The organism is Butyrivibrio sp. AE3004 (assembly GCF_000703165.1).
Taxonomy (GTDB): domain Bacteria; phylum Bacillota; class Clostridia; order Lachnospirales; family Lachnospiraceae; genus Butyrivibrio.
The window spans coordinates 391,918-507,260 of the sequence record NZ_JNLQ01000002.1 but is presented as its reverse complement, the minus strand read 5'-3'; the positions used below and the strand labels follow the sequence as shown (position 1 = coordinate 507,260).

Annotated in this window: 108 protein-coding genes and 1 other annotated feature (2 of these 109 only partly in view); of the genes, 9 read left to right on the top strand and 99 right to left on the bottom strand. The window is 40.5% G+C overall.

Annotated features, from left to right (window positions below; genetic code table 11):
* The 3 genes from BV60_RS0105295 to BV60_RS0105285 all read right to left on the bottom strand — a co-directional run.
* On the bottom strand, window positions 1–217 hold the start of the coding sequence (locus BV60_RS0105295) for an ATP-binding protein (protein ID WP_029320030.1). The gene continues 1,091 nt to the left of window position 1, outside the view; the window shows 217 of its 1,308 coding nt (coding positions 1–217); it begins with the start codon at window positions 215–217; the stop codon falls past the left edge of the window.
* A 377-nt stretch (window positions 218–594) separates the two neighbouring features.
* Window positions 595–1,776 carry an MFS transporter gene (locus tag BV60_RS0105290; RefSeq protein ID WP_026504514.1) on the bottom strand — a complete coding sequence of 394 codons (1,182 nt, stop codon included), beginning with the start codon at window positions 1,774–1,776 and terminating at the stop codon, window positions 595–597.
* 2 nt (window positions 1,777–1,778) lie between these two features.
* Entirely contained in the window at window positions 1,779–2,378 is a 600-nt protein-coding gene (locus BV60_RS0105285; protein ID WP_022780009.1) for a DUF1349 domain-containing protein, read from the bottom strand.
* 134 nt (window positions 2,379–2,512) lie between these two features.
* Between BV60_RS0105285 and BV60_RS0105280 the strand changes: the two genes are divergently transcribed.
* Window positions 2,513–3,415: an AraC family transcriptional regulator gene (locus BV60_RS0105280; protein WP_026504513.1), complete on the top strand. Its 903-nt coding sequence runs from the start codon at window positions 2,513–2,515 to the stop codon at window positions 3,413–3,415.
* Between the two features lie 254 nt (window positions 3,416–3,669).
* Here the strand turns inward: BV60_RS0105280 and BV60_RS0105275 are convergent, their stop codons facing one another.
* The 11 genes from BV60_RS0105275 to BV60_RS0105225 form a co-directional block, all read right to left on the bottom strand.
* Window positions 3,670–4,344 carry a DUF4417 domain-containing protein gene (locus BV60_RS0105275; protein ID WP_029233814.1) on the bottom strand — a complete coding sequence of 225 codons (675 nt, stop codon included), beginning with the start codon at window positions 4,342–4,344 and terminating at the stop codon, window positions 3,670–3,672.
* The gene (locus tag BV60_RS0105270; protein ID WP_029233813.1) at window positions 4,325–4,687 is read right to left on the bottom strand and encodes a hypothetical protein; all 363 of its coding nucleotides are present in this window, start codon (window positions 4,685–4,687) and stop codon (window positions 4,325–4,327) included. Before BV60_RS0105270 ends, BV60_RS0105275 begins: the two co-directional genes overlap by 20 nt.
* Window positions 4,684–5,172 carry an EndoU domain-containing protein gene (locus BV60_RS0105265; RefSeq protein ID WP_029233812.1) on the bottom strand — a complete coding sequence of 163 codons (489 nt, stop codon included), beginning with the start codon at window positions 5,170–5,172 and terminating at the stop codon, window positions 4,684–4,686. Before BV60_RS0105265 ends, BV60_RS0105270 begins: the two co-directional genes overlap by 4 nt.
* Window positions 5,173–5,434: 262 nt before the next feature.
* The gene (locus BV60_RS0105260) at window positions 5,435–6,031 is read right to left on the bottom strand and encodes an ImmA/IrrE family metallo-endopeptidase (protein ID WP_029320028.1); all 597 of its coding nucleotides are present in this window, start codon (window positions 6,029–6,031) and stop codon (window positions 5,435–5,437) included.
* On the bottom strand, window positions 6,018–6,332 hold the full coding sequence (locus BV60_RS0105255) for a helix-turn-helix domain-containing protein (protein WP_029320027.1): 315 nt from the start codon (window positions 6,330–6,332) through the stop codon (window positions 6,018–6,020). Before BV60_RS0105255 ends, BV60_RS0105260 begins: the two co-directional genes overlap by 14 nt.
* Window positions 6,333–6,493: 161 nt before the next feature.
* Window positions 6,494–6,892: a 30S ribosomal protein S9 gene (gene rpsI / locus BV60_RS0105250; RefSeq protein WP_029320026.1), complete on the bottom strand. Its 399-nt coding sequence runs from the start codon at window positions 6,890–6,892 to the stop codon at window positions 6,494–6,496.
* A 20-nt stretch (window positions 6,893–6,912) separates the two neighbouring features.
* Window positions 6,913–7,341 (bottom strand): 50S ribosomal protein L13, encoded by a 429-nt coding sequence (gene rplM, locus BV60_RS0105245; protein WP_029320025.1) that lies wholly within the window; start codon window positions 7,339–7,341, stop codon window positions 6,913–6,915.
* 141 nt (window positions 7,342–7,482) lie between these two features.
* The gene (gene truA / locus BV60_RS0105240; protein ID WP_051656528.1) at window positions 7,483–8,259 is read right to left on the bottom strand and encodes a tRNA pseudouridine(38-40) synthase TruA; all 777 of its coding nucleotides are present in this window, start codon (window positions 8,257–8,259) and stop codon (window positions 7,483–7,485) included.
* A gap of 35 nt (window positions 8,260–8,294) precedes the next feature.
* Window positions 8,295–9,098, bottom strand: coding sequence for an energy-coupling factor transporter transmembrane component T family protein (locus BV60_RS0105235; RefSeq protein ID WP_029320023.1), 804 nt, complete (start codon window positions 9,096–9,098; stop codon window positions 8,295–8,297).
* 5 nt (window positions 9,099–9,103) lie between these two features.
* The gene (locus BV60_RS0105230) at window positions 9,104–9,952 is read right to left on the bottom strand and encodes an energy-coupling factor transporter ATPase (protein ID WP_029320021.1); all 849 of its coding nucleotides are present in this window, start codon (window positions 9,950–9,952) and stop codon (window positions 9,104–9,106) included.
* Between the two features lie 199 nt (window positions 9,953–10,151).
* Window positions 10,152–11,015, bottom strand: coding sequence for an energy-coupling factor transporter ATPase (locus tag BV60_RS0105225; RefSeq protein WP_035777083.1), 864 nt, complete (start codon window positions 11,013–11,015; stop codon window positions 10,152–10,154).
* A 106-nt stretch (window positions 11,016–11,121) separates the two neighbouring features.
* Here BV60_RS0105225 and BV60_RS0105220 point away from each other — a divergent pair, with 106 nt between their 5' ends.
* Complete coding sequence (locus BV60_RS0105220; RefSeq protein WP_029320016.1) at window positions 11,122–11,328, top strand: hypothetical protein; 207 nt, start codon at window positions 11,122–11,124, stop codon at window positions 11,326–11,328.
* Window positions 11,329–11,368: 40 nt separating this feature from the next.
* Here the strand turns inward: BV60_RS0105220 and BV60_RS0105215 are convergent, their stop codons facing one another.
* The 31 genes from BV60_RS0105215 to rpsJ all read right to left on the bottom strand — a co-directional run bounded on the left by BV60_RS0105215 (window position 11,369) and on the right by rpsJ (window position 28,117).
* The gene (locus BV60_RS0105215; RefSeq protein WP_029320015.1) at window positions 11,369–11,905 is read right to left on the bottom strand and encodes a bL17 family ribosomal protein; all 537 of its coding nucleotides are present in this window, start codon (window positions 11,903–11,905) and stop codon (window positions 11,369–11,371) included.
* A gap of 155 nt (window positions 11,906–12,060) precedes the next feature.
* Entirely contained in the window at window positions 12,061–13,023 is a 963-nt protein-coding gene (locus tag BV60_RS0105210) for a DNA-directed RNA polymerase subunit alpha (protein WP_029320014.1), read from the bottom strand.
* A gap of 39 nt (window positions 13,024–13,062) precedes the next feature.
* Window positions 13,063–13,656 (bottom strand): 30S ribosomal protein S4, encoded by a 594-nt coding sequence (rpsD, locus tag BV60_RS0105205; protein ID WP_029320012.1) that lies wholly within the window; start codon window positions 13,654–13,656, stop codon window positions 13,063–13,065.
* A gap of 228 nt (window positions 13,657–13,884) precedes the next feature.
* Window positions 13,885–14,283 carry a 30S ribosomal protein S11 gene (rpsK, locus tag BV60_RS0105200; RefSeq protein ID WP_029320010.1) on the bottom strand — a complete coding sequence of 133 codons (399 nt, stop codon included), beginning with the start codon at window positions 14,281–14,283 and terminating at the stop codon, window positions 13,885–13,887.
* 61 nt (window positions 14,284–14,344) lie between these two features.
* Window positions 14,345–14,713 (bottom strand): 30S ribosomal protein S13, encoded by a 369-nt coding sequence (gene rpsM, locus BV60_RS0105195; RefSeq protein WP_029320007.1) that lies wholly within the window; start codon window positions 14,711–14,713, stop codon window positions 14,345–14,347.
* 205 nt (window positions 14,714–14,918) lie between these two features.
* Window positions 14,919–15,032, bottom strand: coding sequence for a 50S ribosomal protein L36 (gene rpmJ / locus BV60_RS22645; RefSeq protein ID WP_022754357.1), 114 nt, complete (start codon window positions 15,030–15,032; stop codon window positions 14,919–14,921).
* Window positions 15,033–15,219: 187 nt separating this feature from the next.
* Window positions 15,220–15,438: a translation initiation factor IF-1 gene (gene infA, locus BV60_RS0105190; protein WP_026511465.1), complete on the bottom strand. Its 219-nt coding sequence runs from the start codon at window positions 15,436–15,438 to the stop codon at window positions 15,220–15,222.
* A 36-nt stretch (window positions 15,439–15,474) separates the two neighbouring features.
* Window positions 15,475–16,236 carry a type I methionyl aminopeptidase gene (map, locus tag BV60_RS0105185; RefSeq protein ID WP_029320006.1) on the bottom strand — a complete coding sequence of 254 codons (762 nt, stop codon included), beginning with the start codon at window positions 16,234–16,236 and terminating at the stop codon, window positions 15,475–15,477.
* Between the two features lie 18 nt (window positions 16,237–16,254).
* Window positions 16,255–16,896 carry an adenylate kinase gene (locus BV60_RS0105180; protein ID WP_029320004.1) on the bottom strand — a complete coding sequence of 214 codons (642 nt, stop codon included), beginning with the start codon at window positions 16,894–16,896 and terminating at the stop codon, window positions 16,255–16,257.
* A 229-nt stretch (window positions 16,897–17,125) separates the two neighbouring features.
* Window positions 17,126–18,442: a preprotein translocase subunit SecY gene (secY, locus tag BV60_RS0105175; protein WP_029320003.1), complete on the bottom strand. Its 1,317-nt coding sequence runs from the start codon at window positions 18,440–18,442 to the stop codon at window positions 17,126–17,128.
* Complete coding sequence (rplO, locus tag BV60_RS0105170; protein WP_029320001.1) at window positions 18,442–18,882, bottom strand: 50S ribosomal protein L15; 441 nt, start codon at window positions 18,880–18,882, stop codon at window positions 18,442–18,444. Before rplO ends, secY begins: the two co-directional genes overlap by 1 nt.
* Before the next feature lie 15 nt (window positions 18,883–18,897).
* Complete coding sequence (gene rpmD, locus BV60_RS0105165; protein WP_029319999.1) at window positions 18,898–19,101, bottom strand: 50S ribosomal protein L30; 204 nt, start codon at window positions 19,099–19,101, stop codon at window positions 18,898–18,900.
* A gap of 32 nt (window positions 19,102–19,133) precedes the next feature.
* Window positions 19,134–19,643: a 30S ribosomal protein S5 gene (gene rpsE / locus BV60_RS0105160; RefSeq protein ID WP_022761322.1), complete on the bottom strand. Its 510-nt coding sequence runs from the start codon at window positions 19,641–19,643 to the stop codon at window positions 19,134–19,136.
* A 16-nt stretch (window positions 19,644–19,659) separates the two neighbouring features.
* A complete protein-coding gene (gene rplR / locus BV60_RS0105155; protein WP_026511458.1) occupies window positions 19,660–20,028 on the bottom strand; it encodes a 50S ribosomal protein L18 in 369 nt (122 codons plus the stop codon).
* Window positions 20,029–20,047: 19 nt separating this feature from the next.
* Window positions 20,048–20,587, bottom strand: a complete 540-nt coding sequence (rplF, locus tag BV60_RS0105150) for a 50S ribosomal protein L6 (protein WP_029319997.1) — start codon at window positions 20,585–20,587, stop codon at window positions 20,048–20,050.
* A 15-nt stretch (window positions 20,588–20,602) separates the two neighbouring features.
* Window positions 20,603–21,004 carry a 30S ribosomal protein S8 gene (gene rpsH / locus BV60_RS0105145; RefSeq protein ID WP_029319995.1) on the bottom strand — a complete coding sequence of 134 codons (402 nt, stop codon included), beginning with the start codon at window positions 21,002–21,004 and terminating at the stop codon, window positions 20,603–20,605.
* Between the two features lie 86 nt (window positions 21,005–21,090).
* Window positions 21,091–21,276 (bottom strand): type Z 30S ribosomal protein S14, encoded by a 186-nt coding sequence (locus BV60_RS0105140; protein WP_022761326.1) that lies wholly within the window; start codon window positions 21,274–21,276, stop codon window positions 21,091–21,093.
* Between the two features lie 108 nt (window positions 21,277–21,384).
* Window positions 21,385–21,924: a 50S ribosomal protein L5 gene (rplE, locus tag BV60_RS0105135; protein ID WP_029319994.1), complete on the bottom strand. Its 540-nt coding sequence runs from the start codon at window positions 21,922–21,924 to the stop codon at window positions 21,385–21,387.
* Window positions 21,925–21,945: 21 nt separating this feature from the next.
* A complete protein-coding gene (rplX, locus tag BV60_RS0105130; RefSeq protein ID WP_029319992.1) occupies window positions 21,946–22,257 on the bottom strand; it encodes a 50S ribosomal protein L24 in 312 nt (103 codons plus the stop codon).
* Window positions 22,258–22,268: 11 nt separating this feature from the next.
* Entirely contained in the window at window positions 22,269–22,637 is a 369-nt protein-coding gene (rplN, locus tag BV60_RS0105125; RefSeq protein WP_026493610.1) for a 50S ribosomal protein L14, read from the bottom strand.
* 33 nt (window positions 22,638–22,670) lie between these two features.
* Entirely contained in the window at window positions 22,671–22,925 is a 255-nt protein-coding gene (gene rpsQ, locus BV60_RS0105120; protein WP_026493609.1) for a 30S ribosomal protein S17, read from the bottom strand.
* Between the two features lie 23 nt (window positions 22,926–22,948).
* Window positions 22,949–23,152 carry a 50S ribosomal protein L29 gene (gene rpmC / locus BV60_RS0105115; RefSeq protein ID WP_022761331.1) on the bottom strand — a complete coding sequence of 68 codons (204 nt, stop codon included), beginning with the start codon at window positions 23,150–23,152 and terminating at the stop codon, window positions 22,949–22,951.
* Window positions 23,142–23,579 (bottom strand): 50S ribosomal protein L16, encoded by a 438-nt coding sequence (gene rplP, locus BV60_RS0105110; RefSeq protein ID WP_022761332.1) that lies wholly within the window; start codon window positions 23,577–23,579, stop codon window positions 23,142–23,144. The genes rpmC and rplP overlap by 11 nt, the downstream gene beginning before the upstream one ends.
* Window positions 23,579–24,250 (bottom strand): 30S ribosomal protein S3, encoded by a 672-nt coding sequence (gene rpsC / locus BV60_RS0105105; RefSeq protein WP_026511454.1) that lies wholly within the window; start codon window positions 24,248–24,250, stop codon window positions 23,579–23,581. Before rpsC ends, rplP begins: the two co-directional genes overlap by 1 nt.
* A gap of 20 nt (window positions 24,251–24,270) precedes the next feature.
* Complete coding sequence (gene rplV / locus BV60_RS20925; protein WP_022761334.1) at window positions 24,271–24,657, bottom strand: 50S ribosomal protein L22; 387 nt, start codon at window positions 24,655–24,657, stop codon at window positions 24,271–24,273.
* A 40-nt stretch (window positions 24,658–24,697) separates the two neighbouring features.
* Complete coding sequence (rpsS, locus tag BV60_RS0105095; protein WP_029319989.1) at window positions 24,698–24,985, bottom strand: 30S ribosomal protein S19; 288 nt, start codon at window positions 24,983–24,985, stop codon at window positions 24,698–24,700.
* 112 nt (window positions 24,986–25,097) lie between these two features.
* Complete coding sequence (gene rplB / locus BV60_RS0105090) at window positions 25,098–25,940, bottom strand: 50S ribosomal protein L2 (RefSeq protein ID WP_029319988.1); 843 nt, start codon at window positions 25,938–25,940, stop codon at window positions 25,098–25,100.
* Between the two features lie 88 nt (window positions 25,941–26,028).
* Entirely contained in the window at window positions 26,029–26,328 is a 300-nt protein-coding gene (gene rplW / locus BV60_RS0105085; protein ID WP_026493605.1) for a 50S ribosomal protein L23, read from the bottom strand.
* On the bottom strand, window positions 26,328–26,951 hold the full coding sequence (gene rplD / locus BV60_RS0105080) for a 50S ribosomal protein L4 (protein ID WP_029319986.1): 624 nt from the start codon (window positions 26,949–26,951) through the stop codon (window positions 26,328–26,330). The genes rplW and rplD overlap by 1 nt, the downstream gene beginning before the upstream one ends.
* 26 nt (window positions 26,952–26,977) lie before the next feature.
* Complete coding sequence (gene rplC, locus BV60_RS0105075) at window positions 26,978–27,661, bottom strand: 50S ribosomal protein L3 (protein WP_029319985.1); 684 nt, start codon at window positions 27,659–27,661, stop codon at window positions 26,978–26,980.
* A gap of 144 nt (window positions 27,662–27,805) precedes the next feature.
* A complete protein-coding gene (gene rpsJ / locus BV60_RS0105070) occupies window positions 27,806–28,117 on the bottom strand; it encodes a 30S ribosomal protein S10 (RefSeq protein WP_022761340.1) in 312 nt (103 codons plus the stop codon).
* A gap of 590 nt (window positions 28,118–28,707) precedes the next feature.
* Between rpsJ and BV60_RS0105065 the strand changes: the two genes are divergently transcribed.
* Window positions 28,708–29,571 (top strand): class I SAM-dependent methyltransferase, encoded by an 864-nt coding sequence (locus tag BV60_RS0105065; RefSeq protein ID WP_029319983.1) that lies wholly within the window; start codon window positions 28,708–28,710, stop codon window positions 29,569–29,571.
* 73 nt (window positions 29,572–29,644) lie between these two features.
* Here the strand turns inward: BV60_RS0105065 and BV60_RS0105060 are convergent, their stop codons facing one another.
* The 5 genes from BV60_RS0105060 to BV60_RS0105040 all read right to left on the bottom strand — a co-directional run bounded on the left by BV60_RS0105060 (window position 29,645) and on the right by BV60_RS0105040 (window position 35,429).
* Window positions 29,645–30,505 carry a GTP pyrophosphokinase gene (locus tag BV60_RS0105060; RefSeq protein WP_081846588.1) on the bottom strand — a complete coding sequence of 287 codons (861 nt, stop codon included), beginning with the start codon at window positions 30,503–30,505 and terminating at the stop codon, window positions 29,645–29,647.
* Window positions 30,506–30,651: 146 nt separating this feature from the next.
* Window positions 30,652–31,884, bottom strand: a complete 1,233-nt coding sequence (locus tag BV60_RS0105055; protein ID WP_029319979.1) for a bacterial transcriptional activator domain-containing protein — start codon at window positions 31,882–31,884, stop codon at window positions 30,652–30,654.
* A 227-nt stretch (window positions 31,885–32,111) separates the two neighbouring features.
* Complete coding sequence (locus tag BV60_RS0105050) at window positions 32,112–33,236, bottom strand: aldo/keto reductase (RefSeq protein WP_029319978.1); 1,125 nt, start codon at window positions 33,234–33,236, stop codon at window positions 32,112–32,114.
* Window positions 33,237–33,352: 116 nt separating this feature from the next.
* The gene (locus BV60_RS0105045; protein WP_029319977.1) at window positions 33,353–34,153 is read right to left on the bottom strand and encodes a YlmH family RNA-binding protein; all 801 of its coding nucleotides are present in this window, start codon (window positions 34,151–34,153) and stop codon (window positions 33,353–33,355) included.
* Between the two features lie 61 nt (window positions 34,154–34,214).
* Window positions 34,215–35,429: an LL-diaminopimelate aminotransferase gene (locus BV60_RS0105040; RefSeq protein WP_029319975.1), complete on the bottom strand. Its 1,215-nt coding sequence runs from the start codon at window positions 35,427–35,429 to the stop codon at window positions 34,215–34,217.
* 294 nt (window positions 35,430–35,723) lie between these two features.
* On the opposite strand from BV60_RS0105040, the gene BV60_RS0105035 reads away from it, so the two are divergent.
* Entirely contained in the window at window positions 35,724–37,328 is a 1,605-nt protein-coding gene (locus BV60_RS0105035; protein WP_029319973.1) for a CTP synthase, read from the top strand.
* Between the two features lie 174 nt (window positions 37,329–37,502).
* Here BV60_RS0105035 and dtd read toward each other — a convergent pair whose 3' ends face one another.
* Window positions 37,503–37,958: a D-aminoacyl-tRNA deacylase gene (dtd, locus tag BV60_RS0105030; RefSeq protein WP_029319970.1), complete on the bottom strand. Its 456-nt coding sequence runs from the start codon at window positions 37,956–37,958 to the stop codon at window positions 37,503–37,505.
* A 97-nt stretch (window positions 37,959–38,055) separates the two neighbouring features.
* On the opposite strand from dtd, the gene BV60_RS0105025 reads away from it, so the two are divergent.
* Window positions 38,056–38,757, top strand: coding sequence for a hypothetical protein (locus tag BV60_RS0105025; RefSeq protein ID WP_242840950.1), 702 nt, complete (start codon window positions 38,056–38,058; stop codon window positions 38,755–38,757).
* Window positions 38,758–38,763: 6 nt separating this feature from the next.
* Here the strand turns inward: BV60_RS0105025 and BV60_RS0105020 are convergent, their stop codons facing one another.
* From BV60_RS0105020 to BV60_RS21705, 30 genes are all read right to left on the bottom strand, one after another.
* Complete coding sequence (locus tag BV60_RS0105020) at window positions 38,764–39,693, bottom strand: glycoside hydrolase family 43 protein (RefSeq protein WP_156035983.1); 930 nt, start codon at window positions 39,691–39,693, stop codon at window positions 38,764–38,766.
* 193 nt (window positions 39,694–39,886) lie between these two features.
* Entirely contained in the window at window positions 39,887–40,324 is a 438-nt protein-coding gene (locus tag BV60_RS0105015) for a hypothetical protein (protein ID WP_035777081.1), read from the bottom strand.
* A gap of 2 nt (window positions 40,325–40,326) precedes the next feature.
* Window positions 40,327–40,761, bottom strand: a complete 435-nt coding sequence (locus tag BV60_RS0105010) for a LytTR family DNA-binding domain-containing protein (protein ID WP_029319964.1) — start codon at window positions 40,759–40,761, stop codon at window positions 40,327–40,329.
* Window positions 40,762–40,773: 12 nt separating this feature from the next.
* Window positions 40,774–41,694, bottom strand: coding sequence for an ABC transporter permease (locus tag BV60_RS0105005; protein ID WP_029319962.1), 921 nt, complete (start codon window positions 41,692–41,694; stop codon window positions 40,774–40,776).
* Complete coding sequence (locus tag BV60_RS0105000) at window positions 41,687–42,607, bottom strand: ABC transporter ATP-binding protein (protein ID WP_029319961.1); 921 nt, start codon at window positions 42,605–42,607, stop codon at window positions 41,687–41,689. Before BV60_RS0105000 ends, BV60_RS0105005 begins: the two co-directional genes overlap by 8 nt.
* Window positions 42,608–43,022: 415 nt before the next feature.
* The gene (tuf, locus tag BV60_RS0104995; protein WP_029319960.1) at window positions 43,023–44,213 is read right to left on the bottom strand and encodes an elongation factor Tu; all 1,191 of its coding nucleotides are present in this window, start codon (window positions 44,211–44,213) and stop codon (window positions 43,023–43,025) included.
* Window positions 44,214–44,394: 181 nt separating this feature from the next.
* Window positions 44,395–46,512, bottom strand: coding sequence for an elongation factor G (gene fusA / locus BV60_RS0104990; RefSeq protein WP_029319958.1), 2,118 nt, complete (start codon window positions 46,510–46,512; stop codon window positions 44,395–44,397).
* Window positions 46,513–46,640: 128 nt separating this feature from the next.
* The gene (gene rpsG / locus BV60_RS0104985; RefSeq protein ID WP_022760818.1) at window positions 46,641–47,111 is read right to left on the bottom strand and encodes a 30S ribosomal protein S7; all 471 of its coding nucleotides are present in this window, start codon (window positions 47,109–47,111) and stop codon (window positions 46,641–46,643) included.
* Between the two features lie 172 nt (window positions 47,112–47,283).
* Window positions 47,284–47,703, bottom strand: a complete 420-nt coding sequence (gene rpsL, locus BV60_RS0104980) for a 30S ribosomal protein S12 (protein ID WP_029319956.1) — start codon at window positions 47,701–47,703, stop codon at window positions 47,284–47,286.
* A gap of 218 nt (window positions 47,704–47,921) precedes the next feature.
* Window positions 47,922–51,614, bottom strand: a complete 3,693-nt coding sequence (rpoC, locus tag BV60_RS0104975; protein ID WP_051656853.1) for a DNA-directed RNA polymerase subunit beta' — start codon at window positions 51,612–51,614, stop codon at window positions 47,922–47,924.
* A gap of 68 nt (window positions 51,615–51,682) precedes the next feature.
* Window positions 51,683–55,543 carry a DNA-directed RNA polymerase subunit beta gene (gene rpoB, locus BV60_RS0104970; RefSeq protein ID WP_029319952.1) on the bottom strand — a complete coding sequence of 1,287 codons (3,861 nt, stop codon included), beginning with the start codon at window positions 55,541–55,543 and terminating at the stop codon, window positions 51,683–51,685.
* Window positions 55,544–55,887: 344 nt separating this feature from the next.
* On the bottom strand, window positions 55,888–56,265 hold the full coding sequence (gene rplL / locus BV60_RS0104960) for a 50S ribosomal protein L7/L12 (RefSeq protein ID WP_026526331.1): 378 nt from the start codon (window positions 56,263–56,265) through the stop codon (window positions 55,888–55,890).
* A 50-nt stretch (window positions 56,266–56,315) separates the two neighbouring features.
* Window positions 56,316–56,891, bottom strand: a complete 576-nt coding sequence (gene rplJ, locus BV60_RS0104955; protein WP_029319948.1) for a 50S ribosomal protein L10 — start codon at window positions 56,889–56,891, stop codon at window positions 56,316–56,318.
* Between the two features lie 23 nt (window positions 56,892–56,914).
* Window positions 56,915–57,045: a sequence feature (ribosomal protein L10 leader region), on the bottom strand.
* Window positions 57,046–57,160: 115 nt separating this feature from the next.
* The gene (gene prfB, locus BV60_RS0104950) at window positions 57,161–58,303 is read right to left on the bottom strand and encodes a peptide chain release factor 2 (RefSeq protein ID WP_029319947.1); all 1,143 of its coding nucleotides are present in this window, start codon (window positions 58,301–58,303) and stop codon (window positions 57,161–57,163) included.
* Window positions 58,304–58,463: 160 nt separating this feature from the next.
* Entirely contained in the window at window positions 58,464–61,031 is a 2,568-nt protein-coding gene (gene secA / locus BV60_RS0104945) for a preprotein translocase subunit SecA (RefSeq protein WP_029319946.1), read from the bottom strand.
* Between the two features lie 149 nt (window positions 61,032–61,180).
* Window positions 61,181–62,218, bottom strand: coding sequence for an ABC transporter substrate-binding protein (locus tag BV60_RS0104940; RefSeq protein ID WP_029319945.1), 1,038 nt, complete (start codon window positions 62,216–62,218; stop codon window positions 61,181–61,183).
* A gap of 57 nt (window positions 62,219–62,275) precedes the next feature.
* Complete coding sequence (locus BV60_RS0104935) at window positions 62,276–63,316, bottom strand: ABC transporter permease subunit (RefSeq protein ID WP_029319944.1); 1,041 nt, start codon at window positions 63,314–63,316, stop codon at window positions 62,276–62,278.
* Entirely contained in the window at window positions 63,317–64,405 is a 1,089-nt protein-coding gene (locus tag BV60_RS0104930; protein WP_029319943.1) for an ABC transporter permease, read from the bottom strand.
* 3 nt (window positions 64,406–64,408) lie between these two features.
* Window positions 64,409–65,917, bottom strand: coding sequence for a sugar ABC transporter ATP-binding protein (locus BV60_RS0104925; protein WP_029319941.1), 1,509 nt, complete (start codon window positions 65,915–65,917; stop codon window positions 64,409–64,411).
* 182 nt (window positions 65,918–66,099) lie between these two features.
* Window positions 66,100–67,188 (bottom strand): ABC transporter substrate-binding protein, encoded by a 1,089-nt coding sequence (locus BV60_RS0104920; RefSeq protein WP_029319938.1) that lies wholly within the window; start codon window positions 67,186–67,188, stop codon window positions 66,100–66,102.
* Window positions 67,189–67,330: 142 nt separating this feature from the next.
* Window positions 67,331–68,671, bottom strand: coding sequence for a sensor histidine kinase (locus tag BV60_RS0104915; protein WP_029319936.1), 1,341 nt, complete (start codon window positions 68,669–68,671; stop codon window positions 67,331–67,333).
* Window positions 68,671–70,275, bottom strand: coding sequence for a response regulator (locus BV60_RS0104910; RefSeq protein WP_029319935.1), 1,605 nt, complete (start codon window positions 70,273–70,275; stop codon window positions 68,671–68,673). The genes BV60_RS0104915 and BV60_RS0104910 overlap by 1 nt, the downstream gene beginning before the upstream one ends.
* Window positions 70,276–70,436: 161 nt before the next feature.
* Window positions 70,437–71,504, bottom strand: a complete 1,068-nt coding sequence (gene buk / locus BV60_RS0104905; RefSeq protein WP_029319933.1) for a butyrate kinase — start codon at window positions 71,502–71,504, stop codon at window positions 70,437–70,439.
* A gap of 23 nt (window positions 71,505–71,527) precedes the next feature.
* On the bottom strand, window positions 71,528–72,445 hold the full coding sequence (ptb, locus tag BV60_RS0104900; RefSeq protein ID WP_029319932.1) for a phosphate butyryltransferase: 918 nt from the start codon (window positions 72,443–72,445) through the stop codon (window positions 71,528–71,530).
* 193 nt (window positions 72,446–72,638) lie between these two features.
* Complete coding sequence (locus tag BV60_RS0104895; RefSeq protein WP_051656526.1) at window positions 72,639–73,298, bottom strand: HD-GYP domain-containing protein; 660 nt, start codon at window positions 73,296–73,298, stop codon at window positions 72,639–72,641.
* Between the two features lie 162 nt (window positions 73,299–73,460).
* A complete protein-coding gene (locus BV60_RS0104890; protein ID WP_051656525.1) occupies window positions 73,461–73,970 on the bottom strand; it encodes an acyl-CoA thioesterase in 510 nt (169 codons plus the stop codon).
* Window positions 73,971–74,128: 158 nt separating this feature from the next.
* Window positions 74,129–74,680 carry an ANTAR domain-containing response regulator gene (locus BV60_RS0104885; RefSeq protein WP_029319927.1) on the bottom strand — a complete coding sequence of 184 codons (552 nt, stop codon included), beginning with the start codon at window positions 74,678–74,680 and terminating at the stop codon, window positions 74,129–74,131.
* An 18-nt stretch (window positions 74,681–74,698) separates the two neighbouring features.
* Window positions 74,699–76,051 (bottom strand): type I glutamate--ammonia ligase, encoded by a 1,353-nt coding sequence (gene glnA / locus BV60_RS0104880; protein WP_029319925.1) that lies wholly within the window; start codon window positions 76,049–76,051, stop codon window positions 74,699–74,701.
* 231 nt (window positions 76,052–76,282) lie between these two features.
* A complete protein-coding gene (locus BV60_RS0104875) occupies window positions 76,283–79,048 on the bottom strand; it encodes a hypothetical protein (protein ID WP_029319924.1) in 2,766 nt (921 codons plus the stop codon).
* A gap of 111 nt (window positions 79,049–79,159) precedes the next feature.
* Window positions 79,160–80,251, bottom strand: coding sequence for a hypothetical protein (locus BV60_RS21705; protein WP_156035981.1), 1,092 nt, complete (start codon window positions 80,249–80,251; stop codon window positions 79,160–79,162).
* A 199-nt stretch (window positions 80,252–80,450) separates the two neighbouring features.
* Between BV60_RS21705 and BV60_RS0104865 the strand changes: the two genes are divergently transcribed.
* Entirely contained in the window at window positions 80,451–82,367 is a 1,917-nt protein-coding gene (locus BV60_RS0104865) for a PilZ domain-containing protein (RefSeq protein WP_081846586.1), read from the top strand.
* Between the two features lie 178 nt (window positions 82,368–82,545).
* Here BV60_RS0104865 and BV60_RS0104860 read toward each other — a convergent pair whose 3' ends face one another.
* The 3 genes from BV60_RS0104860 to BV60_RS0104850 all read right to left on the bottom strand — a co-directional run bounded on the left by BV60_RS0104860 (window position 82,546) and on the right by BV60_RS0104850 (window position 92,942).
* Window positions 82,546–90,309: an InlB B-repeat-containing protein gene (locus tag BV60_RS0104860; RefSeq protein WP_029319920.1), complete on the bottom strand. Its 7,764-nt coding sequence runs from the start codon at window positions 90,307–90,309 to the stop codon at window positions 82,546–82,548.
* A gap of 348 nt (window positions 90,310–90,657) precedes the next feature.
* On the bottom strand, window positions 90,658–92,298 hold the full coding sequence (locus tag BV60_RS0104855; RefSeq protein WP_029319919.1) for a sensor domain-containing diguanylate cyclase: 1,641 nt from the start codon (window positions 92,296–92,298) through the stop codon (window positions 90,658–90,660).
* Window positions 92,295–92,942 carry a hypothetical protein gene (locus BV60_RS0104850; protein WP_029319918.1) on the bottom strand — a complete coding sequence of 216 codons (648 nt, stop codon included), beginning with the start codon at window positions 92,940–92,942 and terminating at the stop codon, window positions 92,295–92,297. The genes BV60_RS0104855 and BV60_RS0104850 overlap by 4 nt, the downstream gene beginning before the upstream one ends.
* A 345-nt stretch (window positions 92,943–93,287) precedes the next feature.
* On the opposite strand from BV60_RS0104850, the gene BV60_RS0104845 reads away from it, so the two are divergent.
* On the top strand, window positions 93,288–94,007 hold the full coding sequence (locus BV60_RS0104845; RefSeq protein WP_029319916.1) for a LytR/AlgR family response regulator transcription factor: 720 nt from the start codon (window positions 93,288–93,290) through the stop codon (window positions 94,005–94,007).
* Between the two features lie 183 nt (window positions 94,008–94,190).
* On the opposite strand, the gene BV60_RS21700 is transcribed toward BV60_RS0104845, so the two are convergent.
* The 6 genes from BV60_RS21700 to BV60_RS0104815 are packed head-to-tail and all read right to left on the bottom strand — an operon-like array spanning window position 94,191 to window position 102,529.
* Window positions 94,191–96,689, bottom strand: a complete 2,499-nt coding sequence (locus BV60_RS21700; protein ID WP_051656523.1) for an HD domain-containing phosphohydrolase — start codon at window positions 96,687–96,689, stop codon at window positions 94,191–94,193.
* A gap of 19 nt (window positions 96,690–96,708) precedes the next feature.
* A complete protein-coding gene (locus BV60_RS0104835) occupies window positions 96,709–97,077 on the bottom strand; it encodes a response regulator (RefSeq protein WP_029319914.1) in 369 nt (122 codons plus the stop codon).
* Entirely contained in the window at window positions 97,070–98,896 is a 1,827-nt protein-coding gene (locus BV60_RS24095; protein ID WP_029319912.1) for an ATP-binding response regulator, read from the bottom strand. The genes BV60_RS0104835 and BV60_RS24095 overlap by 8 nt, the downstream gene beginning before the upstream one ends.
* Window positions 98,893–100,527, bottom strand: coding sequence for an ATP-binding protein (locus BV60_RS20915; protein ID WP_029319909.1), 1,635 nt, complete (start codon window positions 100,525–100,527; stop codon window positions 98,893–98,895). The genes BV60_RS24095 and BV60_RS20915 overlap by 4 nt, the downstream gene beginning before the upstream one ends.
* 43 nt (window positions 100,528–100,570) lie before the next feature.
* Complete coding sequence (locus BV60_RS0104820) at window positions 100,571–102,127, bottom strand: carboxypeptidase M32 (protein WP_051656522.1); 1,557 nt, start codon at window positions 102,125–102,127, stop codon at window positions 100,571–100,573.
* 33 nt (window positions 102,128–102,160) lie between these two features.
* Window positions 102,161–102,529 carry an ACT domain-containing protein gene (locus BV60_RS0104815; RefSeq protein WP_029319906.1) on the bottom strand — a complete coding sequence of 123 codons (369 nt, stop codon included), beginning with the start codon at window positions 102,527–102,529 and terminating at the stop codon, window positions 102,161–102,163.
* 303 nt (window positions 102,530–102,832) lie between these two features.
* On the opposite strand from BV60_RS0104815, the gene BV60_RS0104810 reads away from it, so the two are divergent.
* Entirely contained in the window at window positions 102,833–103,933 is a 1,101-nt protein-coding gene (locus tag BV60_RS0104810) for a glycosyltransferase family 4 protein (RefSeq protein ID WP_029319904.1), read from the top strand.
* A gap of 138 nt (window positions 103,934–104,071) precedes the next feature.
* Here the strand turns inward: BV60_RS0104810 and BV60_RS23710 are convergent, their stop codons facing one another.
* The 7 genes from BV60_RS23710 to BV60_RS0104775 are packed head-to-tail and all read right to left on the bottom strand — an operon-like array spanning window position 104,072 to window position 110,591.
* Complete coding sequence (locus tag BV60_RS23710; RefSeq protein WP_029319902.1) at window positions 104,072–104,851, bottom strand: class I SAM-dependent methyltransferase; 780 nt, start codon at window positions 104,849–104,851, stop codon at window positions 104,072–104,074.
* Window positions 104,852–105,640 (bottom strand): class I SAM-dependent methyltransferase, encoded by a 789-nt coding sequence (locus BV60_RS23705; protein ID WP_051656521.1) that lies wholly within the window; start codon window positions 105,638–105,640, stop codon window positions 104,852–104,854.
* A gap of 39 nt (window positions 105,641–105,679) precedes the next feature.
* Window positions 105,680–106,423, bottom strand: coding sequence for an ABC transporter ATP-binding protein (locus BV60_RS0104795; protein ID WP_029319899.1), 744 nt, complete (start codon window positions 106,421–106,423; stop codon window positions 105,680–105,682).
* Between the two features lie 3 nt (window positions 106,424–106,426).
* Entirely contained in the window at window positions 106,427–107,206 is a 780-nt protein-coding gene (locus BV60_RS0104790; RefSeq protein WP_029319897.1) for an ATP-binding cassette domain-containing protein, read from the bottom strand.
* 3 nt (window positions 107,207–107,209) lie between these two features.
* Window positions 107,210–108,034 carry an ABC transporter permease gene (locus BV60_RS0104785; protein ID WP_029319896.1) on the bottom strand — a complete coding sequence of 275 codons (825 nt, stop codon included), beginning with the start codon at window positions 108,032–108,034 and terminating at the stop codon, window positions 107,210–107,212.
* Window positions 108,031–108,954 (bottom strand): ABC transporter permease, encoded by a 924-nt coding sequence (locus tag BV60_RS0104780; protein WP_029319895.1) that lies wholly within the window; start codon window positions 108,952–108,954, stop codon window positions 108,031–108,033. Before BV60_RS0104780 ends, BV60_RS0104785 begins: the two co-directional genes overlap by 4 nt.
* Window positions 108,951–110,591 (bottom strand): ABC transporter substrate-binding protein, encoded by a 1,641-nt coding sequence (locus tag BV60_RS0104775; protein ID WP_029319894.1) that lies wholly within the window; start codon window positions 110,589–110,591, stop codon window positions 108,951–108,953. Before BV60_RS0104775 ends, BV60_RS0104780 begins: the two co-directional genes overlap by 4 nt.
* 250 nt (window positions 110,592–110,841) lie before the next feature.
* On the opposite strand from BV60_RS0104775, the gene BV60_RS0104770 reads away from it, so the two are divergent.
* Window positions 110,842–111,936, top strand: a complete 1,095-nt coding sequence (locus BV60_RS0104770; protein WP_035777080.1) for a ribose-phosphate pyrophosphokinase — start codon at window positions 110,842–110,844, stop codon at window positions 111,934–111,936.
* A 91-nt stretch (window positions 111,937–112,027) separates the two neighbouring features.
* Here BV60_RS0104770 and BV60_RS0104765 read toward each other — a convergent pair whose 3' ends face one another.
* Window positions 112,028–114,400 (bottom strand): leucine-rich repeat protein, encoded by a 2,373-nt coding sequence (locus BV60_RS0104765; RefSeq protein WP_029319891.1) that lies wholly within the window; start codon window positions 114,398–114,400, stop codon window positions 112,028–112,030.
* 290 nt (window positions 114,401–114,690) lie between these two features.
* Window positions 114,691–115,343 carry the end of an SbcC/MukB-like Walker B domain-containing protein gene (locus BV60_RS0104760; protein ID WP_029319889.1) on the bottom strand. It continues 2,581 nt past the right edge of the window, so only the last 653 of its 3,234 coding nucleotides appear in the window; the start codon falls outside the window, past its right edge; the stop codon is at window positions 114,691–114,693.

The following is a 115,343-nucleotide window of genomic DNA, read 5'->3' as shown; positions in this document are numbered from 1 at the left end:
CTAATTCCAACGGATCACGATACTTACTATTTTTATCATCATCTAATTCCATGATAATTATCCTATTCTCTGGAACGTTCTCCGAAAGCAAGTACTCTCTATAAATCTCTTTAAGAAGAAAAGATTTCCCACATCTTCTTACGCCTGTTATCACTTTCGGAAATCCATTATTTTTAGCATTAATCAACTGATTTAGATATCTATCTCGTTTTATCATATAATCTCCTAAATTGTAGAATTCTACATTTTTATCAATTACATATTACCACTTCGCATTATCTTAATCAACAAAGTTGTAGAATTCTACACTTTTAGAGATTATCACAATTCAATAAAAAAACACCCCAAGACAGTTGTCCTGAGGTGTAATAAGTCGTATTTGATTGTCCAAAGACGTAAAACGTTGTGAAACGATTATCTCTTTGAGAACGATTAATGAAGTGAATGTGCCTTATTTTAGGCATTTCTCCTTCAAGTTGCTGTTTACCTGCTGCGTACGGTAGAAAGCTCAGGGCTACTGTGCGAGGCTGTTAGCAACGAAAGTTTATAATATGACGATATTGCCTGCTATATTACTTCCACCAATTTGAATATCTATCGATACTTATTTCGAATATAGAACACTGAAATTACTAAAATGATAGGAAAACCTATACCTGCCAATACTCCTGCCTGCAAATTATTAGCCGCTTTTTCAGATATACTTCCAATAATAGCAGGGCCCATTGCTCCCCCTAAATCTCCTGCGAGCGCTAGAAGTGCAAACATTGCTGTACCTCCAGTTGGAAGTATCTGTGATGATATACTAATTGAACCTGGCCACATTATACCTACAGAAAATCCGCATAATGCACATCCAATCAATCCAACCCATGGTATATTTGCCAGTCCGGCAACCAGATAACACATAAGGCACATTACTCCGGATGCCATCATGAAAATTGTCAGATCAACTTTTTCACCGAACTTTCCATAAAGAAGTCTACTGATTCCCATGCACACTGCAAATCCGCAGGGTCCAGCCAAATCTCCAACTGTTTTGGAAACATGTAGTGCTGATTCAGCATAGGCGGATGCCCACTGTCCCATCGCTATTTCTGAAGAACCTGCGCAGATCATGAGTATAATAAAAATCCAAAATGCTTTTGTTTTCAACAGTTGGGGCATTGTCATGCTCTTACCATCTTCTACCAGTGGTTCGATTGGACAGGTTGCAAAATTGAAAATGTTATAAAGCGGAATGACCGACCATATAAGTGCCATTATTCTCCATTTTTCTATACCAAAAACCGTAAAGAAGGCTGTGGAGCCCAAGACAACTCCAACCCATCCCCAGCAATAAAAGGAATGAAGAAGACTCATCATTGTATCCTTATTTTCAAATGGACATGCTTCTACAATTGGACTTACCAGCACTTCTGTCAATCCACTTCCAACAGCATATATAAATACACACACAAGGATTCCCCAAAATGGTACTGACAATAAGTCAGGTAATACAGCAAGTCCTGCAAGTCCTAATCCTGATGTAATCTCTGCAGCTATTACGCATACTCTGTAACCCAGTTTATCTACTATACCTGCACATAAAAAATCAACTACAAGCTGTGTAACAAAGAATACTGTTGAAATAGCGGCCAGCTTTCCAAATGATATATTGTATGTATTATGAAATGTTATAAACAATAGCGGTACAAAATTAGCGCAGATGGCCTGTGTTACAAATCCCAGATAGCATGCAAGCTGTGTTTTTTTATAATTCTTTTCTACTTCCATTTTTATTCCCCGGCCCTGATATTTTTTACCGTTTTGCTTTCAATAGAAAGATTCTCGTATATTCTGTCTCCACCTTGGCCTGTAGGTGCCTGAGCAAGTAAACCTACTTTCACAGACTCAGCATCTTTCATTAAGAAATATCTTGTCATGTGGAAATGCACTCCATCCAGGGAGTAATGAAAAGAAAATGCTCTGCCCACGCGACAAACTCTAAGATATGCAAAATTCTGTCCTTCAATATCGCATCCATTAGCATCATCGGATTCACCATCTTTAGTTACAACACTTACAGCAGCGTGTGTTCCAAAGTCAGTAAGTTCAAAACAGCATTTAGCCCAGTTGTCCATATCCTGCATAACCATTACAGATGCAGAATCATAAGTTTCCTTAAAATCATGAGATACCTTTACATTAAGAACGAAGTCGCCCTTAACATCTGTGTAGAAATATGGAGCATTACAAAGTGATTCAGGAAGAATTCCTTCTTCACTTGTTGTACTTCCACCACAGAAGAAATCTGTCAAAGCCGGTGCTTTTATTGTAACCTTATTCTCTTCAATTTTTATCTCACCTTTATTGATCCATTTAAAATTATCAAACATAATCTACAGCCTCCTCTTTTTGTTAGTGCTTTTTTGTTAATCGAAAGAAATTATTGTAATTATATCGTATTATTAATATAATAAAAGGAATAAAATGGTCAAATAGTATAACTATATCTTCAAGAGGAATAATTATGGCACTCTCATCATGTATATCATTATCAAAACAAGCAACTCCATTCAATATAGATGAAACTGGAACCCATGGAACTGTAGAGTTTCCAGTTGCCATATATAGAGATGATATCACCGAAGATTTTGTCAACTGGCACTGGCACGCTGAAATTGAGATAGGCCATGTCGAAAAGGGCGTTATTCTTTTAGAATGCGGTAACAGAAAATATATACTTTCAGAAGGAGACTTATTTTTCATAAATACCAATGTTTTGCATTCCATGCGTAATCATACCCCCGTCAATGCAGCAATTTTTAAATCTGTCATATTTGACAGCTCTGTTATAAGCAGCAATACAGAAAGTATTTATTATAAAAAGTATTTACATCCTATCATCCATAGCGCAAGTATTAGAGATTTTATACTGAAGTCAGATTCCATATTCTTTAGCAAATTGGACAATATTATCAAAACTGTATGGGAAATAATAAATCATGAACCAGAGGATTACGAGATATCAGTTAGAAATGAATTATCTGATTTTTTTGCTGTACTAAATCATATGAATCTAACAGAAAGTATGCTTACCCACACAGTAAATCCACTGTTAGAGGAGCGCGTACAGATAATCCTAAACTACATCCATTCAAACTATTCTAAAAATATAACGTTAGATGACCTGGCTAATGCTGCAAATGTTAGTAAAAGTGAAGTTCTTAGGTGCTTTAAGTCAATTATCAATATTTCACCAATTAAATATCTTAAGAATTTCAGATTGCAAAATGCGGCATATATGCTTAAAAGCAGCACTTACTCAGTTCAAACAATTTATGAGTTATGTGGATTTGATAACAACAGTTATTTCTCTAAATCATTTAAGGAACTGTTCCACTGTTCACCTCGTGAATACCGTAATAATTAAGAACAAGGCAACGATGAAGATTTAGAACGGCCGTAGCATATCTGAACTACTTGATTAATATAAGAAACCCCCCAGATAAAATCTGGGGGTTTCGAATCTGCATCTGCAGAATGATTATCTCTTTGAGAACGATTAATGAAGTGAAAGTGCCGTATTTTAGACACTTTCAAGTCATGTTGCTGTTTACCTGTTGTGTACGGTAGAAAGCTCAGGGCTACTGTGCGCAACTGGTTACAGCTCGTTTTTCTTAACAATCATTTCTGTTTCATCCGAGATGTCCAATCCGGATACTGTAGGAATCTAGCCTTATCTAATAGTCCGCCAAATATTTTATCCGGCATAGCACCATAAACGAGAACAACCTCTGGTTCAAGTTCCTTGAGCATTTCCTCGAGTCCTTCTCTGAAATACCTTTTAGATTCAGCCGATTTTATTTGTCCGTATGTGCCAATGGAAACAATACTATGTTTATCCACTCCCTGAAATGCAACCTTTTCACCAAGGAAATCCGATTTATAAGTTCGCTCATCTCCCCATCGAATGTTAGGTACAACATAAAGTCCTTGTTGGCTCAAGTAATATCCAACTGCCCTGTTAAGATATATATCAGCGATTTGAACACATAACGGAGCATCAATATAAAGCGAACAATCTGGTGTTATAATTCCCGGAAACCTTTTTAGATCGTCAACATACTCTTCTGTATTCGTAAGTATCTCACGAAAATTGATGTCATGTTCATAAAAGCAAACGAAATCATTTTTATCTTGGCTCCGCTCTCTCAATGAGAACGGAACCATTCCTTCAGGAATTATTATATCTTTTGGTGCATCAATATGTGGAATTTCAAACTTCCCATCGAAAAATGCGGTTTCTACTAAAGAAACTCTAAACCCTTCATCCACCAAATTAGTTGCTGTCTTTCCCATGCTCTGCCTCCCATTTCAATATAGCTTCTGCACCTTCTATGGCGCCTGCAATATTATATGTAGCACATTCATCAGGAAATTTAGCCATCAACTCTTTATAGCACTTAACCAACTCAGCATTGGGCTTTTTTTCAATAACGTCCTCCAACACCTCACTTATCCAAGAATACTCCGAAGCAGTGCATCCATTATTCAAGAAGTCTATAGTTGATGGAACGTCTTCCGAAAGAATCTCCGTTAATAGTTTCTGACATTCCTCTATTCCGTCAGCCCACTCTCCACAACTAATATCTTCCACATATTCTCTGCGTTTAATAACTTCTCTAAACTTTTCTATATTCATTTTTTCTTACCCCCTTTACTATACGGCTGTTTTGCATCTGGAAAGATGGTCCCAATTTGCCCATGTGTCCGAATAACTCCAACACGGACTCCTTTCCACATTCCAAATACAGCCACTCCATCCTTGGTATGTCTATTTCCCTTTAAATTAGCAACATGCTCTCCTGCATGTTTTATATCCTTGCTTGTCCAGTCTTTTGGAAACCATGACTGGCCCATAGATTTTGTTTTTGCCTTATTTGTATGGTCTAAGATATGCCCTACTCTTACACCATTAGGATAAGTCTTCTCAACCTTATATCTTATACCATACTTATCTAATTCGTTCATTCCAGCTTGACCATGTCCGCCACTCTTAAGCCGTATATGATTACCGTTACGTGGCTTAGTATAGGCACCTTCATTTGAATGAACTACAGAGAATTGACTGGCAGATCCTGCTGCCCCGTGAGTGTTTAAAACTCTTCCTGACTTAGTTGTACCCATAGACGTTCCCTCCTGTCATAATTGACAGACAAGGAACTAAAACAATTTCTTTTTTCATTTTCTCCTCATCTTTCTGCCAAGTGTTTCCTTGGCTAAGCAACGGTTATTATTGGTATCATTTTTATGTTGCTCTCAAAGAAAGATTGAAGTAGAATTAGGTGTATGTTTAAGAGAGATTCTACAACAGAGTCTTTCTTCAAGAGGACGCATAACTGGGCCAACAGTTATGCGTTTTCCTTTAGTATCAATACATTCATAGGCATCATCCTCCTTTTAATATTTTCTTATAATAGTCTATCAAAACCTTTTCATATGGCTTAATAGCTCCTGAATACATCGCCCAGTTCATACATCTTCTGCCACAATTGTAGGCACAATCAGCAGATACTTCGAACACGTCTGCTATGTCAACAAAAGATGAACATTTATACATACTCGGTAGTGGAGAAGGTACTAATGCATACGCCGCATAATAGTTTGCCACCATCTCTGCCAACTGGCTATCCCCTCTATGTCCCATCCTTATATGACCTATCTCATGCATTATCGTAAATCCGTCGTGCTCCTCGTATATGGAATCTATATCGTTGACCCATATAACATATGTCTGTACATCCGGATCATAATAAGAAAGCCCGTCACGCCTATTACCATCATTTCCAGTTCTTAGTTCTATTAAATTGTTTCCTTCGCTATAGATTTCTGAAAACTTATGAACAATATATCCCAATCTTTTTGCCACTTCGCTTGGATTAACTGGAACTGATAATTCTAGCTTAATATGAAGTTTTACTACATCTTCCTCGATCTGATCATATATTTTTTTAGGCAGAGCCGGTCTATTATCATGTTTTTCCATTGTTGAGTAATACCTTAATCAGCTTTGTTTTTTCTTCATCAGTCATAGTTGAAGTGCCTCTTGCAACCAGCCTATATGTTTCTTCAAATGATTTTTTATCATTCTTTCCAGACAATAGATAATCTGTCGTAGTATTAAGAGCCGTTGCCATATTGGCAATCACTTCCATCTTAGGTTCACGTTCATCTTTTAAATATCTTGATAATGCTCCCTCTGATACACCAATCATTGTTGCAAATTCTCTTTGGGTATATCCAATATTCTCAAGTAAATCCAGTACACGCTTGCCAAATCCCTCCATTTGTATTTCCTCCTTCTTAATTATACAATATATTGTGTTTGACATTTTGTCAAATTAATATTTCCGCAACAAAAATGCGTATAAAAACACCCCAGGACAATTGTCCTGAGGTGTAATAAGTCGTATATAATTGTCCAAAGACGTAATACGTTGTGAAACGATTATCTCTTTGAGAACTGAGGAGCACGACGTGCCTTTTTGAGACCGTACTTCTTTCTCTCCTTCATTCTAGGATCACGTGTAAGGAATCCAGCCTTCTTAAGTGCAGGTCTGTACTCATCTGAATCAGCCTGAAGAAGTGCTCTTGAGATTCCGTGACGGATAGCACCAGCCTGACCTGTTGTGCCGCCACCGCGAACAGTTACTGTTACATCGAACTTATCAAGTGTATCAGTCAATACAAGGGGCTGACGAACGATAACTTTAAGTGTCTCAAGTCCAAGATAATCATCGATGTTTCTCTTGTTGATAGTAATATTTCCCTTACCGGGTGTAAGATAAACTCTGGCGATAGACTTCTTTCTTCTACCTGTGCCATAGAAACTTGCTGCTTTAGCCATTTTTCAATTCTCCTTTCAGATTAGAATGTAAGTACTTCGGGCTTCTGAGCTGCGTGCTCGTGCTCAGGACCTGCGTATACATGAAGCTTTGTGTACATCTGTCTTCCAAGAGAACCCTTGGGAAGCATTCCCTTTACAGCGTGCTCAATAACGCGCTCAGGATGGTTCTCCATCATCTGACGAAGTGTGAACTCCTTGTGGTGTCCAACATAGTCAGTATGGTGCCAGTACATCTTCTGGTCCATCTTCTTACCTGAAACCTTAATCTTATCAGCATTGATAACGATTACATAATCACCTGTATCAATGTTAGGTGTATAAATCGGCTTATTCTTTCCTCTAAGAACGTTAGCTACGTTAGAAGCAAGACGACCGAGTGTCATATCTGTTGCGTCTACAACATACCATTTCTTCTCTACAGAAGAAGCATTAGGCATATATGTGTTCATTTCTATTACCTCCATAACCAGTTAACAGTTAATACTCTGGGTGCGAAGAACCCTTCACCTGATCCATCGCCTATATATATTTGGATGCACGCCTCATTACTTACCGGGATAACTTGGCGATTATCGTCACACAGTCATATATTATATGCTCATTTTCTCAAATTTGTCAACCTGTAAACCATTAGGAAAAACATATTTTACAAGAAATAAGCCCTGCGGAGGCGCTGTTGGTCCAGCTGTAGATCTGTCCATAGCATCAATCATTTTCTTAACATCACAGGGCGTCCCCTTCCCCCTTCCGATATCCATCAAAGTGCCTGCTATAATCCTCACCATATTATACAAAAAACCGTTTCCTACTACACGAATAACTATCTCATCGCCTTGTCTTTCAACCTCTGCGGAAATAATTCTGCGCACATGTGTAACAGCCTGTGAACCGGTACTACAAAAGCTCGAAAAATCATGCTCTCCTACAAGGAATGCAGCTGCTTCATTCATTATTTTTTCATCCAGCGGATAACTATTGTGACAAGCATACAGTCTTTTTGTAGGAATCATAATCTTAGTATTAAGTATTCTGTACTCATACATTTTTTCAGAGAGGCATCTTCTTGGATGAAATCCCAGTGGTACCTCTTCTGACTTTACAATTCTTATATCTTCAGGAAGTCTGTTGTTAATCGCTGGAGCAAAACTTTGAGGAGGTATTGTTGATTCTGTTTCAAATACAACAATATTTCCGTATGAATGAACGCCTGCATCTGTCCTGCTCGCGCCTATGATCTCAACATTTTCACCTGTAAGAGCACCTATTGCTTTATATAATTCGCCTTCTATTGTTTTGCTGCTCTCCTGAAAAGCAAAACCATGATAATTACTTCCATCATAAGCAACTGTTAGCATAATATTCTTCAAAACGAAACCTCATCTGTAAGTAATTACTTACTTTATCAATGAAAAATTATCCCTGCCGCAACCATAATCCCCAGATATAGTCCTATTATCACATAAGCAAGAAAATCTCTTTTCCTATAAATGAGTGGCTTCATCTTAGTTCTTCCTTCTCCGCCACGATAGCACCTGGCTTCCATAGCCATAGCCAAATCACTCGCACGTCTGAATGCAGAAATAAAAAGCGGAACGAGTAAAGGTATCAGACTTTTTGCTCGCTGAATTACCGATCCACTCTCAAAATCTGCACCTCTTGCCATTTGTGCCTTCATTATTTTGTCAGTTTCTTCCATCAAAATGGGAATAAATCTAAGTGCAATAGACATCATCATAGATATCTCATGAACGGGAACATGAAATACCTTTAATGGTTTCATAAGGTTCTCAAGTCCATCTGTAAGTTGGTTGGGAGTGGTCGTAAGTGTCATTATAGATGATCCCGTAATTAAAAAGACCAATCTAACTCCCATCATAATAGCTATTTTTAATCCTTCTTTTGTAATTTTCAATTTCCAAACAGAAATTAACGGCTCTCCCGGAGTCAAAAACAAATTAAATACCATTGTTATAAGCAACAATAAATAGATAGCCTTCATTCCCTTAAAAATGAATTTTGCGGGGACCTTAGAAAGAATAATAGCCATAATCAAAAACAATGCGGCTATAAAATATCCAATAACATTATTCACAACAAACAATGAAATGATATATATAAGTGTTGCTGAAATTTTTACTCTTGGATCCAGTCTATGCAATACCGAATCTGTCTGGTAGTACTGGCCCAGTGTTATATCTCTAAGCATTTGGGTTATGCTCCTAAAACTCTCATTATTTCATCAGCTGCCTCATCAATAGTGGTAGCACCTGTTTTAACCGGAAAGCCTTCCTTCCTGAGTTCCTCCATAACATACGTAACCTGAGGCGCTGCAAGACCTATCTCTTCCAGTTCTTTGTAATATGAAAAAACTTCCTTGGGTGTACCATCATACGCAGCCTCACCCTTATTCATAACAATTATCCTATCAACATAATTTGCAACATCCTCCATACTATGAGATACCAAAATAACTGTTATTCCCATATTATCGTGAAGATCCGCAATCAATCCCAAAATTTCATCTCTGCCTTTCGGATCCAGTCCGGCTGTCGGTTCATCCAAAATAAGAACATCCGGCTTCATTGCAAGTACCCCGGCAATTGCAACCCTTCTTTTCTGTCCGCCGGATAAGTCAAAGGGAGACTGATAAAATGATTCGTCTGGAAATCCCACTTTTTTCAAAGCATCATATGCTCTAAGCTCAATTTCTTTCTGTGGCAATCCTAGATTCTTTGGCCCGAAACATACATCCTGAAAACAATTTATTTCAAAAAGCTGGTGTTCAGGATATTGAAAAACAAGTCCGACCTTTGCTCTAAGATTTTTCCTATCATATTCTGGGTCATTTATATCCTTTCCGTCAAAATAAACCGAGCCTGATGTAGGCTTCATCAATCCATTTAAATGTTGAACAAGGGTAGACTTACCGGACCCTGTATGTCCTATGAGGCCGATAAACTGCCCATCAGGTATCTGTAATGAAACATCCTTCAAAGCTGCCCTGGCCATATTTGTACCCGGATTATATATGTAGTTTACATGATCAAGTATTATTGACATGTGTCTCCTCATTTATATGCACACATTTTTTTTACTAATACTATTATTCTATCTGCACATAATTAATTAAATTGTTTGTATAAGATATTATCTTCTATGTATAAAAAACTTGATGCTACAACAGCATCACCTTGGATTTTCTTCCTTGCATATACCCCTTATTATTCGCACTCAGACTAAATATGAACAAACAAAAACACTAGTATTTTAGCGCTTTTATAGCATCAATTAATTCTTTCCTATCGAGAATTCCATCAGGAATGTTAAGGCCTCTTTTTTGAAGTTCATGTGCCAAAAGAGTAACCTGTGGTACACCCAAACGGAGCTCCTTAAGCTTATCAACCTGAGAAAATATTTCTCTTGGAGTTCCTTGCATTGTAATATGTCCTTTATCCATGACAAAAACTCTGTCTGAATAAATAACCTCTTCCATATAATGCGTAATCAATATAATTGTAATGCCCTCAACTTCATTCAAAGCACGTGCAGCACGTATAACATCCTTTCTTCCATTAGGATCAAGCATAGCAGTAGGCTCATCAAAAATAATGCATTTAGGATGCATAGCAATAACTCCTGCTATGGATACTCTTTGCTTTTGTCCTCCTGAAAGATGATTAGGAGAGTTCTTCCTGTAATCATACATTCCAACAGTCTTAAGGCTTTCTTCTACTCTCTCCCATATCTCCTCGGTAGGTACTCCCATATTTTCGGGGCCAAACCCAACATCTTCCTCAACAACCTGCCCAATTATCTGGTTATCGGGATTCTGGAAAACCATCCCCGCTTCCTGACGAATATCCCATAGAGCTTTGCCATCTACTGTATTCATTCCGTCTACCCATACATTTCCCTCTGTAGGAAAAAGTAGTGCATTAAAATGCTTAGCAAGTGTAGATTTTCCGGAACCATTATGCCCGAGAATAGAAATAAACTCCCCGTGTTTAATTTCAATACTTACATTATCAACAGCGGTTTTTATACCCTCTACATTGCCTTCTTCATCTCTTCTAATATATTCAAATGTAAGTTTATCTGCCTGGAGCATATTTTCTGAAATCATGTTATTTTTGTTTCCTTAACAAATTTGGCATTATTTAACCGTACACTTTTTCTATTTTATTATATGAAGTTATGAAAAACAAGCTGATATATGCTATGATAGATACATGTTTAAACAATATTTCAAGCCAATTCTAATTCTTATAGCAGCTATAATTCTTTGCTCCATACTTGCCAGAACTCTTAATGGTAATGAAACATTAGCAGAATATGCTGCAAAAAATCCCGAAATTGCCTACGGAGAAAGCAAAACTCTTTCTGGTGAAGATTCGGAATTATATGAAATCTCCGGCAATAATGCTTTAGGAAAATAAAAAAAGCGATCATTACTGACCGCTTTTTTCTATATTTTAATTAAACAAGCTCAAGAACAACCATCATAGCTGCATCGCCCTTACGCTGACCAATCTTAACGATTCTTGTATAACCACCGTTACGGCTAGCATACTTAGGACCATACTCTGTGAAAAGCTTATCAACAAGGTCGATCTGCTTTGTGTTCTTCTTTCTTCCAGCAACTTCCTTCGGAACTTCTGTTACAGGATAAAGAGTCTTAAGAATCTGTCTTCTAGCATGCATACGAGAAGGCTTATCCTTTTTAATCTCTTTCTGAACAGTATCATAAACTGTTACTTTCTTACCATCCTTAACTTCCTTTACGCGCTTGCCATCCTTATCTTTACGAGCAACCTTAGCTTCAACAGTAATTGTCTCGTAGTTGTCCATTTCCTTTGCTGCAAGAGCGATAATAGGCTCAACAATTTTCTTTACTTCCTTAGCTCTAGCCTCAGTAGTAACGATCTTACCATTGTAAAGAAGCATTGTTGCCTGGTTTCTAAGAAGAGCTCTTCTAGGCTTTGTTGCTTTGCCTAATTTTCTGTACATTGCCATAATAATTTACATCCTTTCTCAATTGCAGAGTTCCCTCTGCATTGGTGCATCACAGAATACTCTTTGGATTTATTTCTGCAATGTTGCTATTAAACCTATGAGAATCCGCATCCGTACACATTGGATTTACCATCAGCGAATACTAACTATATTAATTAGTTCTGATCTTCACCTGTTCTAAGTGCAAGGCCAAGCTCATCAAGCTTTGCAAGTACTTCCTCAAGGGACTTACGTCCAAGATTACGAACCTTCATCATATCATCAGGAGTTTTGTTTGTAAGCTCCTCAACTGTATTGATACCGGCTCTCTTGAGACAGTTGAATGAACGAACACTGAGCTCAAGTTCATCAATGCTCATTTCAAGAACTTTTTCCTTCTCATCATTATCCTTCTCTACCATAACTTCTGCAGTCTTGGCATTTTCAGACAAATCAATGAAGAGGCTAAGATGTTCACTAAGAACTTTTGCAGCAAGGCTTACAGCCTCATCAGGAGCAAGTGTTCCATTTGTATGAACATCCAGTGTCAGTTTATCATAGTCAGTTACCTGACCTACACGTGTATTCTCAACACTGACATTTACACGTTCAACAGGTGTATATATAGAATCAACTGCAATAACACCAATAGGAAGATCTGCAAGCTTATTCTTATCGGAACTTACATATCCTCTGCCCTTTGTAATTGTAAGCTCCATGTAAAGCTTAGCATCCTTACCGGACAGTGTTGCAATAACCTGATCAGGATTTGTAATTTCAATATCCTGGTCAACCTGAATATCGGCAGCTGTAACAACACCTTCGCCTGTAAACTCAATATATGCAGTCTTAGGCTCGTTTGTCTCGGAATTATTGCGAATAGCAAGGTTCTTGATATTCATAATAATTTCTGTCACATCTTCCTTAACTCCGGGAATTGAGCTGAATTCGTGCAGTACACCTTCGATTTTGACCTGACTTACTGCTGCTCCAGGCAAAGAGGAAAGCATAATTCTTCTAAGTGAATTACCCAGGGTAATACCATAACCTCTCTCAAGAGGCTCAACAACGAATCTGCCATACTTCTTGTCATCTGAAATTTCAGCAACTTCAATATTTGGTCTTTCAAAATCAAACACTGACATACCCTCCTTATATTATTATCGTGTTTCCTAAACTTATTTAGAATACAACTCGACGATCAACATTTCATCAACAGGAACGTCGATTACATCTCTTGAAGGGAATTCTTTAATTGTTCCGCTAAGGTTTTCCTTATTTACATCAAGCCACTCAGGAACAAGTCTACCTGCAGTGATTTCTGCAATATCTTTGAATCTCTGGATGTTTCTAGCTGCTTCCTTAACTTCGATAACATCACCTGTTTTGATGAGGTATGAAGGAATATTAACAACCTTACCGTTTACTGTGATGAACTTATGAAGAACAACCTGTCTAGCTTCTCTTCTTGTTCTTGCAAAGCCCATACGGAAAATTACATTATCAAGTCTGCGCTCAAGAAGGACCATAAGGTTTTCACCGGTCTGTCCCTTCTGACGATCAGCCTTATCGTAATAGTTACGGAAAGGCTTCTCAAGCACACCATAAATGAACTTAGCCTTCTGCTTCTCACGAAGCTGAAGACCATACTCGCTCATCTTCTTGTTTGCTCTGCTGTTTGTTCTCTTTGACTTCTTATCATAGCCAAGGAATGTGGGATCCAAATCAAGTGATCTGCATCTCTTAAGTACTGGAACTCTGTTTACTGCCATTATTGGCTCCTTTCTTGTTCAGGATAAACCTGACTGTTGTTTACAGCATATTATGCCTTCTTCCAACGAGTTAAATAGTTAATAGTATCTATATCATTCAGAACATGGCAATGATCAATTAAGACCATTGCTGTAATTAATAGAAATATTTAAAAATGCATCTATACAAGCAAACTTGATATATGCATTTTCAAATATTTTCTCGTTCTGAAGTATTACAAAATAGGATTATACTCTGCGGCGCTTGGGCGGGCGGCATCCGTTATGAGGTACAGGAGTTACATCCGTAATACTGGTTACAGTAAGGCCACATGCAGCAAGAGCTCTGATTGCAGCTTCTCTTCCTGAACCCGGTCCCTTTACAAAGACATCAACAGTCTTAAGGCCGTGAATAAGTGCAGCCTTTGTTGCTGTCTCTGCAGCCATCTGTGCAGCATAAGGAGTAGATTTCCTTGAACCTTTAAATCCGAGACCACCAGCACTTGCCCAACTAAGAGCATTACCTGCAGCATCTGTCAATGTAACGATTGTGTTATTGAAAGATGACTGAATATGTGCCTGTCCGTGTTCAACGTTCTTCTTGACACGCTTCTTTGCTTTAGAAGCACTAGATTTCTGATTTGCCATTTTAAACTAACCTACTTTCTTCCTATGAATATTTCTTAAGTTACTGTATGTAATAAGAGAATTACTTCTTCTTATTAGCGATTGTTCTCTTAGGACCTTTTCTTGTTCTAGCATTGGTCTTTGTTCTCTGACCGCGAACAGGAAGTCCTCTTCTGTGACGAATACCTCTGTAGCATCCAATTTCTGAAAGACGCTTGATGTTCATAGCGATTTCTCTTCTAAGATCACCTTCTACGTCATAGTCATTACCGATAATCTCAGCAATCTTCTTTACTTCATCATCTGTAAGATTACGAACACGTGTGTCGGGATTTACATTTGCAGCAGCAAGTATCTTATTTGAGCTTGTTCTTCCAATACCATAGATATATGTGAGACCAATCTCAACTCGCTTATCTCTAGGTAAGTCTACACCTGCAATACGAGCCATTTTAAAAATTCCTCCATTTAATTAAAAATAATGTGAAGTTTTGCGCATTTTCCGCAAAACTAAGTTAATTTCAGAAATCAGAGATTTCTATTTAACTTATTGTTACTTGTTTGATTGGGGCGTATAACATGCCCAATCGGACAGTACTTAATCCGATCTTTCCAATACACATTGGTATCAAAAAGTAATGTCAAAATGACTCGAATCAGCCCTGTCTCTGTTTGTGCTTAGGGTTTTCGCAAATTACACGAATAACGCCTTTTCTCTTAATAACCTTGCACTTTTCGCACATAGGCTTAACAGAAGACCTAACTTTCATTTGTAACTCCTTTCTGGTATACATGCGTACAAAAGGGCATACTTTTAGCCCTCTAAAAACGACCGCATTCAATAATAACATATAAATCCATTAAATACAAGTATATATTTTTACGGAAGTTAATTTGTACTCAGTATAGTATTCCCAAAGACTCAATTAAAATCTTTTCCGGGATGCAAGCTTATATTTACTTATCTCTCCAAATAATTCTTCCTTTTGAAAGATCATAAGGTGAAAGTTCAAGTGTTACTTTATCTCCGGGAAGGATACGGATAAAGTTTTGTCTGAGCTTTCCACTAATGTGTGCAAGCACAACATGACCATTTTCAAGTTCTACCCTAAACATTGTATTAGGGAGTTTCTCTATTACTTTTCCTTCTATTTCAATTACATCTGCTTTAGACATTTAATTAACCTCATTTCTATAATAGCTTAACATGGTTCAATTTATGATTGTCAGTATCTCGGGTTCTCCCTCTGGTCGTATGGCAATTGTATTTTCATAATGAGCAGCCAGTGAACCATCTAATGTTACCACAGTCCATTCATCATCCAGAAATGCAATTTTACGCTTTCCCATTGTTATCATTGGTTCAACACATAATGTCATTCCGGGCCTAAGCGTAATTCCTCTTTTAAAGAATTGACGAAAATTCGGAATATACGGTTCCTCATGAAGCTCTTTACCTATTCCGTGTCCCGTTAGCTCTCTGACTATCCCATACCCGTGGGGTTTTATATAACTATCAATTGCTTTTGATATATCATAAAGTCTGTTTCCCGCTTTGGCATATTTGATGCCTTCGAAAAAACTTTGCTGCGTAATATCAATAAGTTTTTGAGCCTCAGGTGATATTTTTCCAACACCCCAGGTCCGTGCAGCATCTGAATGAAATCCTTTGTAAATAAGTCCGGTATCAAGAGAAACAATATCGCCCTCTTTCAATATAACTTCTGCTTTTGGTATTCCGTGAACAACCTCGTCATTCACGGAAATACATACTGAAGCAGGATATCCTTCATAATCTTTACAATTAGGGACTCCACCACGTTTTCTGATAGCTTCTTCACCAATGGAATCAAGTTCCAATGTGGAAATACCCGGTCTGAGTGCATCATGCAGTTCTTCATGAACCTGTGCAAGCAGCTGTCCTGCTTTTCTCATGAGGTTCAATTCGTCTTCTGATTTAATTGTGACCGGCATTACTCTTTACCTCTTTGGTTAACCGAGAATACCTGTGATTGCATTAAATACTTCCTGCATATCCTTTGTTCCGTCAACCGTTTTGAGGATATTCTTCTTTGTATAATAGTCAATAAGAGGCTGTGTCTGCTCATGATAAACATCAAGACGATTTTTAACTGTTTCAGGCTTATCATCATCTCTCTGAACTAGTTCACTACCACATGTGTCGCAAATACCTTCCTGTTTCGGAGGAATATGCTCAATGTGATAAGTTGCGCCACACTTAAGGCATGCTCTTCTTCCTGACATTCTGCGAATGATATTTTCATCAGGAACATCTACATTTATTGCAAAATCAACCTTATCGCCAAGCTTTGTAAGTTCTTTGTCAAGTACATCAGCCTGAGGAATTGTTCTCGGAAATCCATCAAGCACGTAACCATTCTTGCAATCGTCCTGAGCTACTCTGTCGAGAAGGATCTCTACAGTAAGTTCATCAGGAACAAGCTGTCCTTTATCCATGTATTCTTTTGCTTTCTTACCAAGCTCTGTTCCGTTTTTGATATTTGCTCTGAAAATATCACCTGTTGAAATATGCGGAACCTTATACTTATCAGCAATCATTTTTGCCTGTGTACCTTTTCCTGCACCTGGTGCACCTAACATAATAATCTTCATACTTATGTCTCTCCTTTTACTCTCATTTATTTAGAATCAAGCTAAAAAAAATCTCTTTCCTTCTAATCCATTCTTATCAATTAGAAATATTTAAAACTGTATCTATTAGAAAAACATACATACAATTTTAAATATTTCTTATTGATCAAGAATGAAATAGCTGTAAAATACACAACAAGAGGTTAGGAAGCATACCTTAAAAAAGGCATGCTCCAAAACCTCTTATTTTTTAATCATCTAAAAAACCTTTATAATTACGTACCAACATCTGTGATTCAATCTGTTTCACCGTTTCAAGAATTACACTTACAACAATGATAAGGCTCGTACCACCGAAGGATACGTTAGCTCCGAATACACCATTAAAGAAAATAGGAAGAACACCTATAATTGTAAGTCCAATTGCTCCTATAAAAATGATGTAGTTCAGAATGTTTGTTAAATAATCACTGGTGGGCTTACCAGGACGAATACCAGGTATAAATCCACCCTGTTTTTTCATATTATCCGCAATCTCAAGCGGATTGAATGTGATAGATGTATAGAAATATGCAAAGAATATCAGCAATAAAATATATACAACCAATCCAATGGAATATTTCAAATTGGATGGATCACACCAATAGCTTTGATTCAAGTATTTAAGGATCTCACTCCACGCTCCTGTCCCCTTATAACCAACAAGCTGGCTTATGATTATCGGAAACTGGAAGAGGGACATCGCAAAAATTATAGGCATTACACCTGCGGTATTTACCTTGAGTGGAATTTCTGAATGATTTCCACCGTAAGTTTTTCTCCCCTGAATCTTTTTTGCATACTGTACCGGTATTCTACGTTCTGCACCGTTCAAAAGAACTACAAGAACTACCATTGCAACAATAACTGCTACAATAATGATTACCGATACCACCCCTCTGGCAATATTCTTGCCTGTAACAAATTGAGTAAACAGGCTACTCAAATCGGAAGGCATTCTTGAAATAATGTTAATAGTAAGAACGATAGAAATACCATTTCCTACACCATTATCAGTAATGCGCTCACCGATCCACATAAGGAATGCACTGCCGGCGGTGAGAGCTGCAACTATTTCTACAACATACATAGGTGACTTCTCAATAAGGAAGTTACTTCTGTAAAAACCTATTGCCATAGCAATTGACTCAATAAGAGCCAATGCTACAGTAATATATCTTGTAAGAGCTGCAAGCTTCTTTCTTCCATCCTCACCATCCCTCTGCCATTCCTCAAATTTAGGAATAGCAATAGTAAGAAGCTGAATAATAATGGAAGATGTGATATACGGCGTAATATTGAGTGCCAATATTGACATATTTTCAAATGATCCGCCTGTAAATCGATCCATAAAACCAAAGGCGTTATTTTTTGAAAGTTCTGCAAACCACTGCTGGAATACTGTAACATTCATTCCGGGTACAGGTATTGCTGAACCAAGTCTGATCACTAAAAGCATAGCAAATGTGAACAGTAATTTTAATCTTATATCTTTGATTTTGAATGCATTCTTAATGGTTGTGAACATCAAATCACCTCTGCCGTTCCCCCAAGAGCTTCGATTTTCTCCTTAGCAGATGCACTATATGCATTTACCTTAACCGTAAGCTTTTTGGTAAATTCACCGTTACCGAGTATCTTTACACCATCATATTCATGTTTGATGATGCCATTATCCTTAAGTGCCTGTACGTCAACAACACTATCGTTATCAAAGCACTCAAGTGAACTTACATTTATTGCTACGATCTTCTTAGAATTAATGTTCTTAAATCCTCTCTTAGGAAGACGACGGAAGAGGGGCATCTGTCCACCCTCAAATCCGGGTCTCGGAGCACCTGAACGAGCTTTCTGTCCTTTGTGTCCTTTACCTGCAGTCTTGCCATTTCCTGAGCCATGACCGCGGCCTCTTCTGAAATTGTCACTCTGAACAGAACCCTCGGCAGGTCTCAAACTAGATAATTCCATGACTTTCCTCCTTTATTAGTTCAGTTCTTCTACCTTAACAAGGTGTCTGATCTGCTGGATCTGACCTCTGGTTGCAGAGTTATCCGGCAGTTCAACACTGCTGTTAAGCTTTTTAAATCCCATTGATTTTACCGTAGCAACCTGCTTCGGAACAGCACCAATAGTGGACTTTACCAATGTGATTTTAAGCTTCTTTCCACTTTCATTATTAGCTGCCATTGATTTTCTCCTTTACTAGATGTTGCTTTAGATTAAGCGATAACTTCTTCTACAGACTTACCACGCTTCTTAGCAACTTCTTCGGGTGTCTTAAGGTTTGCAAGACCATTGATGGTTGCATATACTACATTCTGCTTGTTGTTAGAACCAAGAGACTTTGTACGAATGTTCTTAATTCCAGCAAGCTCACAAACAGAACGAGCAGGACCACCAGCGATGATACCGGTACCTTCCGGAGATCTCTTCAGCAGAACCTCTGCAGAACCGAACTTACCAACGAAATCATGTGTAATACTGTTGTTCTCATCAAGCGGAACTGTGATGAGGTTCTTTGTAGCGTCCTCCTTACCCTTACGGATAGCATCCGGAATTTCAGTAGACTTACCAAGACCTACACCTACATGACCGTTTCCGTCACCTACAACAACGAGTGCGGTGAACTTCATATTGCGTCCACCCTTTACAACCTTAGTAACTCGCTTGATGGTAACGACTTTATCTGTTAATTCAAGCTGACTTGCATCAACGATTGTACGCTTCATTATCTTTCTCCCTTCCTTAGAATTCTAAGCCTGCTTTTCTGGCTGCCTCAGCCAGTGCTGCTACCTTACCATGGTAGATGTAACCGCCTCTGTCGAAAACAACAGCCTTGATACCCTTCTCCATTGCTCTCTTAGCAACAACATCACCAATATATGCAGCGGCCTCAACATTATCTGTAACCTTCAGAGCTGACTTAATGTCCTTCTCAAGTGTGGAAGCAGAAACGAGTGTCTTACCGGCAACATCATCGATAACCTGAGCATACATATGATTATTACTTCTGAAAACTGCAAGACGCGGTCTTTCAGCAGTGCCGCTGAAACGATTGCGAATTCTCAGATGCTTCTTTTCGCGACTTTTCTGTCTGGATTCTTTACTAACCATTTTTTACTCTCCTTATCTCTTACTTCTTACCGGTCTTACCAACCTTGCGGCGGATAACTTCATCAGCGTACTTGATTCCCTTGCCCTTATACGGCTCAGGAGCTCTCTTCTCTCTGATGATTGCTGCATGCTGGCCAACCTTTTCTTTATCTATTCCCTTGACGATAATAGCATTACCTTCAACGACTGTCTCGATTCCTTCAGGATCATCGAGTTCAATCGGATGTGAATAGCCAAGGGTTAAGGTGAGTTTTTTGCCGCTCTTTGCTGCTCTGTAACCTACACCATTAACTTCAAGTTTCTTCTCATAGCCATCTGTTACACCAACAACCATGTTGTTCAGAAGACTTCTTGAAAGTCCGTGAAGCGCTCTGGTCTTTTTCTGATCGTCAGGTCTCTTTACTTCAATCTGACCATCTTTCTGCTCGAACTGCATTTCTGCAGGAAAAATTCTCTCAAGAGTGCCCTTAGGACCCTTAACAGTCACCTTATTATTTTCTGCGACCTCTACTGTTACACCAGCAGGAACCGCGATTGGCATTTTTCCAATTCGTGACATGCCCGTACCTCCAATTTACCATACAAATGCAAGAACTTCACCACCAACTTGAAGTTCTCTTGCTTTTTTATCAGTTACAACACCCTGGTTTGTAGAAATGATTGCAATTCCGAGACCACCAAGTACTCTCGGGAGCTCATCTCTACCTGCGTATACACGAAGACCAGGCTTGGAAATTCTCTTTAAACCGGTGATAACTCTGTCATTTCTGTCAACACCGTACTTAAGTGTGATGTGAAGATTCTTGAAACCATTCTCTTCAACAATGTCAAACTTCTTTATATAACCTTCATCAAGAAGAATGTTTGCAATAGCAAGCTTCATCTTTGAAGAGGGAACGTCAACAGTATCATGCTTTGCAGTGTTCGCATTACGAATTCTTGTAAGCATATCTGCAATAGGATCATTCATTGCCATTTTGAAAAAGCCTCCTTAATTTTCTATTATTGCTCCGCCTTACTGTACCCGTCTGTACAGAGACACGAAGCCGCAATGTTTTTATATTACCAACTAGCCTTACGTACACCCGGGATCTCGCCCTTGTAAGCTAACTCACGGAAACAAATTCTGCAGATTCCGTATTTTCTAAGATAAGCATGCGGACGACCGCAGATTCTGCAACGATTATATGCACGTGTAGAAAACTTCGGTTTCATCTGCTGTTTTACCTTCATGGATAATTTAGCCATGTGTCTCGATTCCTCCTATTTTTATACAAAACCGAATATTTATTATTCAGTTCGTATGTCACATCACCGGACAGGATAAACCTTGTCAGGTGATTTGATCATCAGTAATTATTTAGCGAAAGGCATGTTGAAGAGTGTTAAAAGCTCACGAGCCTCTTCATCAGTCTTGGCAGTTGTTGTAAAGATGATATCCATACCTCTTGTCTTATCAACCTTATCGTACTCAATCTCAGGGAAGATGAGCTGCTCTTTGATACCAAGAGCATAGTTTCCTCTGCCATCAAATGCGTTCGGGTTAACACCACGGAAGTCGCGGACACGAGGAAGTGCGAGGTTAATGAGACGATCCATGAACTCATACATCTTCTCACCACGAAGAGTTACCTTACATCCAATCGGCATACCCTCTCTTATTTTGAAGTTAGCGATGGACTTCTTAGCCTTTGTATAAACAGGCTTCTGACCGGAGATGATCTGCATATCGTTAGCAGCATTCTCAAGAACCTTAGCGTTCTCTTTAGCTTCACCTACAGCCATGTTTATTACAATCTTATCAAGCTTCGGAACTTCCATGACATTCTTGTAACCAAATTTCTTTGTCATAGCGCTCACGATCTCGTCTTTATATAAATCCTTATATCTACTCAAAGCTCCTTACCTCCTTTCTTATCAGTCAATGACATCACCTGTTGATTTTGCGATGCGGACCTTCTTACCATCCTCAACCTTGAAACCAACACGAGTTGCCTTTCCCTTATGAACATACATAACATTGGAGATGTCCATGGGAGCTTCCTGCTGAATGATACCACCGTTGGGGTTAGCTGCAGAGGGCTTTGTGTGCTTTGTTACCATGTTAGCACCCTCAACTACTACCTTACCATTCTTTGTGTCAACTGAGAGTACCTTGCCTTCTTTATCTTTGCTCTTACCAGCGATTACTTTAACAGTATCGCCCTTTTTAATCTTACTTGTAGACATTCGGTGCCTCCTTATAATACTTCCGGAGCGAGAGAAAGAATCTTCATGTATTTCTTATCACGAAGCTCTCTTGCAACGGGTCCAAAAATACGAGTTCCCTTCGGGTTACCTTCATCATTGATGATAACTGCAGCGTTCTCATCGAAGCGGATATAAGAACCATCCTTACGGCGAGTTTCTTTAACAGTACGTACTACAACTGCCTTAACAACATCACCCTTCTTTACAACGCCGCCTGGTGTTGCTTCTTTGACCGAAGCAACAACTACATCGCCGATTCTCGCATATCTTCTTGTAGAACCGCCCATAACACGAATAGTCAAAAGTTCTTTTGCACCAGTGTTATCAGCAACTCTAAGTCTGCTTTCCTGCTGAATCATGTTATTTCTCCTTTATAATCAACTATCAGCTAATTACTTAGCACGCTCAATAATCTGAACCAGTCTCCATCTCTTGTCTTTAGAGATCGGTCTTGTTTCCATAACCTTGACTGTATCACCTATACGGCACTCATTGTTCTCATCATGAGCCTTCAGCTTATAGGTTCTTTTTACGATCTTCTTGTAAAGAGGATGCTTTACATGATCTTCGATGGAAACAACGATGGTCTTATCCATCTTATCGCTTGTTACTTTACCAACACGCGTTTTTCTTAAATTTCTTTCCACGATATACTCCTTTCAGGATTCCATTACTGTGCTGCTTTCTGAGTGATCACAGTCTGAATTCTAGCAATATTCTTTCTAACCTCTTTAATTCTTGCTGTGTTATCCAGCTGGTTAGTTGCATTCTGGAATCTCAGATTAAAAAGTTCCTTTTTAGCTGATACAAGCTCCTGGCTGAGTTCCTCAGCAGACTTAGCTTTCAGCTCTTCTACATACTTATTAGTTTTCATTGGATGCACCGCCTTCCAAATCAGCCTTTGAAACGATCTTGCACTTGCAAGGAAGTTTGTGTGTTGCAAGACGAAGTGCTTCTCTTGCAACTTCTTCATCGACTCCGCCGATTTCAAACATTACACGTCCAGGCTTAACAACTGCTACCCAGTAATCTACAGAACCCTTACCAGAACCCATACGAGTTTCAGCAGGCTTTGCTGTAACAGGCTTGTCAGGGAAAATCTTAATCCATACCTGACCACCACGCTTGATGAAACGAGTCATAGCGACACGGGCTGCCTCGATCTGATTTGAACGAATCCAGCAGGGCTCAAGCGCTACTATTCCATACTCACCGTATGCAATTGTGTTGCCGCGTGTAGCCTTACCAGCCATAGAACCGCGGAACTGCTTACGATGCTTTACTCTCTTCGGCATTAACATTATTTATCGCTCCCTTCCTTATCTGAATTCTCGGATGCTTTAGTAGGAAGTACTTCACCCTTATAGATCCATACCTTAACACCAACCTTACCATAGGTTGTATCTGCCTCAGCAAATCCATAATCAATATCTGCTCTAAGTGTCTGAAGCGGGATTGTACCCTCGCTGTAGAACTCGCTACGAGCGATATCAGCACCACCAAGACGTCCGCTGCAGCATGCCTTAATACCCTGTGCATCTGTCTTCATTGTTCTGCTCATGCATGACTTCATAGCACGACGGAAAGATACACGATTCTCAAGCTGCTGTGCGATGTTCTCTGCAACAAGCTGAGCGTCCTTATCAGGCTTCTTGATTTCTTTAATATCTACAAGAACTTTCTTGTCTGTAAGCTTTGAAAGCTCTTTCTTTGTTACTTCAATTTCAGCACCGCCCTTACCGATTACAAAACCGGGCTTAGCTGTATATACGATTACTTTAACACGATCAGATGCTCTCTCGATCTCAATCTTTGAGATGCCTGCAGCGTAAAGCTTCTTCTTCAGAAACTTTCTGATCTTGTAATCTTCAACAAGATTGTCTGCAAATTCGTCATTCTCTGCATACCATTTGGAATCCCAATCTGCAATGATGCCGACTCTGAGGCCATGAGGATTAACTTTCTGTCCCATTGAACTTACTTTCTCCTTTCTTATCTCTCATCCAGAATTACAGTCAAATGGCTTAATCTCTTCTGAATTCTGTAAGCTCTACCCTGAGCTCTAGGCTGAATTCTCTTCATAATCGGGCCATTGCTTGCATTGCACTCTGCAATGTACAGATTAGCTCTGTTCATGCCGTTGTTGTTCTCAGCATTTGCAATTGCAGAATTAAGTAACTTATAAATAACGCTGGAAGCATATCTCGGATTGTACTCCAGGATAGCAAGTGCTGTCTCAACGTCCTTACCCCTTATAGCATCCATAACGAAGCATGCCTTCTGTACGGGGATTCTTGCGTAAGATAATTTTGCTGAAGGTCTTGTGTCCTTCTGAGCATTTCTCTCTCTCTTAACTTGAGATCTATGTGCTGTTGCCATAGATTTAACCTCCTTTCAATGTTGAACCAAGTCACAGGACTTAGCGAACTCCGCCCTTCTTCTCAGGAGAGTTTCCTGCGTGACCTCTGTAGGTTCTTGTAGGAACAAACTCACCAAGCTTGTGACCAACCATATCTTCCGTTACATATACCGGAATATGCTTTCTTCCGTCATGAACAGCGATTGTGTGTCCAACGAAGGAAGGGAAAATCGTGGAACGACGGGACCATGTCTTAACAATCTGCTTCTGATTCTCAGCATTCATTGCATCGATCTTCTTGAGCAAATTTGCATCTGCGAAAGGTCCCTTTTTAAGTGATCTAGACATTGTCATTCTCCTCTCGTATATGTCAATACGTTTTCTTACTATTCGGATGTCAATCACCGGACACGGAAAATCCGGCCAAGTGATTTGCTCATCCTCTATCAACCGGCATCAATTATTTGATAGCCTTACCATCTCTTCTTCTGATGATCATCTTGTTAGAAGCCTTTTTCTTCTTACGTGTCTTATAACCAAGAGCAGGCTTACCCCAAGGTGTGCACGGTCCGGAACGACCAATAGGTGCTCTACCTTCACCACCACCATGCGGGTGATCATTCGGGTTCATAACTGATCCACGAACTGTAGGACGAATGCCCATGTGACGCTTACGACCAGCTTTACCGATATTGATAAGGTTATGATCGATGTTACCAACAGTACCGATTGTTGCACGACACTCGATCGGAACAAGTCTCATTTCGCCAGAAGGAAGACGAAGTGTTGCATACTTACCTTCTTTAGCCATGAGCTGAGCAGAGTTACCAGCTGAACGAACAAGCTGACCACCTCTTCCAGGATAAAGCTCAATGTTGTGTACACTTTCACCGACAGGTATGTTAGCAAGAGGGAGGCAGTTACCGATACGAACTTCAGCTTCAGGACCATTCATGATTGTCATGCCATCCTTAAGTCCCTGAGGAGCAAGGATGTAAGCCTTTGTGCCATCCTCATACTCAAGCAATGCGATGTTTGCTGTTCTGTTAGGATCGTACTCGATACCGATAACCTTAGCATTGCAATCATCTTTATAACGCTTGAAGTCGATGATTCTGTATTTTCTTCTTCCACCGCCACCGCGATGTCTTACTGTGATTTTACCCTGGTTATTACGTCCAGCCTTAGAATTCTTTGAAACAAGAAGGCTCTTCTCAGGAGTTGTCTTTGTGATCTCTGAGAAATCAGAACCTGTCATATTTCTTCTAGACGGTGTATATGGGCCGTATTTCTTAATTCCCATGATTATCTCCTTTTTGTTATCACGCACGGTTATCAACCCGGATCCGGACTTTGTTTAAGATCCTGTGCGTATAGTCAATTAGTTATTATCAAAGTCCCTGGAAAATCTCGATGTCCTTGCTGTCTGCTGTAAGCTGTACGATTGCTTTTTTGATCTTAGCTGTTCTGCCGTATGTCATACCGCGTCTCTTAAGCTTACCGTTAGCGTTAAGTGTGTTTACCTTTGAAACCTTAGCGCCTTCGAACATCTTCTCAACTGCTTCCTTTATCTGAGTCTTGTTTGCTTCAGGATGAACAAAGAAAGTGTATTTCTTTTCGCCCATGGCATTCATGCTCTTCTCTGTAAGTACAGGCTCAAGGATTACATCATAATACTGTAAAGCTGCCATTATGCATACACCTCCTCAATCTTTGCAACTGCGTCCTTTGTAAGAACGAGTGTATGAGCGTTCACAATGTCATAAACATTGATTGTGTTTGTAAGAGCTGTCTTAACCTCTGTAAGGTTCTTAGCTGACTTAACAACTTTTTCATCCTTCTCAGCAACAACAACAAGTGCCTTGCGAGTTGCTTTAAGGTTGTTCATAACCTCTGCGAACTTCTTTGTCTTAAACTCATCCATCTTAAGCTCATCAAGAACAATAAGCTTACCTGTCTGAACCTTATCTGTGAGTGCAGACTTAAGAGCTGCTCTCTTCTCTTTCTGATTCATCTTGAAAGAATAATCTCTCGGAACCGGAGCGAATACTACACCGCCGCCTGTCCACTGAGGAGATCTTGTGGATCCCTGTCTTGCATGACCGGTTCCCTTCTGTCTCCAAGGCTTGCGACCACCTCCGCTAACTTCGGAACGTGTCTTTGCCTTCTGTGTACCCTGACGATTGTTAGCAAGCTGCTGAACTACTGCCAGATGTACGAGATGTTCATTAACTTCAACTCCGAAGATGGCATCATTAAGATCGATGCTGCCAACTTCTTTGCCTTCCATATTGTAAACAGATACGTTAGCCATCTGTATGTTCCTCCTTTCGTGAAAAGTTATGCCTCAACCTTTGTGGTTTCCTTGATTGTTACAAGTCCCTTCTTCGGTCCAGGTACTGCGCCCTTTACAAGGATCAGATTCTTATCAGCATCAACACGAACAACCTCAAGATTCTGAACTGTTACTTTAACGCTTCCCATGTGACCAGGCATTCCTTTTCCTTTGAATACACGGCTCGGATCGGAACTGGATCCATTAGAACCCTGATGACGGTGGAACTTGGAACCATGAGCCATAGGTCCTCTGTGCTGACCATTCTTCTTAATAGCACCCTGGAATCCCTTACCCTTGGATGTTGCAGTTGCATCAATCTTATCACCTGCAGCGAAGATATCTGCTTTGATTTCACTTCCAAGCTCGTACTCAGATGCGTTCTCGAACTTGAACTCACGAACGAATCTCTTGCAAGACACGCCTGCTTTCTTGAAGTGACCCTGCTGAGCCTTGTTTACACCATGTGCATGTACGATTGTCTTCTTGCCGTTCTTGTCTCTGTTGATTATCTTTTCTTTCTTATCAACATAACCAACCTGAACTGCACTGTAACCATCGTTTTCAACGGTCTTAATCTGTGTTACTACACAGGGGCCTGCCTGCAGAACAGTTACAGGTACAAGTGAACCGTCTTCGTTGAAGATCTGAGTCATACCGATCTTCGTAGCTAAGATAGCCTTCTTCATTGTATTTACCTCCTTATTACATCTACAGCGGATGCTTGTTTCGTTCGTAATGTCGCTTTAATTGCCTTTTGCAATTCTCCAGTTTTCACGGCATCATACGCCTCGCATCATACTAGTAGAAGGTTTACACTAGTTACCGATGAATTATTTCATCTTGATGTTGATGTTTACACCTGCGGGCATCTCTAATCTCTGAAGAGCCTCAACTGTCTTAGGTGTAGGTGTGATGATATCAATCAGTCTCTTGTGAGTTCTCTGCTCGAACTGCTCTCTGGAATCCTTGTACTTATGTACCGCACGAAGAATTGTTACTACTTCCTTTTTAGTAGGAAGCGGTACAGGTCCGCTGACCTGAGATCCGTTCTTCTTAACTGTCTCGATGATCTTCTTTGCAGAAGCATCTACGAGCTGATGATCATACGCCTTCAATGTAATTCTCATTACCTGATTTGCCATAAAAAAAGTCGCCTCCTTTTCGCACTTTAATTAGATAAGTACGACAAGCGGTGACTGTACACTCTCCCGTGTGTGTCATGGACCCGAACCATCCGTATCCTGTTTTCACACGTCGTTTCTGCTAGTTAAACTTCGCAGACATTTTGTTTGTACAGTGACTTGTCGTCAGATTGTCTGACCTCAAGGGTCTCTTGACATTCGCTCCACGGAAAACCTGTCTCACTGGATAAGACAGCAACCTCTCGCTTCACAGCTATCATGTCACAGCATGTGTTACTATATATCATTTTTTCATTTCATGCAAGCCCAATTTTCAAAATTAATCACTTTTTATTAAAAATAGGCAATTTCAGCTATTTTAGCTTGATGTATTTTAATCTATTTTATGCATACACTACCATTTTATGCATTTTCGGATAAAATCTATAAATGTTTCTTCTATATTATATAGATGAAAATCAATATATTATATATTATGAAGTTAAGAAGTATATCATCTATTATTTCTTCACATTACCGGGAATAAACTATTACTTCATATGTATTACCCGAATCATATCAACAAGATTCATTTATTACAAGGAGCTTTTATGTGGATTGCAAACAATTGGAAAGATTATGAAGTTATTGATACCTCAGGTGGCGAGAAGCTTGAACGCTGGGGTGACTATATGCTTGTTCGTCCTGATCCCCAGGTAATCTGGAACACTAAGAAAAAACATATGGGATGGAAAAAGTGGAATGCGCGCTACCAGCGAAGTAACAAAGGCGGCGGTGAATGGGATTTCCGTTCCCTTCCCGAAGAATGGACTATTAACTATAATGACCTTACTTTTCATCTCAAGCCCTTCAGCTTTAAACACACCGGTTTGTTCCCTGAACAGGCAGCAAACTGGGATTGGTTTTCAGATTTAATTAAGAAGGCTGATCGTCCTGTTAAAGTACTTAATCTTTTTGCTTATACCGGTGGTGCTACTGTTTCAGCCGCTAAGGCCGGAGCTTCAGTCACGCATGTTGATGCCGCTAAAGGCATGGTTGCCTGGGCAAAAGAAAATGCCGCATCGTCCGGACTTGCAGATGCCCCTATCAGATATCTTGTGGATGATTGCGGAAAATTTGTCGACAGGGAAATACGTCGCGGCAATCATTATGATGGTATTATCATGGATCCTCCCTCATACGGCAGAGGTCCAAAAGGTGAAATTTGGAAAATCGAAGACTGTGTTTATGACCTAATATTAAGAAGCGTTCAACTTCTGTCGGATACCCCCCTGTTTTTCCTTATCAATTCCTATACAACAGGATTACAGCCCGCTGTTCTTTCCTATATGATACACACCGCTATCGATCCTCTTCATGAAGGTGTCGTTGAAGCAGATGAAGTTGGTCTTCCTGTTTCTTCAAACGGTCTTGTTCTTCCTTGCGGAGCAAGTGGCAGATGGACTGCAAAATGATTCCATTATAAGATAAAAAAGTCATTCCGAATTGTTCCGGAATGACATTTTTTATTTATTCAGTTTTGCTTTTTCATTTATTTAGTTTTGCTTTTTTCTTTAAAAGCATAGCATTCTGTTCTGCCTGAATTTCGCGTCTGATAATCTCCATTGTCTCGCAATCTGCTCTCTCTTCCTCTTCGGTAGGAATCATACTATATGGTTTTCCATCTCCGGCATCAATTCTCTCACGTATTTGCTGCATTCTGCGGTCAAGCTGGTTTATAAGATCTGCACTAAACTTTAAATCCTCGGAAATAAGTTCAGCATTTTCAATATCCTTTTTATATTTCATCTTGTGTTCCAGACTTGCCCAAAAATCCATTGCAATGGTTCTGAACTGAACCTCAACCTTCGTCCATTCCTTCATCTCAGTAAGGAATATCGGAGTTTCAATTATAAGATGTAAACTTCTATATCCGCTATCCTTTGGCGTTGCTATATAATCCTTTTCCACAAGGACATTAACATCATCTTGTTTTTTCAGGCACTCAGCCAGCATATAAATATCATCAACAAAGGAACATATTGCTCTGCAACCTGCGATATCCGAGATATTACTCTCAATATTCTCTATCGAAAAAGGTATTCCTTTACGATTGAGTTTTTCATATATGCTTACCGGAGTTTTTATTCTGCTTTTTATGCTTTCAAACGGGTTACGATTGTTTTTAAGTGAGAGTTCCTTATTAAGCACCTCCAGCTTTGTTCTCACTTCTGATAATGCACAATCGTACTTCATCATCATGATCTGGAATTCCTGCACCTGCCCTCTCATGATAAGCAGCTGCTCAATTTCCTTCTGTGATACATTACTAATGTTCAACAATGACTTCTGCTCATTGGTCATCAGTGTCCTGTCGAGTGAAGTCAAATCAAGATTTCCAATAGACATGGGCATTCCTCCAAATTACCATTATGCCCCCTCCATTTCAATTATATCACTGACATTCAATTATTTATGAACTAATTCTAAAGCTTTTATAATGTTATGACTAAAGCAACACTATATTATAAATCTTTTGAAAATAACTTTCATACTTAGTCAGCTGAATTTTCAGCGGTCATATCTGCATAAGAAATAATACGGTAGTTTAATGATGCTCTTGGGCCTGCAAGGACCTTTAACCTATCCTGAAGTCTTCTGTGCACAAGCATGCACTCCTCAACTCCGGTACCTGTGAGTAGAACAAGATACTGTGTTCTTGAATACTTGCAAAAAGCATCTCCGTGTCTTAGTGTTTCGTTAATTGCATCTTTTAAGGACTCCATGCGCCTCTCGGCTTTTTCCTCCTGCTTTATTTCCTTGCCTTCATAATCTGCGATAGTAAGCAGGAGCAAAAATACAGTGAGACCATGCCTTTCCATATTCCTGCTCAGGATATGGTAAGATGCGCTCATCTCAGGGAAAAGACATTCATACGGCCCCCCTTCTTCCTCCATGATGAGTCCGCTTTTTAATGAATTCTCACCCGTGCCTTCCCGGTCCTCACCCTCTGTTCCGGAAAAAGCGGCATCCTGAAGCTTTTGATAACAACGCTGCATATTCTCAGTCGGTGTAATTCCAAGTTCTTCCGCATAGTATCTGATCATTTCTTCATAGAGAGAATAGGCTTTTTTGTAATTTCTCATGTGCCTGTAGGCATTGATTTCACCAACCTGCCATTCGCAATCCGGATCTATAATCGATGCATTATGATAAATCTCAGCCATCTTCTCATAGTTATTGTTTGCCTTATAATAATCAGCAAGAAAATCGACGCATTCCTCGTATTGTGTTCTCAGTTCCTCGCTCTTTTTCGATATCCAATAGAGTTCGTTGAGTTCAGGCAGAAAGTCACCTTTGTAGGTATCAAAAGCTTTTTGATAATTACTGGCTTTTTCATCATCATCAGAAGCTTTCCTGGCATTTTTTATGTAGTTTGAAAAATCAACTGTATCGGCATTTGCTTCAACATCAGGAGCAGCCTTGTAAACACCATCCGTAAAAGCTACAACATTTCCATTAGGAATTCCGGCCTTCTCTGCAACCTTTCTGAATTGATAGATAAGATTATTCATACTGTTGTTAAGATTGCTCTTTACATTCAGATCCTCTGAATAAATATCATCCTGAAGATCCTCCTTTTTCACACCGCTGATTCCCGCTGTAAAAACTCTGGCAACAAGCTGAATATACTTAGATGCTCTGTTTCTTCCAAGAGTAATGTCCTTGCCATTACATTCTATTCCGAATCCGCCTAATGTTTTGATATAGAGTTTAGTTTTTTTCATATTCCTCTCGTATCGTATTACTAATCGCAAATTTATACATCTGCGATAATCAGAATCTGATACTTTAACCCCTTCTATAATAAGATTCCCGGTCAACGTCGCCGGACATCAACCGAGAATCATTATATCATGTATTCAATCATATAATAAACAAATACCTTGATATTTAGATAAAAAGATATGATTGTGATAACTATCTGTCCCAAGTGGGTTATTCTTTTTCATTATTATTCCAGATTTGCTGCGCAATCCTGAAGTAAGGAAATAATAGGAATGTGCTGAGGGCATGCGCCTTCACATTGTCCGCACTGTATGCAGGAGGATGCAAGCCCTTTGTCTTTTGTAGCCATCTTATATTTCCACTTTGCACCATCAGTATTATTGAAAATCAGCTGTTGATTCCTTGCCTCAAAAATCTTTGGAATCTGAATCTGCTGAGGACAGCCTTCCACACAATAATGACAGGATGTACATTTTATGTTATCCACAGCATTCATCGTGTTTATGGCTTCCTTAATGGTATCCTGTTCAACATCTGACAGCGGCTTAAAATCTCTCATATAACTGAGGTTATCCCTCATCTGTTCTATGTTGCTCATTCCGGAAAGAACGGTAATTATTCCTTCCATACCGGCCACATAACGTATTGCCCAGCTTGCCGGAGATAACTCAGGATTAACCTTTTTGAAAAGCTCCGTTACCTGTGGAATGGGATTTGCAAGTGCTCCACCCTTTACAGGTTCCATTACGGTTATTGACTTACCATGTTTTCTTGCAACCTCGTAACATGCACGTGACCGAACAGATTCATTTTCCATATCTGCATAGTTTATCTGAAGCTGTATAAAATCCACCTCAGGGTGTGCAGTCAATAACTCATCAAGAAATTCAGGATCCGCATGAAAAGAAAATCCCCAGTTTTTGATCAGCCCTTTTTCTTTTTGCTCAGTCACAAATTCCCAAATATGATAGTCGTCGTATAAATGAGCATTGTTCCTCTGAATAGCATGGAGAAGATAGTAATCAAAGTAGCCTGCTCCGGTTCGCTCCAAGCTTGTATAAAACTGCTGCTTTGCACTGGCCTCATCATGGCACTGTGCCCATGCATTCAGCTTTGTACAGATAGTATATTCTTCTCTGTTATGTCTGTCAGAAACGGCAAGCTTAAAAGCTTCCTCACTTTTACCGTCGTCATACACATATGCAGTATCAAAATATGTCCCACCTGCCTCAATAAACTCATCAGCCATCTGACATACCTGTGGAATATCTATACTTCCATCTGCATTTTTGGGTAAACGCATAAGACCAAAACCCAATTTAAAAACATCTTTGCCAAACCAATCTGCCATAAGAAAAAATCTCCTGAATAATAAATTTTATGCTTTTATATTTTCCCCAATCTAACGTAGCATAATCATTATACCCCTTTTTTATAAATCACAGAATATTGAATTTCTTTAATGGCTTAATATCTTTTTATCTTTACTGACAGCCGTCCTCTTCTTGTCTCTTTCTGAACTCCGTCATAGACAAATTTACCATAACCCCTGACAGAAACCCTTGCGCCCGGTTTAAGGTCATATCCTGCGCTATAGGCTGTCCTCCCATCAACGAAAACCGATTCAGATTCTACAAGCTCCTGTGCCTTGCTCCTGCTTAATCTGTAAACAAGTGCGAGTACCGCATCCAGTCTTTCTGAAGACACCGTACCCTCGACTTCACGGAACTCAGGAATAATGTCACATTCCGTAACAGATACTTTCCTGCACTTTACCGTCGTATGCTTTATTCTGCAGAGTTCATTGCAAATAAGATCCGCAACATCTTTCATGACAAACACATATCCTTTTGTCTGATCTGTTCTGATATCACCAATCCTGTTTCTTTCAATACCCATGTTCATGAGTGCACCAAGAAAATCTCTGTGTGTAAGCTCATCAGCAAATTTTCTGTTAGCCGGCTCTATCAGGATACAATTTATAATGTCACCATCAGCCTCTTCCTGAAGAAGCAATCCCTCTTCATCAAGATAAGACGGAAGGAAGCACATCACAGCCCTCTCGGGCTCTGATGTGCCTCCATATATGCAGTAATCTACGCCATCTATCTGATTGTCTCCGGTAATAAGTCCGGAACTTACACACATACTTTTCACATCATATATCTCGGATTGTGATAAAAAATCAGTATGCGTTATATAATTATTTTCATAAGCTCGTCTTGCAAGGTCCTTTATTCTACCAAGCAAAATTTTTTCATTGTCCATTAAATGTCACTCCAAAAATGTTATCGTCTTTGGTTATAATTATAACATTTCCGGAACCTTTTTATAACTTCTTTATGCGCTCAACAGCTCGTAAAGTATTCTCTCTGCTTCCGAAAGCAGTAAGTCTGAAATAGTGTTCTCCTGAGGGGCCAAAGCCGGATCCGGGCGTACCTACAACATTTACCTTTTCAAGCAGATAATCAAAAAATTCCCAGCTTGTCATATTATCAGGAGTTCTCATCCATATGTAAGGAGCGTTTACACCGCCGTATGCTTCAAATCCGGCTTCCTTTAATCCTTCTGATATAATAGCGGCATTCTGCTTGTAATACTCTATCTGAGCAGTAATCTGCTTCCTTCCTTCTTCGGAATATACTGCCTCTCCGGCCCTCTGAACGATATAAGGAGCACCATTGTATTTGGTTCCGTGCCTTCTGGCCCATAGAGGCCACAGTTTTTCACCGCCTGTAGTAAGTTCCTTGGGAATTACAGTATATCCAAGTCTTAGGCCTGTAAATCCTGCTGTCTTTGAAAATGATCTGAACTCTATAGCACAATCTTTTGCACCTTCACATTCATATATGCTATGAGGTACATCATCTTCTGAAATAAAGGCTTCATATGCGACGTCATATAAGATTACGGAATCATGCTTGTTAGCATAATCTACCCATTCCTGAAGTCTGTCCTTTTTCATAACAGCTCCTGTAGGATTGTTAGGGAAACACAAATAAATAAGGTCAGGTACTTCGTCCGGTATATCAGGGGCAAAGCCGTTTTCCTTTGTGCACTTCATGTATATCACATCCTTAAAGCATTCTATCTCCGGAACATATTCACCTGTTCTCCCTGCCATAACATTTGAATCAACATAAACAGGATATACAGGATCACAGACAGCAATTTTATTATCCAGTCCGAAAATCTCCTGAATATTACCGCAGTCACTTTTTGCGCCATCCGACACAAATATCTCATCCGGAGATATATCACATCCTCTTGCTTTGAAGTCTTTCTCAGCTATTACATTTCTCAAAAAATCATATCCAAGGTCAGGTGCATAGCCCTTAAAAGCGGTTTCATTTCCCATCTCATCAACAGCCTTGTGAAGAGCCTCAATTATCTTAGGTGCAAGAGGCTGTGTCACATCACCGATACCAAGTCTTATTATTTCTGCCTCGGGTTTTTTGTCAGAGAATTCCTTTACTTTTTTACCTATAGTTGAAAACAGATAGCTTCCGGGAAGTTTCAAATAATTATAGTTAATTCGTGCCATGTGGCCCCTCCTTAATTTTCCTTATTTATATTGTCAAAATAGCAAAAAGGCGCCCCGGATGATTATCCAAGACGCCATTGCCTTTTACTGATTTAATTTACAACCACAGATGATTACGTGTCAAGATGACAGAATTAATATTACATTAAAAATGTATTGACATGCCTCAAAAAAGAACTTAACATTAATCGGTAAGGCAATGGCGCCAAAACAGTAAGGGTAATTCTCACTGTTTTGAGCGCCCTTTTTATTTTCAAAAACGGATTTTTTAGTTAATTAAACTTAGGAGGTATTATGTCGGTAAAGTATGTTTTTGTTATGGGTGGTGTAGTTTCAGGATTAGGAAAAGGAATCACCGCAGCATCCCTCGGGAGACTCCTAAAAGCGCGCGGCTACAAAGTAACCATGCAGAAATTTGACCCATATATTAACATGGATCCCGGAACAATGAATCCCATTCAGCACGGCGAAGTATTTGTCACTGAGGATGGTACCGAAACAGATCTGGACCTCGGTCATTATGAACGTTTTATCGATGAAAGCCTCGATAAGAATTCAAACGTAACCACAGGAAAAATTTACTGGTCAGTACTTCATAAGGAAAGACGCGGCGATTATGGCGGACATACTGTACAGGTAATTCCCCATATCACCAATGAGATTAAGGATAGATTCTACAGAAATTATGAGGATGACGAAACTCATATTGCAATAATCGAGGTTGGCGGAACAGTCGGTGATATTGAATCACAGCCCTTCCTTGAAGCTATTAGACAGTTTCAGCATGAGGTTGGGCACGATAATGCCATGATTATCCTTGTATCACTCATTCCTTACCTTCGCTGCTCTCAGGAAATAAAGACAAAACCTACCCAGTCGGCTGTAAAGACTTTGCAGGGTATGGGACTTTCACCAGATATAATCGTTTGCAGAAGCGAGGTCGAGCTTGATAAAGAAACAAAGGAAAAAATCTCCCTGTTCTGTAATGTTCCAAGCAGAAATGTATTAAATAATCTTGACCTTAAATATCTCTATGAAGCGCCTCTTGCAATGGAAAAAGAACACCTTGCAGAAGTGACTCTTGAATGTCTTAACCTCGAGTGCACCACTCCGGCTCTTGACGACTGGCAGAAAATGGTTGATACCTTATATGCCCTTAATGAGACCGTTAACATAGCACTAGTCGGAAAATACACGCAGCTTCATGATGCTTATCTCAGTGTCGTGGAAGCCTTAAAGCACGGTGGAATTGCAGCCAAAAGAGAAGTTAAGATTAAGTGGATTGATTCTGAAACTATAACTAATGAAAACATAAAGGAAGTACTTTCAGATGTACATGGGGTCATAGTGCCGGGTGGTTTTGGTGACCGCGGTATAGAAGGCATGATTACAGCAATAAAATATGCAAGAGAAAACAATATTCCTTTCCTAGGTATTTGCCTTGGTATGCAGCTGGCTATTATAGAATTTGCCCGAAACGTACTGGGTTATGAGGATGCACATTCTATCGAGTTTGATCCTGCCACGACACATCCCTTGATTGCTCTTCTTCCCGATCATACTTCTGGTGAAGATCTTGGAGGAACATTGCGTCTTGGTTCTTACCCTTGCACTCTTGAAAAAGACTCACTTGCCTATAGTCTTTACGAAAATGAAAATATCACCGAACGTCACCGTCACCGTTATGAAGTAAACAATGACTATCGTGACGCACTAAAGGAAAACGGGCTTCGTCTTTGCGGTCTGTCACCTGATAACAGAATTGTGGAAATGATTGAAAATCCCTCAAACACATTTTTCATTGCGACCCAGGCTCATCCGGAGTTCAAGTCACGCCCCAATAACCCCCATCCGCTTTTTGCAGGTTTTATAAAAGCAGCAAGGGATTTTAAAAAATAAAGAAAATCATAAAAAACAACCTGTGCATTACTTGCTTGTTCAGCATAGCTAAAAAGCAATGTTATCAAAAATGTACAGGTTGTTTTTTATAATATAGTTTTTTATTAAAACTACATATGTCTTCTCATCAATTATGACTTCATGAGCGCATAGATACAAAATGCATTCATGAAACTATGCATGTTTAATCAATTCGGCTGTATCAAGCAGAATTGTAACCGGGCCATCATTTACTGATTCCACCTTCATATCAGCTCCAAATTCTCCCGTCTGCACTTCAAATCCACGCGATCTGCATTCACTGACCACAAGCTCATAGAGAGGTTCAGACACCTCCGGTCTTGCGGCATCGGTAAATCCCGGTCTTCTTGATTTGCAATCGGCATAAAGCGTGAACTGACTCACTATAACAAATTTAGCCCCCGCATCCATAGGATTAATGTTCATTTTTCCCTCTTCGTCTTCAAAAACTCTAAGACCACATATCTTATCCGCAATCTTCTTTGCTTCCTCTTCAGTGTCATCATTATGAACACCAAGAAGCACAAGAAACCCCTTTCCAATATCCGCTACCTTTTCCCCATCAATTGTAACTGATGCAGACAAAACTCTTGTCACTACTGCTCGCATTATAAATCTCCTTTATTTCAGTTTTATACATGCTTTTCTTGCATATATCCATTCTGTTTAATTATAATTATTTTACTTAAAAAAACGGAGAATACAAATGAGCTACAATAAATCACTTGATTTTTTAAATATGATAAAAAACAATCCCAATGTCCGGGAAGATCAAAAAGCCTATAAACCACAAGAAATCACAAGTAAGCCTGTCACATCTTTGAAGCGCACGATTTCCAGAATCCCAGCTGATCGCAAGATTGCTGTTATAGATACAGAAACAAACTGGTCTGATGAAGTTATGTCTATAGGCATTGTACTTGCCGACATGAACACTTACAAATGTGTGGATGCAAAATATTACATCATCGATCCTGAATATAGAAAAGGAGGTATGTATTCAAGCGTACTTAATATAGTAAAGAGCATTCCTGCTGTTATAACTTCAAGAGAGGCTGTTATGCAAAATATCTGTGATTATCTATCTTTAAACAATACCCATCACATATTTGCCTACAATGCAAAATTCGATTACGGTCATCTATCTGAATTGCAGCATTTTGAATGGTTCGATATCATGAGACTTGCTGCCTATAAACAGTTTAATCATTCAATTCCTCAAACTGCCGATATTTGCAAAAGCGGAAGGCTAAAACGAGGCTATTCTGTAGAAAACATTTTGCAGATGCTAAGTTCCGACTTCAGCTATCACGAAACTCATAATGCTGTTTTCGATGCCATGGATGAACTTAAGATCATGGAGTTTTTAGGTCATAGCCTCGATGCCTATGAGTGCGCTCGACTATAAATGCAGTTACTTTATCATTGCTACTTTGTTACACTTATCAATGACATTTATAGTTCCATCTTCATTATAATTAAATTCAGCTACGCATACGCTCCTATGGAAAAGACTCCCCCCCGGAAGCTCTCCCGTATGATAGAACAGATATGAATGCCCCTTAAAATCGCAGATACCGGGATGATTGGTGAAAACTCCTCCCTCTTCAGTCATGAGAACTCCTCCATAGACCCAGGGCCCTGTCGGAGAAATGGAAGTTGAATATGCAAGATGCTCATTTTGTTTTCCAAGTCCAAACGCAGCATATACCATATAGTACAGCCCTTCTCTTTTATAAAACCAGGGGCCTTCTCCATAGGTAGTCCCTGTATCATGGCTTCCCTTTGCAAATGATTCCTCTGTCATTGGAATTTTAACTACTCCCAATTCCCTGTCATAAGAGATCATATCTTCATTAAGGAGCACATATCTGAGTTCAGGATTTCCAAAGTACAGATATGCCTGTCCGTCATCATCAATGAAAACCGTTGGATCTATATCATTCCAATCACCCTCATCAACAAGAGGATGTCCCAAATCCTTAAACGGCCCTGTAGGGCTGTCAGAAATTCCAACCGCGATTGCCATCCCACCGTTGGTCTTATGTACGGGACAGTACAAATAATATTTTCCGTTTCTTTCCACTGCCTGTGGCGCCCACGCTCTGCTATCAGCCCACGCAATATCATCAAGTGAAAAAATTGCTCCATGATCTGTCCAATTGACCATATCCTTAGTGGAAAAACAACGCCAATCCTTCATGGTATAAAAATCATTTTCAAGCTCATCTTCATCATGTGTCGTGTAAAGATACAGTGTATCTCCATATACCATTGGTGCAGGATCTGCAGTATAGATATTCTTTATTATCGGATTCGTACCGAAAATTGTAGTTTCGCTCATTATTTCATTCTCCTTGTTTTTGTCTTTTAAAGATGTTAGAAGCATAATACACACCAACATAAATACTGACATTGTAGCAATAATTCTTTTTTTCATGAGTTCTCCATTTTCACTTTTGATAATTATACATACTAAAAAAACAGCGCACTATTCACATATGAATAATGCACTGCCCAATTATTGCATTCTATGATCAATCATCATCTCTTATATTATCCAGAGCTTTACTTATCAGTTTTTCCTCATGTCTAAAAATTAAAATTGTACCAACCCACGTGCCAGCATATATTATGACATAAATCACTGATGTAAGAATAAAACCCCAAATTCCCCTATACCAATAGCACAGATATCCAATTCCCATAATTATTACATAAAGCAAAATAAAATGAGCAATCACTCTTATATAATGAATAAGTATTGAATAATTCTTCCTATCGGATTTTCCATATAGCAAAAAAACGGTTATCAGGCTGCATAAAAAACTGGCAATAACAATAGATCCGGGGATATACCAGTCAAACTGATATCCGTATTTTTTCATCACCAACAGACCATATAAACTGACATAGCATTGCGTCATAAAACTTACCATTAAAGTTTGCTCAATCAGTATTTTTATTTTCTTCATAATCATAGCCCCAACCTTTTCTTCATCTCTTTTACATAACTTCTTGAAATTATGATATCTTCACCGTTTAACAGAACAGCTCTCATCCTCGCATTTGACTCTGCCTTTATACTTTTTATCTTTCTGATATTGCAAAGCATGGATTTAGAACATCTGAAAAATCTGAAATCAAGGTTTGCTTCTATCTCGTATAGTCTGCTTCTTATTTCAAAGCAAGCATCTTTTGTATATGCAAAGCATTTGTCATCAACGGTTTCTATGTAGTAGATTTTTGAAATTGGACAGGGGATACTTTCCCCATCCTTATATCCGATAATTATTTGCTCACCGTTTTCCAACAGTTCTACTGCTGTTGTGATTACTGCTGTTTTCTCATGAGCATTTATCACCGCATATTCATCTTCATTTTTTTCAATCTTATTAAAAGTAACCCTCAAAACTTTTCCCCTTTACCTTCTGTTGTAAATCTTTGGGTATATAAAACTTATTGCCACGATAAAAAATACCGTAATAGCTATTATATATGCATAAGTCTGGCTTAATGTCCATGTCTTTCCAAAAGCAACTGTATTATATGAAAAAATATCCTTCATGGATTCCAAGAACATTCCATTATCAAGCCCGCCAATGTTCTCATCCATATGCTTCAGTACTCCGGCGGTCAGATAATTTCTGATAAGTATTGTTACACCCGTCGCAGGTACCAGATTACATGCATTTTGTATATTTGTATTAAACTCTGAAAGCGGTATATAGGCGCCTACTATAAATCCCGATACAGCTGACATTATTCCCATAAATGCAGTGCATGTAGCCATATTTTTGAAAAACATCATAATAAACATAAAGATTGCACTAGATGAAACTATTCCCAAAAGTATTATTACCACAAGATTAATTATGTCATATATCTCGAAATACATATTCCCAATAACTGTAAGAATTCCTATTCCGCAAAGCATCACTATTATTGTCTGTATAAATGCTGTAATAACTGCTGCAATAAAATATGAAAGAATAATATCAGACCGCTTAACAGGTGTTGCTATCATGTCAAAATAGATTCTGTCTTCTCTGTCTTTTACAATTGTTTCTAGTGTATTATAAGGTACCGTGAGAAGCGCTGTACTTATAATACCGCTAAGAAGAAGTCCATTTACAAGCTGATCCATGTCCCTCGCCGCTATAAGATTTCCAAATCCCTCTGTCGCACCTTCAATCGAAGTCAACAAGGTATTTTTCAGAAACAGTAAATAGAGAAGTAGTATTATCAGCGGTGTAAGCATTGAAAAAAAGATTGATCCTTTATTATTAAAAAATACCATCATGTTTCTTTTAGTAAGTCCCCAAAGTCCCCTGAATTTAGCCATTGCATTTCACCATTTCCTTTCCTGTAAGTGTTAAAAACACATCATCCATAGTACCCTTTATAACTTCAAAATCCTTTATTAATTCTTTGTTTTGCCAGATAAAATTCATCATTCCTTCATCCATTGAAATGCTATAATGATCAGCTTCATAACGATATCCTGATACATTTGCTTTCTCAATAATTTCTCTGTTTCTATCGCTTGCGGGCGTATACCAGATCAGTTTCTTTGCAGTATATCTGCTTTTTAACTCAGTCGGCGAACCCTCTGCAATAATATTACCTTTATCCATAATCACTACATTATCTGCATCTGCTGTTTCCTCCATATAATGGGTAGTAAGGAAAATCGTTAGTTTCTCCTTTCTTCTGAGATGATTTATATAATCCCAAACCATTTTACGTGACATGGGATCAAGTCCTGTTGTAGGCTCGTCCAAAAACAATATTCCGGGTTTATGCAACAATGCTCTTACAATATCAACTCTCCTTTGCTGTCCACCGGAAAGATTCTCGTATTTTCTGTTCCAAATTTCTTCCAGATTAAATTCTCCCCAAAAATCCTGTAATCTTTCCATAATTTCCTTTTTTGAATATCCATAATATGCGCCTCTTGTAAGCAGGTTTTGTCTTACCGTAAGTTTATCGTCAAGAACCGAATTCTGAAAAACTATTCCGATTTCTTTTCTTATCAGATCATCCTCTTTGCCTAGCTCATATCCCATAACTATAGCTGTACCTGAGGTTTTCGGAAGTATAGTACTTAGCATATTTATTGTTGTAGATTTCCCCGCCCCGTTCTCACCAAGAAAAGCAAAAAGCTCACCTTGTTTTACTTCAAAGGAAATATTATTTACAGCTGTCATATCACCGTATTTCTTTTGCAGATTCAAGACTTCAATTGCTTTATTCATTTTGTCACCTCTTCCTCGTGTATTTATTTACAAAATAATTTTAAGTTTAGTGAGTAGAATCAACCTTATTACTTCTTTGCTGACTGTTCTCTGAAATACATATTAACTTATTTACGATATAAAAAAAGCGTAACTCCGGTGAGTTACACTTTTCATTAGGTGAAATGCAATTATGTTATTAGGTTTTACCTTTCCATTTTTGTAATATCATAAAATATGTCAAAAAAAGGCTCCCGAGAAAGTCTCGGAAACCTTGTAAAATAAGCTAAGCGCAGACTCGGAAATGCTACGCATTTCCTCATTCACGGCATTCGCTGAATGCCTAAAAATGCAAATAAAAACAGCCCTTATCGTGCAAGCACGAAGGGCTGTTCTATTTGCATTTTATGCGCTTAGCTCAAAGCTAGCGTGTAGATTATTCTACGATTGTAGCAACACGGCCTGATCCAACTGTTCTACCACCCTCACGGATAGCGAACTTAAGACCCTGCTCCATAGCGATAGGATGGATAAGCTCGATGCTCATCTCAACGTGGTCGCCAGGCATGCACATCTCTGTGCCTTCAGGAAGGTTGCAAACACCAGTAACGTCAGTTGTTCTGAAGTAGAACTGAGGTCTGTAGTTGTTGAAGAAAGGAGTATGACGTCCACCTTCATCCTTTGTAAGAACGTAAACCTCAGCAGTGAACTTCTTGTGGCATGTTACTGTGCCGGGCTTTGTGATACACTGACCTCTCTGGATACCATCACGGTCAACACCACGAAGAAGAAGACCAACGTTGTCACCAGCTTCGCAGTAATCCATTGTCTTACGGAACATTTCGATACCAGTACATACAGACTTAGAAGTCTCTTCCTTGATACCAACGATTTCGATTTCATCGTTAAGGTTGAGGTGACCTCTCTCTACACGACCTGTAGCAACTGTTCCACGTCCTGTAATTGTGAATACATCCTCAACAGGCATAAGGAAAGGCTTATCTGTCTCACGTGTAGGTTCAGGAATATAAGAATCAACTGTATCCATAAGCTCAACGATCTTGTCGCCCCACTCACCCTTAGGATCTTCAAGAGCCATAAGAGCAGAACCACGAATGATCGGGATGTCATCGCCAGGGAACTCGTACTCGTTAAGAAGGTCTCTGATCTCCATCTCAACAAGGTCAAGAAGTTCAGGATCATCAACCATATCACACTTGTTCATGAATACGATGATATAAGGAACACCTACCTGACGAGCAAGAAGAACGTGCTCTCTTGTCTGAGCCATAACACCATCAGTAGCAGCAACAACAAGGATTGAACCATCCATCTGAGCTGCACCAGTGATCATGTTCTTTACATAATCAGCGTGGCCAGGGCAGTCAACGTGTGCGTAGTGTCTGTTAGCTGTCTCATACTCGATGTGAGCAGAGTTGATTGTGATACCACGCTCTTTTTCCTCGGGTGCTTTATCGATCTGATCGAAAGCAACAGCAGGGCTGAAACCTCTGTCAGCAAGAACAGCTGTGATAGCTGCTGTAAGAGTTGTCTTACCATGGTCAACGTGTCCGATTGTACCAATGTTTACGTGCGGTTTGCTTCTGTCAAACTTAGCTTTAGCCATTTTAAAATATCCTCCTTAAATAAAAATGTTGCATTAACATTCTTTTCTCATAATAACCGACTATATCGATTATATTAGAATTTAGGCTTTAAATCAAGCCTTAAATAGTATAAATAGGGGCTTAAGGGTCTGATTTTGTAACAAAAATCAGTATAAGCCCCATTTATTTATATTATTAAAATTATGCGTTCTTGTTAGAAAGAACTTTCTCCTGGATGTTCTTCGGAACAGGAGCATACTTCTCGAAGAACATTGAGTAGTTACCACGTCCCTGAGTTCTTGAACGAAGGTCTGTTGCATAGCCGAACATCTCTGCAAGCGGTACATGTGCTCTAACAATCTTACCACCGCCAAGATCGTCCATACCTTCAACCTGTCCACGACGAGAGTTAACGTCACCGATAACATCTCCCATGTATTCTTCAGGCATAGTAACTTCAACCTTCATGATAGGCTCAAGAAGAACCATACCACCCTTAGCCATAGCATCCTTGAATGCCATAGATCCTGCAATATGGAAGGCCATTTCTGAAGAATCGACTTCATGGTATGATCCATCATAAACAGTTGCATGAACACCAACAACCGGGAATCCACCAAGAGAACCTGCCTTCATAGCCTCTTCGATACCTTCGCTGATAGGCTGAATATATTCCTTAGGAATAGAACCACCAACAACTTCGCTATCGAACTGATAAAGGTTTTCTCCATTAGCATCCATGGGCTCGAAGCGAACCTTACAGTGACCATACTGACCACGTCCACCGGACTGCTTAGCATACTTACTTTCAATATCGCAAGCATTTGTAAGAGCTTCTCTGTATGCAACCTGAGGTGCACCAACATTAGCTTCTACTTTGTACTCACGAAGAAGTCTGTCAACGATGATATCAAGGTGAAGCTCACCCATACCAGCGATGATAGTCTGACCTGTTTCAGGATTAGTATGTGCTCTGAAAGTAGGATCCTCTTCAGCAAGTTTCTGAAGTGCCTCATCAAGCTTCTGCTGACCAGCCTTAGTCTTAGGCTCAATAGCAAGCTCGATAACGGGATCCGGGAATTCCATTGACTCAAGAATAACGGGATTCTTTTCATCACAAAGTGTATCACCTGTAGTAGTGTTCTTAAGACCAACTGCTGCAGCAATATCACCTGAATATACTTTATCAAGGTCTGAACGCTTGTTAGCATGCATCTGAAGGATACGTCCAAGACGTTCCTTATTATCCTTAGTACTGTTAAGTACGTAAGAACCAGAATTTGCAGTACCACGATATACACGGAAGAATGCAAGCTTTCCTACGAAAGGATCGCTGACAATCTTGAATGCAAGAGCTGCAAATGGTCCGTTATCTGTTGACTCAACCTCAACTTCATTACCATCAAGGTCTGTACCCTTACATGCAGGGATATCTAAAGGTGAAGGCATGAATTCGATAACAGCATCAATAAGTTTCTGAATACCACGGTTTCTGTGTGCAGAACCACAGCATACAGGGAAAGCCTTACACTCACAAGTAGCTTTACGAAGAGCAGCCTTAAGTTCTTCCTTTGTAGGCTCCTCACCTTCAAGATACTTCATCATAAGATCTTCATCGAGGTCGCAGATTTTCTCTACGAGTTCACTACGATAAAGTTCTGCATCATCCTTAAGATCTGCAGGAATCTCACCGATTGTTACATCTTCACCCTTATCATCGTTGTAGATGTATGCCTGCATCTCAAAAAGATCAATAACACCCTGGAACTGATCCTCAGCTCCGATCGGGATTTCGATCATAATAGCATTTTTCTTAAGTCTATTACGAATCTGCTCAACAGCTCCGAAATAGTTTGCTCCAATGATATCCATCTTATTGATGAATGCCATACGAGGAACATTAAATCCGTCAGCCTGACGCCATACATTTTCAGACTGAGGCTCAACACCTTCTTTTGCACTGAATACGCCTACAGCGCCATCAAGTACACGAAGTGAACGCTCAACCTCAACAGTAAAGTCAACGTGACCGGGAGTATCGATAATATTGATACGATGCTCCTGAGCACCGGGCTTAACTTTTCCGTTTTCCTGAAGTGTCCAATGGCATGTTGTAGCTGCAGATGTGATTGTGATACCTCTCTCCTGCTCCTGTTCCATCCAGTCCATGGTAGCAGTACCTTCATAGGTCTCACCAATCTTATAGTTAACACCGGTATAGTAAAGAATACGCTCTGTAAGAGTGGTCTTACCAGCATCAATATGAGCCATAATACCAATGTTTCTGGTTCTCTCCAATGGATATTGTCTTTCAGCCAAAGGTTTATCCTCCTAAAAATAATAAACGTTTCTAACACCAGAATCTTAAAATATAAACTTCTAATAGTTTATATAATCTTGAATAGCCGGCACTGGGCAGGATAACCATGCCAAGTGCTGTGCTAATATTAGAATCTGTAGTGTGAGAATGCCTTGTTTGCTTCTGCCATCTTGTGCATATCTTCTTTTCTCTTTACAGATGCACCAGTGTTGTTGAATGCATCAAGAATCTCAGATGCAAGTCTGTCAACCATGGTCTTCTCGCCTCTGTTACGAGAAAATGTTACAAGCCAGCGAAGTGCAAGGGCCTGACGTCTATCCGGACGAACCTCGATCGGTACCTGATATGTAGCACCACCGATACGTCTAGCCTTTACCTCGAGAGCGGGCATGATGTTGTTCATAGCACCCTCGAATACTTCAAGAGCAGGCTTACCAGCCTTCTCCTCTACCTGTGCGAATGCACCATATACGATTTTCTGTGCAACACCCTTCTTACCATCAAGCATTACTGTGTTGATAAGCTTTGTTACAACCTTGTTATCGTATAAAGGATCCGCTAATACGTCACGTTTTACAATATGTCCTTTACGCGGCACGGTTCTTCCCTCCTTTAGAATCGCAGATGAGTGTCAGTCTTCATCTGTTTACTATAGATCATAGGTACTCACTAATTTTAGTGTACGTGCGGTATTTATACTCTCTATATACGAATAGAAGAAACACCAACACTATTAAAAAAATTAGATCTTGTTATGATAGTTACTTAAATTACTTTGCAGCCTTAGGTCTCTTAGCGCCGTACTTGGAGCGAGCCTGCTTACGGTCTGCAACACCTGCTGTATCAAGAGTTCCACGGATAATGTGATATCTTGTACCAGGCAGGTCCTTAACTCTTCCGCCACGGATGAGAACAACGCTGTGCTCCTGAAGGTTGTGACCTTCACCGGGGATATAGCTTGTTACCTCGATACCGTTAGAAAGACGTACTCTGGCAATCTTTCTAAGAGCTGAGTTAGGCTTCTTAGGTGTAGCTGTCTTAACAGCTGTGCATACGCCTCTCTTCTGCGGTGACGCAGTTTCAATTGCCTTCTTATGAAGAGAATTGAATCCTTTCTGAAGCGCAGGAGCTGTAGACTTCTTCTCAGAAGTCTGACGACCTTTACGAACTAACTGGTTAAATGTTGGCATTCCTTTCACCTCCTGTATTAATGGTAAAACATTTATGATAAACAGGTCATATCCTGACATGAAATAACCTGTAATCACCGACATGCATCAAGCGAAAGGGCATAAATACCCTCTCGCTCGTCGCACAGTTTCATAGTATAAAGATTAAAAATTACATTGTCAAGCACATTCTATTTAAAAACATGCTATTTTATTAACTTTTCATAATTTGAAAAGTATTACTCCTCATCATCTGCAACAACAACTTCATCAGCTTCAGAATCAAAATCACCAATGAAATCATCGTCATCCAGATTCTTTTTAAGTATCAGTTTATCGAGATCCTTAAAGTTAGCATCTGTATTAAGAGCTGTATTGCGGTAACGCTTCATTCCGGTTCCTGCGGGAATAAGCTTACCAATGATAACATTTTCCTTAAGTCCGATAAGCGGATCAACCTTACCTTTAATTGCGGCATCAGTAAGAACCTTTGTTGTTTCCTGGAATGATGCAGCTGACAGGAACGAGTTTGTAGCAAGTGCAGCCTTGGTAATACCAAGAATTACCTGTTTACCTTCAGCAGGCTTTTTGCCTTCTCCGATAAGTCTTTCATTATCATCTTCAAAGTCAAGTACATCAACAAGTGTTCCGGGAAGGAAGTTTGTATCTCCGCTTTCCTCTATACGAACCTTCTTCAGCATCTGACGAACAATAACTTCGATATGCTTATCACAGATATCAACACCCTGCAGACGATAAACTCTCTGAACCTCACGAAGCAGATAATCCTGAACGGCACGGATGCCCTTAATTTTCAGAAGATCATGAGGATTTACACTACCTTCTGTCAGTTCATCACCGGCCTCAACCTGTTCGTTATCAAGCACTTTAATTCTGGAACCGTAAGGAATAAGATATGCCTTTGATTCACCTGTCTCATTATTTGTAATGATAACTTCGCGCTTTTTCTTAGTATCCTTAATGGTTGCTGTACCATCAAGCTCTGAAATAATTGCAAGTCCCTTAGGCTTTCTTGCTTCAAAAAGCTCTTCGACACGAGGAAGACCCTGTGTAATATCTCCACCGGCAACACCACCTGTGTGGAAAGTTCTCATTGTAAGCTGTGTACCAGGCTCACCGATAGACTGAGCAGCAATAATACCTACTGTTTCTCCGACCTGAACAGGTTCACCGGTTGCCATGTTTGCACCATAGCACTTAGCACATATACCGATATGTGAACGGCAAGTAAGGATTGTACGAATCTTAACTGCTGTTACAGGCTCGCCCTTACTATTGATTCCATCGCTAAGAATTCTCTTTGCTCGGCTGGGTGTAATAATGTGATTCTTCTTAACAATTACGTTTCCGTCCTTGTCTTTGATATCCTCACATGTATATCTTCCTGTAATACGATCCTCAAGAGGCTCAATCATAGCCTTACCGTCTTTAAACTCCTTAACGGTAATTCCGGGGATAACTGCCTTGCCTTCACTACAATCAAGCTCACGAATAATAAGTTCCTGTGATACATCAACCATTCGACGTGTCAAGTAACCTGAATCCGCTGTACGAAGCGCAGTATCAGACAGACCCTTACGAGCACCATGTGCTGACATGAAATACTCCAAAACATCAAGACCTTCACGGAAGTTTGACTTGATAGGAAGTTCGATAGTACGTCCTGTTGTATCAGCCATAAGTCCACGCATACCAGCCAACTGTTTAATCTGCTGATCACTACCACGAGCACCGGAATCAGCCATCATGTGGATGTTGTTGTACTTATCAAGGCCCTTAAGAAGCACTTCTGTAAGCTGCTTATCTGTCTCCATCCAAGTCTCAACAACAAGACGATAACGCTCTTCATCTGTCATAAGACCGCGACGGTAGTTAGTGGCAATCTCGTCAACGACTGCCTGTGCTTTATCAAGCATCTCCTGTTTCTGCGGAGGAACTGTCATATCAGCAATTGAAACTGTCATAGCAGCTCTTGTTGAATAGTGATAACCTGTTGATTTGATCTTATCAAGAACTTCTGCAGTCGCAAATGTTCCATGAGTATTGATCATATTTGTAACAATCTTCTTCAGCTGTTTCTTACCAACCATGAAGTCGATTTCAAGCTTATATTTATTCTCCGGTACAGAACGATCCACAAAGCCAAGATCCTGAGGAATAAATTCGTTGAAAAGGAATCTTCCGAGAGTAGACTCAACAAGTCCTGACTCTTCCTCTCCGTTTTCGTTCGTACGATTTACACGGATAGTAATTTTTGACTGAAGTGTGATGTAATCATTTTCATAAGCAAGTATTGCTTCATCAATGCTCTTGAAGAACTTGCCTTCACCCTTAGCGCCTTCACGTTCTTGTGTAAGGTAATAAATACCAAGGACCATATCCTGAGTAGGTACGTTTACAGGGCCACCATCAGAAGGCTTAAGCAAGTTATTAGGAGCAAGCATAAGGAATCTGCTCTCTGCCTGTGCCTCAACTGACAAAGGAAGGTGCACAGCCATCTGGTCACCATCAAAGTCAGCATTGAAAGGTGTACATACAAGCGGATGAAGTTTAATTGCTTTACCCTCAACGAGAATGGGCTCAAATGCCTGAATACCAAGTCTATGAAGTGTGGGAGCACGGTTAAGCATTACAGGGTGTTCTTTAATTACATCCTCAAGAACATCCCATACCTGCTCATCAAGTCTCTCAACAAGCTTCTTGGCATTCTTAATATTCTGAGAAATTCCTCTTGAAACAAGCTCTTTCATAACAAATGGCTTGAACAGCTCAATAGCCATTTCTTTAGGAAGTCCACACTGATAAATCTTAAGTTCAGGGCCTACGACAATAACGGAACGTCCTGAATAGTCAACACGCTTACCAAGAAGGTTCTGACGGAAACGACCACCCTTACCTTTAAGCATGTCTGAAAGAGACTTAAGCGCACGATTTCCAGGGCCTGTTACAGGTCTTCCACGTCTGCCGTTATCTATAAGTGCATCAACAGCTTCCTGAAGCATACGTTTCTCGTTTCGAACAATAATATCCGGTGCTCCAAGATCAAGAAGTCTCTTAAGACGATTATTACGGTTTATAATACGACGATATAAATCATTCAAATCTGATGTCGCAAAACGTCCACCATCAAGCTGAACCATAGGACGAAGATCCGGAGGAATAACCGGTATGCAGTCCATAATCATCCATGAAGGATCATTACCTGATTCACGGAATGATTCAACAACTTCAAGTCTCTTGATGATACGCTGTTTCTTCTGACCACTGGAAGTATCAAGACCTTCTTTAAGTTCCTGGTACTCCTGTTCAAGGTCTATACTCATAAGGAGTTCTTTTACAGCCTCTGCACCGATGCCGGCACGGAATCTTCCGCCCCACTCATCACGTGCATCCTGGTACTCTTTCTCGGAAAGTACCTGCTTATACTCCAGGTTTGTTTCTCCCGGATCAAGCACAATATATGAAGCAAAATATAATACCTTTTCAAGCACTCTGGGTGAAAGATCAAGAATAAGACCCATACGACTGGGGATACCCTTGAAATACCAGATATGTGATACAGGTGCAGCAAGTTCGATGTGACCCATACGTTCACGACGAACGCTGCTCTTTGTTACCTCAACACCGCAACGATCGCAGATAACACCTCTGTAACGAATCTTCTTGTACTTACCGCAATGGCACTCCCAATCCTTGGTAGGTCCAAAAATCTTTTCACAGAAGAGACCATCTCTTTCCGGTTTAAGTGTACGGTAGTTGATTGTCTCCGGCTTTAATACTTCTCCGTGTGACCACTCTCTGATCTTCTCAGGAGAAGCAAGACCGATCTTTATAGCATCAAAAGTCATCGGCTGATATGTCGGTGCTGATGAAGTTCTTCCGCTTGAAGCTTCGTTAATTGCTTTATTCATTGTAGAATCAGACATTCGTAACCTCTTTTCTGTTGTTTACATGGTTGCAGTTACTTAATTACCGCATATTAAAAGTTGTCATCAAGACCATCGGCAGCATCAAATTCTTCTTCCTCATACGCTGCTTCTTCATCCTCAGTCACAAGTTCTCCGTCTGCATCAAACGCCTGTGTCTGATATCCGTTCTCTGCAAGGTTTTCACGATCATAATCACGATTAACCTCGCCTTCAATCTCATAGCGGTAGTCAGAATCACTGTAATCAACTGACTCCATGATTTCAACTTCGGTATTGTCCTCTCTAAGTACTCTTACATCAAGGCCAAGTGACTGAAGTTCCTTCAAAAGAACCTTAAATGATTCCGGTACTCCGGGTTCAGGAATATTATCGCCCTTGATAATAGCTTCATATGTCTTAACACGGCCTACAACATCATCAGACTTAACTGTCAGAATCTCCTGCAATGTGTATGCTGCACCATAAGCCTCAAGAGCCCAAACTTCCATTTCTCCAAAACGCTGTCCACCAAATTGTGCCTTACCACCAAGGGGCTGCTGTGTAACCAATGAGTAAGGACCTGTTGAACGAGCATGAATCTTATCATCTACAAGGTGATGGAGCTTAAGGTAATGCATGTGTCCGATTGTTGTCGGTGAGTCAAATGGAATACCTGTGCGTCCATCGCGAAGCTGTACCTTACCGTCTGTATTGATCGGTACACCCTTCCATAGTTCTCTGTGATCTCTGTTATCATAAAGATACTTCATGATCTCAGGATCTACGCTATCTTTATATTTTTCTTCAAACTCTTCCCATGAATTATTAACATAATCATTTGCCATAGTAAGAGTTGCCTGAATATCTTTCTCGTTAGCACCATCGAAAATAGGTGTTGCAATATTAAATCCAAGAGCCTTAGCAGCAAGAGAAAGGTGAATCTCAAGGACCTGTCCGATATTCATACGAGAAGGCACACCAAGAGGATTAAGCACAATATCAAGCGGACGTCCGTTAGGAAGATAAGGCATATCTTCTATAGGAAGGACACGGGAAACGACACCCTTGTTACCATGACGGCCGGCCATCTTATCTCCGACTGAGATTTTTCTCTTTTGTGCAATATAGATACGCACTGCCTGATTTACACCAGGACTAAGTTCGTCTCCGTTTTCTCTTGTGAATACCTTAGCATCAACAACGATACCATATTCACCGTGAGGAACCTTAAGTGATGTATCACGAACCTCACGTGCCTTTTCACCGAAAATAGCACGAAGAAGTCTCTCTTCTGCAGTAAGTTCAGTTTCACCCTTAGGAGTAACCTTACCAACAAGGATATCACCTGCACGAACCTCTGCACCGATGCGAATAATTCCGCGATCATCAAGATCCTTAAGTGCTTCATCACCTACACCGGGAACATCTCTTGTGATTTCTTCGGGTCCAAGCTTTGTTTCACGTGCTTCTGCCTCATACTCTTCTATGTGAATTGATGTAAATACATCATCGCGAACAAGTCTCTCACTAAGAAGAACAGCATCCTCGTAGTTATAACCTTCCCAAGTCATGAATCCGATAAGAGGGTTCTTACCAAGACCAAGTTCACCCATATAAGTTGAAGGACCATCTGCAATAACGTCTCCGGCCTTTACGTGATCTCCCTTGAAGACTATAGGTCTCTGGTTATAACAGTTACTCTGGTTACTTCTCTGGAATTTAATCAGATGGTATTCTTCCTTTTCACCATCATCATATGTCATCTGGATAAGCTTACTATCGACAAAGTCAATAACACCATCCTTCTTGGCAACAACACAAACACCTGAGTCAACAGCCGCTTTATGCTCCATGCCTGTTCCAACTGCAGGCGCCTCTGTTGTCAGAAGCGGGACTGCCTGACGCTGCATGTTCGATCCCATAAGAGCACGGTTAGCATCGTCGTTCTCAAGGAAAGGAATAAGTGCTGTAGCAACTGAGAATACCATTCTGGGTGATACGTCCATATACTCGAACATGGTTTTAGGATACTCAGAAGTCTCTTCTCTGTAACGACCGGAAGCATTATTTTTCTTGAAATAACCGTTCTCATCCAAAGGTGTATTAGCCTGAGCTACATGATAATTATCTTCTTCATCTGCTGTAAGATACTCAACCTCATCCGTAACACGAGGATTCTGAGGATCTGTACGATCAACCTTACGATAAGGAGCTTCCACGAAACCATACTGATTAACTCTTGCATAGCTTGCAAGTGAGTTGATCAGACCGATGTTAGGACCTTCAGGTGTCTCAATAGGGCACATACGTCCATAGTGAGTATAGTGTACGTCTCGAACCTCGAATCCGGCTCTATCTCTTGAAAGACCACCGGGACCGAGCGCTGACAGACGACGCTTATGTGTAAGCTCACCAAGAGGGTTGTTCTGGTCCATGAACTGTGACAGCTGTGAAGATCCGAAGAATTCTTTTACCGCAGCCTGTACAGGTTTAATGTTGATAAGACTCTGTGCGGAAATCTCATCAGCATCATGAGTTGTCATACGTTCACGAACAACACGCTCAAGTCTTGAAAGACCTATTCTGTACTGGTTCTGTAACAATTCACCCACACAACGGATACGACGATTTCCGAGGTGATCGATATCATCGTCATTACCGATGCCATACTCAAGGTGCATATTATAGTTGATGGAAGCAAGAATATCTTCCTTTGTCACATGCTTAGGAATAAGTTCGTTAACATTCTTTTTGATTGCGTCAGCAAGGCTCTCAGGATCCTTATCAGCATACTCTGTAAGAATATCTCTGAGAACAGGATAGTAAACATCCTCATTAATTCCGAGTTCTTCAGGATTACAATCAATGAAGCTTGTGATATCAACCATCATGTTAGAAAGAACTTTGATATTTCTCTCTTCACCCTGAATCATAACGTAAGGAATACCTGCATTCTGAATTTCAGTTGCAAGTGCGCGATTAACCTTTGTTCCGGCTGCTGCAATCATTTCGCCTGTATTCTCATCGATTACATCTTCAGCAAGGATCTGGCGATTAATTCTATTCTTAAAATGAAGTTTCTTATTAAATTTATAACGTCCTACCTTAGCAAGATCATATCTTCTAGCGTCAAAGAACATAGCATTAATGAGACTCTCTGCACTTTCAACGCTAAGAGGTTCACCGGGACGAATCTTTTTATACAGTTCAAGAAGACCACTCTGGTAATCAGTTGAAGGATCCTTTGAAAAGCTTGCCTGGATCTTAGGCTCATCACCAAACAGGTCAACAATTTCTTCATTAGAGCCAATTCCAAGTGCACGGATAAGAACAGTAACAGGAACCTTTCTGGTTCTGTCTACTCTTACATAAAATACATCATAGGAATCTGTCTCATACTCAAGCCATGCACCACGATTAGGAATAACAGTGCAAGCGATTAGTTTCTTACCAATCTTATCTCGAGTTATATCATAATAGATACCGGGGGAACGAACCAACTGGCTGACGATAACACGTTCTGCTCCGTTAATAACAAATGTTCCGGTTGCTGTCATAAGAGGAAGATCGCCCATAAAAATCTCATGCTCTGCAATCTCTCCGCTTTCCTTATTGTTAAGGCGAACCATAACCTTAAGCGGTGCTGCAAAGGTAGCGTCTCTCTCTTTACATTTCTCGATTGTATTCTTGTTCTTGTCAATCTCATCTTCACAAAGTTTGAAATCAACAAACTCAAGACTCAGCTTACCGCTGTAATCTTCGATAGGAGAGATATCGTCAAAGACCTCTTTGAGACCTTCGTCAAGGAACCATTGATAAGAGTTCTTCTGAACTTCGATCAGGTTCGGCATCTCCAGGACTTCCTTCTGGCGCTGGAAACTCATACGTACATTCTTACCAGTACCAATAGGATGCAATCTGTTTTTTTCCATTGACATTCACCCCGTTCTTATTTTTTATTTAGTAGCCAGGCTTGCGACTTCTAAAAAAGTGCGCAAAATGCCTACCACTCCACAATAGTGCATCATCCATTCTACTATAAGCTTTTTTTTTCGTCAAGCATATTTTTTACAAAAGTCAAGTATTGATTTTTTGCAAAACTATCAAATGACTATATAAATTAGGGTTCATTCAAAGTCAAGCATACTCGGAATGCTTCGCATTCCTCATTTGACGCTTTGCGTCAAATATGTAAATAAAAAGAAAGCTATGCTTGCAAGTAAACTTGCGCATAGCTTTCTTTTTATTTACATGCTTGACTTTGAAGTTAACAAAATTACTTAAGAGTAACCTTAGCGCCTTCAGCCTCAACCTTAGCCTTGATGTCATCAGCCTCTTCCTTAGAAGCGCCTTCCTTGATCATCTTAGGAGCGTTGTCTACGAGATCCTTTGCTTCCTTAAGTCCAAGACCTGTGATCTCACGAACAACCTTGATAACCTTAACCTTGTTAGGACCAACTTCTGTAAGCTCTACGTTGAACTCAGTCTTCTCTTCCTCAGCACCTGCTGCTGCGCCGCCTGCTGCTGCTACAACAACGCCAGCTGCTGCTGATACGCCGAACTCCTCCTCGCAAGCCTTTACAAGATCGTTCAGCTCAAGAACGGATAACTCTTTGATTGCATCGATAATCTCTGCTGTTGATAACTTTGCCATTATTATTTACCTCCATAAAATATAGTTGATTTTCTTTTAAAATAAAAATATTACTCAGCTGTTGTTGCTGCTGCTTCTTCAGCAGGAGCTTCAGCTGTTTCTGCTGCAGGAGCTGCCTCTGCGGTAGCTGCCTCGCCGCCTTCTTCCTTCTTCTCTGCGATCTGCTTGATAACACGAGCGAAGTTTGCGATAGGTGACTGCATAGAACCAAGCAACTTGGAAAGCAGCTGATCCTTGGGAAGGATAGTTGCGATTTCTTTAAGAGCCTCTGCATCATACAGTTTGCCCTCGATCACACCACCTTTGATCTCAAGTGCCTTTGCCTTCTTTGCGAAATCGTACAGTACACGTGCAGGAGCTGCAGGATCTTCCTCGGAAATAGCGAGTGCGCTAGGTCCGTTAAGGAGATCAGCGAGCTGCTCGTAATCTGTACCCTTGAATGCGAAGTTCATCATCGTATTTTTGTAAACCTTGTAGCTGACGTTCTCAGCACGAAGCTTTCTACGAAGCTCTGTGTCCTCAGCAACAGTTAAACCACGGTGATCTACAAGTACGAGTGCCTGAGCGTTCTGAATTTTCTCAGAAATCTCTTTTACTACGGGCTGTTTTAATTCAACCTTTGCCATCTTTTTACCTCCTTATAGAATTTACCGCCAAAGAAAAACCTCTTATCGCAAAGACAAGAGGTATAAAAGTCATATAATACTTTTTCCTCGGTAGGCGCTGTGCTTACGTCATTTATATGACACCTACTGTCTTCGGCTGGTCATAACGACCTTTGATAAGTTATCACATTTTTATTGACATGTCAACATGTTTTTATGATTAATTTATTCTTACAGTAATTTCCTGCAAAATAAATTTACGAACATTTTCCTTGTTATCGTTCGAACAATTATTCCTCTTCAGAATCACCTACAGGCTTTCCACCGGTTGCAAGCCATTTAAGATATGCATTGATGAACGGATCGAGATCTCCATCAAGTACTCCGTCTGCATTTGAGCTCTTTTCACCTGTTCTGGTATCATTAACCATTGTGTAAGGCTGAAGCACGTAAGAACGAATCTGATTTCCCCAGGCAATATCCTTTACTTCGCCTCGGATTCCGTCAATCTTTGCCTGCTGTTCTTCCAGTTTCAACATATAAAGCTTTGCTTTCAACATCTGCATAGCCTTATCTTTGTTCTGGAACTGTGATCTCTCGTTCTGACAGGTAACAACAATGTTTGTAGGAAGATGTGTGATACGGATTGCAGATGATGTTTTATTGATGTGCTGTCCACCTGCACCACTTGAACGATATGTATCAATTCTAAGGTCCTCAGGGTTAATCTCAACATCAAGGTCATCTTCAATATCAGGCATAACATCAAGAGATACAAAAGATGTCTGTCTCTTACCCTGAGCATTGAACGGGCTGATACGAACAAGTCTGTGTACACCTTTTTCAGATTTAAGAAGTCCGTAAGCATTTGTTCCGTCAATCTGGAATTGAACGTATTTGAGTCCGGCTTCATCACCGTCAAGTATATCAAGAACTTCTATCTTAAAGCCTTTTCTCTCTGCCCATCTGGTATACATTCTGTAAAGCATGTTGCACCAGTCACATGCCTCTGTACCGCCGGCACCTGCTGCAAGTCTCAAAATCGCATTACATCCGTCATATTCACCGCTCAACAAATTGTTGATTCTGATTTCCTCAAGAGTATCCTTAAAATTATCAAGCTCTTCTCTTATCTCAGCAGCCATATCATCATCATCTACTCCTTCGGCATTCTGAAGGTCGATAAGATCCATAATGTCATCATACTGCTTATGAAGGCTTTCAACAGAAGCAACAAGATCCTGCATATTCTTGAGATTTCTTGTCTTCTTATTTGCTTTTTCAGCATCATCCCAGAAATTAGGCTCTTCCATCTCACGGGACAACTCTTCAATCATCTTTTTCTTTGAATCAAGGTCAAGTGAACCTGTAACCTCATCAAGTGTACCGCGCTGATTAGCCAGTTCAACTTTCATCTGATCAAGTATTACCATATCTAATATCCTTCCATAAAAAAATCTTGGATCACACTTTCATATCCAAGAGAAACCTCTTAAGTAACTTGTTTGCCCCTCACCTGTCAGCTGCGCTGACACCCTCCCCACAATGGGGGAAGGCCCAACAAAAGCATTGTACTTAATTATGATTTTTGTTTTACTGCTGTCTGCCGTGACAGTTTTTAAATTTCTTACCGCTTCCGCAAGGACAGGGATCGTTAGGATATACCTTAGCTTCCATTCGCTTTGCAGGCTCCTTGGCAACGCTATCATCCTTATTGGTTCCTGTAACCTTGGCAACCTGTTCACGTTCAACCTTTTCCTCAATGTGTACGTGGAACAGAAGTCTTACAGTATCTTCCTTGATGTTACGTGTCATTTCGTCAAACATCTCGAAGCCCGCAAGTTTGTATTCAATCTTAGGATCTCTCTGAGCAAAAGCCTGAAGGCCGATACCCTGACGAAGCTGATCCATATCGTCAATGTGATCCATCCACTTTCTGTCGATTACCTTAAGGAGAATAACGCGTTCAATTTCACGAATTGTCTCGGGTTCCGGGAACTCTGCCTCTTTCTCCTCATAAAGCTTAACTGCCTCTTCCTTAAGCTGCTGCTTAAGGCCATTCTTTGTGAGCTTTGTAATGCGTCCGCGATTAATTTTCTTAAGAGGAATTATCGGAAGCAAAAGCTCATTAAGCTCTGTAAGATTCCACTCATCGGAATCAGTAACCTCTCCAACCACAGTCTCTACAGATTCTTCAACTATATCCGTGATCATCTTATAAACTGTATCACGCATGCTGTCGCCGTTAAGAACCCGCTTACGCTCATCGTAGATGATTTCTCTCTGTTCATTATTAACCTGGTCATACTCAAGAAGGTTCTTACGGATTCCATAGTTGTTATCCTCTATCTTCTTCTGAGCAGACTCAATTGCTTTTGAAAGAGCGTTGTGCTCAATCTCCTGCCCTTCCGGAATACCAAGAGAGTTAAACATTGAAATAAGTCTCTCTGATCCGAAAAGTCTGAGCAGATTATCCTCAAGTGAAAGATAAAACTTAGATTCACCGGGATCTCCCTGACGTCCTGAACGTCCGCGAAGCTGATTATCAATACGTCTGCTCTCATGGCGCTCTGTTCCGACAATCTTAAGACCACCTACTGCAATAGCTTCATCATCAAGCTTAATATCGGTACCACGACCTGCCATGTTTGTTGCAATTGTAACTGCACCATGTTTTCCTGCTTCTGCAACTATCTGAGCTTCCATCTCATGGAACTTTGCATTAAGTACGTTGTGAGGAATGCCTCTCTTCTTGAGGAGCTTACTAACTTCCTCTGAGGACTCAATCGTAATTGTACCTACAAGAACAGGCTGTCCTTTTTCATGAGCTGCCTGAACCGCATCGGCAACAGCATTGAGCTTTTCTTTTTTAGTTTTATAAACAGCATCCTGAAGATCCTTACGGATAACCGGTCTGTTTGTAGGAATTTCTATAACGTCCATTCCGTAAATATCACGGAACTCTCTTTCTTCAGTAAGAGCAGTACCTGTCATACCACATTTCTTCTCAAACTTATTGAAGAAGTTCTGGAATGTAATAGTCGCAAGAGTCTTGCTTTCTCTCTTAACCTTTACATGTTCCTTAGCCTCAATAGCCTGATGAAGGCCGTCTGAATAACGACGTCCGGGCATAACACGTCCCGTAAATTCATCGACGATAAGAACCTCATCATCTTTGACAATATAATCATGATCCTTGGCCATAAGGTTGTTGGCACGAAGAGCAAGAATTATGTTGTGCTGAATTTCAAGATTTTCCGGATCTGCAAGGTTGTCTATTCTAAAGAAGTTTTCTACCTTAGCAACGCCTTGTGCGGTAAGGTTAACAAGCTTGTCCTTTTCGTTGACGATAAAGTCACCGCTCTCTTCCTGTTCAATACCCATGATAGCATCCATCTTGGAAAAGTCTTCCATGTCGGCGCCTCTGGTCATCTGCTTTGCAAGAATATCGCATGCTTCATAAAGCTTGGTAGACTTATCACTCTGACCGGAAATAATAAGAGGTGTACGAGCTTCATCAATAAGGATAGAGTCAATCTCATCGATGATTGCATAGTGGAGTCCGCGAAGAACACACTGTTCTTTGTAAATTGCCATGTTATCTCGAAGATAATCAAATCCCAGCTCATTATTAGTAACATATGTGATGTCACAGTTATAAGCTGCCTGTCTTTCCTCACTTGTCATGCTGTTAAGTACAACACCAACTTTAAGGCCGAGGAATTCATGAACTTTACCCATCCACTCAGCATCACGCTTAGCAAGGTAGTCATTGACTGTTACTACGTGAACGCCCTTTCCTTCCAATGCATCAAGATATGAAGGAAGTGTTGCAACAAGTGTCTTACCTTCACCGGTACGCATCTCTGCAATACGTCCCTGATGGAGAATCACTCCACCAATAAGCTGAACACGGAAATGCTCCATTCCAAGTACTCTGCATGCAGCCTCACGAACTGTTGCATATGCCTCTGGAAGAATATCATCCAATGTTTCTCCGTTTTCAAGTCTCTTCTTGAACTCATCGGTCTTAGCTTTCAGCTCGTCATCAGATAGCTTCTTCATCTCAGGCTGATAGCTCTCTATCTTATCAACTGTCCCCTGAATACGTTTAAGCTCTCTCTCACTGTGTGTACCGATGATCTTATCAATAATGCTCATTTCTTATCGCTCCATAAAAATAATACGTCTTTATAAGTGTGCATATAAAAAGTAGGAAGCTGATTCGCCTCCTACCTTATAAAGACAAAATCACAAATGTCATTCTAACAAATAACAATGATATTATCAACCCTGCAGTAGTGCTATCCTTATGGTTCTTCCACCGTATAGCTTACTCCATCCACTTCAACGCTCCTCACAATCCCAAGAGAACTGAAAAGTCTCTCATCAACATAATTGAATTTTTCAGGAGTCTCCCCATTTTCCAAAGATTCAATCAGTGCCTTTACCCGGGGACCATGAAGCGGATTACACTCAGCAATGCAGGAAATCTTGCCCTCCTTGCAAAATTCCAGTGACTGTTCATTTACACCGTCAAATGAGACCACCATGATATCTCCGTTAAGGATATTGGGGCCCACATGTCTTCCTGCACTCTCTATGGCATCGATTGCTCCTATTGCCATATTGTCGTTTTCACAGTAAACAACGTTGATATTATCATATCCCTTTAACAGGGCTGCCATTACTTCTCTCCCTTTATTTTCGGTAAAATCTCCGCTGACCTCTGCCATAAGATCCCAGCCGTTTTCCCTGGCAGCATTTGCAAGGCCTCTTGTCCGTCCAATCTGAGCCGTGGACCCGATTGTTCCCTGAATATTGACTATATGAAGATTTTCCGGAGAGATATTTCTTCTATCCGTAAAGCCCTTTAACCAGCCCGTGACTTTTTTACTTTCGAGCTCAAAATCAGAACCCACCCAGCAGGAATATAGTCCCTTGTCGGAAACATCGACTCTTCTGTCTACCAGTATAACAGGGATATTCGCATCTCTCGCTTCTGCCAGAACCGAATCCCATCCTTCCTCTGTCGCAGGTGCGAGCACTATGTAATCAACTGCCTGCTGAATGAACATCCTTACCGCTGTTATTTGGTTTGCCTGCTTTTGCTGGCCATTTTTATATATAAGATTAAAACCGTTTTCTCTGCTAAGCGCATCCTGCATGGAAACAGAATTGGTATTTCTCCAGTCAGATTCTGCACCTAACTGTGAAAATCCGACAGTGATCAGATTTTCATTAACAGTCTCTTCTTCCTTTTCTTCTTTAATTACACTGCTCCCGCAGCCGGTAAGAAGAACCGGAAGCAGGAGCAGTGTAGCTGTTATTACAGCAAGTTTTTTCATATAAACCTCATCCGCCGGGCATGCCGGCACCTTCGCTTTTAGATATGAAGGTTGGTATTATGCTTTAAGTGCCTTCTTTTTCTGTGCCATTACCACGCTCTGGATAAGAAGGAAAATGCAGAGCATTGCAGCTATTGTAATACCGGTCCACCAAGCCTGGTCAAGGCCTGCTGATGATACTATGTTCTGAATTGTGCTAAGAGAAAGAACACCAAACAATGTTCCGATGATATTTCCGACGCCGCCTGTCAGCATAGTTCCACCGATGATTGACGATGCAATCGCATTCATTTCCATACCCATTGCATGGCTGGCAGATCCCGAGCCAACATGAAGGAAATAAACATAACCGCCAATACCAGCAAGTATACTACATATCATGTGTGAAAGGAACTTAGTCTTTTTAACATTTATGCCAAGCATCAATGCACTTTGTTTGTTTCCGCCCACAGCATAGAAATTTCTACCGAGTTTAGTCCAGCGAAGAATCGCAAAAAGAATAACTACTATGAGAAGAGCTACGATTACTCCGATCTCAACATATGCAGGAACGTAAATTCCCTTTTTGTTAGTAGTACCCATCCCGGGTATGAAAATTCTTGTAAGCTTTAATGCTGTAAACTCCTCGTCTGCCACATTAAAAGGTGCAGTATTTACGATAGTAGTCATTCCTCTTGCAAAAAACATTCCGGCAAGAGATACAATGAAGGGCTGAATATCAAGATATGCAACAAGGAAGCCCTGAACAAGCCCGTATGCGATTCCGATACCAAGTGCGATAAGAATCGATCCGAAAACGCTTCCGTCATGCTGATCAAGATAAACCGCACAGGACATGGATACCAGTGCAACCACACCACCAACGGAAATATCAATTCCACCTGAGATCATTACAACACTCATTCCACATGCAGTGATAATAAGAGCCGCATTAGCATTAAGAATGTTAAAAAACATCTGGGGCTTTGTAAATCCTCCCCCCTGAAAAACGATTGCTCCTATGTACATCGCAAAGAAAATCACAATGGTTATGGTAAGTAAAAGATTTGTATCATTCATCTTACCAAATATTCCTGATTTTGTTTTTTCGTTATTCATTCAGGACACCTCCTTCTTTGCAGGAGCAACCTTTTTAGCAAGCTGCTTCATATAGTCTCTTACTGTCGGTGCAGAGAATACAACAAGGACAATTACTACAACTGCCTTATATGCCGCAAGAGCATCCGACTGAACATTAAATTTATAAAGTGTTGTGGTAAGGAACTGAATAACATATGCACCAAGTATTGAAGCCCACATGTTGAACTTACCTCCTGAGAGTGCATTTCCGCCAAGTGCAACCGCAAGGATTGCATCCATTTCAATATCTTTTGCTATAACCGAATAGTTGATGGTCGAAAGGCGGCTTACCTTGATAAGTGCCGCAACAGCCACGCAAAGACCCAGAATAACAAAACTGAGGAACTTAATGAAAGTAGGATTGATACCGTTAAGTCTTGATGAATTTTCATTAATACCAACTGCCTGTGTGTATAGCCCAAGGTTGGTAAACTTAAGTACAAGAGCAATAACGATAATACATGCAATCACGATAAATACAGTTGTCGGAATCGGAATTCCCGGAATAAAGCTTCCGAAATATGCAAATTTCGGATCAGGTACAATAGGAAGCTCGTTATTGTTAATCCATGCAGCTATTGAACGGCCTGCCGTGAACAATATTAGAGTTGCTATCATTGGCTGAATCTTAAATACAGCAACCAACATACCGTTAAAGGCGCCGCAAAGCATGCCAACAACACAAGCTACAAGGAATGCAACGATTATCGGTGCTGCAAGCTCTGTAGGTCTTGATGTTCCACCGCACAAAACTCTAAGCATTGCAGAACCGGCAATAGCAATTGTTGCTCCTACAGAAATATCCTGTCCGCCTGATGCTGCAGTTACAAGTGTCATTCCTATTGCAAGAATGCCAAGCTCTGAACCGTAATCCAGAATAGTAATGAGATAGCCCGAAAGTACCGGATTACCTGCATTGTTTGTTCCGAGAGTTATCTTGAAAAATCCCGGATCATTTATCAGGTTTATTACCGCCAGGAGCAGAAGTGCCAGAATCGGAATAAACAACTGATTTCCCATGAGCTTTTTGAAAAAGCTCTCATTCTCTTTTGTCATCTGTTTACTCATATCTTACTTATCCCCCGCGATAGTACTCATTATCTTATTCTGTGTAAGGTCATCTCCCGAAAGCTCTCCGACAACCTTTCTGTCTCTCATTACAACAAGCCTTGAGCAAGTTCTCAGCATTTCATCCGTTTCCGACGAAATGAATGTTACGCTCATCCCGTCTTTTGCAAGCTCAAGCACAAGCTTCTGAATATCAACCTTGGTTCCTACATCTATACCTCTTGTAGGCTCATCAAGAATAAGATATTCAGGATGCATCAGTAACCATCTTGCAAGAATGACCTTCTGCTGGTTGCCGCCTGAAAGCGATTTTATTGGTGTATCAACCGAAGCTGTCTTGATATTCAGCTTCTTTATGTACTCCTCTGCAAAAGCATTTACCTGCGCCTTACTGAAAGGTTTGAAGAACCCTGTAAGCACCTGAAGCGCAAGGATTATATTTTCCTTTACAGACAGATCTCCGATTATTCCGTCTCCCTTTCTGTCTTCGGGAAGATATGCTATTCCATGCTTCATAGCATCCAGCGGTTTGTTTATCTTAACCTCTTTACCGTGCATCTTTACAGTGCCCTTGAGGATTCTGTCCGCACCGAATATTGCTCTTACACATTCACTTCTTCCGGATCCGAGAAGCCCGGTAAAGCCATTTACCTCACCTTTTCTGATATAAAAATCAAAAGGCTTGATTCCTGCATTGCTCTGAAGGTCAGATGCCTCAAATACCTTCTCTCCCGCATCCGCTCCTTCATATGCACCTTCCTCTCCCTTGATATCGGAAAGATCGTCCATCTCCTTACCAAGCATCTTGGCAACGAGTTTGACTCTCGGAAGGTCTTTTATCTCATACTCTCCCACAAGTTTACCGTCTCTCAAAACGGTTATTTTATCGCATACTTCATATACCTGATCAAGGAAATGAGTTACGAAAATAATACCTACTCCCCTGCTCTTTAAATCTCTCATCAGACCAAAGAGCTTTTCAACCTCCTGCTCATCAAGTGATGATGTCGGCTCATCCAGAATAAGAACTTTACACTCCATATCAACGGCTCTTGCAATTGCAACCATCTGCTGTACAGCCAATGAACAATTCGAAAGCTGCTGGTTTGCTTTTGCCGGAATTTCAAGAGATTTGAGAATCTTGTCCGCATCCTCATTCATCTTCTTCCAATTAGCAAGTTTCCCCTCGCCTCGTCCTATGTACATATTCTCTGCAACAGTCAGATTAGGACAAAGAGTGATTTCCTGATAAACTGTACTTATTCCGCATTTCTGCGCATCCTGAGGTGAATGGATTGTAACCTCCCCTTGTCCCTCAAGATTAATTGTTCCGCCATCTTTGCTGTAAACACCCGTAAGCACTTTTATAAGAGTTGACTTTCCGGCTCCGTTCTCCCCCATAAGTGCATGTATTTCTCCCTTGTTCAGAGAAAAATCAACATTTTGAAGCGCTTTAACACCCGGAAAGGTTTTGTTTATGCCTCGCATTTCGAGCACTCTGTTTTCTTCCACCGGCTTTACCTCCTAATTAATTACACTCTGTCTAACACCCCTAATATCAGTCAGAGCCAAGTAGTGCACTAAGCGGAGTAATACTACCTTGCTAAGTGCTCTGCTCAAATTAAGCGCGATGCGGATACTCCGCACCGCGCTTAAAAACTATTTTTTATTTATTATTTTTATGCCTTTATCAATCAGATTCCGTACTTATCAACGTCGTCCTGAGTGATTGTCTCAGCGTCGAAACCCTTCTCATCCATGATGATTGTCTTCTCTGCAGGAGCCTGTCCGCTCTCAAGAGTCTTGATGATTTCATCAATGTAGCTAGCCTGGAAAGGATTGCATTGTCCGTCATAGTTCCAGTTCTGAGCAAGAAGCTCTTCAAGAGCCCACTTGTTGCAGTCATAACCCATAACGATTACGTCTTTGCCTACGCCGTGAGAGATACCTGCTGCATCAAGAGCTGCAACTGCACCCTTAGCCATATCGTCGTTCTCTGCATAGATTACGTTGAAAGGTGTACCGGCATCGATAACTGACTGTACGATCTGCTGAGCTTTCTCTGCGTTCCACTCAGCTGTCTGCTGCGTTACAAGGTTCCAGTTTGACTCAGCTGCTGCCTTATCACTAAGAGCGCCACTGCGGCCCTGCTGAGCTGCACTACCCATAACACCCTGGATATGGATGATGTTGTACTCGTCAAGTCCCTGACCCGCAAGCCACTCAACTGCCATCTCGCCTTCCTTAGCCATATCTGAAACGATTGAAGCCTCATAAAGACTGGGATCTGCATCTATAGTACGGTCAAAAAGAATAACCTTAACGCCTGCTGTCTGTGCATCCTGGAGAACTGAATCCCAGCCTGCTGTATCAGCTGCAGAAAGAAGAAGATAATCTACTTCATCCTGGATAAATGTCTGAGCAGCTGCGATCTGCTCATCATTCTTCAAGCTGTATGCAAATGATGCATCATAGCCGTTTGCTTCTGTAAACATTGCCTTCAAGTCAGCATCGTTAGCTGTACGATAGCCAGACTCGTTAGGATCGTTATTGATAATACCAACCTTGATAAGATCTCCTGAAGCTGCGGATGTATCCTCTGTAGCTGTCTCTTCTGCTGCTGTATCTTCAGTTGCTTCCTCCGCAGGAGCCTCTTCTTTTGTCTCCTCTGCTGCAGGTGTCTCTGTAGCTGCAGGTGTTTCCTGTTTAGCTCCGCCGCCACATGCAACAAGGCTAAGTGCCATTGTGGATGCCATTAAAACTGACAATACTTTCTTCTTCATAACTTTTTTCCTCCTAATTAAAAAAAGTAATTGCTAAAGGACCTATTCCCTTAACAATTACTATTCTAATTTTTTCATAACAAAAAGCCATTGAATAAAAAATGTAATGAAGTTGAATTTTTTACACTTTTTTCAAAGCGTTTCATTTTTTTACGATTTCGGTTAAGATTTTCGGCAGACGGATATTCACTATGGTTCCAACGCCGGCAGCAGCATCTATTGCAACTCCGTACTCATCTCCGAAAGAAAGCTTTATTCTCTCATTTATATTATAAAGCCCGTATATGGTATTCTCACCGGGCTTATCACTTTTAAGACTTTCTCTTATCTGTTCAAGCCTTTCCCCGGTCATGCCTATTCCGTCATCCTTAACTGTAATCTGAATGCTATCGCCAAGATCTCCCCCGGTTACTACAATCCTGCCTCCGCCCCTTTTATTCTTTATTCCATGATAAAGAGCATTTTCAACCACAGGCTGTATTGTTATCTTTGGGATTGTGTATTCATAAATCTCTTCCGGAACATCTATCTCATAAGTCAGGATATCCTGATACCTTATCTGCTGTATTTCAAGGTAGCTTCTTACATGCTGAAGATCTTCACGTATGGTCACAATTTCTTTTCCCTTATTAAGAGAGCTTCTGAAAAAATCCGACAGACTGCCCACCATGCTGACAACCTGTTTTTGATTACCAGCCTCCGCAGACCACACTATAGCATCGAGAGTATTATATAAAAAGTGAGGATTTATCTGCGCCTGCAAAAGTTCAAACTCCGCTTTTCGAAGCTGCTTCTGCTCCCTTTTTACCTGTTCTTCGATAGGACGGGTGATAAGAAGCGGTCCGAAAAAGGAAATAATCATTACAAACAGAAAAATAACAACAACTATTCCCACAGAAATTTTGACTATATCAAAATAGAATTTCTTTGTCTCCATCTGCGCTGTCTGCAGCTGCCTGTTTTCATAGTAAACATACTCATTAATTGTTTCCTGTAAAAGTGATGTTACAATCTGAACATCGTTCTCCCAAATAGTAATGTTATTATCATATCTGTCCTCGTAGTTCATATTATCTTCTATTCGCTGTATATAAACTTCGAGATTATCAAGATACTTCGCAGCACTCTCCAGACGTTTTCTGTTATCGGCATCATCCGTATAAACTTCAAGGGAATCTACTACTTTCCTCGCATCGGAAAGATATCCGGGGATCTTCGAATCTTCAAGCTTCACATTTCCCACTATCAGCAGATAGGTCTCGTAATCAAAATCCTCCTTAAAATCCAGACTGAATTCACTGGCCGCTACCACTGATCCCAGCATCTCGTCATACCTCTCATTTATCATATAGAGTGTATAAAAAGCATATGCCATGAAAACAATACTTGGCAAAAGCAATATCATATATGTGATTCGGATCTGATTCGCAAGCTTTGAGTGCCCCTTGCGGATTCTGCTGCTTCTAACTTTTTCATTCTCCATCAGCCTTCCTCCGTGCGACCACCGCCTCTGTACTGAGTTGGTGTAACACCCTGTGTTTTCTTGAAGAGATATGAAAAATAGTGAGGATCCTTGTAGCCCACCAAAAGCCCTATCTCATTGCTTTTCTTGGCTGTTGTTCTAAGCAGATCCTTTGCTGCATTCATCCTATAGTCCGTAAGATATTTGATAAACGGCTGACCTGTCTGCTGCCTGAAAACCGCGCTCAGATGGTTCGGTGAAAAATTCACATGAGCAGCCAATGTATTTAGAGACAGATCTTCCTCTGTAAAATGTTCCTCTATATACGCTATAACCTGATTTACAGCATCCCGATAATGTCCCTTGGAATCATCCTCCCTTAGCGCAGCACCTCTGCTTATGATCCTTACCATGTACTGCTGAGTTCGTCCTTCATCTGCAAGAACTTCCGGAGTGGGTATTTCCGGCTTTTCATCATTTCCAAGCTCATTCTCCAGAAAATCCACAACACAAAAATAAACATCCATCGCTATGTACTGCCTCAGCAATGTGGATCTAATGGCATTTTTCCCCATTCCACCTATAAACTCTTCCACAAAGAACTCTGTTTCCGAGACGTCGCCTCTCCTTAGAAACTCCTTTATTAGTTTTCTATCAATGTGTTTTGGATCTATTTCAGATAAAACAACATCGTTCTTATCGGGATGCAGCTTTTCTTCGGAGCCCACAAGAAAACCGTTGTCTTCTGTCAAATACATATGAGCAAAGGCTCTGCTTGCCCATGCAAAAGAAACAGGTATATCACTTATTCTTCCGACACTCTGTCCCACTCCGCCAAAATATCTTATATGATGATAGCCCTCAAACAATTCCTTCATCTGCAATATGCTATCAGCAATACTTTTTTCTATTGAAGCATCGTCATCACCCTTGAAAAGAAGCGCGATGCCCTCAACTCCAAGGTCAAAGAAAATCGCCCCCATTTTTTCCGCAATTTCTCTGACACCTTTTTCTATCTCAACAACGCTCTTTGAGTATTCAAAAGCATCATGCCTGGTAGACCAAACCTTCAAAAGAATAACATTAAATATTATCGCAGTAAGGTCAACCTGGAGCTTCTTCGAGCTTTCGATAATTTCCGCAAGATTTTTGTTCCCGGATATCAGATCGCTGAAAAGCTCCTGCTTTTCATACTCCGTACGTTCCTTCATTTCTTCTTCGTAACGTTTCTTAACCTCTCGTTCCTGCCGCTTTTCATTGATTTTCTCAGCAAGCGAATCAACCTCCTTTATCAGGTTATCTCCGCTTATCGGCTTTGAGAGATAACAGGATACCCCAATCCTGATTGCTTCCTGTGCATATTGAAAATCCTCATAACCTGTAAGAAGAATTATCTCCATCCAGGGAAACTGTTCCTTAACCATACGGCTAAGTGTAAGTCCATCCATAAAAGGCATTTTTATATCTGTAATAATAATGTCCGGCTGAAGCTTCTGAATCATCGGATACGCAACTTCTCCGTCCCCCGCTTCACCACAAAATTCGTAACCGTGGGCAGCCCAATCCACATTATTTTTTATACCTTCCCTTACAACATACTCATCTTCTACCAAAAATACCTTCATACCCTTTTTCATCCTTCAACCCAAGTTGCCCCACCCTCGGTGGATTTCGGAATCCCTAATTCATAAAAAAGGCCCCTCCGAGCATCATCACCCGGAAGGGCCGGTAATTCAAATAATAAATTCTGCCAAGCTCTACAATTGCTAAATGCTCTGCCAGGCTATTATTCGTAAATCTTAGCTTTCTCTTCGCCATTCATTACACGAAGTGCTCCCTGTGCAAGCGCAAGAAGCTCATCCTCACCGGGATATACAGTTACAGGTGCAATGAATTTAACCTTCTCTGAAAGTCTTTCCATAAGAGGTGCATTATAAGCAATACCACCTGTAATGATGATCTGATCAACCTTACCGTCAAGTACTGCTGCCATTGATCCGATATTCTTTGCAAGTTGGAAGATGAACGCATCGATAACAAGCTTTGCCTTCTCATTACCCTCATCTCTCATCTTGATAACGTTTCTCATATCGTTGGTTCCAAGCCATGCATTGAAACCGCCATTACCAACTGCCATCTTTCTAACCTCTGCCTCAGAATATTTTCCTGAGAAGCAAAGCTTAATAAGACCACCTGTAGGAAGTCCGCCTGCACGCTCAGGAGACATAGCTCCGTCACCATCAAGAGCGTTGAATACGTCGATGATCTGACCATTCTTGTGAGCACCTACGGAAACGCCGCCGCCAAGGTGAACTACTACAAGATTGATATCCTCATACTTCTTGTTGTTTTCCTTTGCAAATCTTCTGGCAACAGCCTTCTGATTGAGTGCATGGAAAATTGATACTCTGGGAAGCTCAGGAAGACCTGAAACTCTTGCTTCATCGCAGAGCTCGTCTACAACAACAGGATCTACGATGTAGGAAGGAACACCGATCTCGTCAGCGATTTCCTTTGCAAGAAGTCCGCCAAGGTTACTTGCGTGTTCACCCTGAACACCTGCCTTGAGGTCCTTAAGAAGAGCATCATTAACCTCGTATGTACCACCGGGGATGGGCTTAACAAGTCCGCCGCGGCCTACAATAACATTGAAAGACTTTACGTCTACATTTGACTCTTTGAGGAAGTTAAGAATGAGTTCCTTTCTCCAGCCAAGCTGATCAGTGATGTGATCATACTTTGCAATCTCCTCTGTGGGATGGCGGAGTGTCTCATCCATTTTAAGTGTCTCATCCTCGAAAATACCAAGCTTTGTTGATGTGGAACCCGGATTGATAATTAAACTTTTGATCATGGTTTTCTCTCCTTTTTCCCTTATTATAAATTCTTCTCTTCTGCTACTACTGCTGCAAGTGCGATAGAGTTGAGCTTAACCTCAACAGAATCAGAACGTGATGTAAGAATTACGGGAGCCTTGGTTCCTGTAAGGATGTTACCGTTCTTAACTGTAGCAAGACGAACGATTGTCTTGTATGTAAGGTTACCTGCATGAATATCAGGGAAAAGAAGGATATCTGCGTCACCTACAATCTTACGGTCCTTAGCGCCTGCCTTGTGTTCTGCCGCAGAAGGATCGATTGCAAGATCCATTGAAAGAGGTCCGTCAACGATGCAGTTCTTAATCTCACCTGCCTCATTGAGACGTGTAAGCTCAGCAGCCTCAACAGTTACGGGCATCTTGTCATTTACAACTTCAACAGCTGCAAGAGGAGCAACCTTAGGACACTCAACGCCACAAGCTCTTGCAACATTTACTGTATATTCAATGATAACCTTTTTATCTTCAAGAGTGGGATAAGGCATGAAAGCAACGTCTGTAAGGAAAAGAAGACGGTCAATGCCGGGAATCTCAAACACACATACATGAGAAAGAGGACGACCTGTACGAAGTCCAACTTCCTTATTCAAAACAGACTTAAGGAATGTCTTGGAATCAAGCTGTCCCTTCATATAAATATCAGCCTTGCCATCATGAACAAGTGATACTGCCTTAGTTGCAGCCTCTACTGTATCCTTCTCATCGATAATTTCGAACTGTGAAAGATCCATGCCCATACCTGCAGCAATCTTCTCAATTTCTTCCTTATCGCCTACAAGAATAGCATCTGCGATGCCGCGCTCCTTTGCCAGCTTAACAGCCTCAAGAACAGGCTCATCCTGTGCACAAGCTACTGCAAGCTTCTTAGTGCTGGCTGTCTTTAACTTTGCAAGAATATCGTCGAAACTCTTACTCATCAGTGTACCTCCTGGGTTATATAAACAAATTTATATTGAGCCACAATTAATAAAAAACATGGCACATCGTTAAAATTTTACCACGATGTGTCATGCTTTTCAATCGAACTCAAAAATTGAATTATTCTTCTCTGCTTAAATTTTTTTACACTCTTGCAGGAATTAAGAATAACAATTGACTATGAATTTTTCCTCATTCCAATCTGGAAAAATATTCCTCAATAATATAAGTCGGAACCTCTGAGTTCATAACGTAATTTTTGTCATCATCTATCATTTGAAGAAGAATGTCAGCTATCTTCGGATCAAACTGAGTTCCCTTTCCGCGTTCAATTTCTTCTCTTACCTTCTGCTGTTTCATAACTCCGGAATAATTCCTCTCGGAGCTCATCGCATCATATGCATCTGCACAGCCTATAATACGTGCTTCTTCAGGAATGGCATTGCCTATAAGCCCATCCGGATATCCGCTTCCGTCATATCTCTCGTGATGCCATCTGGCGCCCACAGCAAGCCCCGGAATCTCCGTAATATTCTGAAGAATCCTGGCGCCTATCATAGGATGCTGTTTCATAAGACTGTATTCATCATCCTGAAGACCTTCCGGTTTAGCGGTTATTGAATCGGGAATCCCTATTTTTCCGATATCATGCAGAAGCCCCATCTGATATATCTCGTACTGCTCCTTGCGACTTTTTCCCATACTTCTCGCAATTTCCATTGAGTACAGTGCGACTCTCTCAGAATGTTCCTTCGTATATTTACCATTTTCATCGGCCACCCTGGCAAGAGCATGCATAAGCTGATCTATCAGCCTTTTTTGCTGATGATATTTAACTTCATAGTTTTCCATTTTGTTTTCTGATCCCTCTTTAGTAATCTCCCCTCGAAAACAAAAATTATTTTTTTCTTATAATACGCAAAATTTCCTGCGCAGAAAAAAAACTACGCAGGAAACCATTTTACACTTTTTAGTGTAGGAGTGGAAGTCTTTTTTCAAAAATAAATTCAATACTCAGAATCCCTCTCTTCTCCTCTGTGCACGAAGCTCTATTCTCCTTTCAGCGCCCTGCCACTCAGCTCTCTCGACCTCAGTGCGGACATTTAAACCATAAGGAACCGTTGTTGGCTTACCCTCTTCATCAATGCATACTTCAGTAACATATGCTCTGTTCACAACATGTCTCATACCTGTGTGGAGATCTTCAACATAAGTGTCGACACGAATCTCCATAGCAGTACGTCCAACATGGGTAATGTGACCGCGAACAACCACTATATCATTAAGCTTTATCGACTGTTTAAATTGCATATTGTCGATAGCTGCTGTCGTGACAGGCGTCCCGGCATGCCTCAACGCAACCGTACCTGCAACCTGGTCAATCCAGCTCATAAGCTTTCCGCCGGATAATCGCTCATACCCATTAATCTCATCGTACTGAACGACTCTGGTCCATTCGGTAGCCGAATCATCTACATTCTTGCTGGCAATCTGGTGATCTACGTGAAAAACTCTGTTATTCATAACCGCCCTCCGTTTTCCGCTAAATATAGATATATTATATCACACCATATGCCTTGGTTATGCATTATATATATAAAAGAAATTTCGGAAGTTCTGCTCTCGCATCCGCTCGCCAGAACTAAGTAGTACACTAAGCTCGAAAATACCTCGCTAAGTGATTACTTAAAAGCCAAAAGCATTTCAGCTGTTTCAAGGAGTGATGTTCCGGAATCCATGGAACATTTCTGAAGATATTTGTGGGCTTCAGGCTCAGTCATATTATGACGCTCCATAAGTATGGCTTTTGCCCTGTCGATAACTTTTTGATCCTCACTGCTTCTAAAGCGCCTTTTTTCCTTCACCTTTTTTCGGCGAATTGCAGCGCCCTCTATCATCATCGTGAGGGTAGAAAACAGATCATCCTTCTTCAAGGGTGTTGGCAGATAAACTACATTTTCTTTTCCGTAAAGATCAAGGTCGTCAGCCTTTGCTTTGCTGGCAATAAGGAGCATCTTAAAATACTCCGGCATATCCTCTGAAAGCTCGGTGCAGAGCATATCACCCAGGCGATAGCCGCAGATTACCACACCGTTTCCCAGGTTCTCCATAGCTGAAAGAACCTGAGCTCCGGTCAGGCATACGTAGGCAGGTTCAAAACCGCCACGCATCAATATGCTTTTAAAATTCTGCGCATCCTCCTGCTTTGCGAATGCCACGATAATATTCTGCAACCTGTTACTTCCTTTATCTTACTGCTTGTTCAGATATTCTTTGATTTCCCACTGCGTAACGCATGTGCGGAAGTTTTTCCATTCTTTTCTCTTTGCGTCAAGGTACCTGTTGAAAACCGCATCCCCCAGAACCTTTCTGACAAATTTATCCTTCTGATAGCTTTCTATCGCCTCACCCAGAGTTTCGGGAAGAGTCGAAAGCTTTGTTTTTCTTAGCTCATCATCTGTTTTGTTTTTCAGATTCATTTTTAGCTCAGCGGGAGGTGTAAGCCCTCTCTTTATTCCATCCATTCCTGCTGCAAGGATGAGTGCGATCGCAAGATACGGGTTACAGGTTGCATCAGGATTTCTAAGCTCTATTCTCGCATTTTTACCGGACATGGAAGGAATTCTTATGAGAGCACTCCTATTTGCTGAGGATGCAGACCAGGAAACATTAACAGGAGCATCGTACCCGGGTACAAGACGCTTATAGGAATTAACTCCCGGATTTGTAACCAGCGTCATTCCACAGATGTGATCCAGGATTCCGGCAATAAACTCCTTCGCCATATCAGACAGATTGCCATTCTCAGAAAAAAGGTCGTTACCATCCTCATCCTCACACAAAATATTTATGTGCATACCGGAACCGTTTACACCTTCTTTGGGCTTTGGCATAAATGTCGCATAGAGGCCGTGCCTCTTGGCAATTGTCTTGACCGTCATCTTAAAGGTCATGATCATATCTGCCATTCTTTCAGCATCATCTTCTGTAAAATCTATTTCATGCTGGGCCGGAGAAATCTCATGGTGGGATGAAGTTATATTAAAATCAAGCTCCTCAAGATTCATAATAATGTCTCGTCTTACGTTCTCACCCTGGTCTGCAGGTGCGAGGTCAAAATACCCTGCATTCTCATGAGTCTCCGTAGTCGGCTGCCCTTCATCATCAAGATCAAACAGAAAAAACTCAAGCTCCGGATCAGCCTTGAAGGTCATTCCCATTTCCTTGGCATCACTTAGTACTCTTTTCAGAATACTTCTGGGATCGCCGGAAAAAGGCTTTCTGTCCGCAGTGTAGACATCACAGAACATTCTCGCAACTTTTCCGCTCTGTGGTCTCCAGGGATATATCTGAAAACTGTCCAGGTCAGGATACAGATACATCTCGCTTAAAGTTTCCTGTGAGCTTTCACCCTCCATACCCGTAAATCCTTCTATCGCAGAGCCGTCAAACATACATTCATTATTAAGTGCGCTCTCAAGCTGGCCCGCTGTGATAGCGATATTCTTCGGAGTTCCGAAAATATCACAGAACTGAAGCCTTATGAATGCGACATCCTCTTCGTTGACAATCCTGAAAATATCCTTCTTGGTAAGCTTTCCCATTTGTCCTCTTTTCTGCGTCTTTTCTATGTGTCTTTAAGACGCCGGTTTAATTCTTTACATTATGCCCATTTTCTTTAGCTGAATAACTACATAAAAAGCTCGATACCATCTCACTGTAAGTATTCTGCTCAACTGTATTTTTATAAGAAAAAAGGCAAAGGCACTTCCCCTATATGGAACGGCGCCTTTGCCTTTGTCTACAATATCAAAAGAAACATATCTGAGTCAATACTATTTGCGACGTTGATTTAAAAATCTTGCAAGGTCAGTTTTTAACTGCTTCATATCCTCAGGCTCTTCATGTCCCGACGTACCTATGGCAACTTCGGAAAAAGCCTTTGGAAGAATGACGTTATCTCCTTCAAACGGATGAATAACTCCCGCTTCATCGCCGCAGATAACAGCTCCGTCACAAAATGCCGTAAGTTCAGCAACAAGACCTTCCGAAGGTCTTGCCCCTCCAAAGCCTGCAAGACACATACAGAACTTCTCCCTGACTCCGCTGTAAGCTGCTGCTGTATTAACAGGCTTTTCATTTATAACAGAATCCGCATATTTTTGCAGAAGCCCCTCGCTCTTAGACGGATATTTCTTTTCGCGCACTCCATAGGTTCCATAAGGATTAAGACTAAGATGCTGGCCCTCACCGTCAGTTACAAGCCTTCCCGGGCATACGGCAAGTCCACCAAGCACAGTTCTTGTCATACCGAGAAGTATACCGGAAAGCGCTCCCTTTGCTCCGACTATTCCGGCAGTAAGCTGATGATTGAACGACTGCAGATTCTCATTTCCTCTTACTGCTTTACCAAAAACAGAGACTGGATAGTCACTCACATCGCCTGTAAAGCTTTTTCTGATAACGGATACTCCTGCGTGGTATTGAGGCGATATCTGAAAAGGAACTATCTCCTGCAGCTTGTCTGCTGCGTCTCCCATTTCGGGATAGGTAACATCCATATGTATAAAAAGGCCGTCGATACCCTTAAGTGCCGGGGATTTGATTATCTGCAATTTATATTTTCCCGGAGACGTTTCGCCCTGCGCGTGCACTGCTCCCTGAACCATAACGCCGTCACCTTTTCCGGCAAATTCAGCCTCGCTAACCTCTTCGCAGGTAAATTCATTTACAACGTTACCGCACTTTATAAACGAAGACAGGAACTGGTCATCGCCTATTCTCTCATCTCCGAAATATACTTCTCTGATCTTACCCTTCGAAGCACCGGTTCCACCAACCACAAGCTTAAGCTTTTGCTCCGGACTTATTATTACATAGCTTTCTCTCTCTCCGTTAGCATTATAGCCTGCGGGTCTTGCCGACTCCTTGGCACTTCTCATTGCTGCTATACGCTCTGCAACAGCCTGGTTTTTTTCTTCCTTGACAGGCTCCGGCTTTGCCTTTAATTTTCCCTGCGCCTCCAGGAGTCTTCTCATTGCTCCCTCAGCATGAAAAACAGGGTGATCCTCAGGTCCAAGCTCTATAAGAGGCTTATGTGGTTCCTTGGGAATGTCTTTTCTGTCAAAATGATAAAAAATTTTATAAGTGCTCTGTGCTTCCGCAAATCTCATGATCACGAAAACAGAATTTACATAACCGTTATCTGTCCCCATCTCTACAGCGGTATATGTATTTATCCTGCATTCGTCGCACTCAAAAACAAGTGTCTTTACCTTAGGACACATTCCGCTGTCTATGGCAAGCTGAAAGGTGACTGTCTTTTGTCCTTTGGGATTCATTATGATAAATGAATTCCTCTCCTCTTCATCCCTTCTTCTGGAGTAGAGATGTTTGCCGGCGGCGCTATTGTTAAGTCTCTGCCTTCCGCTTGTCCGCATGGACATTTCCTTGGCATTTATTGCTCTGCGCTCTATTTTCTGAATCTCTTTTGAACGCTTATCAATCTCTTTAAATCTGTCCTTAGCGGGTGCGGGTGAAAAGGGTCCAAAATCCGATGCGGAAAGAATCTTTACTCTCTCTGACAACGAATCTGAAACTCTCTCTGCGTTATAAACTTTGCTTCCCATTCTCGCTCTCTCGATTCTGGTCCATATCAGTCTGTCAAAAGGAAGCTCGCTATAGTTTGAAAGATCTCCGCTCGTGCCGCAGCCCATATCTCCTGAAAATGAAATCTCGGAAACAGGCGCATGATCCGTCATATATCCACTGGGAGTGTTGTATGCTACAAAATCAAGTTTTCTTAGGGCCTTAAGGAAACCTGCAAGCCCTTCCGTTCCTGCTGCCTTTCTGAAAAGAGTTCTTATTTCCATAGGCTCCCACCAGGGACTTTTCACATCTGCCCCTGCAAGAATGAAAATATCACCCTCTATCTCACCTGAAACCTGCTTTGCATGCAGTGAATTAAGAAATCTGGTCAGCGATCCCTCTTCTATCCAATCCGCAGGTGTATATACTGGAATCACGTTCATGGAATTATTTCCATGCCTGTACGTCGCAGGATTATAAGTCGCATAATCAGATTTTCCAAACTCCCTTACTACACCTGAGAGTGCATTCGGTCCAACATTACTGTTACTAAGAAGCACCGTGTTTATCCCTGCTTTGCGAAGTCTCCCAATCATAGCAGGTGAAAAAATATCCCCCTCAGTCCGCAGCACATCCGAAGTTTCTCCAAGCTCATTAGACTTGTAATGAAGAGCAAAATTCAATTCTTTTCCGGTCATTCCCGCAAAAAGATTTGCATGTCTTCCGGATAAAACAAGCTCGTCTCCCCGTTCACGAAGTCTTGTCTTTACGCCGTCTATAACATCAGGACCAAGAGAAGGAAGTATTCTGCCCAGGGTATAATCATTTTCAAAATCCCAGGTTGCCTGCACCGGTTGTCCATCATTATTTGCCCGCTTCAAAATCTCAAGAATCTCACGAATTCTCGACAGGTCTCTTCCAAAGCCCTTATCGTCATTGGAATCACCAAGATCCGGATGGTAAAAATTTACGTGAAAAAGAAATCCGAAATGGATTCTGTGATTCTTCCCCATAAGTTAAACTCCCCCAACAAGTTTTCTTATGAAGTATTTTACCATAAAACATCTTGGTTTAATACAAAATAGCGCTTAACGAAATGAAAAAAAGTAGCAAAATATCGGTCCTTATGCCATCTTTGCAAGATCAATCTGGTGAACCACACCCGCTTCACCTGTTGATTCCCTTAAGAATATTCCGCTTGACTTATATTTTGCATTTACCATGAAGTCATTTCCCTGAGAGGTAAACTCAGTTTCCGCATGCTTTAGATAGATAGCTCCTACATCCGCTTCTTTCAGAGTCATAAGTGTATCCTTTCCATCCTCTCCTCTGCACCAGACGCGAAGTTTTTCGTAAATCTCATCATTTTCATCGATCCAGTCATTACCATCTGTGTTGTACTTTGAAAGTTCCGTAAATCCATTTCCGGATAATGCTCCAAACAGCTCTGAACCATCATTTATTATTCCGTCACCATTCTTATCATAAGCAAGAAAACCACAACCGGGAGCAAGGCTCTTAACAGTATCCTCACTGCCGTCAGCATCAAGATCAAAAGTAAAGCTCTGGTCGGAAATCTCCGTGACACTGTTTCCGATATTTATGACAAGCGGATCTATGAGCTGCATGGGACTTGCATGCATAACTCCTATAGCCTCATTAAACTGTCTGGACATGCTTACATTAATCCCAAAATTAAGTTCTCTTCCGTCCTCTGTTTTGGCAATTCCTTTAGCTGTAAACGCTGTATGCTCCTCTTGTGTATGGATATAGGTCGTTGTCGTAACCGACATCCACTGATAGCTTCCTGCACTCATCTTTTCACTTAATCCACGCATATACTCCTGCATTCTCGATTTACTGCTTCCTGAAGCCATTCCTTCGTACAATATCTGCATTATATTCAGAAGCTTTTCCATAATCTGCATGCGTAGATTTTCAATATCCGACATCTTGGACATAAATGGGGAGTCGTTTGAAACCGCATATCCACCATCTGAGTTGTAATTTGTAAAAAGCTTTTCTTCTCCCTTTTTCTCATCGCTCACAGCTTTATTACTCTCATTAGTCTCACCATTAATACCTGTCAGCAAATTTTTAAAGCTTCCCGCCATGTCACTGATTGATGATACTACGCCTTTTTCTTTCGTGATACTGTATGCTTCGTGAAACCTCCTTTCCGAAACAAGGTTGACCGTACTGTTTGCAATCCTCATAAGCAATCCCTCCAAATTCAACATGCGGCCTCCATGCCCTAAAACAACAAAAGCTGAGCCACCCCATAACAGGGTCTGCCCAGCTTCAAAATTAAACTTAAGATAGCTCCGCTATCCTAATGTTCAACTTATATTTCGGTACATTTTTAGTTTTTCTTTAGTAATTGCGAAGCATTTTCCATTGTTATAAAATAATATTATGAAACTAAACGAAATCATGAAAGAATCAAAAATTAAAATTCATGCAACCATCAACGGACACGGCATTCTTCTTATCACTAAGGCAGCTGTAGGTGTCAGAGATGGTCTTCTTGTGGACTCTTTGACCTATTTTGATGAGGATCTTACTTTTTCCGAACCTTCAAAGATTGTTGCCGTAAACAAGAGAGACGGCAGGTCCTATGAATTCATATCCGACAGAATAGCTCCTGTTGATACCAAGTATGGCAAATACCATCTTATCAGGTGTACCACGGATGGCCATATCGTAAATCGCAGACAGGCCGAGCGCTATGATATAGACAGACTCGGTGTCATCAGGATAGGTGATGGCAAGGACATTAGAAATGCTCTTGTTTATGATATCTCCATGAAGGGAATAGCCTTTATTCTGGATACAGACGCATCTGTTAAGGTTGGTGACCACGTTATTGCTTCTTTCAGATATGACCCGACATATTTTCATTTCTATGCCTGCGAGGCAACCGTTGTACGTGTATTTATACTAAACGGACAGCCCGCCATAGGCTGTACTCTTGATTCCATGGGTGCGGATCTCGTAACACTCATACAGAACAAGAAAAAGGAAAAGCTCGGGCTTAAGGTTGACGATATTCTTGGCATCTCTAAATCTCCTGATGAGAAGATTGCTTCCGGTGATAAGATTCCTGTCAATTATGTTCCTCAGCTTGCGGTTTCCAAGGATTACGAGAGCAAAAAATATCAGGGAAGATGGGAACTACCGGAACCCGAGAAAAAAGAAAACAAAAACAAGCCTATATCAAAATACGAAAAGGAAATCCCAAAGGTAGAACAATATCAGTTCACTGCTCCCCTTGAAGCAGAATACCGGGAAATTCCTATTAAAGATAAAACTTCTGACAATCCTCCTCAGTATGAGGCAGAACAACTTCTTTCACCGGATGAAGCAGCTGATCTTATCCCTGAGAGAAATGAAGCAGAAATCATGCTCGCAAGAGCCAATCGTGTTGCTGACGTTAATCCAATAGAGGATGAGGCTAATCAGCCAACCTATATTTCTGAAAACGATATGGAAGAGCTTACCTTTATCGAAGACAGGACGCCCGGCATGAATGTCCCTGTACGGAACGAACTCACAAAGTCGCTGGATGACCAGGATCCCGACCCTCAATACGAGGAAGAGCTTGCATCCATAGAGGACAGAACACCTCATAAGGCTAAAAAGCTATATCCAAAAAAGCCTGCCGATCCTCTTGATGAGTTAAAAAAGCAACCGGGTAGTGCTTCCAAATCATCAAAACAGTATGTAGCTGATCTTGCAGAGCTGGAAGGACGTGATTTTAATCCTTCTGAACAGACTAAGAAAAAACTGGATTTCATTTCATCAATTGTTGGTGATGCCAATGAACTAAAGAATCTTATAAGTGGCTCATCGAGGCAGTCAAAACCAAAGAAAAAGAATAAACCGCAGGAAAACTTCCTTAATGCTGCTTCTATCCCGAAAGCTGGTTCAATACAGTCTGCCGGCACAGGTCATCAGGTAAAATTTGTTGATGCTTATAACAGTTCAATGAAATCTGCACCAACTAAACCTGCTGATAAGCAAAAGCCTCAGGATAAAGAACAGCCAATTACAGGTATTGCCAAGGCCAAAGGCGTAATCCATGCAACTAGCGCTTCTATTCCCAATGATTTTTCCGGCAGAGGAAATCTCCCGGACAGAGCACCATCACTGAATAATAAAAAAGTTGCTGTATCATCTGCTGATTTTCCTGCCGATTATGATGGTTACTATAATCAAAAAGGAAATGCCATAGATGAAGATCTGTTCTCCATAAAAAGAAATGACGGATTCCTCACTCCTGAACAGATTGCAGACATCATAGAACTTGAACGAATCAGTAAAAACGAATAAATTTAAAACAAAAAGTACCTCTAAGCTGGACACAACCCAGTTTAGAGGTACTTTTTTACGCTATTTCTATTTCGTTTTCATACAACTCATTAAAATACTATGCTTATATTTTTCTTTACACAGTATATCAGCCCTGTCGTTTCCGACAGGGCTGAATTACATTTAAAACTATGAATTATTATTCATCATTTTTCTTGCGCTTTTTGCCAGTTGCAAGAAGTGTTACAACTGCGCCTGCTGCAATTAGAAGAACAATTATTCTGGATGTATTGGTGTAGTCATCTGTACCACCGCGTCTTGCGCCAAGTACAGTTTCCTTCTCACCACCATCTGATCTCTTAGCTCCGAGAACATCTCCATGCTTTGCAGGAGGATTGTTATTAGAGTTATCATTTCCACCTCTGTAATGATCATCATCATCATGATTATCTACAGGAGGATTGTGCTTCTTATGCTTCTTAGGATTTTCCTTTGGAGGATCTTTGGGATCTTCCGGATCCTTCGGAGGATCTTTAGGATCTTCGGGATCCTTCGGAGGCTCAACATCTGTAGGCTTCTTAACTGTAAGATCACCGAGAATATACTTAATCTCGTAGTTCTTAAAGTCTGTAAGGTCGTTTGCAGGTTTTGCTGTAAAGGTGTTCTTACTTGTTCCGGGTTCTGTCTGGCTTCCTGTGAACTCATAAGTTACTGCATCGCCCTCACCCCATGTAGTATTCTCTGTTGCCACATGACATACAAGAGGTGTCTTATCATAAACCTTCTCAGCTGTTCCTGATGTGATCTCAATCGGCTTAGGAATGATTGTAAGTGTACCAATCTTGTAAGTAGGATCGTCAAACTGCTTTGTTACGTCGTTGCCGTTAACGTCTGTTACCTTGAAGCCTTCATCAACGATTGCAAGATCATACTTACCAACAGATCTGGCCTTAACTTCAACCCTGAGTCCTGAAACAAAGTACTTAACACCATTGATTTCAATAGGCTTACCTGTTTCAGCAGCGTGAACCTTAAAAATACCAAGTACCTTGTTAACAAAATCACCTATAGCACCAAGAGTCTTAATTGCTGCGTTTGTACTCGGAGCTGATCCTTCAACTGTGTAATCAAAGTCACTGCCAAGCCATGTCTTACCACTGTACATCTCTACAACATCAGGTGTACTTGCCATAACATGGAGTTTCTTACCTTCAGGTATATCCTTGATAATGAGCTGTCCATCAATAACTGTGAAAGTAACATCAATGTTAGGATCATCATAACCAAACTGTCCGGGTGTAAGACCCATAGGATATGTATCAGGTAAAATTCCCTTTGCCACTGCTTCGCCTGTAAATGTAACCTTACTCTTATCAAAGAGTGAAGTAGGATCAACTGCTGCTGAGCCGTCAGTTACTGCATTGCCGTTTGATACTGCATTGCCGTCTGAAACAGCCTGTACATTGTTGAGTGTATAACCTTCTACCCTCTTCTCAGTTCCATCGTAGAATTCTTCACCTCTGTTACCGATAACTTCTACGGTTAACTTAAGAGGATTGATTGTGAGGTATCCGTCATGAACTACGAAAACTACATTTGTATAGCCAGGATTTGTGCACTTGAAGCTACAATCCGATCCAGCTTCTGACCCCCTGAGTCCCATCACATAACTCTCGATTGCCTTTGTTACAGCATTACGTTTAACATCTTTTCCTGATGCTACAGCATTGCCATCTGAAACAAGTGCGATATCGTCAGCTGTAATTCCTGTGAACTTCTCACCATTCTTCTTCGTTATGGAATCTACTTTGTAACCCTTAACCGACTGCTCCTTGCCATTGTAATTTGTAATAGCATGATTACCTGTTATGGTAACTACAATCTCATCCTTAACAGGATTAATCTTGAGCCATCCATCTTCTACCACAAATCTTATAGATCCCTTATAGTGGTTAGTATTATTTATATCGGTATATACAAAGCTACAATCAGCATCTCCATTCGTTCCTCCCTGCATTCCCATGAGGTATTTCGGATTATCAGTTGTATTTACATCTGTTCCTTCAGCATAATCTTTTGCGCCATTTGCCAAAGCAACACCGGCAGCAATTTCTTCAGCCATAACTGCATCAACGTCCGTCTGTCCTTCATTGTCATACTTAATGGAATCAATCCTGTAACCCTTCTCTATAGGATCAAAACCGTCCTTTTTAAAGGTCTTTGTACTCTGTTTTTCTCCTGTGTAAGGGGTCTCAACCGTTTTACCTACTATTTTTACTACTAACTTTTCTTCATTAGGAGTGATTTTAAGCCATCCATCAGTTACATCGAACTCAACATCCTGGTAAGTTGTATTATCCCATGTAAAGCTGCAGTTATTGTTATCCTTTGTTCCTCCCTGGAGATTCATTGGATAATACTCATTATTGTATTTAACCTCTGTACCACGAGCCTCAGCCTTTACATCTTTTTTAAGCTTAACCTTCAAATCAGTTTTACTAGGTGCTGTGCCTTCTTCGGCTGTGATACCGGTTATCATATAACCCAAATATTCCTCTGTGGTTCCTTCATCTTTGAAGTCAGTATCATCTGCAGGTAGCTTATAGGTTGACTGCTCTTCTCCGGTATACATTGTAGTTGCCGTCTTACCTACGATAGTAACAGTGATTTTATTAGGTGTATAAAGAACATCTATAATATTATTATTACTATCTGCGTCTAATGTAAATTTATTGCCTTCCAGTACTGTATTGTCTTTATACGCTATACCGTTCTTATACCCCTTTTCAGGCTTATGATCTTTATCATTAATCTGACTGTCGGTAAGTGTAATTTCTGTACCAGCAGCATTTCCACTTGATACAGCATCGGGCAGAATACGTTGCTTATTTGTATCAGTGATCGATTTACCCTTCCAATATCTGATTGTGTAGTCCACAAGCTTTCTTACATACACTACTTTGATTACATTAGGATTAGGTGTAGCTACAACAGTATGTGAAGAAGGACTCTGTGCACCATCGCCATAATTTATGCCAACAACTGACTTACATTTATTCAGTACTGCTTCATTATCAGCAATATTCAGTTCAATCTTTGTCCCAACCTCAACATTCTTAAATGTAGTCGTATCGTCGTACTGATCACCTAAATAGTTACTATCTGATGGATTATCCTTGTAATACTTGACTACAACATCTACTGTCTTCTTCTTCCATACAGCAAACATTGCCTGATATGGCATATCCTCATCAGCAGCAACTTGCTTTGCTTCTTTTGTACATGCCTTATCTGAATAGAACTTACCTACGCCTTCATCGTTCTCTTTATAGTAGATAAATTCGGGATCATTATTGGCAATATTTTGTGTCCAATTGGAAGAATTTGCCATGAAAGCTTTAGCTTCCGCTTCGCTCTCGCCCATCTTTACTCTTGCCCAACCAACGAATTCGTAGTCTTCCTTGTCCTTAGCATCTGTAGGCTTTTTCTGAATATCTACTGCTTCGTTAATACCAAGTGTATACTTATATTCTTCTCCAACCTTCTTTACAATATCAATTTGGAATGCTTCTGTTCCATCATTCTCAAACCAAGGAATATACGTAGGTGTAGGATCTCCGAGTTTTACATATTCTGCACGAAGCTGAATTGTGTATGTATATCTAGTTTTCTCTTCTGTAGTATGCTCTTTATCAAGTTCCTGTTTAGCATTATCTACAAGAACAACATAAGTTGTACCCGGAAGTATAGGCTTTATGTTTCCATATTCATCCTTAACATCCTCATATGCAGAACCATTCCACTTCTGCATTACCCAATAGCCAAACTCATATCCCTTGGGAGCCTTAGAAGCCGGAACTGCATAAGCATCTGCGTTGTCAACATAAAGCTTTCCATCTTTAGGAACTTCTATTTTTTCATCATCGTCAACATCAGGATCATCCGGACTGTATACAACCTTTATACCATCAGCTCCATCAATGACTTTTCTCCACTTTGCATAGATATCATATTTCTTTTCAATCCACCAACGGCTTTCATCATTATTTGTGTTTGCCCCATTGCCCCACTTATCCATTGGATCAGTCTTATCTGTCCCCTTATTATAAGGAGTGGTAACATTGGTTTCGTTCATCACAATTGCTGAGCCATTGAAGGCATGTTTCAATCCCGGATCTATGAACCATCCAACAAACTCGTATCCTGAACGTGTTCCATAAGGTGTACTTATTTTATCACCATATGAAACTCTAAAGTTCATTGCCTGCTTGGTTTGAGCATTTTCATCACCCCATGACAAATCCGGTACAGTTTCTTTTGTTCCCGCATTAGGATGAAGAAATACACGATACTGAATAATACGCCATTTTGCATATACTGTAATACCACCCTTGGGCATTACATCCTCTTCCTTCTCACCTAAACGTTTTTCGGAGACAACATTGCCCTCAATTGTTTTTTCAATTGTGTGTTCATATGGATGTGTACATTTTTTATCTTTATACCACCCTTCAAATACATATCCTTCTTGTCCTTCAGGAAGACTAGGCTTATAGTAGTTACCGGCAATTTTTGACTGATATTTGACATCATCTACAGTCTTTAACAGATGAGCTGCTCTATTCTGTTTCTGATTTCCGTCACCATCTACATACTCACCATCCATAAAATTGATTTTATAATACAATGGGCTATAGTAAAAATCTACAATGTAATACCCATCAGCATCCTTTTTCTGATGGTATAGAGTTTTAGCTTCATCAAGCTCGTATCCCTCTCTTCCGGGATTATGCTGTGAGTCCTTTATGTTCTGAGCGGATTTAGCCTCAACCACCTCTCCGGGATCATCTGGATATGTTCCGTCTTCATTTTGGAAAAATAATCTATATTTCCACTTATATACGCCATCTTCATATCTTGCAGTGACAAAATTTCCATCTCTCTTAGAAAGATCTCCAAGAACCTGCTCGTCCATGAAGCTTACAGTACCTTTAATTGTATCCTTACCTTTATCATCACCGGTATGTGCTTTTGCATCTCGCATAAGAATCCAGCTAACAAATGCAGGTTTACTATCAATATTGCTATATGAGTACCATCTTTCATTATTTGAAGCATCCAGCAAACGCTCACCATACTTTGCTGTAAGATTAAAATAATAGTAGTCTCCCTCTTTCAGAGTCGGCTCACTACCGTTAATTTTGGTCTGACGCTTAAGCTCAACGTCCCAGTTACCATCATAATTAGCTTCTGGCCCTTGCTTAGAAGATCCCTTTAAGCCATTTCCATCATCCTTTGATACATAGAATCTGAAGTTATACTCCATTGGTTCAAAAACAATCTTAGCTACGCCGTCTCCCTCAGTCGTTATTGTCCCATCTTCAGTAAGTTCTTCATTATATGTATATCCCATAAGATGATATGGATCAGACTCTGTTTTTGGCTTAGCTATTCCACCATACTGTTCTTTTGTATCGTAGTCATCTGTGCCCAAATCAACATAAAACAGATCATTCTTTTTTTTCTTTTTTATAGCTGTTTTTTTAATGCTATCATTTACCTTGCCTGTTCCAACATATGAAGCAACAAACTGTAATCCCTTTTCTTCTTCATCATTACTCTCAGATTCACCATTACTCTTAGTATTATCGTTTAAGGTTTTCTTATAAATCAGAATAGTATATGATGCTGTTTCATTTGAAATCCACTTTGCAGCAACAAAGGTCTTACTATTCAATACTTTTCCATCTTTTAATTCCGCCTCAGTTTTCCAAAATGGTTCTGATTTAAGTCTAATATTTCCCTTGTCATCTTTTAAAGGATTACCTTTGTCATCAAACCCTTCTACTTCATACCAGTTGTCAAATGTATATCCTTTTCTTACAATTAGTGGCTTGCCATCTTTATCCTGAACGGGTGGTTTAAACGCACGCTCGTTCTCCATGATAAACTTAGGTGCAATATACGTTGCTCCCTTACCATTCTGTTCAAAAACAATCCAATATCCCTTTGGGGCATTAACACTGAAAGTGATATCACCGCATATCTTCAGCAGGGTATCATTTTGTATAATATCTCCTTTAGTATAATTAGCATCCTGCCATATAGGATTTCCCTCTGCATCTTTCTTAGGATTACCCTCTTCATCCTTCTGCTGCACCTTAACAATTTTATCTGCTCCGGAAGTAATAATCCATCCTTGGAAGTCATGTTCATCATCTTCAGGGGTATAAGCCATGTTAACTTTGTACTCCTGTATAGCAGCTTCACCCGACGCATTTGATAATTTATCCACAAAATGTTCGCCAAGTGAAATGCCATTATTATCTACATAATTCACTCTATACTGATTAAAAAACATAGCATAGAATTTTAATTCAACACCATCTGCACTAGGAGGCAGCATTCCATCAACATTATTACCGTCTACTTGAAGACCAGTAACAGCAGTACCAGCAACCATCGTTCGAATATCATCGATAGAGTATGCTTTTGAATCTTTTGTATAATTCTGATCCTGCGTCCATCCTTTAAATATATCCTGTTCATTTATAGTGCCTACACCGGGATCGTAAATAATACTCTTCAGATTATTTAAAGCATCGTCTCGAATAACCTTATTTCCTGAAGCATCCTTTTTCTTTATATCATTTTCTTTAATATACAGGTCTGCAATTAATCCATCTTTATTATCACTCGTTTTGGCATTTTCATTGTAGAACGACACATGCAAACGATTCTCTTCTTCTGTTCCACCGGCAACGATATAAATTGAGAACTCATTTGAATCAAACTCAACTGCCTCAACATCACCGTTAGCATTCTCGGTAACATCAGCTTCAATAGTTTCTACTTCACCGTCATGGTCATGGAGAACTGTAACGTTCTCTTCTGTGAGTGCTTCTTCAAGTGCAAGGCTTACATGAACATACTTACGATCTGCAGGCTGTATTTCCTTGCCTTCGAACATGAAAGTAATGTCAACACCCTTTGCAGTTGTAACCTGGTCACCAAGTTCATTCTGAGCTGTCTCAAGAGCCTGGTCATCAGAAATAGCAGTAATGGAAATTTCTGTACCTGCAGGGAAGATACCTTCCTCAGCCTTAACAGAAACAACCATACCGCCTTCATGAACGTCTTCTGCGGAAAGCTCAGGCATATCAACTTCGATACCCTCAGCTGCCTTGAAGTTAGCTTTGAAGGTTGCATTCTCTTCTATATTAGAAGGAACGAATGTAGCTTCGGTTGAAACTTCATTGTCATTAGCATCAGTCCAGTTTACGAACTCATACTTATCATTCCATGCAATAGCAGTAGAGCCTTCAAATGCAGCGCCTTCTGCATTGACATCGATTGTCTCGGAAGTATTGGAAACTGTACCGCCCTTTGTAGCAGTATAAGTAACTGTTACTTCCTTAATTTCTACAACTTCTTTTGCAGGTACTTCAGCCGGAACCTCTTCCTCAGTTTTCTCCTCAGCAGGTGTTTCCTGTGCAGGTTCTTCCTGAGCGGGTTCAACCTGAGAAGGATCCTCTGCAGGCTGCTCTTCATTAGGAGTTACCTCTTCTGCAGGAGCTGTTTCCTGTGTCTGCTCTTCTGCAGCAGGCTCAACCTGAGTTGTTTCCTCCTGAGCAGGATCCTCAGTTGCTGCCTCAGTCTGAGGTTCTTCAGATACCTGCTCTGTTGCAGACTCTTCCTGTACAGTTTCTACCTGTGCATGTTCTTCCTGTACAACCTCCTCCTTGGCAGGCTCATCAGCGGTTTCTTCCGCTACCTGCTCATTATTTTGCTCTTCTCCGATACCTTCGGTGAAAAGCGATTCATAATTTTCGTGATTTGTGGAAGTAACTTGCTCTTCAGATGTAGCACGAGCACCGATACTGTTATAGTCAGACCCAAAGGTCGTAACCAGTACCACGAGTGCCAGAAGCATAGCAAGCTTTCTTGCGATGTTTTTACGCATTATGAAATTCCCCCTTCATACTTTTTATGGTAACTTAAAATAATTACACGTAATAATTATACGAAAGATTTTTTCAAGAAAATTCACTAAATTTGAAAAATTTTATGCAAAACTCGTACTTGACAAATACCGGTCTCTATGCATCTGCTCTATTCTCAGTAATATCGAATTGTGCTTATATTTTCAAAAATAAATATATTTATGATAATGAAAAAGCTGCAGATCACTCCGCAGCTTTAAATTCCTTATATTTCCTATACTTTTTAAAATATTATGACTTCTTGAACGCTTTTCATTTTTACGTTCAAGAAGTCATATTCATTTGTCACATTTATTGAATTTTAATAGTTACCCCATCTCAGCAAGCTTCATTTTCTGCTTTGCAACATACATTCTGGCATCAGCACGCTTGAATACCGACTCAACATTTGAATCAGTTTCGGGATCATATTTAACCATTCCCTTGGCGATGTTTATCTTCTCCCACTCGTTTGTTGTCTCCATGTTATGGCGTTCTGCCTCGACATCAAAATCTCTTAGGAGTTTGTAGCAGTTATCATAATCTTCGCCCTGCAGAATGACTACAAATTCGTCTCCTCCTATTCTGAATACAGGACTTCCTTTAAATATCCTGCAGGTAAGTCTGCATGCATTTTGCAGATAAATATTTCCGCGCTCATGGCCATAGGTATCATTGATCTTCTTAAGATTATTGGCATCAAATACGACAATGCCATATTCCTTATCGCCTTCCTGAAGATCCAGCTTTGATGCTGCATCATCATATGCGGTCTTGTTCTTAACCCCGGTAAGTGAATCATGATAAGCAAGTGAATTAAGATCATCAATATGGTGTTTCAAATGATGAACCATTTTTTCCATGGCATGTGTCAGTTCTCCGACCTCATCCTTGGTTTCCTTCGGGAATACCACTTCAAGTTTTCCATCATTGATCTCACGTGCCACACGCGCAAGGCTCTTAAGAGGACTTGTGATTCTGCGGCTCACCATTATGGTAAGGAACAGGAATGTAAACAGTACTAATATAGTAGAAATAATGACTCTTCTCATCAGCTCATTACTCATAGCCAAAATTTCTTTGACAGGAGCTGTGATTATAAGTCTCATACCATTGGACAATGTCCTGTAAGCAAGCTGTTTATCTATACCACCCATGCTATACGCAAGAGGTTCTGAGCCATTGCTCTCACTTTCAAAAGACATGTCGCCTTCAATACCCATATCTTCCATTTTAGTACCGGTATCAAAAAGAGGATTGTAATATACTAATCCTTCATTATCCACAAGGCACGCATATCCGGTCTCATAGCATTTAATAGCCTTTACAGTATCAATCATGCTATAAAAATCTATATCCATTCCGGCAATTCCGATAAGAACCCCATTTTCATAAAGAGGAACTATATAAGATATAAGATATTTTTCAAGATTAGCATTATGATACGGTTCAACCCATGTCGGTCCGCCCTTCCTTACAGGTTCATACCACCAGACAACATGCTCGATATCATCAGGATCATACAAATTGATATCCGTAGGCTGCATGTATGTAAAATCATCATTAACAGAATCCCTTATATATAGAAGGCCGCTGTCAGAAGGCATTATCTCCGGATTGTAATGCACATAGTATGAAACTGTTCCCGGCACATTCGCCGCTATATTGGAAAAAAGATTGGCAAGCTGCACAGTATAGCTATCTCTGTAAGCTTCATCACTGGCAAGCTTTTCAACAGAAAACAGACGCTCGACTGCATAATCCGCCAGAATATTAACAGCCTCCTCAGTGTTGAACAGGATTCTGTCTATATCATTGGTTTCAGTCTCGCAGGTCAGATTTAGAATGCGGGCGGAATCATAGTTTCCCACCTGCCTGAGTGTATAAATAGCCGTACCTCCGACAATAAGCGCTACCATCAGTATTGCTATTGTCGTGAGAAGAGTTATTTTTTCCTGAATCGATTTCATTTTTCCCTCATCTTATTGCTATCCATCATAAAAATAACGAAAACAGCGAGCATTATAATTATCAAGAAACTATAAAGGACAAGTTCAAGCGAATAATCGCCCCGGTTATTCATTTTATCTGATTTTGCCGTTTCTTCGTCTTCAATATCGACTGTGTCCCCTTCATCGGCATTATCAGTTTTAATCCTACTCTCTCCTCCGGCATCCGAATCTGATGTCTCTTCGTCTCTCTTAGCACCAAGAACAGCTTCTTTTTCACTGATTCTGAGCGTACCGGGACGAAGCTCAACGTTAACAAATTTATCAGTAACATTGAGTCCACTCGGATCATAAATTACATAATCTGTTACTATATTATTATTTTCTTCATTATCCTCCGGATACGTAACACTCCCCTCTGCTACCGCCTTATAGGTAAAGCCATCAGGTAATCCCTGAGCGGTAACATCTATCTGTTCAGTAAGTGGTGTGCCATCGAAAATCTTCTCAGCACTTGGTGCAGTAAAAATAACCTTGTTACGATAAACTCCGGAATCCCATGCCATGGCTCTGATACCACTGCATGGTAGCAGAACAACTGCGCAAATCGCAAGCAAAATACGCAGATGCGCAATTGCCCTACTTCCAAACACATTATTATTCATCTATCTCCCCATCACCTTTCGTACGGAAAATAAGACCCCATTTCCGTGACAAAATTTTACAATTTTAATTATACCAATAGTCATCAATCATATTTATACTGAAAATGAACAAAACATTTCAAAATTCGTACTTGACAATTATTATAAATATGCTAATCAATGTTCTCTGTGTGCTATTTTATGATAAAATATATTATGATAACTTCGAATCCCGTAGCAAACATTAGGAAGGAGCTTTTATTCGGTTTCCGAATATTTGTTAGAATTACGGGAGTTACTTGCATCGCAGTAATTCGTGTCATCAATAATGGGTATATTTATCTTTAATATTTGAGGGAGATACATATGAGTAGCTCTGATACTATGAAAATTGCAGTCTGCGACGATGAAATGGCTCAGAGACGTCAGTTACAGTTTCTTATTGAAAAGCATCGTCCCGGAACCGAGATCAATCTATTTGAATCCGGAGAAGCCTTTTTATCTGCTTTCCGTCCGGGTGTTTATGACCTGATATTTATGGATATTCTTATGCCGGGAATGGGCGGAGTGGATGCCACGACTAAAATTCGCAGCATTGACGCATCCGTCCCAATCGTATTTGCAACTTCCAGTCAGGATCACGCCATGGAAGGCTACAAAAATCGCGTAATCCGTTATCTCATGAAGCCCTTTGATCCTATTGAAGTCGGCGAAGTACTTGAGCTTGCCGCGCAGATGAAGGGAGCACAGGGTGGAGTATCCGTACGTATAGGCGGTAAGGATATGACTTTTTCCTTTGAAAAGATATGTTACGTGGAACAAAGCGCTCATACTCTTTATCTGCATATGGCAAACGGAGCAACCCTTCAGCTAACAGGAAAACTGGATGATATCGAAGCTCAGACTCCGGACGATTCCTTTATGAGGTGCCACAAGAGTTATCTTGTAAATCTCGCGCACGTAAAAAGCATCGACAAGGAGCTTCAGGTCTTTGAAATGAAGGATGGAGATTCTGTTCATATCAGAAGGGAAAGCCTTAGAGAGGCAAATAGAATGCTGGCGGATTATGCCATGAGAGATTTATAATTAATGAAGAAATGCCATCCATCGATGGCTAAAAATCATGCAGAATATTTTGATTTTAACAAAAGTAATATGATAATAGGGTCAAGAGGTCATAATACGATTATCCTTGAATAAATCGCATCATGACTTCTTGACCCTTAAAATTTGAGTAAGTAGTAATTCGTATCATCAATATAGAAAAATTTACATAGAACTTTCGTCCATCATACTTATAAGTACATCCACAAGTGCCGGATCAAACTGCTTTCCGCGGTTCTTCTCCAGCTCTTTTTTTATTCTGAGAGGCGGCATAACAGATGCATAGGCCCTTTCGGAAGTCATGGCATCGTAAGCATCCGCTATTCCTATAATCCTTGCCTCTATAGGTATTTCTTCACCGGCAAGACCGTCGGGATATCCCGTTCCGTCGTATCTTTCATGATGCCATCTTGCGCCGGTAGCAAGTCCCGGCATTTCCGATATATTTCTTAAAATCTCATAGCCGATTATAGGATGCTGACGAACAATCTCAGCCTCTTCCTCCGTCAGGATATCAGGCTTCCTAAGGATTTTTTCAGGTATTATCAGTTTCCCTATATCATGAACAAGCCCCATATAATAAATATTCTGCTGCTCCGAATCGCTTTTTCCAAGCCTCCTTGCTATCTCCATGGAGTATTTAGCAACTCTGAGGGACCTGCCGGGATTATTTATATCCCTTGAATCAACCGTATTTGCAAGAGCCATAAGTATCTGAGCGGACAGACCTGTTCCGGAAAACTCACTGAGCTCAGCAATCGCAAGCTCATTTTCACTTGCTTCTTCGTTATTGGATATTCCGGCCTGCCTGTATTCCTTAAAACCTTTTCGCAGGTCCTCGCAAAGAAGTTCATAGTGCTCTTTAAGTGCAGGGTGTTCTTTTCTTACAAGTTCCGTATTTCCTTCCTTAAGCGCATTTTCAAGTCTTAATGCTTCCTCTGATAAAGCATCCGCGCCTATGGTTTTTGCTGTACTTTTAAGAGTATGAACCGAAATAAGATATTCCTCAAAGTCTTCTTTTTGCAGAAGTTCCTCCAGCTCATCTCCCTTTTTATTCTCAGCAAATATTTCAAGCTGTGATAAATAGAACTCTTCATCTCCCATGCAAAAGCCAAGAGCATCAGTCACATTAAGTACCGAAAATATTTCAGCAAGGGTTCGTCTTTTGCGGACTGTCTGTCCTACCCTTTCTTTGTCTTCTTTTTCCTTATTTTCCTTGTTCTCCATATAGAAAAGGTGCTCTAAGGATGCTCTTCTCTCAATAAGCGCCGTTGGCATAATATCTATCAAAAGATCATACAGCTTTTCCGCAACGACAGGTTTTGTCAAATATGCATCAAAGCCAAGCTCCTTAAACCTTTCCTCATCGCCTCTTAGGCCTCCCGCTGTCAGCATGATAACGGGAGCACTTCTGCTAAGTCTCTCTTCTCTCATAATGCTAAGTGTTTCAACACCATCCATTATGGGCATCATGTGATCCATGATAACAAGATCGTATGTCTTCTTTCGAAGCTTCATAAGTGCCTTCTGACCATCAACCGCAGTATCAATACGGGCATCGGTTTTATTCAGGATCTTTAGCAAAAGATCAACATTCATGGCATTATCATCAACCACGAGAACATTTGCCTTGGGCATTATTGGAACTATTATCTCCTCCATGTCTGTCTCAAGGAGCGCAGAATAATCAAACAAACTGCTGATATCCACATCCTCGCCCGGATTTTGCGCAATAAGATTAAGCAGGTTATTAAAAAAAGCAAGCAGGGTCTCGCCCGCACCTTTTATCTTTGCTGCATACTCGGATACCTTTACATCATTTGTGTGTTCCAGGATCAGATTATCAAAACCAAGAATTGAATTAATAGGAGTCCTTATTTCATGGGACATCTGTGACAAAAATTCGCTCTTTGCTTCATTGGCTTCTTCAGCCTTTTTTCTTGCTTCAAGAGCAGCCTTCTCGGCACTTTCCAGTTTCCCGATGGTCCTTTCAAGCCTGTGATAATCCGGTGTCTCAAGCGTAAAAAGAAGTACAAGAAGTGCAACTGATGCAGAAAAGAAAATAAGAACCACATGTTTTAAAACAAACATCTGCACCAGATAAATTGTAATAACTATGAACGTTGCAATAACTATACTGAAAAGCTGAAGTAATGTATAGCTTTTCCTATTCACGCTTACAAAGCCCGCCGCAAGTAGCACATAGTATGCGGGAAGAAGAAATGAGCAGGCCAAATACATCATGCCACGTGTGTAACCATCCTCAAGGGTATAAGCAAATACATTTCCGGTATAAACATTCTGAACCAGTAGGAAACACTGCCCGATTATTACCGCAAGATTTATCTTGTATAAGAGTGTATCCTTAATACCAACATTGGCACAGGCTACTATGTACTCAGCATAGGAATTTGCGGCAACTGTTGCCGAAAGAATATTAAAAGCATGTGCGGTATAATGTCCTGCAGGCGGCACATAAACCGCATACATTTCAACCAGAACCGTTGCAACTTCAATCATTGTCGCAGCAGTAAGAAAATACGCAAAGCGCCTGAACGCCTTGGTAGTTCTGTAGGAATCCGTATAGGTCAGCTTCAGAAAAACGCAAATTATAATATCATATAAAATCGCTGATAAACCAAAGGACAAATTATGTAACAGCATCTTTCTCCCTCATCCCCTATCAGGCATACATACTGATTGCAGCCTGTAACATATTGAATTCGACAGGCTTCTCAATATAATTTGAAAAACCGCTGTCTTTTAAAAAGCTTTTTTCAAAATCGCTCTCTCTTCCGAGCACAATAGCGTTAGTGTCGGCATTACCCGAAGGATTCCCACTGATTATCATCTTCATCAGTTCGTCACCCTGCCCATCCAGCAGATAATAGTCAACAATAATAAGGTCATATTTTTCAGCTTCCAGCTTTTTTATTGCATCCGCAAAGCCCTTCGCTTCTTCTGCTTTCACGTTATCTATTCGACGGGTAAGCTCTTTAAGATACATTCTTTCTATGTCGGAATCATCAACAATAAGTATTTTTTTATTCACCGGTCTCCACCTGTAGCCTCTCGTATAGTGCATTTGCTATATCGTTTCGTTCCTGCGCAAAAGCCCCTATTCTCTCACGAAGAAGATTGAACTCCCTCTTTTTACATAAGCTCTCGAGCCTTTCCGCCATTTTAACCAGCTTATCAGCACCAATGAGCTCAGCCTTATCTCTCTCAGATCTTATAAGAGCCATGCACTTATTGTAATCCGAAGTCCTTATAGCAAGTGAAATATCACTGCCGACTTCCTCTTCCGAGTACTCCATGAGTATCTTCTTGTACAGCTTGATATCATGAAGTGTATATTCTCTGGCATCCGCAACCCTTACCATAGGAAGCTTTTCCTGTAAATTCTCCCAGAAACTGACATCCATATCACCGCTAATCTTTGAATTATTAACAGAAAGAAATTTCTCAAGTATATCCGTAACCTTATCCTCAGAAAAAGGTTTGGTCAGATATGCGGCAAAGCCTTCCTTTAAATACTTCTCCTCTTCCCCGACAACAGCGTTTGCTGTCAGCATAATGACAGGTGTATTGTCACAGAGCTTTTCATCTCTAAGTTGCCTGAAGGCTGCTATTCCGTCTAGTACAGGCATCAGATGGTCCATGAAAATAATGTCATAGCGAAACTTTCTGACCTGCATGATAGCCTGCTGCCCATCAGAAGCCGTATCAACCGTAAATCCCATAGGTGCCAGAATCCTTACCAGAAGATCCAGGTTTAACGGAGTATCATCAACCACAAGAATTCTCATATCGGAGGCACCTATGATTCCTCTTCTGCCAACCTGCTCTTCCGGCCCAAGAAACTCATTTTCATCAACCTTATCTATGAGGTCAGCCATGGAAGGAAGTCTTCTTGGACCATTTTCCCCTGTCTCTTCAGAAACATAATTCAGTACATTTTCAAAGAAGGTAAGAAGTCTCTTGGCGGATATTTTCACACGTCTTGTATACTCCTTGGTGGCTTCCTCATTTGTATCTGCAAGTATCAGATTCGAATAACCCATAATAGCATTCACAGGTGTTCTGATATCATTCGACATCTGAGCAAGAAATCTTGTTTTTGCATGACTCGCCTCAGTCGCTCTTATGCTTGATGCTTCTAGTTCTCTCTTTGATATGGAAAGCTCCTCAAGAGTTTTGGTAAGCTTTACATAGTCGGGTGTTTCAAGTGTAAGGAAAATTACAAGTATAGCGATTGAAGCAGCAAAAAAAGTTACCAGAAGGTCCCTGTAGAAAAACATCTGAAGCGAGTACAGTGTGACCATAAATCCAAAGGTTGCCGCAAGTGCATACTTCATTTTTCTGGCATAGCTCTCACCATGACTTAGAATAAATACGCCTCCGCTCATGATGTAATACAGCGGATATGCATAGACAACAAGAGTAAACAGAGGGCCTGATATCATATGTCTGTCCGGAGAATATGAAAATACCGTTCCAGTAAAAAAATTCTGAATGAGAATGGCTGAATATATCAGCAAAAGTACCCTGTTTATAAAGGCTCCCGTAGTCTGATAATACTCTTCACCAACATATGAAATAACGTATCTTACAAACTGATACGCTCCGAATGTTGCCAAAGCGTAGTTTAATGTATTAATGGCATACATCGAAACAGGTGGAAGAACAGACTCATAGGCCAGCATGACCGCATCAACTACGTCGATGATCGTACCAAAGAACACAAGATATGACAGAAGCTTAAACTCTCTGTTCACTCTCGTATTATCCGTATATCTGATTTGGAAAAATACGCACAATATAAAGTCCAGCGGGATTACCGCCAACTCGAGAAAGATGTTGAATTTCAATTTACCTGCTCCCTTTGTGCCAGAATATTGAGTGCCTCCTGCAGCTTTTCATCCGTCGCAAGAAGCGGAGTATCTGAAGATCTTTTTCTTATATAATCATTAATCTTATTACTGTTTCTGATTATTTTTTCATGAGGAAGATACTTTGAAAGTATTGTTTCCAATTCCTTGTATACTATAGGTTTCAGGAGATAATCCGAAAAACCGAGTTTTTTATATTCACTCTGCACATCCTGAAGTACACCTGCTGTCAATGCTATAACAGGTGTAGCAGAGTTATGTGTGCGCTCTTTTGCCCCATCTTTATTGCCACCTTGTTTATCTTTGTTCTTAGCCTTTTCCTGAACTCTGCGATGAAGCATCATATTGGAACGGCGACTTTCTTTTCCACCTAAGTCATTTTTTGACTCACCGCGAAATCTTTTTATCATATCTTTGCTTCTAATTTCCGGAAGGTTTAGATCAAGGAATATAAGATCATAATCATTGTTCTTGGCAAATTCCAGAGCTGTTGCTGCAGACATTGCAGAATCAACCTGAATTCCCGTACCGTTAAGAAGTCCTTCCATAACCGCAAGATTGAGTTCCGCATCATCAGCAACAAGCACTCTCGCCTCAGGTGCCTTGAAGCTGATCTCAAAATGGGTCTTATCAATGACGTTACGAGCATAGCCCTGGGCAAAATCTCCGATGGATTCAGGACCTGCAACTCTCTGTTTTATGGAAAAGTGGAAATTACTTCCCTCTCCGTAAATACTCTCCACCTGCAATTCCGAGTCCATGAGAGAAAGTATCTTTCTTACAATTGAAATGCCAAGTCCGCTTCCCTCTATGCTTCCAAGCCTGTCCTCATCGATTCTCTCAAAAGGCTCATAGAGTTTTTTTATGTCCTCTTCCTTTATACCTATTCCGGTATCTCTTACCGCAACCTTAAGGAGAATGGTATCCTTACTTAAGCTTTCAAAATCAACGGAAAAGTCTATCTCACCTTCCTGCGTATATTTCACGGCATTCGTAAGAATATTGGCCATACATTGTTTCAGCCTGTTTGCGTCCCCGTAAAGTCTCCTTGGCGCATTTTTGTTTATGAATCCCTTTAACTCAAGCCCTTTAGCAAGTGCTCTTGGACGTATAAGGCTCATCATATCCTCAATCACAGTACCAAGGTCATATTCTGAAACAAAGAGCTCCATTTTCCCCGCTTCAATTCTCGAATAATCCAGCGAGTCGTTTATTAGTGCCAAAAGAGTGTTACCGGCAGACCTTATGTTATAAGCATACTGCCTTAGTGCAGGATCGTTGTACTCCCTAAGTATCAGCTCATCATAGCCAAGGATTGCATTGATAGGTGTCCTTATCTCATGTGCCATATTTGCAAAATATTCCATTCTGCGTTTGGCGTCCTCTTCATCAATCTGTTTTTGCTTACGAAGTGTCTCATAAGCACTGTCCCTCTGACTGGTCATGTAGGTGTAACCCGCCAGGACCAGAAAAAGGGAGAAAACAAGCGTAAAGAACAATACCCATAAGATCTCCCATCTGTAAGCTATAGCTACTCCGCCCAGAAAGAGGCTTACGAGCATCAGGGTCACATATCCTATGAACTTTACTCTATATGCTATATTTTTCATTATTTATGCAAAATCCACTCTTTAATATATTTGTTGTCTGCTGTCAGATTTCATATAAAGCGGAATACTTTTCCTCCAGATAATCGAGGAAATCATCGGCAGTAAAATCTCTTCCGGTTATGTCTCTTATCCAATCAGAAGGTGAAAGCCTGTCTGCTTTCTTAAATACATTCTCCTTCATCCAGTTATTTATGGTATCAAAGTCTCCGTTTAACACTGACTTATCTATATCTATCTCGTTCTTCATGCGGTTGTAATACATGGCATTGTACATATTTCCCATTGAATATGTCGGGAAATAGCCAAAGCCTGATGACCAGTGAACATCCTGAAGAACACCCTCTCTGTCATTTTCCGGAGATACCCCAAGATACTCCTCATATTTTTCCTTCCATCTGCGTGGAATATCGTTTATATCTATATCTCCGTTTATGATTTCCTTTTCAATCTCGTATCTGATTATGATATGAAAAGTATAGGTGAATTCATCAGACTCCGTACGGATAAGCGAAGGCTGCACCACATTTATAGCCTCGTAAAACTCTTCCTCGGATACTCCCTCCATAGCCTCAGGGAATATTTCACAGGTCTTGGGATATATAAGTTTTATAAAGCTTCTTGATCTGCCTATTCTGTTCTCATACATTCTTGATACCGACTCGTGCATACCAAGAGTTTTTCCGCCCTCTATGAAATGGTCATAATTTTCCTCAGGCTGAAGCATTTCAAACAGAGCGTGTCCGCCCTCATGTATGATTGAATACATACTTGCGGCAAAATCGGTCGGATAATAATGTGTCGTGATACGGATATCATTTCTGCCCATCCAGTCTGTGAATGGATGCTCGGAGGTTGAATATGCACCTCTTGTAAGATCGTAGCCAATGACGTCTATAAGATATTCCGTCATCCTTCTCTGCTGCTCTTCCGTAACCTCCTTATGCATGAAGTCGGTACGTATCTTCTTTTTGCTGCCCATTATTTTCTTAAGAAGAGGTACCAGTCTCTCTTTACAATGCTCAAAGCATTCATCAAGCTCTTCGATGGTAATTCCTCTTTCATAATCGCCTATGAGCTGCCCGATAACATAATTCTTGTCCGAAGGATCAAGGCTCTTTGCATCCTTGCCCAAATCCTCTACATCAGCAGGATCGCGGAGTTTTATCATCTCTATGTTGGCATCTCTTACTTTTTTAAGAGATTCTGAAAACATGGAAAAATCCGAATTCTTTCTTGCAGCAGACCAGTCAACAAAAGCCTTGTTCATTATCCTTGAAAATTCAAGCTGTTTCGCTGCCGTTATATTTTTAGTCTTTGCGTAAGCCCTGTGGAGCTGCTCTGCAAGAACTCTGTCAAATTCTTCAAGCTCATCTTTGTGTGTGTAAAGATACTCAGCATCATCTATAAAAACCGGATCCTTTTGAAGCTTAAAGACCTGATTCTGCAAAAAGGCAGTAATCTCACCCTGCTCCTCCATTCCTTTTTCAGGGCAGATTGTCTCCTGATCATATGTCAAAATGCGGCTGGCATGCGAATACATCTCCGCCTCCCTAAGCACAGCCTGTACATGTTCAAGTTTCTTTTTTATTTCTGCATTCATTTTCTGATAATCCTTTCGATTTATTTTTTGGTATCAGTCTGTTATCCTGTACCCTTTCTCCTCAAGAACCTCCAACGCCTTGTCAAAATCACTGTTCTTTACAAGTATATAATCAGTATTATAGGTAGATATCGCAAAAACACCTATGTTATTCTTTGCAAGTGCCGAAGAGATTTTTGCCAAAATTCCAATAAGTGTAAAGTCAAGCTTCCCCTCTATTCTGAAAGCACGAAAACCATCGCTTCTCTCGGTTGTGTTTCCGGGAACATCACAGGTCCTGCAGACAACAGATATCTCTTCATCCGTCTTACTTACAAACATGAAATCCCTGCTAAGATCTGTCTGTTCAAGATTTTCCACCTTACATACCGAAAAATCACTGTCTATCTTTTTTAATTCCATGATTAAATCTCCTCATCTAAATGCAAGTTTTTTATCTGACCAAATGCTGTCGGATGTCCGTTTTTTGGTGATAAAAATCTAAGTATATTCTACCACAATTATGCGCTATAGTTATATATGAGCGCTGCTTAGAATACCTATGCCAACCGATAACTTAACTAAAAAGGATATGGATGGTATTATGGTGGTATAGATTCCTGTTTTCCTTCAGAAAAACGGTATCCGTTTGATAGCAAAATTACTGAATGCAATTATGAAAAATTCATTCGGGAATCCAAAATTACAGAAAAAAAGAGAAGTGAAATGTCGAATTCAAAGCTAAAAATATGCATGATAGTCCAGGATCCCAATGTAAAAGGCGGAATTGCCGCAGTCACAAGCGGTTACTATAATAGTCGCCTTGAAAAGGATTTTGATATAACTTACGTTGAATCCTACCGTGACGGGGGAAAATTTTCAAAACTCATAAAGGCTCTTAAAGCCTATCGGGAATTCCGAAAAGTCCTAAAAACCAACAGACCGGATGTAGTCCATGTTCACTCTTCCTTCGGTCCCAGTTTTTTCAGAAAATATCCCATAATTCATATGGCCCACAAGGCAGGAATCCCTATTGTTAACCATATTCACGGTTCTGCCCTCGATGAGCTCTACACAAATGCACCAGCCTGGAAAAAAAGGATGGTAGAAAAGAGCTATGGAGAATGCACCAGACTTATTGTTTTATCTGAGGATTGGAAAAAGAAAATATCAGCAATAGTGCCTGCAGACAAAATAGAAGTTATTCCAAATTACAGCGTGATTGTTCCCGAGATGATCTCTGATAAAGTGATGCAGGAACGTTTTGAGAAAAAACAAATATTATATCTTGGACGCTTTGATGATCTTAAAGGGGTCGTTGATATCCCTGCAATAGCAGATATAGTAAAGAAAGAATTTCCAGAAGCCAGATTTGTACTTGGCGGAACGGGTGAAACACAGCCTACTGAAAATGAAATAAAAAGACTGCATTTGGAAGATACAGTCATACTCCCGGGTTGGATAAGAGGCGATGAAAAGATAAAGCTTTTAAAAGAAAGTTCTATCTTCCTTCTCCCCTCTCACATGGAAGCAATGCCCATGTCCATTCTTGAAGCTATGGGCTATGCACTTCCTATCGTATCCTGTGAGGTCGGAGGAATTCCACGTGTTGTATCCAAAGATATAAACGGAAAACTATATAAACCCAAGGATGTTACCGGAATGGCTTCGGGAATAATTTCCTATTTCTCCGACAAAGCATCCTGGGAAGAAGCAAGCAGGCAGAGCCTTAAGCTCGCCGATGAAGGTTACAGCTTTGATTCGCATATCGATAAAATCGAAAAAATCTATCGTGAGGTTTCCTTTAGTACATCATTTGCGAAATAACTATCGAAGTATATTTGCATAAAAACGCAGGCTGGCAACTATAGCCAGCCTCAAAACAATCCGTTCAGAAATGTGCCCAAAACAAACATTTCAGAATGGATAGCTTCAAGACCTGTCAGTTTAAGCAGCACTCCTTTTTCAGATCTTTCGTGCACTTATCATAAACATTCTGTCCGGTATGTAGAATTCATCCTTCTCTGAAAAAATCCTGTCGGCAAAATCAATATCCGTCATCACGTCCGCATATCCCAGACGTTCTAAGATTTCCCTATCCCACTCGGGTCTGTCCAGGGCGCTTATTGTAAGCATATGATAAATCTCATGGCACTCATCCTTTAATTTATCGCTGATATTTCTGTGCGCCAGATTTTCCATTGTTTTTAAATTGTGCGCTCCTTTTGCATACTCAGCATCAAAATTAAGAAGAAGACCACCTTTTTTCAGAACCCTTTTCCACTCCCTGTATGCTTCAACAGGATGAGGGAGTGTCCAGGTAAGATTTCTTGTGATCACCATATCAAAGCTCTCATCAGGAAACTCCGGATTTTCCGCATCCATCTTGAGAGCACTAACCTTCCGAGAAAACGGACCATTCATTTCAATAAGCCTGTTTGCTTCATCTATCATCTTTAAAGTAAGATCAATTCCTGTAACTTCATAGCCTTCCTTGCCAAGAAGAACCGAAAAATAACCTGCTCCGCAGCCTACATCCAAAATCTTAATTTCTTTGTTTCCGGCACCGAATACCTCATCCATCTTTAACTTTATCTCACCAAGCCATTTACCGGCTTTTGGACTTTTAAGCTCATGCTGTCTCTGTTCAAAAAAGCTCTCCGCTCTCTCTGTCCAGTAGCCAGTGACTCTGTCTTTTATATCATCTGATTCTTCCTCAAAAGGAATATATTTTATCTCACTCATTTATAAAACAACCTTTACCATAAACATAGGAGTGGAAGCATAGTTTACCTTCTCCTTTTCGGAATAGACCCTGTCCCCGATATCATTAAAGCCCGTAACCGACTTCACCCTGTTTTTTCTGAAATAATCAACATCCCATCTTGGTCTGTCGACTCCTGTAAGTGGCATCCTGTCAGCAATGGCTTCCATTACGTCAAAGTTTTTCCCTATATTGTAATCACCAAAGCCTTTTTCCTTTACACTGATCCTGTCTCTTTCATACTCCGCTTTTTTATCCTCATCACGAAGATATGCATACCAGTTGGCATCAAAAATCAGCATAAGCCCGCCACTTTTTAATACTCTCATCCATTCGCTGTAAGCCTTTTGAGGATCAGGAAGATTCCATGTAAGATTCCTTGAAAAAACAACATCAAAGCTGTCATCCTCAAAGCTCAGCTCCATCGCGTTTTCAGTTCTAAAGCATATTTTGTCCGCAAGCTCGCCCGCGTTTTTCCTGGCTTCCTTCAGCATGGTTTTTGCAAAGTCAGCTGCAGTAACATTATACCCAAGCTCAGATAGAATAATAGAGATAAAACCCGGTCCTGCACCGATATCAAGTATCTTAACATTCCCTCTTTCCTTGGGCGTTATGCCAAAATGATTCCTGATTTCTTCATCAAGAAGCACTGACCAGTTTTTTCTCTGAACACCGCAAAGCTCTTCCTGATTAACCTCAGAATATCCCTCAGCTCTGTCTATCCAATAATCATGGTTAGTTATGTTCAGGGATTTTATATTATTAAACATTACTTTTCACCTCGTCTGTAGTCGCATGTTTTTATCTGCTCACGCCAAACTCTGCTTTTTGGCACTGTCGATCAAAAGTTTCGTATATTCATCCCGTGGATTTTGTATAACCCGGACAGTATCTCCCTGCTCCACACATCTGCCATCTTTCATCACCATTATCCTGTCACAGATCATGCTGACAAGGGCAATATCATGTGAAATAAATATTGCAGATAACCCGTCATCTATTTTAAGCTTTTGCAAAAGTTCTATTACTCTCGCCTGAGTTGAAACATCGAGTGCACTGGAAATCTCGTCGCACAAGAGTATTCTTGCTTCGGAGTAAAAAGCCCTTGCAATTGACATTCTCTGGCACTGACCGCCCGAAAGCTCGGAAGCTTTTGCGGATAAAAATCTTTCTTCAAGTCCGACCATTTTGAGGAGTCCCAAAATCTCCTCCCTGTCCTTCTTACCTCTTCCGTTTTCAAGAATTGCCTTTTCCATTGTCATCCTTGGATCAAATGAACTCTTGGCATTCTGGAAAATCACCTGCAAAAACTCACCGGTATCTGCAGGCCCCTTGCCTGTGTATTCACTCCCTTTGTAAAAAAGACTGCCACTATCGGGCCTTATCATACCTGATATTATTCTAAAAAGAGTACTTTTCCCCGAGCCACTTTCACCGACAACTCCGAGTACCTCTCCCTCTCCGAGTACAAAGCTGACATCCTTAAGGGCATCCGTCACTCCCGCTCTATCCCTAAAGCTCTTGCTTAAGTTTTTTCCTTCAAGTAAAACCATAGATTAAACCACTTTCAGTTTCGGGACATTCCGTAAGAGTCCCTTTGTATACTCATGGCGGGGATTTCTAAGTACTTCTCCCGCCTTACCATCTTCAACAATTTGCCCATTATTCATAATGGCTATCCTGTCACCGATATTTGCCGCAATACCAAGATTATGTGTTACAAAAACAATTGTCACATCCAGTTCTTTTTTAAGACGAAGAAGCTCTTCGGTAACAGCTATCGCCGTTGATACATCCAGCGCACTGGTAATCTCATCACAAAGAAGAAGCTCCGGATCTAAAATAAGAGATGCGGCAATTGCTATTCTCTGGTTCATGCCGCCGCTCATCTCATAGGGGTGGCTCTTTAATATTTTCTCTGTATCCTTAAGCCCCAGTGTTGTAAAAATATGTTCAAGCTTATCCTTGTCAAATTTCATCCCGTGACTCTTTAATGTTTCCTTAAACTGCACATCAAATGTACGAAGCGGATTAAAGGCACCCTCCGGATTTTGCTGTATAAGTCCGATTTTCTTTCCAAGAAGGTTATTCCCTTTCTTTTTCCCTGAAAGAGAACCATTCGAGATGCATTCTCCGTTAAAGCTTATACTTCCTTTTGCGAGTTTAACTCTATCATCTTTACAGATGGCACGAATCAAAGTGGATTTTCCCGAGCCACTCTCTCCCACTACGCAAAGCACCTCACCTTTTCTTACGTCAAGATTTATATCCTGTAAAATAATGCGGTCCTCATATAAGGCGCTAAGGTTATCAATTTCAAGAAGTCTGTTCTCCATCCCTTACGCCTCCCTATAATCCATTACCACATCACCAAGATAGTTAAAAACTATTATCGTTATAACTGTTGCAAGTGACGGAAATATCACAGCCCATGGAGCAATCTGTATATAAGCCCTCGCCTCACTTATCATTGATCCCCATTCAGCTTTCGGAGGAATAACACCGAGTCCAAGGAATGATAATCCCGACAGGCCTATCATAGTGGTTCCTATCTGTGTAAGTGTATTTGTAAGTACCGGTCCCAGAAGTCCCGGAAATACATGAACCATTATTATATATAAATCTGTCTTTCCTGCAAACCTTGCTGCCTCAATATAGGCCTCATTTTTTATGGAAAAGGTATGGCTTCTTGAAAGTCTGGCAAAGCTGACCCACATAGTTATGCCAAGAGCTATCATTGCGCCGGTCATACCTGCATTTAATATTCCCGCTACAGCTATTGCTATTACCATCTGTGGAAAAGCCAGCATAATATCGGCAAGTCTCATCAAAGCCATGTCAAGAATACCGCCGTAATATCCACAAAGCATTCCCAGTACCGTTCCTATCACAAAGGAAATAAATACCAGAATAAAGGTTGCTGCTATGGTTGTTCTTCCACCGTATAAAACCCTTGAAAACACGCATCTTCCAAGATTATCCGTACCAAAAGGATATGCAGCACAAGGAGCCATTCTTATGGAAGACGCAGAGGTCTGATACGGGTCATTCGGAGCAAGTATTGCTGCAAACACCGCCGAAAGGATGATAAGCAGAGCAAGAGTACCGACAATTATAAGTCTGTTTCTATTCTTAATTTTGTTTTTATTTTTACTATTTTTCATATATTAGTCCTGGGATCAAGCATTCTTCCTATGATATCCGATAGCTGATTTATCAGCACATATATTGTTCCCATAATAACTACAAATCCCATTATCACAGGATAATCTCTCGCTGTTATCGAGTCCATGACAAGCTTTCCGATTCCGGGCCATCTGAAAATAGTCTCTATAACAACGCTTCCGCCCATGAGAGTTCCTATCTGGAGGGCAATGATCGTAAAAATATGTCCGAGGGAATTTCTAAGTACATTAAAGACAATATATCTCTTTTTTACTCCCCTTCCCTTCATTCCGATCACATAATCTTCCTTTAACTGTTCCAAAAACTCGGCTCTCATCTGCCTTATAAATCTCCCTGTCATGGGTATTGAAAGAGAAAGAACAGGCATGAAAAGCCCCTTTAAGTCCCCTGCCGCAATAACCGGAAAGACTTTAATCTTAATACATAAAAAGTACATAAGAAGAACAGATATCAGGAAGTTTGGAAGTGAGTTTCCGATAAATGACAAAAGCTTTATGACATTATCTGATATTTTGTTTTTCCTAAGAGCCGATACTATCGAAAAAAGGAAAGAAACAGCAAGCGATAGCAAAAGACTTGCCGACGCCAGTATAGTTGTGTTTTTGAGTCCCGTAAAAAGCTTTGGTGCCACAGGCATGTCATCCTTAAATGACACACCGAAATCACCTCTGATAACGCATACAAGCCACTCCCCGTATCTTACGAGGAATGGCTTTAAAAGACCTAGTCTTTGTCTTTCCGCATCGAGCACTTCCTTGGTCACCGCAACTCCCTGTGAAGTAAGTCTCTTTTCAGCAGGATCTCCCGGTGAGAGGTATAGAAGTGCAAATACGAAAAAGCTTAGTATAACAAGTATTAACGCTAAACCGACAATTTTTTTAATCGCCTTTTTTATCATTGAATTTCTGTCTCCGCATCAATTCCGTAGAAATCGAATGGAATATTCTCTGCAAAACCTGAGACACCGGGACGAAGTACAGTAGTATTATTAAACAGTCCCACATATCCGAAAGCATTATCATCTATTGCAATCTGTACGATCTCGTTTGCAAGTTCTGCTCTCTTAGCTGTATCTGTCTCATATTTAAGCTCTCCGATGAGTTCTTCGCAGTGTTCATCATCAAAGCCGCCGCAATCATAGTAAGCGCCATCCTTCAGTGTAGACTCGATGAAATACAAGGGATCTCCGGACTTATCTGCAATCATGCAGTAAAGCGCAAGATCAAAATCACTGTTTGCAATATATGTTGAGTCGGGATCTTCTTCAACTCCGAGAACAGAATCAATTCCAACCGCCTTTAACTGTTCCTGTATAAGAAGTGCAAGAGTATCGAGAGATCTTGCCGCATAGTACTTGATATTTATCGAAAGCTTCTGACCGTCTTTTTCATAAATACCATCACTTCCAAGTGTATAGCCGTCAGCCTCAAGTAATTCCTTTGCCTTATCAGTATCAACTGCAGGTACAGTAACTTTTCCATACACCGCATTTGTGCTGAAAGGTCCGACTGCCGGTGAAACGGTACCTGACAGGTATTCTGCTATTTTATCCTTATCAACCGTAAGATTGATTGCTTCTCTTACAGCATCATCAAGGGTGTTCTCATTTAAAATATAGAACTGAAGTCTTGCCCCCGGAATAGAAACAACATTGTAATTTTCAGGTTCCTGTTCATAAACCGAAAGAGCTGCTGAGGATACACTGTTGTAGCAGTCAATTTCACCGCTCTGCATAGCAAGAAGCTTAGGATCATCCTCCTGCATGTAATAGAAGATTGCTCCGTCAAGCTTAACATCTCCGCCCCAATAATTGTCGTTCTTTGCAACTTCCACATCACCCTCGGGCTGGAATTTTGTTATTACAAAGGGTCCTGTGCAAACAGGATCATTATCAAAATCTGTTGTGGAATCAAGATCGATCATTCCAAGCTCAGGACTTGCAAGATCGTTTTTAAGTGTAGGGTATACTTCCTTTGTATCTATTGTCAGTGTTTTGTCATCAACTGCTGCCATGTCAAAATCTGCCAAATAAGAGAAGCGCTCATTAACTTCTGCTACTCTTTGAAGATTCTTTATAACCATTTCAGCTGTAAGTGGATTGTTGTTTGAAAATGCCACTCCATCATTAAGAGTTATTGTCCAGACGCTGCCCTCTACAGAAGCATCCTTAGCAAGACAGGGTGCAGCCTCCATACTTTCATTCATTTTAAAAAGTGCTTCGGAAACACCGTATATTGATGTATACCAGCCGTAATATTCCTTATGAACATCAAGACTAGGGTACGCAAAGGATGCAGCAGTCTTTAAAATCTTTGTTCCCTCTGATTTTTCACTGTCTTCTGCAGCATCTGCATTAGCATCACCCTCAGAGCCTTCAGTACCGTTTTCTGTGCTTTCATCATTCTTAGAGTTATCCGCAGTCTCAGTCTGAGCAGTATCATTACCTGTTCCATTATCAGCAGTACTGCCGCCGCATCCCACAGCAGTTATAACAAGAGCTGCCGTAAGAATAGTTGCCAAAACTTTCTTTTTCATAATAATCTCTCCTATAAGTTAATAATCTATAGCAAATAAGAGTTTATATTAATTCAAATACATTTTTAAGCCCCCCGGGGGGTTATAAACAGCGCCTTTCTATAAAAAACAATTTATCGTTTTTTTAGAAAGGCTTCATCTCCACATTAGGTTAAAACAGTATAATTAAAGTGAATCTTTGTGTCCTGTTGAATTTTTGAAATTGATATTTGATTATTTACATAGTCTTTTATGAAAGGAATTTGCATATATGGAAGACAATCTTGCACTGATAACACTTGAATCCTTTGCTAACCAGACTAAGCGTGTAAACGAGATTTTATGTAAATGGCGAGGTCATGATAATTATCTTATAGATATCTCCTGCCCGAGATTTGGCAGCGGTGAAGCAAAATGTGTGCTTGAAGAAAGCGTTCGGGAAAAAGACCTTTATATATTTGTAGATGTCTGTAACAATTCCATCACCTACAAGATGGACGGCGAGCCCAATCGTATGTCTCCCGATGACCATTACCAGGATTTGAAAAGAGTGATTGCCGCATGCAACGGAAAAGCAAAAAGGATTACGGTCATCATGCCTTTTTTATATGAAGGAAGGCAGCATAGAAAAACAGCAAGAGAATCCCTTGACTGCGCAATTATGCTAAAAGAACTGGAATTCCTTGGTGTTGACAACCTCGTAACCTTTGACGCACATGATCCCAGAATGCAAAATGTTCTTCCTCTTAGAGGAATTGAAAACATCTCACCCGCCCTGCAATTCACTCAGGCTCTTCTTGCGGAATACGAGGATTTAAAAATTGACTCCGAAAACCTTATGTTCATAGCTCCTGACGAAGGTGCAACAGAAAGAGCCATTTTCCTTGCCACCCTGTTTGGCGTTAATATGGGGATGTTCTACAAAAGAAGGGATTACTCCCACGTAGTAAACGGATCAAATCCTATCATAGCCCATGAATTCTGTGGTGGTAACCTTGATGGTATTGATACCATTGTGACAGATGATATGATCGCTTCCGGCGGAAGCATGATAGATGTATGTAAACAGTTAAAGAGCCGCGGAGCAAGAAGAATATTTATTTTCTCAACCTTTGGTCTGTTTTTGAACGGCTTTGATAAATTCGACAAAGCCTATGAAGAAGGTCTGTTTACAAGAATTTTTACAACCAATCTTGTATATCAGAAGCCTGCTCTTTTGGAAAGAGATTATTATTTCAGTATAAATATGAACAGGTACATTGCTGCTATCATCGATACTCTCAACAATCATGGATCGATGCAGGTTCTGGCAAAACCCGAAAACAGGATTCGGGATACTATCAGAAAATATAAGAATGAGGTGTAAGGGAAATCCCCTTACACCTCATTTTTTAACGCCTTTTTATTATGTAAGGACAAAAGTAAATTTTGCCCCTTACTAATGATATGAATTTAGATTATTTTGTAACCTTCTGCATTTTTCCCTTAAGCCCCTTTGATTTTAAGAGCTTTTTATATGAACCCACTTTACTCTTCGGAACCTTGACCTTTGCTTCGGGATGGATATTTTTGAAAGCATTTTTACCGACAGATTTCTTTGTAAGTCCGGTAGTTTTTATTCTTATGCTCTTTAAGTTTCTGCACTTATAAAAAGCATTCTTACCAACCTTACTTACGTTTTCTCCAATCGTTACTTTCTTTAGCTCTGCACTTCCGCCGAAAGCATTTGCAGCAATTTCGGTTACTCTGTATTCGAGGCCGTCATCAAATATTGATAAAGGAATCGTTGCATTCTTCACATATCTGGACTTTGGTTCCGCAAAGGTTACGGTCAGATCGTCATCACTCACGGATGTAATAATGTAGGTATTACCCGCATCTATTATCTTGTCACCAACCTTATGCCTTTGAGCTGCATTTACCGTATCCGGTACCTCAACAATAACGCTGCCTTTTGATGATGAAGATGATGAGCTGTTATTATCCTTGTTGTCCTTTTTTACTTTATCCTTTGCTTTATCAACTAAATCCGAGGCATCTTCCTTGGGATTGATTTCCGAATCCTCATGCTTCTTTATTATGAAGTCCTTTATGGCTTTTCCGGTAAAATTGGAACTCTTTGCTGTTACAATGACTTTTGCCACACCGGGCTCAATGTTGTCCTTATAAGTAACTTCGTAATCCACATTCTCGGTAAGTACTCTGTCACCCAGCTCAACAGTAACCTTCGGTTTCTTCTCCGTTCCGTCGTATACATATTTGTTTTCGCTGAGAGTTATCATATCAGCAGATATAAGTCTCTGCTCAATCTTGAAGTCATCTTTTATCTCAGCAACTTCACTGCCTGCCGTGATACCAACTACCGCATCATATTCTCCGCAATTACTTGCTTCTTCATCTGACAGTGCCTTTGAATCGTTATGCTGTTTATAAACAACTTCACTTACTACAATGTTATCCGGAAAGCCTTCCGATTTCTCTACTTCAACCTCTGCAACTTTTCCGTCGTAAACCTTTGACTTGGCATCAAGCGAAACCGTATATTTTACAGAGCATTCCGTGCAGGCAATAATCGCAACCTTATCAGCAGCAGTTGTCACCTTATCTCCCTTGGACTCGGTTATCTTCCAGGTATGTTCGTGCTTTGTCTTATCAAGATCAAAATGCCTGGGAACACTTGCGTAGTCTGTTTCATTTGCCCCTCCAAGCTTTTCGCTTATAAGGTACGGGTAATAATTTTTACATCCTGCAGGAAGAGTGAAGCTTGCATTTACTCTTGTATACTGCGGTGTAGGCGTTCCTTCTGCCTTACTTGTCACAGTAAGCGGAATATATTTAAATTCGGATTGCGCTGTAACGGTTTTTCCGGCTTCGTACTCGTTTTTAAGAAGAAGAACGGAAAAGCTGATAGTATCATCAAGCTTGGTTGAAGGATACTCAAAGGTAATGTCTACCTTATCCCCTGAGGGTGTACCTTCAATGTTCCCGGGACGGAGCATATCGTCATCAACAACCGTAAGCTTATACTCATTAGTCGAACCGGACACTTTTGATGTGAAAAGTATGGATGAAAGACTGATATTAAAGGCAGGACTTACGCCTTCTGAATATGTAATCCTTTCATTTCCGATTTTTCCGATTTTATCTACGTAGTAGCATTTGTCAGGCGCCTTTGGCAATAAGCTGTCATCCTGAAGTCTGAGCCACCAGGAGCCCTTCCTGTAAGTACTGTCCAGAGAAGTCTTTATCCTGTAATCGGATAAAGCAGTGCTGTTTACATAGCCATAAGAAGCATTTGTTGCCTCCTTTGGATCAAGTGCAAAAATCTTTTTCCCTGTAAGCTTTGAGAACTTACCGTTTATTCCCTGACCGTCTGTAGATGATGCGCTTGTCTTTGTACTAATTGCTATGGCATCCTTTTCCGCATCTGTAAATACGTCCTTCTTATTTAAAAAGCCATCACCGTTTAAGTTCTTCATAAGTCCGGTCATGCTGTCCAGATTTACCGCACTGGATATGTTCTCATCGGGCGAAAGTGTGTAAAGTATATTGTCGCAATCAAGAAGCAGTGTATCACTTCCGAAATCCTCACTGTCCTTATCGAGGACTCTGTATTTTACGGCATTTCCGTTGTATTTACCATAGTAAACGTAATCCCAGTTACCTTTGCCATTCGACGGGTCACTGATAGCTCCCGTTCCAAGTCCTGTTATTTCTTTTGTGCCGGCCGCATTAACTGTTATAGGACTAAATACCGTCGGCATAATAGATACCGACATGGCCATTGCCAGCGCAAAAGAAAGAGCTTTATTTGCTTTTATTGAAATCATTTGTTCCTCCGGTTAATGTATATAAAATTTGAGATTTCTGAATGTATTTTCATCATTGCACTTAGAAAATCATAATGCGTGCCATACTAATATATTCCTTAAACCTCACATCATGGGAACCAATTTTGCAAAAAGAGTTTCAAGATTCGTACTTGACGCTTTTAAGGTTCCGTGAAGTATTGATTTTAATCCTTTTTGGAGAACAAGTAAACCACATAAGTTTCCTCATGTCCAAAGGAAAAATGGCATCCTGAACCAAAGATTCAAGATGCCATAAAAATTTACCGGATTTAAATTCCCATATCGATTTCGATTCTGCTGCCGTCCTTTGTTTTCTTTACACGTATCTGCTGAGGTATGTTTTCGATAAGCTCCTCTCTGTGGCTTATTACCCCCACCAGTTTGTTTGCTCCGGACAGATTTATCAGAATGTCCATGGCACTTTCTATAGACCTTCTGTCAAGTGTTCCAAAGCCCTCGTCTACAAAAAGAGCATCCATCTGCACGCCTCCAAGATTTGAAGAAACTGTATCGGAAAGGCCGAGAGCAAGGCTAAGAGATGCCTTAAAGCTCTCTCCTCCCGAGAGATTACCTACAGGTCTTCTGTGACCTGTGTAGTTATCAAGAACTTCAAGATCCAGGAAGTTATTACTCTTTTTACCAAGTGAATCCTCCTGTCTGTACAATTCATACTGGCCATCACTCATTGGAAGAAGGCGCCTGTTGGCAGCAGCTATTATCCCGTCAAAACCTGCTGCCTGAATATACTGCTCAAGTGTGATTTTTCCATTCCCTGTTGTTCCACGAACAAGCTCATAAAGCCTTTTACAAATGCCATACTCCTTCCCGGAGGTTTCCAGGTCTTTTTGTTTTGCCATAATATTCTTCTGCTTATCCGTATTGTTGGATAGTCTGTTTGCAACAGCATTATCCGCCTTTCTTA

Bases quoted from the DNA above. Each gene is read 5' to 3' on its own strand.
- rpsJ (WP_022761340.1), bottom strand. From the start codon at position 28,117: ATGGCAAATCAGGTAATGAGAATTACATTGAAGGCGTATGATCATCAG.
- BV60_RS0104875 (WP_029319924.1), bottom strand. From the start codon at position 79,048: ATGGGGAAGAATCACAGAATCCATTTCGGATTTCTTTTTCACGTAAAT.
- rpsM (WP_029320007.1), bottom strand. From the start codon at position 14,713: ATGGCTCGTATTGCAGGTGTAGACTTACCTAGAGATAAGCGAGTTGAG.
- BV60_RS0105290 (WP_026504514.1), bottom strand. From the start codon at position 1,776: ATGGAAGTAGAAAAGAATTATAAAAAAACACAGCTTGCATGCTATCTG.
- rpsD (WP_029320012.1), bottom strand. From the start codon at position 13,656: ATGGCAGTAAACAGAGTTCCAGTACTTAAGAGATGCAGATCACTTGAT.
- BV60_RS0105275 (WP_029233814.1), bottom strand. From the start codon at position 4,344: ATGGGAAAGACAGCAACTAATTTGGTGGATGAAGGGTTTAGAGTTTCT.
- rpsS (WP_029319989.1), bottom strand. From the start codon at position 24,985: ATGTCTAGATCACTTAAAAAGGGACCTTTCGCAGATGCAAATTTGCTC.
- rpmJ (WP_022754357.1), bottom strand. From the start codon at position 15,032: ATGAAAGTTAGGTCTTCTGTTAAGCCTATGTGCGAAAAGTGCAAGGTT.
- BV60_RS0105040 (WP_029319975.1), bottom strand. From the start codon at position 35,429: ATGGCACGAATTAACTATAATTATTTGAAACTTCCCGGAAGCTATCTG.
- BV60_RS0104820 (WP_051656522.1), bottom strand. From the start codon at position 102,127: ATGAATGCAGAAATAAAAAAGAAACTTGAACATGTACAGGCTGTGCTT.
- BV60_RS0104890 (WP_051656525.1), bottom strand. From the start codon at position 73,970: ATGAATAACAGAGTTTTTCACGTAGATCACCAGATTGCCAGCAAGAAT.
- rplV (WP_022761334.1), bottom strand. From the start codon at position 24,657: ATGGCAACAGCACATAGATCTCAAGTTAAGAGAGAGAGAAATGCTCAG.
- BV60_RS0105025 (WP_242840950.1), top strand. From the start codon at position 38,056: ATGAGCTACAATAAATCACTTGATTTTTTAAATATGATAAAAAACAAT.
- prfB (WP_029319947.1), bottom strand. From the start codon at position 58,303: ATGGTAATACTTGATCAGATGAAAGTTGAACTGGCTAATCAGCGCGGT.
- rpsI (WP_029320026.1), bottom strand. From the start codon at position 6,892: ATGGCTAAAGCAGCAAGTTTCTATGGCACAGGTAGAAGAAAGAAGTCT.
- BV60_RS20915 (WP_029319909.1), bottom strand. From the start codon at position 100,527: ATGAAAAATATAGCATATAGAGTAAAGTTCATAGGATATGTGACCCTG.
- BV60_RS0105005 (WP_029319962.1), bottom strand. From the start codon at position 41,694: ATGGCTAAATTCAGGGGACTTTGGGGACTTACTAAAAGAAACATGATG.
- rpoC (WP_051656853.1), bottom strand. From the start codon at position 51,614: ATGAATAAAGCAATTAACGAAGCTTCAAGCGGAAGAACTTCATCAGCA.
- BV60_RS0105220 (WP_029320016.1), top strand. From the start codon at position 11,122: ATGTTTAAACAATATTTCAAGCCAATTCTAATTCTTATAGCAGCTATA.
- BV60_RS0104845 (WP_029319916.1), top strand. From the start codon at position 93,288: ATGAGTAGCTCTGATACTATGAAAATTGCAGTCTGCGACGATGAAATG.
- rpoB (WP_029319952.1), bottom strand. From the start codon at position 55,543: ATGGAAAAAAACAGATTGCATCCTATTGGTACTGGTAAGAATGTACGT.
- secA (WP_029319946.1), bottom strand. From the start codon at position 61,031: ATGAGCATTATTGATAAGATCATCGGTACACACAGTGAGAGAGAGCTT.
- BV60_RS0105000 (WP_029319961.1), bottom strand. From the start codon at position 42,607: ATGAATAAAGCAATTGAAGTCTTGAATCTGCAAAAGAAATACGGTGAT.
- BV60_RS0104850 (WP_029319918.1), bottom strand. From the start codon at position 92,942: ATGAATAATAATGTGTTTGGAAGTAGGGCAATTGCGCATCTGCGTATT.
- rplO (WP_029320001.1), bottom strand. From the start codon at position 18,882: ATGGAATTATCTAGTTTGAGACCTGCCGAGGGTTCTGTTCAGAGTGAC.
- secY (WP_029320003.1), bottom strand. From the start codon at position 18,442: ATGTTCACAACCATTAAGAATGCATTCAAAATCAAAGATATAAGATTA.
- BV60_RS0104915 (WP_029319936.1), bottom strand. From the start codon at position 68,671: ATGGAGAATGAAAAAGTTAGAAGCAGCAGAATCCGCAAGGGGCACTCA.
- BV60_RS21700 (WP_051656523.1), bottom strand. From the start codon at position 96,689: ATGCTGTTACATAATTTGTCCTTTGGTTTATCAGCGATTTTATATGAT.
- BV60_RS0105060 (WP_081846588.1), bottom strand. From the start codon at position 30,505: ATGTCTATTGGAAATCTTGATTTGACTTCACTCGACAGGACACTGATG.
- rplJ (WP_029319948.1), bottom strand. From the start codon at position 56,891: ATGGCAAAGGTTGAATTAAAACAGCCCGTAGTAAAAGAGATTTCTGAG.
- rpsH (WP_029319995.1), bottom strand. From the start codon at position 21,004: ATGGCAATGAATGATCCTATTGCAGATATGCTTACAAGAATTCGTAAT.
- BV60_RS0104865 (WP_081846586.1), top strand. From the start codon at position 80,451: ATGAAACTAAACGAAATCATGAAAGAATCAAAAATTAAAATTCATGCA.
- BV60_RS0104780 (WP_029319895.1), bottom strand. From the start codon at position 108,954: ATGATAAAAAAGGCGATTAAAAAAATTGTCGGTTTAGCGTTAATACTT.
- BV60_RS0105265 (WP_029233812.1), bottom strand. From the start codon at position 5,172: ATGGGTACAACTAAGTCAGGAAGAGTTTTAAACACTCACGGGGCAGCA.
- BV60_RS23705 (WP_051656521.1), bottom strand. From the start codon at position 105,640: ATGTTTAATAATATAAAATCCCTGAACATAACTAACCATGATTATTGG.
- BV60_RS0104930 (WP_029319943.1), bottom strand. From the start codon at position 64,405: ATGAGTAAACAGATGACAAAAGAGAATGAGAGCTTTTTCAAAAAGCTC.
- rpsE (WP_022761322.1), bottom strand. From the start codon at position 19,643: ATGAAGCGTACAATCGTTGATGCAAGTCAGCTTGAATTAACAGATAAA.
- BV60_RS0105260 (WP_029320028.1), bottom strand. From the start codon at position 6,031: ATGGAAAAACATGATAATAGACCGGCTCTGCCTAAAAAAATATATGAT.
- BV60_RS0105035 (WP_029319973.1), top strand. From the start codon at position 35,724: ATGTCGGTAAAGTATGTTTTTGTTATGGGTGGTGTAGTTTCAGGATTA.
- infA (WP_026511465.1), bottom strand. From the start codon at position 15,438: ATGTCTAAAGCAGATGTAATTGAAATAGAAGGAAAAGTAATAGAGAAA.
- BV60_RS0105020 (WP_156035983.1), bottom strand. From the start codon at position 39,693: ATGAGCGAAACTACAATTTTCGGTACGAATCCGATAATAAAGAATATC.
- ptb (WP_029319932.1), bottom strand. From the start codon at position 72,445: ATGAGTAAGAGTTTCGACGATATTCTTGCAAAGTTAAAGACAGCCAGC.
- BV60_RS0105270 (WP_029233813.1), bottom strand. From the start codon at position 4,687: ATGAATATAGAAAAGTTTAGAGAAGTTATTAAACGCAGAGAATATGTG.
- rplF (WP_029319997.1), bottom strand. From the start codon at position 20,587: ATGTCACGAATTGGAAAAATGCCAATCGCGGTTCCTGCTGGTGTAACA.
- rpmD (WP_029319999.1), bottom strand. From the start codon at position 19,101: ATGGCAGCTAATAATGAAAGTGGAAAGAAGCTTAAAATCACATTGGTA.
- BV60_RS0105045 (WP_029319977.1), bottom strand. From the start codon at position 34,153: ATGGACAATGAAAAAATTTTGCTTGGTAGAATAAAGGACCTTGCAAGA.
- BV60_RS0104810 (WP_029319904.1), top strand. From the start codon at position 102,833: ATGTCGAATTCAAAGCTAAAAATATGCATGATAGTCCAGGATCCCAAT.
- rplC (WP_029319985.1), bottom strand. From the start codon at position 27,661: ATGAAGAAGGCTATCTTAGCTACGAAGATCGGTATGACTCAGATCTTC.
- BV60_RS0105140 (WP_022761326.1), bottom strand. From the start codon at position 21,276: ATGGCTAAATTATCCATGAAGGTAAAACAGCAGATGAAACCGAAGTTT.
- BV60_RS0104795 (WP_029319899.1), bottom strand. From the start codon at position 106,423: ATGGTTTTACTTGAAGGAAAAAACTTAAGCAAGAGCTTTAGGGATAGA.
- BV60_RS0105015 (WP_035777081.1), bottom strand. From the start codon at position 40,324: ATGAAGAAAATAAAAATACTGATTGAGCAAACTTTAATGGTAAGTTTT.
- BV60_RS0104940 (WP_029319945.1), bottom strand. From the start codon at position 62,218: ATGAAAAAACTTGCTGTAATAACAGCTACACTGCTCCTGCTTCCGGTT.
- rplL (WP_026526331.1), bottom strand. From the start codon at position 56,265: ATGGCAAAGTTATCAACAGCAGAGATTATCGATGCAATCAAAGAGTTA.
- BV60_RS0104935 (WP_029319944.1), bottom strand. From the start codon at position 63,316: ATGAATAACGAAAAAACAAAATCAGGAATATTTGGTAAGATGAATGAT.
- BV60_RS0104815 (WP_029319906.1), bottom strand. From the start codon at position 102,529: ATGGAATTAAAAAAGATAGACAGTGATTTTTCGGTATGTAAGGTGGAA.
- BV60_RS21705 (WP_156035981.1), bottom strand. From the start codon at position 80,251: ATGAGGATTGCAAACAGTACGGTCAACCTTGTTTCGGAAAGGAGGTTT.
- rpsC (WP_026511454.1), bottom strand. From the start codon at position 24,250: ATGGGACAGAAAGTTAATCCTCATGGCCTCAGAGTCGGCATCATTGCA.
- rplM (WP_029320025.1), bottom strand. From the start codon at position 7,341: ATGAACACATATATGCCTAATGCTTCTTCTGTAGAGAAGAAATGGTAT.
- BV60_RS0104775 (WP_029319894.1), bottom strand. From the start codon at position 110,591: ATGAAAAAGAAAGTTTTGGCAACTATTCTTACGGCAGCTCTTGTTATA.
- rplB (WP_029319988.1), bottom strand. From the start codon at position 25,940: ATGGGAATTAAGAAATACGGCCCATATACACCGTCTAGAAGAAATATG.
- rpsK (WP_029320010.1), bottom strand. From the start codon at position 14,283: ATGGCAAATCAGAAATCTAGTGCTTCTAAAGCAAAGAAGCGTGTCAAG.
- BV60_RS0105050 (WP_029319978.1), bottom strand. From the start codon at position 33,236: ATGGCAGATTGGTTTGGCAAAGATGTTTTTAAATTGGGTTTTGGTCTT.
- BV60_RS0105285 (WP_022780009.1), bottom strand. From the start codon at position 2,378: ATGTTTGATAATTTTAAATGGATCAATAAAGGTGAGATAAAAATTGAA.
- BV60_RS0105225 (WP_035777083.1), bottom strand. From the start codon at position 11,015: ATGATTTCAGAAAATATGCTCCAGGCAGATAAACTTACATTTGAATAT.
- rpmC (WP_022761331.1), bottom strand. From the start codon at position 23,152: ATGAAAACTAATAAGTATGTAGAAGAGCTGAAAGCTAAGTCTGCTGAG.
- BV60_RS0105055 (WP_029319979.1), bottom strand. From the start codon at position 31,884: ATGAAAAAAACTAAACTCTATATCAAAACATTAGGCGGATTCGGAATA.
- map (WP_029320006.1), bottom strand. From the start codon at position 16,236: ATGCCGGTCACAATTAAATCAGAAGACGAATTGAACCTCATGAGAAAA.
- BV60_RS23710 (WP_029319902.1), bottom strand. From the start codon at position 104,851: ATGAGTGAGATAAAATATATTCCTTTTGAGGAAGAATCAGATGATATA.
- BV60_RS0105235 (WP_029320023.1), bottom strand. From the start codon at position 9,098: ATGCTTAGAGATATAACACTGGGCCAGTACTACCAGACAGATTCGGTA.
- BV60_RS0105215 (WP_029320015.1), bottom strand. From the start codon at position 11,905: ATGGCAATGTACAGAAAATTAGGCAAAGCAACAAAGCCTAGAAGAGCT.
- BV60_RS0104785 (WP_029319896.1), bottom strand. From the start codon at position 108,034: ATGAAAAATAGTAAAAATAAAAACAAAATTAAGAATAGAAACAGACTT.
- BV60_RS0104855 (WP_029319919.1), bottom strand. From the start codon at position 92,298: ATGAAATCGATTCAGGAAAAAATAACTCTTCTCACGACAATAGCAATA.
- BV60_RS0104895 (WP_051656526.1), bottom strand. From the start codon at position 73,298: ATGGAAAACTATGAAGTTAAATATCATCAGCAAAAAAGGCTGATAGAT.
- BV60_RS0104765 (WP_029319891.1), bottom strand. From the start codon at position 114,400: ATGATTTCAATAAAAGCAAATAAAGCTCTTTCTTTTGCGCTGGCAATG.
- rplP (WP_022761332.1), bottom strand. From the start codon at position 23,579: ATGTTAATGCCGAAGAGAGTAAAGCATCGTAAGCAGTTCCGCGGTTCT.
- rplR (WP_026511458.1), bottom strand. From the start codon at position 20,028: ATGGTTAGTAAAGAATCCAGACAGAAAAGTCGCGAAAAGAAGCATCTG.
- BV60_RS0104920 (WP_029319938.1), bottom strand. From the start codon at position 67,188: ATGAAGAAGAAAGTATTGTCAGTTTTAATGGCATCCACAATGGCACTT.
- BV60_RS0105255 (WP_029320027.1), bottom strand. From the start codon at position 6,332: ATGGAGGGATTTGGCAAGCGTGTACTGGATTTACTTGAGAATATTGGA.
- BV60_RS0104860 (WP_029319920.1), bottom strand. From the start codon at position 90,309: ATGCGTAAAAACATCGCAAGAAAGCTTGCTATGCTTCTGGCACTCGTG.
- dtd (WP_029319970.1), bottom strand. From the start codon at position 37,958: ATGCGAGCAGTAGTGACAAGAGTTTTGTCTGCATCAGTTACAATTGAT.
- rplW (WP_026493605.1), bottom strand. From the start codon at position 26,328: ATGGCAGCTTTACAGTATTATGATGTAATCCTTGAGCCTGTACTTACA.
- rplD (WP_029319986.1), bottom strand. From the start codon at position 26,951: ATGGCTAACGTATCTGTTTACAATATGGAAGGCAAAGAAGTTGGCAGC.
- BV60_RS0104790 (WP_029319897.1), bottom strand. From the start codon at position 107,206: ATGGAGAACAGACTTCTTGAAATTGATAACCTTAGCGCCTTATATGAG.
- BV60_RS0104910 (WP_029319935.1), bottom strand. From the start codon at position 70,275: ATGAAGGTATTTTTGGTAGAAGATGAGTATGTTGTAAGGGAAGGTATA.
- rpsL (WP_029319956.1), bottom strand. From the start codon at position 47,703: ATGCCAACATTTAACCAGTTAGTTCGTAAAGGTCGTCAGACTTCTGAG.
- glnA (WP_029319925.1), bottom strand. From the start codon at position 76,051: ATGGGAAAGCTTACCAAGAAGGATATTTTCAGGATTGTCAACGAAGAG.
- BV60_RS0105180 (WP_029320004.1), bottom strand. From the start codon at position 16,896: ATGAAGATTATTATGTTAGGTGCACCAGGTGCAGGAAAAGGTACACAG.
- BV60_RS0104770 (WP_035777080.1), top strand. From the start codon at position 110,842: ATGGAAGACAATCTTGCACTGATAACACTTGAATCCTTTGCTAACCAG.
- BV60_RS0105065 (WP_029319983.1), top strand. From the start codon at position 28,708: ATGTGGATTGCAAACAATTGGAAAGATTATGAAGTTATTGATACCTCA.
- BV60_RS0105230 (WP_029320021.1), bottom strand. From the start codon at position 9,952: ATGTCAATAATACTTGATCATGTAAACTACATATATAATCCGGGTACA.
- rplN (WP_026493610.1), bottom strand. From the start codon at position 22,637: ATGATTCAGCAGGAAAGCAGACTTAGAGTTGCTGATAACACTGGTGCA.
- buk (WP_029319933.1), bottom strand. From the start codon at position 71,504: ATGATCAAAAGTTTAATTATCAATCCGGGTTCCACATCAACAAAGCTT.
- tuf (WP_029319960.1), bottom strand. From the start codon at position 44,213: ATGGCTAAAGCTAAGTTTGACAGAAGCAAACCGCACGTAAACATTGGT.
- rplX (WP_029319992.1), bottom strand. From the start codon at position 22,257: ATGTCTACAAGTAAGATTAAAAAGGGCGATACTGTTAAAGTAATCGCT.
- BV60_RS0105280 (WP_026504513.1), top strand. From the start codon at position 2,513: ATGGCACTCTCATCATGTATATCATTATCAAAACAAGCAACTCCATTC.